This window comes from Undibacterium sp. Di26W, from assembly GCF_049340265.1.
Lineage (GTDB): Bacteria > Pseudomonadota > Gammaproteobacteria > Burkholderiales > Burkholderiaceae_D > Undibacterium.
In genome coordinates this window covers 1-115,343 of sequence record NZ_JBMPOR010000015.1, presented here as the reverse complement: position 1 = coordinate 115,343, position 115,343 = coordinate 1, and the positions used below count along the sequence as shown (strand labels likewise).

The 115,343-nt window shown below is 53.7% G+C and carries 104 protein-coding genes (1 of these 104 running past the window's edge); 52 read left to right on the top strand and 52 right to left on the bottom strand.

Annotation, left to right across the window (positions count from 1 at the left end; translation table 11 throughout):
* Positions 1-2,340, top strand: the 3' portion of a protein-coding gene (locus tag ACO0LM_RS17760) for a sensor domain-containing protein (protein ID WP_423038569.1). The gene continues 57 nt to the left of window position 1, outside the view; 2,340 of the gene's 2,397 nt are visible here — the last part of the coding sequence; its start codon lies beyond the left edge, outside the window; its stop codon occupies positions 2,338-2,340.
* A 27-nt stretch (positions 2,341-2,367) separates the two neighbouring features.
* On the opposite strand, the gene ACO0LM_RS17755 is transcribed toward ACO0LM_RS17760, so the two are convergent.
* Positions 2,368-3,129: a tetratricopeptide repeat protein gene (locus ACO0LM_RS17755; protein WP_423038568.1), complete on the bottom strand. Its 762-nt coding sequence runs from the start codon at positions 3,127-3,129 to the stop codon at positions 2,368-2,370.
* A gap of 186 nt (positions 3,130-3,315) precedes the next feature.
* Here ACO0LM_RS17755 and ACO0LM_RS17750 point away from each other — a divergent pair, with 186 nt between their 5' ends.
* Positions 3,316-4,206, top strand: a complete 891-nt coding sequence (locus ACO0LM_RS17750; RefSeq protein WP_423038567.1) for a methylglyoxal synthase — start codon at positions 3,316-3,318, stop codon at positions 4,204-4,206.
* 5 nt (positions 4,207-4,211) lie between these two features.
* Here ACO0LM_RS17750 and ACO0LM_RS17745 read toward each other — a convergent pair whose 3' ends face one another.
* The 3 genes from ACO0LM_RS17745 to ACO0LM_RS17735 form a co-directional block, all read right to left on the bottom strand.
* Positions 4,212-5,051, bottom strand: coding sequence for a hypothetical protein (locus ACO0LM_RS17745; protein ID WP_423038566.1), 840 nt, complete (start codon positions 5,049-5,051; stop codon positions 4,212-4,214).
* A gap of 95 nt (positions 5,052-5,146) precedes the next feature.
* A complete protein-coding gene (locus tag ACO0LM_RS17740) occupies positions 5,147-5,962 on the bottom strand; it encodes a DUF2491 family protein (RefSeq protein WP_423038565.1) in 816 nt (271 codons plus the stop codon).
* 4 nt (positions 5,963-5,966) lie between these two features.
* Positions 5,967-6,863, bottom strand: a complete 897-nt coding sequence (locus ACO0LM_RS17735; protein ID WP_423038564.1) for a hypothetical protein — start codon at positions 6,861-6,863, stop codon at positions 5,967-5,969.
* 116 nt (positions 6,864-6,979) lie between these two features.
* Between ACO0LM_RS17735 and ACO0LM_RS17730 the strand changes: the two genes are divergently transcribed.
* The 3 genes from ACO0LM_RS17730 to ACO0LM_RS17720 all read left to right on the top strand — a co-directional run bounded on the left by ACO0LM_RS17730 (position 6,980) and on the right by ACO0LM_RS17720 (position 8,806).
* Entirely contained in the window at positions 6,980-7,468 is a 489-nt protein-coding gene (locus tag ACO0LM_RS17730) for a phage regulatory CII family protein (protein WP_423038563.1), read from the top strand.
* Positions 7,469-7,643: 175 nt separating this feature from the next.
* A complete protein-coding gene (locus ACO0LM_RS17725) occupies positions 7,644-8,210 on the top strand; it encodes a chromate transporter (RefSeq protein WP_423038562.1) in 567 nt (188 codons plus the stop codon).
* Entirely contained in the window at positions 8,210-8,806 is a 597-nt protein-coding gene (locus ACO0LM_RS17720; RefSeq protein WP_423038561.1) for a chromate transporter, read from the top strand. Before ACO0LM_RS17725 ends, ACO0LM_RS17720 begins: the two co-directional genes overlap by 1 nt.
* Before the next feature lie 25 nt (positions 8,807-8,831).
* Here ACO0LM_RS17720 and ACO0LM_RS17715 read toward each other — a convergent pair whose 3' ends face one another.
* Complete coding sequence (locus ACO0LM_RS17715) at positions 8,832-10,232, bottom strand: DUF1501 domain-containing protein (protein ID WP_423038560.1); 1,401 nt, start codon at positions 10,230-10,232, stop codon at positions 8,832-8,834.
* A gap of 134 nt (positions 10,233-10,366) precedes the next feature.
* Positions 10,367-12,133 carry a DUF1800 domain-containing protein gene (locus tag ACO0LM_RS17710; RefSeq protein ID WP_423038559.1) on the bottom strand — a complete coding sequence of 589 codons (1,767 nt, stop codon included), beginning with the start codon at positions 12,131-12,133 and terminating at the stop codon, positions 10,367-10,369.
* A 317-nt stretch (positions 12,134-12,450) separates the two neighbouring features.
* Between ACO0LM_RS17710 and ACO0LM_RS17705 the strand changes: the two genes are divergently transcribed.
* A complete protein-coding gene (locus tag ACO0LM_RS17705; RefSeq protein WP_423038558.1) occupies positions 12,451-13,308 on the top strand; it encodes a hypothetical protein in 858 nt (285 codons plus the stop codon).
* Positions 13,309-13,860: 552 nt separating this feature from the next.
* Here ACO0LM_RS17705 and ACO0LM_RS17700 read toward each other — a convergent pair.
* From ACO0LM_RS17700 to ACO0LM_RS17675, 6 genes are all read right to left on the bottom strand, one after another.
* Positions 13,861-14,682 carry a hypothetical protein gene (locus ACO0LM_RS17700; RefSeq protein WP_423038557.1) on the bottom strand — a complete coding sequence of 274 codons (822 nt, stop codon included), beginning with the start codon at positions 14,680-14,682 and terminating at the stop codon, positions 13,861-13,863.
* A 115-nt stretch (positions 14,683-14,797) separates the two neighbouring features.
* Complete coding sequence (locus ACO0LM_RS17695) at positions 14,798-15,358, bottom strand: GNAT family N-acetyltransferase (RefSeq protein WP_423038556.1); 561 nt, start codon at positions 15,356-15,358, stop codon at positions 14,798-14,800.
* A gap of 259 nt (positions 15,359-15,617) precedes the next feature.
* Positions 15,618-16,217 carry a DUF2812 domain-containing protein gene (locus ACO0LM_RS17690; RefSeq protein WP_423038555.1) on the bottom strand — a complete coding sequence of 200 codons (600 nt, stop codon included), beginning with the start codon at positions 16,215-16,217 and terminating at the stop codon, positions 15,618-15,620.
* Positions 16,214-16,555: a PadR family transcriptional regulator gene (locus ACO0LM_RS17685; protein ID WP_423038554.1), complete on the bottom strand. Its 342-nt coding sequence runs from the start codon at positions 16,553-16,555 to the stop codon at positions 16,214-16,216. Before ACO0LM_RS17685 ends, ACO0LM_RS17690 begins: the two co-directional genes overlap by 4 nt.
* A 353-nt stretch (positions 16,556-16,908) precedes the next feature.
* Entirely contained in the window at positions 16,909-17,334 is a 426-nt protein-coding gene (locus ACO0LM_RS17680; RefSeq protein ID WP_423038553.1) for a hypothetical protein, read from the bottom strand.
* Positions 17,335-17,619: 285 nt separating this feature from the next.
* Positions 17,620-17,916 carry a hypothetical protein gene (locus ACO0LM_RS17675; protein ID WP_423038552.1) on the bottom strand — a complete coding sequence of 99 codons (297 nt, stop codon included), beginning with the start codon at positions 17,914-17,916 and terminating at the stop codon, positions 17,620-17,622.
* Positions 17,917-18,101: 185 nt separating this feature from the next.
* On the opposite strand from ACO0LM_RS17675, the gene ACO0LM_RS17670 reads away from it, so the two are divergent.
* On the top strand, positions 18,102-19,559 hold the full coding sequence (locus ACO0LM_RS17670; protein ID WP_422989950.1) for a PLP-dependent aminotransferase family protein: 1,458 nt from the start codon (positions 18,102-18,104) through the stop codon (positions 19,557-19,559).
* Between the two features lie 82 nt (positions 19,560-19,641).
* Here ACO0LM_RS17670 and ACO0LM_RS17665 read toward each other — a convergent pair whose 3' ends face one another.
* Complete coding sequence (locus tag ACO0LM_RS17665) at positions 19,642-19,911, bottom strand: hypothetical protein (protein WP_423038598.1); 270 nt, start codon at positions 19,909-19,911, stop codon at positions 19,642-19,644.
* Between ACO0LM_RS17665 and ACO0LM_RS17660 the strand changes: the two genes are divergently transcribed.
* Positions 19,834-21,159 carry a dicarboxylate/amino acid:cation symporter gene (locus ACO0LM_RS17660; protein WP_423038551.1) on the top strand — a complete coding sequence of 442 codons (1,326 nt, stop codon included), beginning with the start codon at positions 19,834-19,836 and terminating at the stop codon, positions 21,157-21,159. The two genes, ACO0LM_RS17665 and ACO0LM_RS17660, sit on opposite strands and share 78 nt — an antisense overlap.
* A gap of 100 nt (positions 21,160-21,259) precedes the next feature.
* On the opposite strand, the gene ACO0LM_RS17655 is transcribed toward ACO0LM_RS17660, so the two are convergent.
* Positions 21,260-22,489 (bottom strand): TCR/Tet family MFS transporter, encoded by a 1,230-nt coding sequence (locus ACO0LM_RS17655; RefSeq protein ID WP_423038550.1) that lies wholly within the window; start codon positions 22,487-22,489, stop codon positions 21,260-21,262.
* Between the two features lie 78 nt (positions 22,490-22,567).
* Between ACO0LM_RS17655 and ACO0LM_RS17650 the strand changes: the two genes are divergently transcribed.
* The 3 genes from ACO0LM_RS17650 (at position 22,568) to ACO0LM_RS17640 (ending at position 27,706) form a co-directional block, all read left to right on the top strand.
* Complete coding sequence (locus ACO0LM_RS17650) at positions 22,568-23,881, top strand: hemolysin family protein (RefSeq protein WP_423038549.1); 1,314 nt, start codon at positions 22,568-22,570, stop codon at positions 23,879-23,881.
* 90 nt (positions 23,882-23,971) lie between these two features.
* Positions 23,972-25,246: an Hsp70 family protein gene (locus ACO0LM_RS17645; protein ID WP_423038548.1), complete on the top strand. Its 1,275-nt coding sequence runs from the start codon at positions 23,972-23,974 to the stop codon at positions 25,244-25,246.
* A gap of 210 nt (positions 25,247-25,456) precedes the next feature.
* On the top strand, positions 25,457-27,706 hold the full coding sequence (locus ACO0LM_RS17640; protein WP_423038547.1) for a bifunctional diguanylate cyclase/phosphodiesterase: 2,250 nt from the start codon (positions 25,457-25,459) through the stop codon (positions 27,704-27,706).
* Positions 27,707-27,829: 123 nt separating this feature from the next.
* Here ACO0LM_RS17640 and ACO0LM_RS17635 read toward each other — a convergent pair whose 3' ends face one another.
* Positions 27,830-28,399, bottom strand: coding sequence for a Spy/CpxP family protein refolding chaperone (locus ACO0LM_RS17635; RefSeq protein ID WP_423038546.1), 570 nt, complete (start codon positions 28,397-28,399; stop codon positions 27,830-27,832).
* A 368-nt stretch (positions 28,400-28,767) separates the two neighbouring features.
* Here ACO0LM_RS17635 and ACO0LM_RS17630 point away from each other — a divergent pair, with 368 nt between their 5' ends.
* Positions 28,768-29,493: a response regulator gene (locus tag ACO0LM_RS17630; protein WP_422989964.1), complete on the top strand. Its 726-nt coding sequence runs from the start codon at positions 28,768-28,770 to the stop codon at positions 29,491-29,493.
* Positions 29,493-30,839 carry an ATP-binding protein gene (locus ACO0LM_RS17625; protein WP_423038545.1) on the top strand — a complete coding sequence of 449 codons (1,347 nt, stop codon included), beginning with the start codon at positions 29,493-29,495 and terminating at the stop codon, positions 30,837-30,839. The genes ACO0LM_RS17630 and ACO0LM_RS17625 overlap by 1 nt, the downstream gene beginning before the upstream one ends.
* 236 nt (positions 30,840-31,075) lie before the next feature.
* Here ACO0LM_RS17625 and ygiD read toward each other — a convergent pair whose 3' ends face one another.
* The gene (ygiD, locus tag ACO0LM_RS17620; RefSeq protein WP_423038544.1) at positions 31,076-31,852 is read right to left on the bottom strand and encodes a 4,5-DOPA dioxygenase extradiol; all 777 of its coding nucleotides are present in this window, start codon (positions 31,850-31,852) and stop codon (positions 31,076-31,078) included.
* Positions 31,853-31,988: 136 nt separating this feature from the next.
* Between ygiD and ACO0LM_RS17615 the strand changes: the two genes are divergently transcribed.
* Positions 31,989-32,459, top strand: coding sequence for a DUF2721 domain-containing protein (locus tag ACO0LM_RS17615; protein ID WP_423038597.1), 471 nt, complete (start codon positions 31,989-31,991; stop codon positions 32,457-32,459).
* A 100-nt stretch (positions 32,460-32,559) separates the two neighbouring features.
* Here ACO0LM_RS17615 and ACO0LM_RS17610 read toward each other — a convergent pair whose 3' ends face one another.
* Positions 32,560-33,951 carry a hypothetical protein gene (locus ACO0LM_RS17610; RefSeq protein ID WP_423038543.1) on the bottom strand — a complete coding sequence of 464 codons (1,392 nt, stop codon included), beginning with the start codon at positions 33,949-33,951 and terminating at the stop codon, positions 32,560-32,562.
* 196 nt (positions 33,952-34,147) lie between these two features.
* On the opposite strand from ACO0LM_RS17610, the gene ACO0LM_RS17605 reads away from it, so the two are divergent.
* Positions 34,148-35,809 (top strand): long-chain fatty acid--CoA ligase, encoded by a 1,662-nt coding sequence (locus tag ACO0LM_RS17605; protein ID WP_423038542.1) that lies wholly within the window; start codon positions 34,148-34,150, stop codon positions 35,807-35,809.
* Positions 35,810-36,404: 595 nt separating this feature from the next.
* Here ACO0LM_RS17605 and ACO0LM_RS17600 read toward each other — a convergent pair.
* Both ACO0LM_RS17600 and ACO0LM_RS17595 read right to left on the bottom strand, forming a co-directional pair.
* The gene (locus ACO0LM_RS17600; protein ID WP_423038596.1) at positions 36,405-36,938 is read right to left on the bottom strand and encodes a PaaI family thioesterase; all 534 of its coding nucleotides are present in this window, start codon (positions 36,936-36,938) and stop codon (positions 36,405-36,407) included.
* On the bottom strand, positions 36,938-37,390 hold the full coding sequence (locus tag ACO0LM_RS17595) for a PaaI family thioesterase (protein WP_423038541.1): 453 nt from the start codon (positions 37,388-37,390) through the stop codon (positions 36,938-36,940). The genes ACO0LM_RS17600 and ACO0LM_RS17595 overlap by 1 nt, the downstream gene beginning before the upstream one ends.
* 99 nt (positions 37,391-37,489) lie before the next feature.
* Here ACO0LM_RS17595 and ACO0LM_RS17590 point away from each other — a divergent pair, with 99 nt between their 5' ends.
* Together ACO0LM_RS17590 and ACO0LM_RS17585 are read left to right on the top strand one after the other, a co-directional pair.
* On the top strand, positions 37,490-38,515 hold the full coding sequence (locus ACO0LM_RS17590; protein ID WP_423038540.1) for a GlxA family transcriptional regulator: 1,026 nt from the start codon (positions 37,490-37,492) through the stop codon (positions 38,513-38,515).
* 113 nt (positions 38,516-38,628) lie between these two features.
* Positions 38,629-39,216, top strand: a complete 588-nt coding sequence (locus ACO0LM_RS17585) for a PilZ domain-containing protein (protein WP_423038539.1) — start codon at positions 38,629-38,631, stop codon at positions 39,214-39,216.
* Between the two features lie 65 nt (positions 39,217-39,281).
* Here the strand turns inward: ACO0LM_RS17585 and ACO0LM_RS17580 are convergent, their stop codons facing one another.
* On the bottom strand, positions 39,282-40,004 hold the full coding sequence (locus ACO0LM_RS17580) for a glycine-rich domain-containing protein (protein ID WP_423038538.1): 723 nt from the start codon (positions 40,002-40,004) through the stop codon (positions 39,282-39,284).
* Positions 40,005-40,263: 259 nt separating this feature from the next.
* Here ACO0LM_RS17580 and ACO0LM_RS17575 point away from each other — a divergent pair, with 259 nt between their 5' ends.
* The 6 genes from ACO0LM_RS17575 to ACO0LM_RS17550 all read left to right on the top strand — a co-directional run bounded on the left by ACO0LM_RS17575 (position 40,264) and on the right by ACO0LM_RS17550 (position 47,540).
* Positions 40,264-41,943, top strand: a complete 1,680-nt coding sequence (locus ACO0LM_RS17575) for a methyl-accepting chemotaxis protein (protein WP_423038537.1) — start codon at positions 40,264-40,266, stop codon at positions 41,941-41,943.
* 53 nt (positions 41,944-41,996) lie between these two features.
* Positions 41,997-42,848, top strand: a complete 852-nt coding sequence (locus ACO0LM_RS17570) for an HDOD domain-containing protein (RefSeq protein ID WP_423038536.1) — start codon at positions 41,997-41,999, stop codon at positions 42,846-42,848.
* Positions 42,849-43,014: 166 nt separating this feature from the next.
* On the top strand, positions 43,015-43,995 hold the full coding sequence (locus ACO0LM_RS17565; RefSeq protein ID WP_423038535.1) for an MBL fold metallo-hydrolase: 981 nt from the start codon (positions 43,015-43,017) through the stop codon (positions 43,993-43,995).
* A 112-nt stretch (positions 43,996-44,107) separates the two neighbouring features.
* A complete protein-coding gene (locus tag ACO0LM_RS17560) occupies positions 44,108-45,346 on the top strand; it encodes a cytochrome P450 (RefSeq protein ID WP_423038534.1) in 1,239 nt (412 codons plus the stop codon).
* Positions 45,347-45,402: 56 nt separating this feature from the next.
* Complete coding sequence (locus ACO0LM_RS17555; protein ID WP_423038533.1) at positions 45,403-46,569, top strand: ABC transporter substrate-binding protein; 1,167 nt, start codon at positions 45,403-45,405, stop codon at positions 46,567-46,569.
* A 68-nt stretch (positions 46,570-46,637) separates the two neighbouring features.
* On the top strand, positions 46,638-47,540 hold the full coding sequence (locus tag ACO0LM_RS17550; protein WP_423038532.1) for a polysaccharide deacetylase family protein: 903 nt from the start codon (positions 46,638-46,640) through the stop codon (positions 47,538-47,540).
* 17 nt (positions 47,541-47,557) lie between these two features.
* On the opposite strand, the gene ACO0LM_RS17545 is transcribed toward ACO0LM_RS17550, so the two are convergent.
* Both ACO0LM_RS17545 and ACO0LM_RS17540 read right to left on the bottom strand, forming a co-directional pair.
* Entirely contained in the window at positions 47,558-47,878 is a 321-nt protein-coding gene (locus ACO0LM_RS17545; protein WP_423038531.1) for a DMT family transporter, read from the bottom strand.
* Between the two features lie 126 nt (positions 47,879-48,004).
* Positions 48,005-48,226, bottom strand: a complete 222-nt coding sequence (locus tag ACO0LM_RS17540) for a SlyX family protein (protein ID WP_422990495.1) — start codon at positions 48,224-48,226, stop codon at positions 48,005-48,007.
* Between the two features lie 166 nt (positions 48,227-48,392).
* On the opposite strand from ACO0LM_RS17540, the gene ACO0LM_RS17535 reads away from it, so the two are divergent.
* Complete coding sequence (locus ACO0LM_RS17535; RefSeq protein WP_423038530.1) at positions 48,393-49,790, top strand: glycoside hydrolase family 18 protein; 1,398 nt, start codon at positions 48,393-48,395, stop codon at positions 49,788-49,790.
* A gap of 154 nt (positions 49,791-49,944) precedes the next feature.
* Here the strand turns inward: ACO0LM_RS17535 and ACO0LM_RS17530 are convergent, their stop codons facing one another.
* The 3 genes from ACO0LM_RS17530 to ACO0LM_RS17520 all read right to left on the bottom strand — a co-directional run bounded on the left by ACO0LM_RS17530 (position 49,945) and on the right by ACO0LM_RS17520 (position 53,562).
* Positions 49,945-50,757 (bottom strand): hypothetical protein, encoded by an 813-nt coding sequence (locus tag ACO0LM_RS17530; RefSeq protein WP_423038529.1) that lies wholly within the window; start codon positions 50,755-50,757, stop codon positions 49,945-49,947.
* A gap of 120 nt (positions 50,758-50,877) precedes the next feature.
* Entirely contained in the window at positions 50,878-52,194 is a 1,317-nt protein-coding gene (locus tag ACO0LM_RS17525) for a formylglycine-generating enzyme family protein (RefSeq protein WP_423038528.1), read from the bottom strand.
* Between the two features lie 348 nt (positions 52,195-52,542).
* On the bottom strand, positions 52,543-53,562 hold the full coding sequence (locus tag ACO0LM_RS17520; RefSeq protein ID WP_423038527.1) for an alpha/beta hydrolase: 1,020 nt from the start codon (positions 53,560-53,562) through the stop codon (positions 52,543-52,545).
* Between the two features lie 288 nt (positions 53,563-53,850).
* Between ACO0LM_RS17520 and ACO0LM_RS17515 the strand changes: the two genes are divergently transcribed.
* Positions 53,851-54,909, top strand: coding sequence for an HDOD domain-containing protein (locus tag ACO0LM_RS17515; protein ID WP_423038526.1), 1,059 nt, complete (start codon positions 53,851-53,853; stop codon positions 54,907-54,909).
* Between the two features lie 192 nt (positions 54,910-55,101).
* On the opposite strand, the gene ACO0LM_RS17510 is transcribed toward ACO0LM_RS17515, so the two are convergent.
* On the bottom strand, positions 55,102-55,770 hold the full coding sequence (locus tag ACO0LM_RS17510) for a hypothetical protein (protein ID WP_423038525.1): 669 nt from the start codon (positions 55,768-55,770) through the stop codon (positions 55,102-55,104).
* 472 nt (positions 55,771-56,242) lie between these two features.
* On the opposite strand from ACO0LM_RS17510, the gene ACO0LM_RS17505 reads away from it, so the two are divergent.
* Positions 56,243-57,796, top strand: coding sequence for a DUF4080 domain-containing protein (locus tag ACO0LM_RS17505; protein WP_423038524.1), 1,554 nt, complete (start codon positions 56,243-56,245; stop codon positions 57,794-57,796).
* Between the two features lie 127 nt (positions 57,797-57,923).
* Here the strand turns inward: ACO0LM_RS17505 and ACO0LM_RS17500 are convergent, their stop codons facing one another.
* The 5 genes from ACO0LM_RS17500 to ACO0LM_RS17480 form a co-directional block, all read right to left on the bottom strand.
* Positions 57,924-58,301: a hypothetical protein gene (locus ACO0LM_RS17500; protein ID WP_423038523.1), complete on the bottom strand. Its 378-nt coding sequence runs from the start codon at positions 58,299-58,301 to the stop codon at positions 57,924-57,926.
* Between the two features lie 49 nt (positions 58,302-58,350).
* Entirely contained in the window at positions 58,351-59,151 is an 801-nt protein-coding gene (locus ACO0LM_RS17495) for a substrate-binding periplasmic protein (protein WP_423038522.1), read from the bottom strand.
* Between the two features lie 90 nt (positions 59,152-59,241).
* Positions 59,242-59,562 (bottom strand): metal-sensitive transcriptional regulator, encoded by a 321-nt coding sequence (locus ACO0LM_RS17490; protein ID WP_423038521.1) that lies wholly within the window; start codon positions 59,560-59,562, stop codon positions 59,242-59,244.
* 69 nt (positions 59,563-59,631) lie between these two features.
* Positions 59,632-61,128 (bottom strand): sensor histidine kinase, encoded by a 1,497-nt coding sequence (locus ACO0LM_RS17485; protein WP_423038520.1) that lies wholly within the window; start codon positions 61,126-61,128, stop codon positions 59,632-59,634.
* Positions 61,128-61,802: a response regulator gene (locus tag ACO0LM_RS17480; protein ID WP_423038519.1), complete on the bottom strand. Its 675-nt coding sequence runs from the start codon at positions 61,800-61,802 to the stop codon at positions 61,128-61,130. The genes ACO0LM_RS17485 and ACO0LM_RS17480 overlap by 1 nt, the downstream gene beginning before the upstream one ends.
* A 67-nt stretch (positions 61,803-61,869) precedes the next feature.
* Here ACO0LM_RS17480 and ACO0LM_RS17475 point away from each other — a divergent pair, with 67 nt between their 5' ends.
* The 11 genes from ACO0LM_RS17475 (at position 61,870) to ACO0LM_RS17425 (ending at position 71,981) form a co-directional block, all read left to right on the top strand.
* Positions 61,870-62,073 carry a hypothetical protein gene (locus tag ACO0LM_RS17475; RefSeq protein WP_423038518.1) on the top strand — a complete coding sequence of 68 codons (204 nt, stop codon included), beginning with the start codon at positions 61,870-61,872 and terminating at the stop codon, positions 62,071-62,073.
* A 42-nt stretch (positions 62,074-62,115) separates the two neighbouring features.
* Positions 62,116-63,231 carry an ABC transporter substrate-binding protein gene (locus tag ACO0LM_RS17470; RefSeq protein ID WP_423038517.1) on the top strand — a complete coding sequence of 372 codons (1,116 nt, stop codon included), beginning with the start codon at positions 62,116-62,118 and terminating at the stop codon, positions 63,229-63,231.
* Between the two features lie 89 nt (positions 63,232-63,320).
* Positions 63,321-64,331 (top strand): Bug family tripartite tricarboxylate transporter substrate binding protein, encoded by a 1,011-nt coding sequence (locus tag ACO0LM_RS17465; protein WP_423038516.1) that lies wholly within the window; start codon positions 63,321-63,323, stop codon positions 64,329-64,331.
* Between the two features lie 155 nt (positions 64,332-64,486).
* A complete protein-coding gene (locus tag ACO0LM_RS17460) occupies positions 64,487-65,563 on the top strand; it encodes an ABC transporter substrate-binding protein (RefSeq protein WP_423038595.1) in 1,077 nt (358 codons plus the stop codon).
* A gap of 120 nt (positions 65,564-65,683) precedes the next feature.
* Positions 65,684-67,462, top strand: coding sequence for an ABC transporter permease (locus tag ACO0LM_RS17455; protein ID WP_423038515.1), 1,779 nt, complete (start codon positions 65,684-65,686; stop codon positions 67,460-67,462).
* 56 nt (positions 67,463-67,518) lie between these two features.
* Positions 67,519-68,583, top strand: a complete 1,065-nt coding sequence (locus tag ACO0LM_RS17450) for an ABC transporter ATP-binding protein (protein WP_423038514.1) — start codon at positions 67,519-67,521, stop codon at positions 68,581-68,583.
* Positions 68,584-68,753: 170 nt separating this feature from the next.
* A complete protein-coding gene (locus tag ACO0LM_RS17445) occupies positions 68,754-69,173 on the top strand; it encodes a hypothetical protein (protein ID WP_423038513.1) in 420 nt (139 codons plus the stop codon).
* Between the two features lie 69 nt (positions 69,174-69,242).
* Entirely contained in the window at positions 69,243-70,184 is a 942-nt protein-coding gene (gene dapA / locus ACO0LM_RS17440) for a 4-hydroxy-tetrahydrodipicolinate synthase (RefSeq protein WP_423038512.1), read from the top strand.
* A gap of 49 nt (positions 70,185-70,233) precedes the next feature.
* Positions 70,234-70,881, top strand: a complete 648-nt coding sequence (locus ACO0LM_RS17435) for a hypothetical protein (RefSeq protein ID WP_422988976.1) — start codon at positions 70,234-70,236, stop codon at positions 70,879-70,881.
* Positions 70,882-70,917: 36 nt separating this feature from the next.
* Positions 70,918-71,337 carry a hypothetical protein gene (locus ACO0LM_RS17430; protein ID WP_423038511.1) on the top strand — a complete coding sequence of 140 codons (420 nt, stop codon included), beginning with the start codon at positions 70,918-70,920 and terminating at the stop codon, positions 71,335-71,337.
* A gap of 32 nt (positions 71,338-71,369) precedes the next feature.
* Positions 71,370-71,981, top strand: a complete 612-nt coding sequence (locus ACO0LM_RS17425; protein WP_423038510.1) for a hypothetical protein — start codon at positions 71,370-71,372, stop codon at positions 71,979-71,981.
* A gap of 77 nt (positions 71,982-72,058) precedes the next feature.
* Here ACO0LM_RS17425 and ACO0LM_RS17420 read toward each other — a convergent pair whose 3' ends face one another.
* The 8 genes from ACO0LM_RS17420 to ACO0LM_RS17385 all read right to left on the bottom strand — a co-directional run bounded on the left by ACO0LM_RS17420 (position 72,059) and on the right by ACO0LM_RS17385 (position 81,714).
* Positions 72,059-72,802 (bottom strand): TorF family putative porin, encoded by a 744-nt coding sequence (locus tag ACO0LM_RS17420; protein ID WP_423038509.1) that lies wholly within the window; start codon positions 72,800-72,802, stop codon positions 72,059-72,061.
* Between the two features lie 324 nt (positions 72,803-73,126).
* Positions 73,127-73,855, bottom strand: a complete 729-nt coding sequence (gene kdpE, locus ACO0LM_RS17415; RefSeq protein WP_423038508.1) for a two-component system response regulator KdpE — start codon at positions 73,853-73,855, stop codon at positions 73,127-73,129.
* Positions 73,852-76,602 carry a two-component system sensor histidine kinase KdpD gene (gene kdpD / locus ACO0LM_RS17410; protein WP_423038507.1) on the bottom strand — a complete coding sequence of 917 codons (2,751 nt, stop codon included), beginning with the start codon at positions 76,600-76,602 and terminating at the stop codon, positions 73,852-73,854. The genes kdpE and kdpD overlap by 4 nt, the downstream gene beginning before the upstream one ends.
* A 41-nt stretch (positions 76,603-76,643) precedes the next feature.
* A complete protein-coding gene (gene kdpC / locus ACO0LM_RS17405; RefSeq protein WP_423038594.1) occupies positions 76,644-77,216 on the bottom strand; it encodes a potassium-transporting ATPase subunit KdpC in 573 nt (190 codons plus the stop codon).
* 78 nt (positions 77,217-77,294) lie between these two features.
* Positions 77,295-79,415, bottom strand: coding sequence for a potassium-transporting ATPase subunit KdpB (gene kdpB / locus ACO0LM_RS17400; RefSeq protein ID WP_423038506.1), 2,121 nt, complete (start codon positions 79,413-79,415; stop codon positions 77,295-77,297).
* A gap of 84 nt (positions 79,416-79,499) precedes the next feature.
* Positions 79,500-81,320 carry a potassium-transporting ATPase subunit KdpA gene (gene kdpA, locus ACO0LM_RS17395; protein ID WP_423038593.1) on the bottom strand — a complete coding sequence of 607 codons (1,821 nt, stop codon included), beginning with the start codon at positions 81,318-81,320 and terminating at the stop codon, positions 79,500-79,502.
* Complete coding sequence (kdpF, locus tag ACO0LM_RS17390) at positions 81,320-81,409, bottom strand: K(+)-transporting ATPase subunit F (RefSeq protein WP_422988992.1); 90 nt, start codon at positions 81,407-81,409, stop codon at positions 81,320-81,322. Before kdpF ends, kdpA begins: the two co-directional genes overlap by 1 nt.
* A complete protein-coding gene (locus ACO0LM_RS17385; protein ID WP_423038505.1) occupies positions 81,406-81,714 on the bottom strand; it encodes a hypothetical protein in 309 nt (102 codons plus the stop codon). The genes kdpF and ACO0LM_RS17385 overlap by 4 nt, the downstream gene beginning before the upstream one ends.
* Before the next feature lie 59 nt (positions 81,715-81,773).
* On the opposite strand from ACO0LM_RS17385, the gene ACO0LM_RS17380 reads away from it, so the two are divergent.
* Positions 81,774-84,770: an EAL domain-containing protein gene (locus tag ACO0LM_RS17380; RefSeq protein ID WP_423038504.1), complete on the top strand. Its 2,997-nt coding sequence runs from the start codon at positions 81,774-81,776 to the stop codon at positions 84,768-84,770.
* Here the strand turns inward: ACO0LM_RS17380 and ACO0LM_RS17375 are convergent.
* Complete coding sequence (locus tag ACO0LM_RS17375; protein WP_423038503.1) at positions 84,752-85,645, bottom strand: Dyp-type peroxidase; 894 nt, start codon at positions 85,643-85,645, stop codon at positions 84,752-84,754. The two genes, ACO0LM_RS17380 and ACO0LM_RS17375, sit on opposite strands and share 19 nt — an antisense overlap.
* A gap of 190 nt (positions 85,646-85,835) precedes the next feature.
* On the opposite strand from ACO0LM_RS17375, the gene alaC reads away from it, so the two are divergent.
* On the top strand, positions 85,836-87,089 hold the full coding sequence (gene alaC, locus ACO0LM_RS17370; protein ID WP_423038502.1) for an alanine transaminase: 1,254 nt from the start codon (positions 85,836-85,838) through the stop codon (positions 87,087-87,089).
* Positions 87,090-87,169: 80 nt separating this feature from the next.
* Here alaC and ACO0LM_RS17365 read toward each other — a convergent pair whose 3' ends face one another.
* Positions 87,170-87,907: a siderophore-interacting protein gene (locus tag ACO0LM_RS17365; protein ID WP_423038501.1), complete on the bottom strand. Its 738-nt coding sequence runs from the start codon at positions 87,905-87,907 to the stop codon at positions 87,170-87,172.
* A gap of 38 nt (positions 87,908-87,945) precedes the next feature.
* Here ACO0LM_RS17365 and ACO0LM_RS17360 point away from each other — a divergent pair, with 38 nt between their 5' ends.
* Positions 87,946-88,416 (top strand): MarR family winged helix-turn-helix transcriptional regulator, encoded by a 471-nt coding sequence (locus ACO0LM_RS17360; protein WP_423038500.1) that lies wholly within the window; start codon positions 87,946-87,948, stop codon positions 88,414-88,416.
* 42 nt (positions 88,417-88,458) lie between these two features.
* Complete coding sequence (gene hisC, locus ACO0LM_RS17355) at positions 88,459-89,520, top strand: histidinol-phosphate transaminase (RefSeq protein ID WP_423038499.1); 1,062 nt, start codon at positions 88,459-88,461, stop codon at positions 89,518-89,520.
* On the opposite strand, the gene ACO0LM_RS17350 is transcribed toward hisC, so the two are convergent.
* Positions 89,521-90,015: a hypothetical protein gene (locus tag ACO0LM_RS17350; protein WP_423038498.1), complete on the bottom strand. Its 495-nt coding sequence runs from the start codon at positions 90,013-90,015 to the stop codon at positions 89,521-89,523.
* Between the two features lie 7 nt (positions 90,016-90,022).
* Complete coding sequence (locus tag ACO0LM_RS17345; RefSeq protein WP_423038497.1) at positions 90,023-90,508, bottom strand: asparaginase domain-containing protein; 486 nt, start codon at positions 90,506-90,508, stop codon at positions 90,023-90,025.
* A gap of 204 nt (positions 90,509-90,712) precedes the next feature.
* Here ACO0LM_RS17345 and ACO0LM_RS17340 point away from each other — a divergent pair, with 204 nt between their 5' ends.
* Positions 90,713-91,486 carry an L-asparaginase gene (locus ACO0LM_RS17340; RefSeq protein ID WP_423038496.1) on the top strand — a complete coding sequence of 258 codons (774 nt, stop codon included), beginning with the start codon at positions 90,713-90,715 and terminating at the stop codon, positions 91,484-91,486.
* A gap of 26 nt (positions 91,487-91,512) precedes the next feature.
* Here ACO0LM_RS17340 and ACO0LM_RS17335 read toward each other — a convergent pair whose 3' ends face one another.
* From ACO0LM_RS17335 to ACO0LM_RS17320, 4 genes are all read right to left on the bottom strand, one after another.
* Complete coding sequence (locus ACO0LM_RS17335) at positions 91,513-92,100, bottom strand: YdcF family protein (RefSeq protein WP_423038495.1); 588 nt, start codon at positions 92,098-92,100, stop codon at positions 91,513-91,515.
* Positions 92,101-92,199: 99 nt separating this feature from the next.
* On the bottom strand, positions 92,200-94,140 hold the full coding sequence (locus tag ACO0LM_RS17330; RefSeq protein WP_423038494.1) for a putative bifunctional diguanylate cyclase/phosphodiesterase: 1,941 nt from the start codon (positions 94,138-94,140) through the stop codon (positions 92,200-92,202).
* Positions 94,141-94,433: 293 nt separating this feature from the next.
* Complete coding sequence (locus tag ACO0LM_RS17325; RefSeq protein ID WP_423038493.1) at positions 94,434-95,408, bottom strand: D-2-hydroxyacid dehydrogenase family protein; 975 nt, start codon at positions 95,406-95,408, stop codon at positions 94,434-94,436.
* Between the two features lie 36 nt (positions 95,409-95,444).
* Positions 95,445-95,678 (bottom strand): hypothetical protein, encoded by a 234-nt coding sequence (locus ACO0LM_RS17320; RefSeq protein WP_423038492.1) that lies wholly within the window; start codon positions 95,676-95,678, stop codon positions 95,445-95,447.
* Between the two features lie 154 nt (positions 95,679-95,832).
* Between ACO0LM_RS17320 and ACO0LM_RS17315 the strand changes: the two genes are divergently transcribed.
* The gene (locus ACO0LM_RS17315; RefSeq protein WP_423038491.1) at positions 95,833-97,683 is read left to right on the top strand and encodes a phosphoenolpyruvate carboxykinase (GTP); all 1,851 of its coding nucleotides are present in this window, start codon (positions 95,833-95,835) and stop codon (positions 97,681-97,683) included.
* A gap of 170 nt (positions 97,684-97,853) precedes the next feature.
* Here ACO0LM_RS17315 and ACO0LM_RS17310 read toward each other — a convergent pair whose 3' ends face one another.
* Together ACO0LM_RS17310 and ACO0LM_RS17305 are read right to left on the bottom strand one after the other, a co-directional pair.
* On the bottom strand, positions 97,854-98,276 hold the full coding sequence (locus ACO0LM_RS17310; protein WP_423038490.1) for a DUF2798 domain-containing protein: 423 nt from the start codon (positions 98,274-98,276) through the stop codon (positions 97,854-97,856).
* Between the two features lie 49 nt (positions 98,277-98,325).
* The gene (locus ACO0LM_RS17305) at positions 98,326-98,643 is read right to left on the bottom strand and encodes a hypothetical protein (protein ID WP_422979508.1); all 318 of its coding nucleotides are present in this window, start codon (positions 98,641-98,643) and stop codon (positions 98,326-98,328) included.
* A 134-nt stretch (positions 98,644-98,777) separates the two neighbouring features.
* Between ACO0LM_RS17305 and ACO0LM_RS17300 the strand changes: the two genes are divergently transcribed.
* The 8 genes from ACO0LM_RS17300 (at position 98,778) to ACO0LM_RS17265 (ending at position 111,005) form a co-directional block, all read left to right on the top strand.
* Complete coding sequence (locus tag ACO0LM_RS17300; RefSeq protein WP_422989028.1) at positions 98,778-99,752, top strand: LysR family transcriptional regulator; 975 nt, start codon at positions 98,778-98,780, stop codon at positions 99,750-99,752.
* Between the two features lie 210 nt (positions 99,753-99,962).
* A complete protein-coding gene (locus ACO0LM_RS17295) occupies positions 99,963-100,676 on the top strand; it encodes a riboflavin synthase subunit alpha (RefSeq protein ID WP_423038489.1) in 714 nt (237 codons plus the stop codon).
* Between the two features lie 58 nt (positions 100,677-100,734).
* Positions 100,735-101,160, top strand: coding sequence for a YybH family protein (locus tag ACO0LM_RS17290; protein ID WP_423038488.1), 426 nt, complete (start codon positions 100,735-100,737; stop codon positions 101,158-101,160).
* A 113-nt stretch (positions 101,161-101,273) separates the two neighbouring features.
* Entirely contained in the window at positions 101,274-101,777 is a 504-nt protein-coding gene (locus tag ACO0LM_RS17285) for a protein tyrosine phosphatase family protein (protein WP_423038487.1), read from the top strand.
* Positions 101,778-102,131: 354 nt separating this feature from the next.
* On the top strand, positions 102,132-107,234 hold the full coding sequence (locus tag ACO0LM_RS17280; protein WP_423038486.1) for an MG2 domain-containing protein: 5,103 nt from the start codon (positions 102,132-102,134) through the stop codon (positions 107,232-107,234).
* 55 nt (positions 107,235-107,289) lie between these two features.
* The gene (gene pbpC / locus ACO0LM_RS17275; RefSeq protein ID WP_423038485.1) at positions 107,290-109,716 is read left to right on the top strand and encodes a penicillin-binding protein 1C; all 2,427 of its coding nucleotides are present in this window, start codon (positions 107,290-107,292) and stop codon (positions 109,714-109,716) included.
* A 123-nt stretch (positions 109,717-109,839) separates the two neighbouring features.
* Positions 109,840-110,220: a hypothetical protein gene (locus ACO0LM_RS17270; protein WP_423038484.1), complete on the top strand. Its 381-nt coding sequence runs from the start codon at positions 109,840-109,842 to the stop codon at positions 110,218-110,220.
* Positions 110,221-110,327: 107 nt separating this feature from the next.
* Positions 110,328-111,005, top strand: a complete 678-nt coding sequence (locus ACO0LM_RS17265) for a DUF2314 domain-containing protein (protein WP_423038483.1) — start codon at positions 110,328-110,330, stop codon at positions 111,003-111,005.
* A gap of 38 nt (positions 111,006-111,043) precedes the next feature.
* Here the strand turns inward: ACO0LM_RS17265 and ACO0LM_RS17260 are convergent, their stop codons facing one another.
* Together ACO0LM_RS17260 and ACO0LM_RS17255 are read right to left on the bottom strand one after the other, a co-directional pair.
* The gene (locus tag ACO0LM_RS17260; RefSeq protein WP_423038482.1) at positions 111,044-111,490 is read right to left on the bottom strand and encodes a GNAT family N-acetyltransferase; all 447 of its coding nucleotides are present in this window, start codon (positions 111,488-111,490) and stop codon (positions 111,044-111,046) included.
* Positions 111,487-112,515, bottom strand: coding sequence for a serine hydrolase domain-containing protein (locus tag ACO0LM_RS17255; protein ID WP_423038481.1), 1,029 nt, complete (start codon positions 112,513-112,515; stop codon positions 111,487-111,489). The genes ACO0LM_RS17260 and ACO0LM_RS17255 overlap by 4 nt, the downstream gene beginning before the upstream one ends.
* Positions 112,516-112,815: 300 nt before the next feature.
* On the opposite strand from ACO0LM_RS17255, the gene ACO0LM_RS17250 reads away from it, so the two are divergent.
* Complete coding sequence (locus tag ACO0LM_RS17250) at positions 112,816-113,205, top strand: YXWGXW repeat-containing protein (protein WP_423038480.1); 390 nt, start codon at positions 112,816-112,818, stop codon at positions 113,203-113,205.
* Positions 113,206-113,688: 483 nt separating this feature from the next.
* Here the strand turns inward: ACO0LM_RS17250 and ACO0LM_RS17245 are convergent.
* The coding region (locus ACO0LM_RS17245; RefSeq protein ID WP_423038479.1) for a beta strand repeat-containing protein at positions 113,689-115,343 on the bottom strand (1,655 nt) is incomplete at its 5' end.

Genomic DNA, 115,343 nt, shown 5'->3' with positions numbered 1-115,343 from the left:
GTCGACCCGATACAGTTGCGCATTGTCGCTGCCAACCGCGCCGTTCACCAATTGCTGAAAATGGCACCAGACAGCCTGGTCGGACGCGGCATCATAGACCTGGCGGCAGCACCGGAAGATGTATTTTTTTGGGAAGATGTCGCTGCTGGCCTGTCCGACAGCATCCATTCAGAAACCTTGTTGCAGCGTGCCGATGACAGCATCGTGCAGGTGGAAAGACGGGTCAGCCTGGTCAAGGTGGGCATGGATGGTTCCATCTATGTCGTCGCCATCCATGACCGCTCCAGCCAGAGACAGGTGGAAAATGAACTGGAAAAACTCATCGCCGAATTAAGGGCGACCCTGGAATCAACCGCAGACGGCATCCTGGTCACCGATCTCGACGGTGCCATCCGCAGCTATAACCACCTGTTTGCCGAACTGTGGGGCTTGCCCGATGACTTGCTGACACAACGCGATGACGATGCCATCTATGCGTGGATGGACAAATGCATGCTGGATGCCACCCACTATACCGAAAGACTGGGCACCATCACCCGCTCGCCGCTGATGGAAGCCACCGATGTACTGGTACTGCGTTCGGGCAAGATACTGGAGCGTGTCACCCTGCCGCAATATGCGCGGGGCCGCCCGATTGGTCGAGTCTATTCCTACCGCGATATTACCCAGAGGCTGGCCGATGAAGCGCGCCTGCAACTGGCCGCCAAGGTCTTTGAATCCAGCACCGATGCCATCTTCATCACCGATGCAGAACAAAAAATCATCACCACCAATCCCAGTTTCGAAAGGCTGAGCAGCTATAGCGAAGTGGAAATGGTGGGTAAGACACCAAAAGACTTCTTTGACGAAGAAGGCAATACCGAACAGGTGGAAAACCTGCTGAAAGAGCTGGAAAATCTCGGTTTCTGGGAAGGCGAATTGTGGATAAGGCGAAAGAATGGCCACGCCTATCTGTGCATGATTTCACTGGTCAAGGTGGTTGACATGCAGGGCAAGGCCCTGAACTACATTGGCTTTTTCAAGGACAGGACTGAAACCCATACCGCCAAGCAAAGAATCGAGGAACTCGCGTTTTCCGACGTGCTGACCGGTTTGCCCAACCGCTTGTTGCTGCAAGAACGCATCAAGCAATCCATCACCATTTCCAGCCGCAGCAACACCACGTTTGCCCTGCTGTATCTTGACCTTGATCATTTCAAGCAGATCAATGATTCGCTCGGCCATCCTTTTGGTGACCGCGTCTTGCAGCAAGTCACCGAAAGACTGAAAAAGTGCATACGCCAAGTGGATACGGCGTCACGCCTGGGCGGTGACGAATTTGTCTTGTTATTGCATGAAGCGAGTGCAGAAGGGGCAGAAATTTGTGCCAGGCGTGTGCTGGATGAATTGTCGGCCCCATTCTCCATGGATGGCATGAACTTCACTGTTACCTCCAGTATAGGGATTGCCCTCTACCCGGCTGATGGCAGCAGCATGGCTGACCTGATCAAGAATGCCGACAGCGCCATGTATTACGTCAAGGAACGTGGCCGTTCCGACTTCCGCTTTTACCAGCGCCAGATGAACATCGGCCTGCTGTCACGCATGAAGATGGACCATGCCATGCGTCAGGCCCTCGAACACAATCTGTTTCGCCTGCATTACCAACCACAGATAGAATTAAAAACCGGCAAGTTGCTGGGTGTTGAAGCTTTATTGCGCTGGACCGACAAGGACCTGGGTGAAGTCAGCCCCGCACAATTCATCCCCATCGCCGAAGAATCCGGGGTCATCGTCCCCATCGGCAACTGGGTCATGCAAACTGCTATCCGTCAGGCAGCGCTGTGGAATAAAGACGGCAAGCAGATCCGCATCGCCATCAATGTATCGGCGCTGCAATTCCAGCAAACCAATTTTGTGGAAAGCGTCGCCCTGGCCCTGCAGGAAAATGACTTGAAGCCGGAATGCATAGAACTGGAACTGACCGAGTCCATCCTGATACGGGATGCTGAAGAAGCCTTGAAAAGGCTGCAGTCCCTGGCGGAACTGGGCGTGAAACTGGCGATTGATGACTTTGGTACCGGCTATTCCAGTCTCAGTTACCTGAAACGCTTCCCTATCTACAAACTGAAAATTGACCGTTCGTTTATCGATGCCCTGCCCACCGATGAAAGCGATGTCGCCATCGTGACCGCCATTATCCATCTGGCCCAGGCATTGAAATTGCGCGTCCTGGCAGAAGGTGTGGAAACCGCACAGCAACGCGACTTCCTGCAGAACATGCATTGCGATGAAATGCAGGGTTATCTTTTTTCAGCTGCGGTATCGGCAGAAGAATTTGAAAAGCGCTATTTGTCCTGAGCAATGCACCCAAGGCCAGAACGTACTTTACAAAGGCGCCTTCCAGTAACGGGAATCATCACGGATTTCAGCAATTTGTTCTGACGTCAGGTCACTGCTGACCAGTTCACGGCTGTCCATGGCCATGCTGCCGACCTTCATGCTGGCTTTCAGCAGATAGGCATAACCGGTCATCAGGTCAGCTGTCACACCGTCACCATGCAGGTAGCGCAAGCCCATCTGGAACTGGGCGGTGGACAAACCCTGATTGGCTGCCAGGCTTTCCCACTGGGCGGCCAACTTACCATTCTTATCCACGCCTTCACCATCCTGATACGCCAGGGCCAGATGATGCTGGGCGCTGGCATTACCCTGCTGGGCTGCCTGCTGATACCAGAATACTGCTTCTTCGGGATTCACTTCGACGCCCTTGCCGGTCGCATACATATAACCGAGCGCCAGTTGGGCTGATGCCATGCCTTGCACTGCGGCACGGCGGAACAGACGGAATGCCTGTGCTTCGTCAGCTTCTTCACCTTCTCCCATCAGGTACATGACACCCAGATTCGCCTGCGCACCGGCATGCCCCTGATCGGCCGCCTGTTCCAGCCAATAAGCGGCTTCCTGGCGGTTTTGCATGCTCTCGTCACTATCCAGATACAGCAGGCCCAGCATATTCTGCGCCTGTGTGTCACCCAGCAAGGCCCAGCGACGGACTTGCATTTCATCATCAAAGTCATCATCACCCAGAGCGGATGCGCAAGACAGCATGACCGTCAATACTATCAACAGATGTCGCCACTTTTTCATCTCATCCTCACCTGTCATATCGCCTGAACCCAGATGCTACGCTCCTCATATTGCTGACGTGTTTCGCCACTGTTGGAATAGGTAACAAAATGTAGCCTGAATGCCCATGTTTGCGGCACACACCGGCAAACACAAGGTAAACTGGGGGTGATACCCCGCTTCAAACTATATTCAAGGATAGCCCACGTGACCGCCGCCAAAAAGCTCCGCATAGGATTGATCGCCAATCGCTCGCACCAGGATGCAACAAATTCTGCCCTGGTACAGCTACTGCATGGCGCTGGTCCGGCGCTCAGGCATTTGCAGGCAGAACTGGTGATTGTTGGCCGGACCCTGGATGCGATCATTTCCCATGGTCTGCTGGAAGCCTGCCCCAGCGTAGAACGTTTTCCCTATGGCAGGGAAGGTGGCTTGATGAAACTGGTGTCGCGCGTCGTCGATACTGATACGGCGCGGGCGGTGGACGCGGTGATTTACCTGATTGACCCGGTCGATCCTTCTTCGGTTTTTCCTGAAGCACAGGCGTTGAAACGCCAGTGCGTCATCCATCGCAAGCCCTTTCTGGCGACCCTGGCCAGTGCCCGCGAATGGTTGGAACTGGAAGCCACTGCAGCCGGGGCCAGCATGGATACCCGCCTGAATGGCAGCTTTCAACTGGAACAGGAAGGCATCGCCCTGATCGCCCATGATGCGATGAAGGAAAGCATGTTGGCCATGGCAGAGAAACATTTCCCCTTGCTGGACCGCTTTGCCTATCGTTATGCCACCGGCACCACCGGCGGTTTGTTGAACCGCCTGGCGCAACAGGTCAAGGGAGAAGAAGCCGGCAAGAACTGGACCCGTCCATTCTTGTCCGGCCCTTTGGGCGGCGATGCCCAACTGGCAGAACTGGTGCTGGACCGCCAGATACGTCGCATCCTGTTTCTGGAAGACCCGCATGTGGCACGTCAGCATGAAGCTGACATCCAGTTGCTGGAACGGGCGGCCCGCACCGTCACTGATTTTTCCCAGGTCATCAGTGAAGTCAGTGGTGCGGACCGCTGGCTCAGCTTGCTGACGCAAAGAGCCGCGATCTGAAACGATCAGGCTGCGGTTGCGCTTGCCGGATTTGCCGGGCCTGGACTGGTTGCGGTAGTGGCAGTAGTTGCAGCAGTAGCGGCGGCAGCATTCTGGCCTGACAAACGCTTCAGCCTTTCCAGCGTGCTTTCACCGGTATTGTCACCCTGGGCTACCGATTTACGGATAGCGTTAATCTCGGCAGCCTGATCCATCGGCTTTTGCGTAATATCGGCGACGATCCGCAAGCCTGCCGCTTCGTTGCTGACATTCTGGGCGCGTCGGGTCAGTGCATTCAAGGCGGTCGAATGACTTTGCATGCCAGACAGATTGCTCAACTGTTCCTGTCTTTCCACGCGCAATTGCTGCAGGTCTTTCTGGGCTTTTGCCGATGCCAGGTTTTGCAGGGCTTTTTTGGCCGCTGCATCAAATTCAGCCAGTTGATTAGAAAACGCATCAACGATTTTCTGCAATTCGTTCATGTATTCCTGGGCATCGGCTTCTTCCTGGATTTCCAGCGGCAGGCGGGTCTTGTTGGCTTCCAGTTCATCGCAAAACAGACTCACCGTTGCTTCAGAAATTTTACCCGCAGCCAGACGATCTGCCAGTGTTGCCGAGGCTTTTTCGTCGTTGGCGATCAAGTCACGCAGACGCACAACATCGGCGTGTTCCTTGTCGAAAGAAGCACGTGCTGCTGCCAGCTTTTGCGCCGTTTCACGCAGGGTGGCTGCCAGCCGGTCACGATCGGCTTCTGTTGCTGTTTCCGGATCAAAATTGGCGATGGCTTCCGATACTTTATCGCCTAAAGCACCAAAGTGTTTGGAAATCAGACGTGCGGTCAAGCCCCAGCCATTCAAGTTACTCATGTTACTTCCTTTCGGTGTGTGATGCGGTCAGTTTTGTGCTTCAGGTGTTGCGCTTCAGTGTTGTACTTCGGGTGTTGTGCTGCATTAAAACGGTGCTATTGCACCAGTAGCCTTTCCGCTTCCAGCGGCAAAGCAATCATGAAATCAACGTGGATGCTGCGCTGTGTGGCGTCACCATCCTTGCTGTGCAAAATCTCTGTGCTGATCAGCAATAATTCTGTCTGCCCGCCCTCTGCTGCCAGGCTGCGGCGATACGGCATGAAAACCACTTCCTGTTGCAGGCCATGCTGGCCACCAGCATCATCGATGCGGGTTTCCACACCTTTGACAGGTGCCACAAAATCCAGCCCCGGGTCACCAATATCGCGCTCATACAGCAGGCTGTCAGCATCGGCAAATGCAGCATCCAGGCTGGCCTCGTCCCACCCTATGTCGGTCAGTTGCTGGCGCCACAGGCTGTAACTGCGGTCACCCAGGCCCACCCCGTTTTCGCCGAGAAAGGCTTGCTGGTCTTCCACCGTCTCCGGTATCACGCGGGTCAGGTGGCTGCAATACAAAAGCTCTTGCAGTTGATCATCGGCATCGCAATACAACTGCAGGAATTTTTCACCCCCTTCTGCATCGGCATTCAGGTAATAGCGATACATCTTGCCGGCGATCGGCAACTGCACACGACTGATGGCCACGATGCGGGTCTCAGCTTCATCCGGCATGACGATCAACGAACCCTGGCTGATAGCGCGTATCAATGGTGTCTTCTGCACATTCACCACGCTGCCTATGCGCGCACCCAAGGGCAGGGCGGCATCCTGACGACCACTTTCTACATGCCTGTCTTGCGGGCTGTGCTGGTCAGCATCCTGCTTGCCGAGAATTTTTCCTACGTATTGGTATGCATCTTTCCAGGCCATGATATTAATTTCCTCCCAAACTGTAATTTGCTGTAGATGCTTGCTTGCGCACTGGTTTAACGACTCGCCAGATTTTGTAAGTGAGCCAGCCCAGGCCACCCAGGATCAGGCTCCATGCCGCCAAGCGCAGCAGTTTCCAGCCACTGCCTTCTTCCTGTACCGCACTGGCGCGCTGGGCAATCTGGGCACTCTGAGTATTCAGGGTCGGCAGACTGGCGCTAGCGTTATCGCCGACTGTGCTGCTTTGGCCAGCAATCGGTTCCAGTTGGCCGGAACGCGGTCCGGCAGATTCAGCAGCCGCCGGATGACTGATCATGCTGCCCAGCATGAAACCCATGAAAGCACCTGCCATACCGCCACCCATACCACTGCGTTGCACGATGATGGGCGCAGGCGCAGGACTGCTTACGATCACCGGTGCCGTCGGTACTGGTGTCACAGGTCTGTTCATGTTGCCCGCATTGCCATAGGCAAAACCGTTGTTGGTCGCGTTGTTACCAGCATTGCCCCCATTGCTGCCAAAGCTATTGTTGTTATTGCTGCCAGCGTTGTTGCCAGTACTGTTACCGGCATTCAGCGGCGGCGGTGATGCTGGCATAGTTGCCTGTTTGCGCGCATCCATGCTTTTCAGGGCGTTCGCCTGGGCCTGGTTTTTTTGCAGGTCACGGTTCATTACCGAATCAGAATTCCTGCTGCTTGCCGGCTTACTCGTATTAAAACTACCAAACGAGGTGCTCGATGATTTCGACGGTGCTGGCTTGCTGACATTTCTTTGCGAAGAGAAACCACCCTTGAAACCCGTAGACGAACCACCGGAACGTCCAGCTGCATTGACCGTATTGGCGATCAGGGGCAGAATCAGTGCCAACGTGATGATTAATTTGTGATAAAAATTGTTCATGGTCCTGGTCTATAGAAAAAAGATTAAGCTCTCTGTACAATCCCTCATCGCTTGATGGATGTCATCATAGTGAGCAAAATTGCAAAGTTCATCGGTAATAAATTAGGGAATTCACCATGACACGGAAATATTCGGATATGAACCAGCACGACGCCCTGTACAAAATAGCGCGCGCATATCCTGGTGGTTTGGAAGCGCTGGCAAGCCGCATGGGCGTGTCGGTGAATGTCTTGCGCAACAAACTGGCACCGGGCATAGAGTCGCATTACCCATCGTTTGAAGAACTTTCCGTGATCGTCGAACATTGCCACCAGGCCGGTGTCAAGGATGCCCACCTGCCCCTGCATGCCTTGCTCAGCCGGCATGGCATGGCTGCCTTTGCCATTCCAGAACCGGATCAGGTCAGTGAAGATGATTTGTCGCAAACCGTATGCCGCGTCATGAGTCGTGTTGGCGATGTGGCCGAAGCGGTATCAACCGCCCTGCTGGACGGCGTGATCACCGATGCCGAAGCCGACTTGATAGAAAGAGAATTCCAGAGTGCGCTGACCGTGCTGGGTGAATGGCGTGCACGCATTCGTGCCCATCATCGCCAGAGAGACTAGGGCGTGTTGACCTGACGGCAAGCAGGTCTGCGCTAAACGTGTAAACGTGTTTGCTCTTTAATATGGCAATTTATGCTACCTAAGCAAACATTTAGCAAGTCACCAATTTTGCCCAGCAGCATTTTCTCTGCTGCTTTACAATGGAGGTCTGCGTCAATCCCAAACTGCCACCATCATGTCCACTGAACCAACGAGCCAGCGGCCCTCATCCCTTACGGATTTGTATGTCTCTTTTACCCTGCTGGCATTGCAAGGATTTGGCGGTGTACTCGCCATCGTGCAGCGTGAACTGGTGGAACGAAAACGCTGGCTGACTGCAGAAGAATTTGTCGAAGACTGGGCCGTGGCGCAGATATTGCCGGGGCCGAACGTGGTTAATCTTTCGATGATGATAGGCCATCGTCACTTTGGTTTGCCGGGTGCCATGACGGCACTGGCCGGCATGTTGTCCATCCCGCTGCTGCTGGTACTGGTACTGGCGGTGATCTATGCCCAGTTTGCCCAGTACCCGAGCGTAGTCGGTGCCTTGCGCGGCATGAGTGCCGTCACTGCCGGCCTGATCATCGCCACCGCATTAAAACTGATACCGGCATTAAACAGTAACCCCATGGGCAGAAACATCGCGCTGGCTTTCAGTGCGGTTTGCTTTGTCGGCATCGCCCTGTTCCGCCTGCCGCTTGCGTATGTCTTGCTGGTGCTGGGCAGCATCGCCTGTACCCTGGTTTACCGGAGATTGAAATAATGCCGGATACCGCCCACACCGTCTTGCAGATTTCTCTGGACTGGAATGACTGGCTGCAGTTATTCATGCACTATATGATGCTGTCGCTGTTATCGATAGGTGGTGCCGTTTCCACACTGCCGGACATGCATCGCTATCTGGTGGCGCAACAGGGCTGGCTGACAGATGCCCAGTTCAATGCATCGGTATCCATAGCCCAGGCAGCACCCGGCCCGAATGTGCTGTTCATTGCCCTGATGGGCTGGAATGTGGGCATGAATGCCGGTGGCATGTGGACCGGTCTGCTGGGTGTGCTGGTCACCATGACCGGCATCCTGTTGCCCAGCACCACACTGACTTATATGGCGGCCAGCTGGGGCCACGCCAACCGTGAACTGCGCAGCGTGCGCGCATTCAAGTTGGGCATGGCTCCCATCGTCATTGGCCTGTTGCTGGCCACTGGCTGGATCATGGCCGCCTCGCATAACCAGGCGGTACAGGACTGGCCCTTGTGGCTGTTGACACTGGCTTGCGCCGTGGTGGTCTGGCGCACCCGCCTGCATCTGTTATGGCTGCTGGGTGCGGGTGCCATTCTGGGCTGGTTTGGCCTGATCTGAAATGGCACTGTGTTGTACTCATTCATCACACAAAACCCAGATTGCGTGCACTGACATTGTAGTTGACCAGGTTTGGTAACAGTGTCAGCAAATCACTGTCCGATACGCCCAGCCATTTGCCCAGCGTAGCCGCATACTGATCGACGGAAGTCGTCGGCAGCAAACGGCCCTGGCCCACATCGTCCGGCCCATTGTTTGCCACGATGGGCGCGGTACCATAATAGCGCTGGCCATTCACCGCACCACCCAGCATGAAATGCATGCTGCCCCAGCCATGGTCGGAACCATCATTATTACCACTCAGGGTGCGGCCAAAATCAGAAGCCGTAAAACTGGTAACCTTGTTGGCCACGCCCAGTTCCTGAGTCGCCGCATAAAACGAGGACAGGGCGTCGGCCACGCTGCTCAGCAAACCAGGGTGAGTGGATACCAGGCCGTCATGGGTATCGAAGCCACCCATCGATACAAAAAACACCTGGCGTTTTGCACCCAGCGCGCTGTTGCAGGAAATCATGCGCGCCACCATTTTCAATTGCTGGGCCAGATTATTGTTTTCATCAAATGAGGTGGTAATGGCCGGTGCGCCAGCCAGTGCCGATGTCAGCACACCATTCGCATCGATGGAACGTTTGCTGACGCGCGTATATTCATTTTCAAACAAATGCGTGCGGTTTTGCGTCACCAGGTTTTGCAAGGCTGCGGAACAGGCGGCCGAACCAAACAGCGGTGCCTGCAAGCCACTCAGCGGTACCGAACCATTGGTCGATACCTGATACTGTACCGCCGTCTTGCCCGATAAATACACCGCATTGCCAGACACATTGACACAGGTGAAGGTGGCATTGCCATTCCCGGACTGGAACAGGTCACCCATGCGGCCACCCCAGCCAGAGGTCGCCCCTTCGGGTGCGGATGACTGCCATACCGATTGCTGGTCATTGTGTGAAAACAGCTTGGGTGGCAAGGGCACGGTCTTATTGCTGTATTGCAGTTTGGTGGTGGGCTGTACCAGCGTGCCCACGTTCAGCAACACCCCCATCTTGCCGGCATTGAAAATCGGCAGCAAAGGCGCCAGTTCAGGTGCCAGTGCATACTGGTGGCTGACACCGGCACTATCCAGCGGTACCGCCCGCGGGTTCAATACCGTGCCACCCAGGCTGTCGCGGCTATACGCGAGAGTAGGGCGCAATTGATAATAGGCATTGTAATTGCTGCTGTCATACGGCACCAGGGTATTGCCATAATCATTGCCGCCATACAGAAAAACGCAGACTATGGCTTTGTAGTCATTGGCATTGGCGGCAGAAGCTTCGGCCATGGCAGCCAGGTTCAATGCCCATGGCGTAGCCACACCGGCTATCGACAAGGCGGAAGCGCGCTGTAAAAAAGCGCGGCGGGATGCATTCATCGTGGTTAAATTTTTCATGATGGATTCCGGTTATAGTCTGATTTATTTAGGACTTACGCAAAATTGTCCCAGCAAGGCGTAGCGACGAAGACAGTACGAATAGTACGGTTAGGAGCTGCAACGCAGCTGGGGCGGTTTTGCGTCAGTCCTATTCATTTAAGGACGATGAATTCCGGTGCCGCCAGCACCAAGGTCAATGCCGCATACACGCGCTGCTTGCGCCGGTTATCGGTACCCGCCGGCATGCTGTCAATTGCCGCGCGCAAGCTCAGCAAGGTATCGCTGCTCAACTCACCCGACGCCAGCACCAGGTTGATTTCATCCAGCAAGGCACCGGCGGTATCGGCCAATGGCAACAAGCCACTATAGTCGGCATCCACATCGCTGACGCCGTTGCTGACCGCACGCTGCATGTAATTGACATAGCCAACCACCGAGGATTCATTGGTGATCTGGAATTCTGGTGCCACCAAAGACGCGGCCGCAATCGCGCTGTTTGGCGGCACGTAACCGGGGCGGAAGAAATTGAATACCGAAGGTGAGCGCAGCGGGCTTTGTCCCAGCTTGGTCGCCGGGTCCGAGGTGTTGCCAATATTCCATATGTCATTGGCGGCCGTCGCCTTATAGGCACGCGCCCACCCCAGAAAGCGCAGCATGGGTTCACGCAGTTTGCCAAACTGCACATCGCTGAGGTTCAGGCTGTTGCGGGCCTCACTGTCCAGCAAGACGGCGCTGACCACGGCTTGCAAATTACCCCTGGTGCCAGTGCCATCGTTATCGAACACCGCCGCCACCCTGGCCACATACGCAGGCGCAGGATTGCTGGTCACCAGCCTTTGTATCAGTTGGCGGCTGATGAACGGTGCCACATTCGGATGCGCAAAAATAATATCCAGCGCCGCCTTCAGTGCATCTGCACCACTCAGTCCGGCAGGCACGGTGTTTTTCAAAAATGTCGAAGCCCCGGTTTCATGCCGGCTGGCGATTTGCAGCATAGGACGACGCATGAAATCCGGCGTATCCGCCTTGCCACCCGCCAGGTCAAAATCCCAGCCGGTGAAAATGCGGGCCAGACCGGTAATGTCGTCCAGCGTATAGGTTTCTATGGGCTTGCCATCGTCCAGGCGCGGCGTGCCGTCGATGTTCAGTTCAAGCAGGCCGATGCTGAACAACTGCATCAACTCACGCGCATAATTTTCATCGGGGAGCGCCCCGGTGACCGGGTTATATTTGGTATTGCCGCGAAAGGTCAGGTATTGCCCCATGGCCGGACTGGTAGACACCAGTTGCAGCAGATCGCGATAATTGCCAAAGCAATTGGTTTCCAGCATATCCAGCCAGGCCGCCGCAGAAAATGCTTTCCAACCGCCACCGATCAGGCCATCAATCGATATCACGATAATTTCCGACAAGGCCAGCGTGATGCGTTGGCGCAGAGTATCGGGTGAACTGATGAGCTTGCGCCAGGCCGTCGAATCAAAACCCGCCTGGGAATTGCGGTAGGTAGCGTCATTCAGCCCCTTGGATACCAGCCAATCCCAGCGGCTACCATTACCGGGCAGCTTGAACTGTTCTTCCAGCCAGCCGGCATAACCCAGCGCCTGGACCCGGGCAATCTGTTCGCGACTGGCCCCCAGGCTGGCCTGGGCCAGGAAGCGCGACGCCTCAGTGGCGGAAATACTGACAGAAGGGGCCGCTGACGGCGCGGGCGCAGGTGGCGCCCCAGCCACCTGGCCCGCCGCCGCATTCGCCGACGGACTGTCAGCACCACCACCACAGGCAGCCAGCAAGGCACTGGTCGCCAGGGCGGCAGCGGTCAGGGCCGCACTGGTTTTGCCATCCGGATCATTGTTCATGTCAACAAACCCGTCCTGATCCAGGTCGCGGTCAGTCTTCACACTTGTAAATTGCCCGTCCATGTTTTTGTCCCCGGTTGAAAATCAGGCTGGCTTGCGCAGGCTGACTTGACTGAATTCCAGATTTCAACATTAGAGGAAACCGCCGATAATCCCATTACAGATTTGTAAGCAGTTGTCAGGAGATGTGAGGATTTTGCTTATATTTAAGCGATAAGCATCCGTAAACATGAAACTGGCTGCGGCATTTGTTACACTTTCACTTTCCGTCATGTGATGGGAACTGGAAATACCCACCCTAGACAATCTTTGTTACAGGCGTTAAGCATAGTTTGAGGTATGCTTGCCACCTTGAAATTCCGCATACCGGTTCACTGCCCATGAAGTTGAGTATAGAAGCGCCAGAAGATGAAGTTTCCCTACCGGGTGAAATTCATTTACACATCCGGTTCCGTCCTGCCAGCATGCTCGGCATCTTGCTGGCATTGATCATCCATGCGCTTTTGCTTTATTTCCTGTTGAACATGAGCGTTCTCAAGAAAAAAAAGGGCGAGAATGCAGGTTCAGACAATCCCGTCGTCTTGCTGATGGATAAAACGACACTGGCGCCCAAACAGGCCACTTCGCAGAAAAAGCAAAAGGTGGAACCGACGCCTGTGCGTACCCGCCCAACCAGAAACACCATCACCCAGCCTAAACTGCCACCCGTGGTCGCTGTCACCGAACCCACCATCGTGCAGCCACCGCCACCCCAGGTCAATGCGCCGCCAGAAATGGACATGATGGCCATGGTCAACGCCGCCCGTGAACGCCGCCGTGCCGCCGAAACCGCCGCCGCACAGGAAAACGAAGGTGCCCGTCAGGCAGGCCGTGGCATGTCACCACAAGAAGTGGCCGAAGCCAATGTCCGCCGCAGCATGCAACAAGCTCAGGGCAAGGGTGGCAGCGGCGTGTTTGAACTGATCAGCACCAGCACACGCATGGCATCTTTCTCTTTCCGCGGCTGGAACACCCGTTCCATTCCCTCTGGTGGCAAACAATTCTTTGAAGTCGACGCCGGCCTTGGCGGCGACGTCCACCTGGCCGTCGTCCGCCGCATGATAGAAATCATACGCATGGAATACAAGGGTGATTTCAGCTGGGAATCAAGACGCCTGGGCCAGGTCGTCCGCAAGTCTGCACGCCTGGAAGACAGTGCTGAGCTGGAAAACTTCTTGTTGAAAGAGTTTTTTCCTTAGGTGACAGTAATCAGCTAGCACACCTCATCGCTTGCTGATGGAGTTTGTCAGGAAACACATCAATGTGAAGTGGTCAGACATACTAGTGGACTGTAACAGTTGAAAACAGAGTGCCTTCCACTTGCGCGACGATCGTGGCTGTGTTGCAAATGCCTGCTTTTCATTGATCGTATTTTCTTGTGCGGAAAGTTGGAATCTCATTGAGGGGCTTACAGGAGTTTTATGTTCACCGAGGTCAGCGACTAATTATCCTGTCAATAGAAAAAAACCTATCACAAAAAAACTCAGAATTTTTTCATCTTTAATGTCAATTGGCACATTTTTGTAGTTACCACATCCATCTTGTTCGACAAGAAAAAACGGGGCACGTGTGACGCATGTATTCCATCAATTGCTAAAATGGGCCGTTAAAGATTGTCGTTCGGCATACGTGACACTTACGAACTTAACTGCAGATATTGGGAAAAACCAAGAACGGTCGTTCCATCAGTAAGAACAAAAGTGTGGGCAATTTCAGCGTCACCCTCCATGCCATACATCACCCCTGAAAAATCACTCTTTTGTATAAACGTGTGTAATTAGTATGTCGTCTGGCAGTGAATCAATGAGTTCATTTAGGTAGCGATACCAAGCATCTAGTTTTGTTGGCACCTCTTCCCATCCACCGTCAAAACATTCGTCGAAAAATACCTTGTCATTCATAATTAAGCAAGATGTGTCAATTTGCGAATCGCAAGCAACTTGAATGAATTTGTCACGAGGGTAATGTAATCGCTTTCTAACATCAAATTTAAGGTAATTCATATACGCAGGAAGTGGCAAACCTGCTGCTGCCAGGTCCCAAATTTGAGCGGCTTCTTCAGTAGCATCTGACCGCATCCTCTCCCAGTCTATGGCTCCTTTTAAGGCACTGCCAGTACAACCAGATCGCTGTCCATCGGAAGAGTCGTGTATTGAAGCGGTTGACGCACTGACTGCTCCAGGTTTGAGTTTCCAGGAGTTCTTTAGTACTCCCCAAGAAAACCAGAAGCCTCCAGGTCTATTCCGGTAGAATAATTCCGTCACTTCGCCGCCGCTATTGACCCGCTTCCATCCAAATTTATGTTCACCTTTTAAGTCAGGTACTTCCCCGTTTTCCAGAGTTGGATAACTCCGCGCCCGGTTTTTAACGAATTCTTCAAAACTCAGATTTTTTTCTCGAGTGGTTGGATGTTCTATATGGTATTTATAGTCTTCCCTGAACTCAGGTAACATGTCGATACTACGCACATATTCGTCGACATCGCCTTCAAAGAATTTAAAAGGTGCCATCTGCTTTTCGACATCCGGCCCTATGATCATATAACTGCCTCCGCCCATCTTTATATTCTCCATTTTAGGTCATTAGCGAAGAATGCCTAGATTATCGTTTTCTGCGACGCAGCCTTCATGTCTAGCGTTCCAATGTATTCGTATATCAATACATCTCAACTTTCAAAATCAAACAGCCTCAGCTCCCCCGTGCCAGCCAGTCACTGCGCAACAAACCATACAGCGCTGTATCCGACACCACACCGTCAATGATCCAGCGTTCGCGCAAGAAACCTTCGCGGATAAAGCCCAGTCTTTCCAGTGACTTGGCTGAATTAAGATTACGCGGGTCTATGTCGGCTTCGACGCGGTTCAGGTTCATTTCATTGAAGCCGTAATTTAGCAGGGCGACCAGGGCTTCATGCATATAGCCCTGCCCCCAGGCGGCGGCATCCATGTCGTAACCAATTTCGGCACGGCAGCAACCCGCATCAAGGTGGAACAGGGTGCAACTGCCGAGGAAGGCCTGGTCAGTCTTGCGTATTAATCCCAGACGCAGGAATTCGCCCTTGGGCATGGCGGCCTGGTCACGCTCGACCATGGCAATAGCCTGACCGATGTCTATCCATGGTGCTGTGCTCATGTAAAGCATGACATCCGCATTTGAGCGTATGCGCAGGATGTCAGCAGTATCATCCATACATAGAGGGCGCAGGTGCAGGCGTGCGGTGTCAATGGTGACTTGGTCGAAAGCGGGCATGTTGAACTTTCAGGCAGCGAATAGTCTACAAATTATAACCGCGTGTGACAGGACAGGATTGCGGTAAAGTCTGTGTACGTAAAAAGATAGAAAATCCGACCCCTCAACGATACAGCTCCGGCGTTCCACCTACTCAGATAACAGAAAGCAGGAGTCTGCTCTAACGATATCCCCCGCCACATCTATGCCAAGCATTTGGTAGTGAATTCTGGTGGTTTGTTTAGTCTGGCAGCAGACTTCAACATTTCATCAAGGTCGGCTACCCGCCAATTTTCAGCATCTCATCCCTTTTCTGCAAATGCCGCATACGCAAATACACGCGTAGGGACGCATACAGCAGGTACAGGCTGATTGGCATAACTATGCCACAATAGACGATATACGCCAACAAGCTATGATCCAATTTCCTAAGCTCGTTTTGAGGATACAGCGCGGTTGGTAGCAGCGCCAAATTCCAGATACACATATCCCACAAGAGCCGCTTGTATTTGGATCTTTTGGAAACGGTATCTGTATATATTTCTGGCACTTTGCCATTCCGCATAGGCATGCGCCAGTATTGCCAGCCGGCCGCTTCAAGCACATGCTCCCAGCCAGCGTCAGCAATTAACTGGTTGTGGAACTGTTTATAGTTAACATCTGGTTCCATTGTTGTTGCGAAATCCATATTCAGGCCGGGGATATAATCCAGGCCATAGACAATATCAGCGGGTTCACCCTGCACAAAACCATAGACACCGAAAAAATTTCGTCCTTTCAAATGCAAACCCTGGCTAGCCATTTCTTGCAGCCATAGCTGTTCTTTCTCATCTTCCCACGACCAGAAGCATTTGAATTTCTTGATCAATGTTTCGCTCACTTTGCCTCTCCCATTTTTATTTTTGACAGCGCCACTTGCGCGTTACGGACCATGATTTCTAGCCGGCGGATATGCTCGGCCAGCACCAGTTGCCCTTTTTTACTGAGTTCGTAGTACTTGCGCCGCTCTTCTTCCCTGACCTTGCTGATCAAGCCCTGTTTTTCCAAAGTCGCAAACGCGCCATACAGGGTACCGGGGCCAATCACAACATTGCCTTCGCTGATGTCTTCCACTTTTTGCATGATGGCGTAGCCATGCAAAGGCTCGGTCAGCACAAGCAACACATAAAAAGTCGCCTCTGACAGTGGTAGATACTTTGAGTAATTTATTTCTTCCATCCGCCTCCCCTTGATACTTACTGCCATTTTTTTGTCATTATTATATATATCGATCAACGCTATATCGACAGTCGATATAGTATCAGCAGGAATTTGAATGTCAATAAAATTTTTTGCTTGGCGCGTGTAAGGCGAAATTGATACTCTGCCTCGCGAATTTGCGGTTCATCTGTGGTCAACAGGAACGGGATTCAGTGCCATGAATGCAAAAAGGCCGATTGAGTTTCTCCTCATCCGGCCTTTTTTGGTGATGATCTTTCCCCTCTGTCGTGCGGCCAACTCGTCCCTATATCCACACAACAGGATTACAAATAGGGCAGCAGATGGGGAGCAAGCAGTCTCGACTATTCAAGTCATTGCTCTTCAAAATCAAAGTTCATATTCAATCCTTCTGTGGATAAAAATAATAATTGCTTTCCTTTTTTTGAAAAGGCAAAAATTCCTTTATCACTCATCGTTATTTTTATAAGCGAAGAATTTGTGGCTCGAAAAATTGCCAAATGCCACTTTGAATCGCTTTCATCTTTAACGTAGATGTAAATACTTTTCCGAAAAACGCCGTATCCAGAATCAACTGTTATAGCTAGAATTTTCTTTTCAAAACCATCAAATTCGTTTATTTCGGAAAATCCATACTCAGAATTTATTCTATCGACAATGATCCTTTTTTCGACGCCAGAAATAATCATATGGTCACCAGCCTTTGCCAAATAAGGACACAAGGCCAATAAAAATAAAGCTTTAATGCATAACGATTTAGCACACATAGTGGAGGGCATGATTGTGAATTATCAGGGCTACCGCCAGATGAATAAGCTTAGGGCAACTCCCAAACGAGGCTCTCCTGCTTAAACGAAGGTTTCAGATCAATGACACCTGGATGGTGCGATAGGCTTAGTATCCAATAAAATTGCCATATCAGCCACTCAAAAGAGGCCGGTTGCCTAAATAGTTCTGTCCTGCCGTACATATGTTTTGTCGAAATGCTGCAGAGATTTCATTGTTTCTGCTGATCTGAGCTCTTCGTCTTGTTCACCTGCATTTCAAACTAGCTTACTTTGCCACTACACATAAGCCCACCCACTGCGCCAAACCTGCGACAACTTCTGCAGCCACCCCGTCGCCTCGTTTTGCTGTATCAGCAATTCGCTTGCCTCCAGCGCCTGCACTTCTACCCAGCCATGATGTTGCGGTTGATAGAACATCCCCACGCTGAGCCGGGTATCCACTTGCCAGGCCACGCCTTCGAGAAACTGGGGGGCTGCCTGCATCTGCAATTGACCGGATTGCACATGCAGGCTGCTGCCCGGCACTAGCAGGCATTGCAGGCGCTGACCGGGCTGGATTTTGTGGAATTGCATGATGGTGCTCCTGGATGATTGAGGTAGTTGATGTGGCTTTCAGGATAGGTCTTGGCGGGCACGTCGCACAGACACAGAAAAAGCCCATCTGTATCGCATCAGGCAATCGTTTTATAATCTGTTATCGTGCAGATAGGCTTAAACTGTATCTGTGCAGGGCGGCTTAAACATCCCATGATGAGACTATGCAAACCATCCCGCTTTATCGGCAACTGGCCGACCACTACCTGAATGCGATACGTTGCGGTACGCTGAAAGTGGGCGACCGCATGCCGTCGGTGCGCAAGCTGATGCAGGTGCATGGTGTCAGCCTGTCTACCTCATTGCAGTTGTGCCGCCATCTGGAAACCGAAGGCTGGCTGGAGGCCCGTCCGCGTTCCGGCTATTTCGTGCGGCAGCCACGGCGGGTGCGGCTGATACCGGCGCAGGAACCAACGGTGGGCAAACTGATCGACCCGGCGCAGTTTGTCGGCATCCACGAAAGGGTGTCCGAAATAATTTCCCAAGGGCAACGGGCGGTCAAATGCAATCTGGCGCGGGCAACCGGCGGGCCGGCCTTGTACCCGCATCAGCAATTGCGCAGCCTGACAGTCAGTACCCTGCGGCGCTACCCGGAATTGTTGACCAAGCCGATTTCGCCCGGGGGCAACCGTGAACTGAAAGCGGCACTGGCCAAACGCGCGCTGGATTGCGGCATCAGCATTTCTGCGGATGAAGTAGTGATCACTAATGGCTGCATAGAAGCACTGAACCTGGCACTGCGCGCAGTGGCACAGGCCGGTGATGTCATTGCCGTCGAATCGCCGACCTTTTATGGCTTGTTGCAGGTACTGGAAAGCCTGGGCATGAAGGCGCTGGAAATTCCCACCAGCCCCAGCACCGGGATTTCACTGGAAGCGCTGGAACTGGCGATGCGCACCTATGACAATATCAAGGCGGTGGTGGTGGTGCCGCATTTGCAGAATCCGCTCGGCAGCATCATGCCGGAACAACACAAGCAAAGGCTGGTGGCCTTGTGCGAAGCACAGCAGATACCTCTGATCGAAGATGATTCGTATAGCGCGCTGGTGGATGGTGACAAGATACCGACTGCACTCAAGCACTGGGACCATAGTGGCAATGTGATTTTCTGCGCGTCGGTACATAAAATCCTGGCACCTGGCCTGCGGGTGGGCTGGATATTGGGCGGGCGCTGGCAAGCCAGGGTCAATATGCTCAAATATGCGCATACCCGCTACAACGAAGAATTGTCGCAAATCGTTGCGGCAAGCTTCATACTGTCATCGGCCTACGACCGTCACCTGCGGAAACTACGTAGCACGCTGGCCCAGCAAAGGGAAAGAACGGCAGAGGCCATAGCCACCTATTTTCCCGAAGGCACGCGCATGAACACGCCTGCCGGTGGGGTATCGATCTGGGTAGAAATGCCGCCCAACACCTCATCCAAGGCCGTATTTGACGCTGCACTGGAACAAAGCATCCTGGTGTCGCCGGGATTGTTGTATTCGAATTCAAATCGTTTTGATCATTTCCTGCGCATCAACTGCGGCATGCCCTACACCCAGGATCTGGATGACGCCATGCGTACTCTGGGACGCATCATCCAGCACAAGGCCCATCTCAAACAGCATATTGCGGCTTGATTTCCCCGGCGTGTGGTCTCCTGCAGACGCAAATTCCTGCGGTTGTGTTAGCACCATCTGCGTACTATGCTGTTACCAGGCGCTATCGCTTGCCGTGACAATTTTTTCGGATGCCTCTTTTTCGTGCACCTGGCTGTAGCTGTGGAAAGCCACAATTGTGCGTTAATGCGACATTTTCGATAATGGCGCCATCGACGGAAATCAATTCCGCGTCTTGCCCGCCAAAATCTTTTTCAGAAAAGCGGGATTTAATGACATCCAACGGAGACCAAGGATGAAATCTCAGCCACTCTACAAATCCCTCTATTTCCAAGTCATATCCGCCATTATTTTGGGCGTGTTGCTTGGTCATTTTTATCCTGAATCCGGCGCTTCCATGAAGCCGCTGGGCGATGGATTTATCAAACTCATCAAAATGATGATCGCCCCGATCATCTTCTGTACCGTCGTTGTCGGTATCGCCGGCATGGAAGACATGAAGAAAGTCGGCAAGACCGGTGGCATGGCGCTGTTGTATTTTGAAGTTGTCAGTACCCTGGCGCTGATCGTCGGCTTGATTATCGTCAATGTGGTACAGCCTGGTGCTGGCATGCATATCGATGTGCATACACTGGATACCAAGGGCCTGGCTGCCTTTGCCGGCCCGGGCAAGATGCAGACCACGACAGAATTCCTGATGGCGATTATTCCTACCACGCTGGTGGATGCCTTTGCCAAGGGTGAAATCCTGCAAGTGCTGATGATCTCGGTATTCTTTGGTTTTGCCCTGCATCGTTTTGGTGGTCGTGGCACGATGATTTTCGACTTTGTTGAAAAACTCTCGCATGTGCTGTTCGTCATCGTTGGTTACATCATGAAGGCAGCTCCCATTGGTGCTTTCGGTGCGATGGCTTTCACAATAGGTAAATACGGTGTCGGTTCCCTGGTACAGTTGGCTTACCTGATGGGGACTTTCTATGCCACCTGCCTGATCTTCATCTTTGGGATACTCGGTACCATCGCTAAATTGCATGGCTTCAGCATCTGGAAATTTGTCAAATACATCAAGGAAGAATTGCTGATCGTATTGGGTACATCATCCTCGGAATCAGTCTTGCCACGCATGATGGCGAAACTGGAAAACCTGGGCGTGAAAAAATCCGTGGTTGGCCTGGTGATCCCTACCGGTTACTCCTTCAATCTGGATGGCACCTCGATCTACCTGACCATGGCGGCGGTCTTCATCGCCCAGGCAACTGACACACCGATGAGCCTGATGCAGCAAATCACCTTGCTGGCAGTATTGTTGCTGACATCGAAAGGTGCAGCAGGGATCACCGGCAGTGGCTTTATCGTACTGGCAGCGACCCTGTCTGCGGTTGGTGGTATCCCGGTTGCCGGTCTGGCTCTGATTCTGGGTATAGACCGTTTCATGTCGGAAGCACGGGCCCTGACCAACCTGATCGGCAATGGCGTTGCCACCATCGTGGTCGGTAAATGGGGTAATGATGTGGATATCCTGAAGATGCAAAAGCGCCTGAACAATGAATCATCAGAAGAAGCCGATGATCCTGAACTGGTGCTGGACAAGACACAACTGCACATGGCAAACCAGCGTTGATCATTGACGCAGCCAGTAACAATGAAAAAGCGGACTTGAAGTCCGCTTTTTTGTTTTTGTTGTTTTTGTTGTTTTTGCCTTCGTTGTTTCTGTTTTTATTTCAGGCTTTACGCAAATGCCGCATCGCCAGAGTCAGCGCCATCACCTGTACAATAGCGGCCAGAAAGAAGGGTGCGCCCAGCAAGACGCTGCCCTTGGCCACATGGCTGACCTGACCCACCAGGGAAGTACCTATCAAGGTCGCAAACACACTCATGATACTGGCCAGGCCAGTCAGTGAACCCATGGCGATGCCTTGCGAGCGCGCATCCACGGCGCGTGAGAAAAATCCCTGCAAGGCGGGGCCGGCAGCAAATGCGAGCACATTGCACAAGATCAGCACATACATCATCCAACCCTGATTCGCCAGGCCATACATGGTCAGGGCAATGGCAGAAGAAGCCAGGCCTATCAGCACGGCATTCGCATCGCCGACACGTTTGATGTAGCGGCCCAGAAACACACCCTGCATCAGCACACTGGAAATACCCACCATGAACAGCGACAAGCCATTTTGCATCGGTGTCCAGCCAAAGCGCAATTCGGTAGACAAGACCCAGGTGGTCTGCAGGGTGAATTGGGCAAACATGGTCAGTGCATACACCCAGACCAGGGCACCAACACCACTGAGATGCGATAAGCCACGCAAACCGGCAAAGGGATTGGCGGCGGAAATATGAAAAGCTTTGCGATGGTCTGGTGGCAGGGATTCTGGCAAAGAAAAATAACCATACACCACGTTCGCCAGCGATACCGCCGCCGCCAGGTAAAACGGATAGTGAATATGGGCTTCACCCAATACCCCACCGATAACCGGGCCACAGATAAAGCCCAGGCCAAACATGGCACCGATCTTGCCCAGTGCCTTGCTGCGGTTTTCCGGGCTGGACACGTCGGCGATGTAGGCATTTGCTACCGACAGGTTACCGGCAGTCACACCGCCGATGGCGCGTACCACCAGCATCCAGTAAATACTGGTGACCTGGGTCAGCAAGAGAAAATTCAGGCCCAGACCGAATACGCAGGTCAGCAATACCGGACGGCGGCCAAAGCGGTCGCTGAGCGCCCCTATCATGGGCGCAAAGACAAACTGCATGACGCCATAGATGGCGACGATGGCCCCATACCAGTACGCTTGGCTGTCTGCCTGGCCTATGTAGCTGCCCACCAGGCGCGGCAAGACGGGAATGATGAGCCCTATGCCCAGAATATCCAGAAACACGGTGATCAATACAAAACGCACATTGGTCGGTAGCGGTGTAGCCGCGTCAAGCTGCTCAGGGTTCGTCATATCTGCTGACCTTCAGGCGGAATATTCAAAGCGCAATAGTATATGATTACCGCTAGACACATCCGCCAAGAGGACAATATGGCTTTGTTTGACCACTTTCTCATCATTGCCTTGCTGGTCGCCATCAGTGCATTTTTTTCCATGTCGGAAATTTCGCTGGCCGCCGCACGCAAGGTAAAACTGCAAATACTCGAAGCAGAAGGCGAGCCACGCGCAGCCAGGGTGCTGGCATTACAACAGGAACCCGGGCATTTTTTCACCGTAGTACAAATCGCCCTGAATGCGGTCGCCATCCTCGGCGGTATTTTGGGTGAACAGGCGCTGACACCATATATTTCCAGGCTGTTCATCTCCATAGTCGGTCTCAACACCTGGGTGGAAACTGCCAGCTTCGTGACGTCCTTCCTGTTCGTGACTTCGCTGTTTATTTTGTTTGCCGATCTCATGCCCAAGAAGATTGCCATGATTTCGCCGGAAGCCGTGGCCATGCTGGTGGTCAGCCCGATGCTGACGTGCGTGCGCCTGTTCAAGCCGCTGGTCTGGGTTTTCAACGGCCTGTCCAATCTGCTGCTGCGCATGCTGAATCTGCCGACCGAAAGAAACGAGAAAATTACCTCGGATGAAATCTATGCCATGGTGGATGCCGGTGCCGAGGCTGGTGTATTGCAAGAACGTGAACACCATATGATAGGCAATGTATTCGAACTGGAAAGCCGCACCGTGCCATCGGCCATGTCACAGCGCGACAGTATTGTCTTCTTCACCCTGCAGGATACGGATGTGGTTATCAGGCAAAAAATCGCCGACCATCCACATACCAAGTTCCTGGTATGTGATGGTCATATCGACAATGTGGTCGGCTATGTCGAATCCAAGGATATTCTCAAGCGTGTACTGACCAACCAGGCGTTTTCCAAGGTGCAGGAATTGTCCATACGCACCGCCCTGGCGGTACCGGATTCATTGACCCTGTCGGAAATGCTGGAACAATTCAAGGGTACACGCGAAGATTTTGCCGTCATCCTGAATGAATATGCACTGGTGGTCGGCGTGATTACGCTCAATGACGTGCTGAGTACGCTGATGGGCAATCTGGTCCATCCCTTCATGGAAGACCAGATCGTCCAGCGTGATGCCAATTCCTGGCTGATCGATGGTGCCACCACGATAGAAGATGTCTGCCGTGCACTCGATATTGATACCTTGCCTGAGCAGGGCAGCTATGAGACTATTGCCGGTTTCATGATGACCATGCTGAAGAAAATACCCAAGCGTACCGATTACGTCATGGTGGGGTTGTACAAGTTTGAAGTCGTCGATATTGATCATTACCGTATCGATCAGTTATTGGTAGTACGCCTGTCTTCCATGGAGGCAGCGCCATCCACTTGAGGATATGGTCATCATCCCGCCTGGCAGGCTTGCCGGGCACATCGCCGGAACAGTGTGTTCTGTGTCATTGGTTTTTTGTCAGGAAGTTTCATGTCGCAAGCATGTGGAGTAGATTTTGGTACCTCAAATTCAACGGTAGGCTGGCACCGCCCAGGCCAGTCAGCACTGTTGCAGCTTGAAGAAGACAAAGTCACTCTGCCATCCGTAGTATTTTTCAATGTCGAGGATGATGAAGTCACTTACGGCAGGGCGGCGCTGAGCAATTACCTGGCTGGCTATGAAGGGCGCCTGATGCGTTCCATGAAAAGCCTGCTGGGCACCAGCCTGATGGATGGACAGACTGAAGTGCAGGGCAAGGCCCTGCCTTTTCGCCACTTGCTGGCGCAGTTCATCGGTGAATTGAAACAACGGGCAGAAAAATCAGCAGGCATCCGGTTTGACCGCGCCGTGCTGGGTCGCCCCGTGCATTTTATCGATGATGACAGCAAGGCCGATCAACTGGCCCAGGATACCCTGGAAGAAATCGCCCGTGCTGCCGGTTTTACAGAAGTACAGTTTCAGTTTGAACCGATCGCCGCCGCCTTCGACTATGAATCGCGCATAGAAAAGGAAGAACTGGTGCTGATTGCCGATATTGGCGGTGGTACTTCGGATTTTTCCCTGGTGCGCCTGTCACCGCAACGCGCCAGCAAAATCGAACGCAAGGACGATATCCTGGGCAATGGCGGCGTCCATCTCGGCGGCACTGATTTCGATAAATACCTGAGCCTGACCCATGTCATGCCCCTGCTTGGTTTGGGCGGGCGGCTGGGTACGCAAATCGAGGTGCCATCCAGCTATTATTTCAACCTGGCCACCTGGCACACCATCAACCTGGCCTACACACAAAAAGTCTGGCGTGAATTGCAGGAAGTCTATCGCGACATCAACAATGCCGATCTGCGCCTGCGCTTTGAACGCCTGCTGCGCCTGGTGGAAGAACGCGATGGTCACTGGCTTGCCATCCGTTCGGAAGAAGCAAAAATATTATTATCGGATCAACAAGCCATCAGCCTGCCGCTGGATAGACTGCGCAGCAAACAAAGCACCTCACCCTGCCTGCTGGAACTGGATCAGGCTGGATTGCAAACGGCCATTTCACAGCTGACCATACAGATAGGCGACACCGTCAACACCGTACTGCAAGCAGCACAGGTCAGGCCGGACCAGGTCGATACCGTTTTCTTTACCGGCGGCTCCAGCGGTGTACGTGGCTTGCGCCAGCAAATTGCCAGCATCGTGCCGACTGCGCGCAAGGTCGAGGGTGATCTGTTTGGCAGTATCGGTTCTGGCCTGGGTCTGGATGCGGCACGCCGCTTTGCCTGACGCTGAAGCTGGACGCCAATTTCACCATTCCTCACAATAATCTGTGGCTGGCGAAACAAAGCGGCGATTTTTTACTGTCCTTGCAGTAGCAAACTTACCTATACTAGATCAACTCGCTCTAGAATGCGTAGGCAAGTCTCCATGATGTAAGTACTGAAGTATGATATGAGTCCCAGACTGCAATAATGAACTTTTCTATCCGGAGAAGGCATGTCGAATGTGCAAGACGATGACGAATTATTCATCATAGAAGATACACCCGACCTCTCCGGAGATCCTAGGCGTGTGCGCAGTTGGAAAGTGGCGATTGTCGATGATGATGAAGATGTCCATAGCACGACCCGCTTCGCCCTGCAGTATGTGCAGATACTGAACCGCCCGCTGGAATTCATCCACACCTACTCCAAAGACGAAACCCGCAGAGTATTTGCGGCAGAAAGTGATATCGCCGTTGTATTGCTGGACGTGGTCATGGAAACTGAACATGCCGGTCTGGAGCTGGTCAGTTTCATCCGCGACGACCTGGGTTGGGCCGATACCCGCATCATTCTGCGTACCGGCCAGCCCGGCTATGCGCCGGAAGAAGAAGCGATACGCGACTATGACATCAATGACTACAAAACCAAGAATGAACTGACGCGCAAGAAGCTGCTGACCTCACTGACGGCGGCCATCCGTTCGTATGAACAAATACGCACGATAGACGCCAGCCGGCGCGGGCTGCACCAGATCATCACCTCCAGCGCTGCATTCACTTTTGATCATGGCATCAAGGCATTTGCCAGCGGTGTAATTACCCAGATTGCGGCCCTGTGTGGCGTACCGCCCGAAGGCTTGTTGTGTGCCCAGGGTGAATTGAATGAAATGGATGAAGAGGCAACACCCGAGATCTTCAATGTGATTGCCTCGGCCGGGCACTACAGCCAGTTGATGAATTGTCCGATTGAAAAAATTGACAACGCCAAGGTACGGGAAGCACTGCGCCAGGTACTGACCAGGCGGGAACCGCTGTTTGGTCCCTACAGCATGACCCTGTATTTTTCCGGACGCGGCAACCGGCCACTGGCTGCCTTTGTCGACCTGCCTTACCCGCTGTCAGAAATCAACCGTGATCTGCTGGAAGTATTCTGTGCCAATCTCGGGGTGTGCCTGGACAACCTGAGCCTGGTCAATCAACTCAAGAATCATGCTTACCGCGACCAGTTGCTGAAGTTGCCAAACCGCCTGAAATTCATCGACCAGATCGGCATGGCACTGGAACAAAAACTGCCGGCGCAAATGGTGGCATTGCTGGACATTGATGATTTTGCCGAAATCAATGACGTACTCGGACATCATTATGGAGACCTGCTGCTGAAAACCGTGGCGGACCGCTTGCGCGACCAGTTGGGGGAGGGTGTGTTTTTTGCACGTATATCGGGCGACGTATTCGGCTTGCTGGGTGACCAGGATTTGCTGGAACCCGATACCCTGAAGCAGTTGTTTGTTCAACCATTTACGATAGAAGCCACCGCGCATTCAGTGTCCATGTCGATAGGCATGGTGGCACTGGAAGGCTATCACGGTGATGGTGCCGAACCTTTGAAAGATGCCAGCATCGCCCTCAAGCGTACCAAAATGCATCAGCGTGGCAGTTGTACCGTATTTACCCGCTCGATGGGTATAGAAATACGCGAACGCGCTACCATGATGCAGCATCTGCACACGGCCTTTGATGCCGAGCGTCTGTTTCTGATGTATCAGCCACAAGTCGATCTGGCAACCGGCCAGTTTACCGGTCTGGAAGCGCTGATACGCTGGCGCACTGACGAGGGCGTGCTGATACCACCGAATGATTTCATTCCCCTGGCCGAATATTCCGGCCTCATCATCAGCCTGGGTGCCTGGGTATTGCGGACCGCCTGCTTCATGATGGTCAGGCTGCAAAAGGCCGGTATCGCGCCGCGACGCATGGGTGTCAATGTCTCGGTCGTGCAGTTCCGCCAGGATGATTTTATCGATATCGTCGAAAAAGCGCTGAAAGAAAGTGGCCTGGCCCCGTCCAACCTGGAACTGGAAATTACCGAATCGGTCACCATGAGCAGTGCTGCCATGTTTGAAACCCGGCTCAGCAAGCTGCAAACCCTGGGTGTCAACATTGCGATTGATGATTTTGGAACTGGTTTTTCTTCTCTCAGCTATCTCGATAAACTACCGGTGGACAGGCTGAAAATAGACCGTGCCTTTGTGAACCAGATCGACACGCCGGAAGGCCCGCGCATTGCCGAACTGATCACCCAGTTGGGCAAAAAACTCGGTCTGCAAGTGATCGCCGAAGGGGTGGAACATGCGACCCACTGGAAAACGCTGGAAGCCATGGGTTGCCACGAAGGCCAGGGCTTTTTTATAGGCCGCCCTATGATGGAAGAAAATCTTGTTGAATGGATCAACACCAAGGGCAACAGCATGCGTCCGCAGTAAACATCTGGCATCAAGACACCGGGACAGCAGGCTGCATTACATCCACGTTGCCATCACCATTCCCCACAATAAAAAAGCAGACAGGCATTGCTGTCTGTCTGCATGGTGGTGATTAACCGGGACTCAGTTTTTCTTGTCCATCATCGGTGGACGTCCGCCGCCGTCACGGTGCATGTCGTGGCCAGGACCGGCACCATGGCCACCCATGTGCGACATGCGTTCGCGCATACGGGATTCCATGCGGCGATGGCTTTCATCAAAAATCTTTTGCTGCTCTGGTGTCAGGACAGCATAAAAAATTTTCAGTGCGGTCAGACGCGTCTGCATTTTCGCCAGATGCTCTTTCATTTTTTCCAGGCCTTTTTCCATGCGCTCCGGTGTGCTCAGTTTGGCCATTTCCTTATGGTCCGGACGGGCTGGCATGGCACCAGGATTCATGGCATCGGTAAAGGTTTTCCAGGCCGGTTCCTGCGCTGCAGTAATTTTCAATTTATCATGCATTTCTGCCTGATGCTTGGCCATGCGCTCTTTCATCTTTTCGGCCCACTTGGCCGGGTCTACTGGTGTGCGGCTGTGGCTGGCGTGATCTCCTGCTGATGCTGCAGGAGGAGTGCTTTGTGCAAATGCACCGGCGGCGATTCCCATCGTAATAACCGTCAAACCAAGAGCCAATTTTTTTTGTAAGGTATTCATAATTTTCGCTTTCTTAACAGACTGAACATACTCGCTGCCTGGTCTCCGGCAAACTGTAAAACAGCGAGCAACCTGACTGTGACGTATTACCTTCAGGACCTGAACCGAATCAGACAGGCAGGCCGTTTCAGCACTTGCCACCCATCCCATTTTGCTCACATCCCGGCATTGCTGCCTCAGACATGGAGCGTATCTTGCGGGACAGATGTAACCCAAAAATGTCGGTCTAGCCTCGCTTTGTATCGACGTGTAACAACCTGAAGTACCATACGATGGTATGTTACGTACTGTTTCCTGATCGGTTTATCATAACAAGCCGATACAAAATCTTCGTTTTCATAGCACGGACCAGGCTCATAATGAAACCCATGGACACACCAAATAAAATTCTGATTGTTGATGACGACCGCGACATCCGCAATTTGCTAGCCGATTATCTTGATAATAATGGCTATAGTACGGTCACCGCTGCCGAAGGCAATGCGATGTGGGCCGCCCTGCAAAATCAGCAAATTGACCTGATCGTGCTCGACCTGAACCTGCCAGGTGATGACGGCCTGACCCTGTGCCGCACCTTGCGCAGCAAATCGACCCTGCCGGTCATCATGCTGACTGCACGTGGCGAACCGTTGGACCGCATCCTGGGCCTGGAAATGGGCGCCGACGATTACCTGCCCAAACCGTTTGAACCACGTGAATTGCTGGCGCGCATACGCAGCGTGTTGCGGCGCATCCAGAGCAATATCAATCCGCATACCGGTGAGGCCTTGCAAAAACTTAAATTTGCCGGCTGGACCCTGGATTTGACAGCACGTCACCTGATCAGCCCGGATGATATGGTGGTGTCCTTGTCGGGTGCTGAATTCCGCATGCTGAACATCTTCCTGGATCACCCCAACCGTGTCCTGAATCGTGATCAGTTGTTGAACATGACACATGGGCGCGATGCCGATCCGTTTGATCGTTCCATCGATATTCAGATCAGTCGCCTGCGCCAGAAATTAAGGGAAGATGCGCGCTCGCCGCAAATCATCAAGACTGTCAGAAATGGTGGTTATGTATTGGCCGTGACCGTCGCGGTGGAGCAAGAATAATGAAAATTTTGTCATCGATGTGGGGCAGGGTATTTGCCATTCTTTTACTTGGTGTCGTTGCGTCCACAGCGCTGACCTGGTGGCTGGCGTTTGGCGAGCGCCAGAAAACCATTACCCAATATCGTGACTCGCATGCGGTGGAACGGGCTGAACAGCTGGTACTGGCGCTGGATGCGCTGCCAGCCGCCAATCGCGAAGCTTTCCTGGCAACCGCACCACGCCTGGGTTTGCAGGTCGCCACATTGCCCGCCGAAACATCAGACCAGGCGCAACGTTCAGAATATGCAGCAGCCGTCGGTGAAAGGCTGGGCAAGACCTTTCGCGTGATGTCACTGGCGCAAGATCCGGCATCCTGCCCGCGCGCGCCGCAAAACATACAGACCAACCGTCTGCCCTGCGAAGCACTGGGCATTACCCTGCATGACGGCACGGCCTTGCGCCTGACCGTCTTGCCGCCACGCAGTCCGGCCCCCCCTTTGCGACCAGACTTCATCCAGTATCTGTTCCTGTTCATGGCCAGCATTGCCATACTGACGTACATTATTGCCCGCATGTCCATGCGCCCCCTGCAGCAAATGGCGCAAGCCGCCACCGCGCTGGGGCAAGACATCAACCGCCCGCCCTTACCAGAAAAAGGGGCCACCGAAATCCTGCAGGCAACCCGCGCCTTCAATGCCATGCAAGCCCGGATACGGCAGCACATTGCCCAGCGCACCCATATGCTGGCGGCCATCACCCATGATTTGCAAACCCCGCTGACACGCCTGCGCCTGCGTCTGGAAAAGGTCAAGGATGATGAATTGCGCGACAAACTGATAGAAGATTTGTCCGGCATGCAAATGATGATACGCGAGGGTCTGGATCTGGCCCGCAGCATGGATAGCAATGAAGCCCTGAAACCGCTGGATCTGGATTCCCTGCTCGACAGCGTCTGTGCCGATGCAGCCGACGCCGGCCAGAATGTCAGCTTTCAGGGACAGCCCGGCGTTACCGTGATGGCAAGGCCGCAAGCCCTGCGACGCTGCCTGACCAACCTGATCGACAATGCTGTCAAATATGGCCATTTCGCCAAGGTCAGCCTGGTGGCGGGCAAGGATGCCGCCCACGATGTCATGCATGTACTGATACGCGACGGTGGCAGCGGCATCCCGCCAGAATTGCAGAGCAAGGTATTTGAACCTTTCTTCCGCATCGAAACCTCACGCTCACGCGAATCCGGCGGCACCGGCCTGGGCCTGACCATCGCCCAGAACATCGTCCAGCAACACGGCGGCAAACTGCAACTCAGCAATCTGTCCGAAGGCGGGCTGGAAGTGCGCCTGACTTTGCCTTTGCAGGCGAGTTAAGCCGGTCAGATAAAGGCGGGCGTTGTTTGCGCCCGACCTGACTATTCACTGGCTTGGCTATCATTCAGAACCTGTTTACGATCTGTAGCGAGCGAACGCGCGTACATCAGCGGGGTAAGGGTAACAAAAACGCAGCGCAAAAAGCGGAATGGTCTCAAGACCATGAGCATTTTGAGCAGCGCATGAGCCCCGTGTGGACTCCGATTGCGCTCGCGCTTAAGATCGTAAACAGGTTCTCAGGATACCGCCACTGACATCATGCTAATGGCACCCAGTTCCATGCCTTCGGCAAAAACGGTCACTCGTTCATCCGGCCGCTTGCTGCCCAGCACATACAGCACGGGCAAGAAATGTTCATTGGTGGGTACGGCCAGGCTGGCATCGTTGCCGAACTGTTCATAATGCACCAGCTTGTCCCAGTCCTGCTCGAGGATGGCTGCTCGCATAGTGTCATTGAAGCGTTGTGCCCAGTCATACGCTCGCACTTCGGATGACATGCGTCGCAGATTGTGGACCACATTGCCACTGGCCATCAGCATCACACCCTCGTCACGCAAAACACTCAATTGCCGTCCCAGTTCAAAATGCCAGGCTGCTGGCTGTGACAAATCCAGGCTCAGTTGCACGACCGGCACATCCGCTTGCGGATACATCTTGACCAGTACTGACCAGGTTCCGTGGTCCAGACCCCATTGCTGGTCTTGTACCACCGTCATGGGTGCCAGCAAGTCTGCCACCCGGGCGGCCAACGCCGGGTCACCGGCAGCCGGGTACTGGATATCAAACAGGGCTTGCGGAAAACCGCCGAAATCATGAATCGTCCTTGGCCTGGGCATGGCCGTCACGGCCACTCCACGCGTCATCCAGTGGGCAGAGACCATCAGGATCGCCTTGGGGCGTGCCAGCGTTTGTCCAAGATCATGCCAGGCACGGGTATAGTCATTGTCGTCCAGAGCGTTCATGGGGCTACCATGACCGATGAAGATGGCGGGTGAGCGCGGGGATACAGACATGGAAACTCCTGCTGGCAATATGCTGACGAAAGTATCAGCGAAAGTGTCAGAATACGCCAAAAGACTTGTTCATGTTTGCCCGCCAGGGCGTGCTCCCCTGTAAAATCCGGGAAAAAGCTTAAGGATAAAAAACATGATTAATTTACAGCTCGGTGATGTCAGCCATATCATTCAACTGGCCATTGCCCCGGTCTTTCTGCTGACCGGCGTGGGCACCACGCTTTCGGTCTTGACCAATCGACTGGCACGCATTATTGACAGATCGCGGGTGATCGAAGACTTGTTGCACGGCCACGATGCCGTGCTACCCGTTCCACCCGGTCTGGAAGAAGAGCTACATGAACTGTATGAGCGCTCGCACCTGATCAACCGGGCCATCACGCTTAGCACCTCGTGTGGCTTGTTCATCTGCCTGGTCATCGCAACCTTGTTTCTGGGTGACGCCACCAGTTTAAGCCTGGATAAGCCGATCGCGCTGTTGTTTGTGGCCGGTGTTTTTTCACTGATAGGCAGTTTCATCTACTTCCTGCGTGAAATTTTCGTTGCCACCAAGACCCTGACCCGCCAACGCGAATTGGGCCGGCATAAAATCATTGCGCGTGAATAAACGCTGAATCTGAATAAAAAAACCCCGCCATCTTTTGATGCGGGGTTTTTTATTCGGCGTGTCCACACGCCCTCATAGGTTGCTTGCTATTTTGTACTTGTTATTTTGAAACTACAGGTGCTTGCACCGTGACGATCACGTCTATGGAAGCAGTGCCAGGATTTGCCACCGTGATGGGTTGATAACTGCCAGTAGCGCGGAAAACCAGTGTGCCAGGTATGCTGGGCGCTATAAAACCAGCGTTTCCAGTGCTGGCACCGGCAATGACAACGGCCGTGCCGGTTATCTGCGACCAACTGTAGTACACAATATTCGACCCGGTATTGGATGGGGCATCGACTTTCAGGGTGACAGCACTACCAGTCAATACGACCTGTACCGGCGTGTACGACACCAGCGAAATAGGTGTCAGGGGATCGACATAAAACACCACATCTAACTGTGCAATCGGATCAAGCGAAAACCCGCTGGAGGTAATCACTGAATTCGACACATTCAATGTAAACACAAAGGCAGTGCGGGTATCCATAAACTTGGGCAAGGCGGCACTGGCAACACTGCTGAAGGCATTGAAAATCTCTATAGGTGGACCAGATTTTTGCTTCCAGTAATAGAACAGAGGTGTGCTACTGTCGACCTTGCCATTGACGTCGTATTTGACGGACTTGCTACCATCCAGGCTGATCGTAGCGCCGGCAGCTACTGTGCCACCGCTATAAGAAATGGGCACCACAGTAGGTTTGATAATGGGAGCGACCGTGACCGTCTGGGTCGCTGTGCCGACCTTTTGCTTGTCATCCGTAACACGGCATTGCAGCTTCAAGGCCGTAGAGGCTGTCACCACAGGAGCGATAAAACTGGTCGCGGCAGTATCTGTCGTTGCCAGGGTCACTGTCGTGCCAGCGGCGTCGCTGACCACCCATTGATACGAATAAGGCTCGCCCGTGGTTGCCGGCGTACCGCTACTGCCAGCACAAGTGAGGCTGACCTTGTCGCCGGATGTGGCAGTGCTGTTGCCACTGACCTTGGCTACCGGATTGGCGGTGGTGGACGCTTCCTGTTTCACCACTAAGGTAGTGGATGCCTTGACGGTATTGCCTTTGACATCGACGGCATTCAGGGTGAACTTGTAGGTGTAGTCTGCGGTGAGCAAGGCAGGCGGCGTCACTTGCAAGACACAGCTGGCTTCCGAACCGCTAGTGCTTTTTTGTATGGTCTTGCAATCGGCATTGGTCACGGCTGTCAGCGGATTGGCAGACAGGGTCAGGTTTTCTACCTGCCAGTACATATTCGTGATGACACCGGCAGTGCTGCTGGCCTGGCCATTGAAACTCAGGGGGGCACCACTAGTCACTGTCAGCGCATCGGGAACCGCAATCGCCATGGGGTTGGCGGCGGTGCCGCCAGATGTGCCCGAGCTGCTGCTACCACCGCAAGCCACCAATGCCAGGCTGGAAAAAACGACTAAGACTGTTTTGATTTGCTGAAACACGCTGACTCCGATGACTTGCAAAATAGAGAAATTCTCACCATTGTAGCTTTATGCTGGCAATTGCAATACCTTTACGCCAAGTGTTGACAAAATGTTTCAAGTTTCTGTAAAGCATGATTTGTTTGCGAACGACCGTGCAAAAATTCCCTAGCTATGGCACTCTAATAAAAAACTGAAAAAATCCTGGAGACAATTGATGAACACTTTGCATTACGCCCACTGGCCGCAAGGCTTGCCCCATCGCCTGATCGCGCCTGAAACCAGCGTGTATACCAATTTGCAGGTGTCGGCACTGCGTTACCCCGACAAACCGGCCATCATCTTTTATGACACGGTCATCACTTACCGCCAACTGCATGAAGAAGTGCTGGCGCTGGCAGGCTATCTGCAACAGGTCTGCGGCGTGCAAAGAGGTGACCGGGTCTTGTTGAACATGCAAAACTGCCCGCAATTTGTGATCGGCTTTTATGCCATCCTGCGTGCCGATGCCATGGTGGTTCCGGTTAATCCCATGCTGATGACGGATGAACTGGCGCACTATATCGCCGACAGCGGTGCCCATACCGCCCTGGTCTCGCAAGAGATATTTGCGCGCCTGCAGCCATTGATAGGCCACAGTACCTTACAAAATGCAGTAGTAGCTACTTACTCCGACCATTTGAATGTGGCCACCAGCCTGACCATCCCGGATTTTGTCAAGGCAGAACGGCAGGTACCTGAACAGGCGGGTGTCAGCAGCTGGCAGACCGCCATCCAGGCCGGGCATCAGCCACATATGCACCAGGCCGGACCGGATGACCTGGCCTGCATGCCGTATACCTCAGGCACGACCGGCAAACCCAAAGGCTGCATCCATAATCACCGCTCGACCATGTTCAACATCGTGGGCAGCCCCACCTGGTCGGGTGCCGTAGTCGCCAGCCATGTGGCACTGGCAGTATTGCCCTTCTTTCATGTTACCGGCATGCAGTCGGTCATGAATGCCATGATCTATTGCGGCGGCACCCTGGTCATCCTGCCCCGCTGGGACCGCGACGCCGCCGGGCAATTGATTACCCGCTATGCCGTCAGCAGCTGGACCCTGGTGCCATCGATGATGATCGATTTCCTGTCGAATCCGCGTCTGGGTGAATATGATATTTCGAAACTGACCAGGGTATCTGGCGGCGGTGCAGCCATGCCGGCCGCCATCGCACAAAAACTGCTGGAACTGTCGGGGCAGGTATACATGGAAGGTTATGGCTTGTCCGAAACCATGGCACCTTCCCACCTCAACCCGCCGCAACGCATGAAGCAGCAATGCCTGGGCATGCCGTATTTCAACGTCGATTCCCGCGTGGTTGATCCCACTACCTTGCAGGAAGTAAAACAGGGCGGAACCGGTGAAATCTGGATCAACGGCCCGCAAGTCTTCCAGGGTTACTGGAACGACCCACAAAAAACCGCCGATTCATTTGCCGAACTCGACGGCAAGCAATTCTTCCGCTCCGGCGACCTCGGTTACATGGACACCGAAGGCTTCTTCTTCTTCACCGACCGCCTGAAACGCATGATCAACGCCAGCGGCTTCAAAGTCTGGCCCGCCGAAGTCGAATCCATGATGTACCAGCACCCGGCCATACAGGAATGCTGCATCATCGCCGCCCACGACAGCTACCGCGGCGAAACCGTCAAAGCCGTGATCGTCAAAAAACCCGGTAGCGACATCACCGCCGAAGACATCATGACCTGGGCCCACGACAAAATGGCCGCCTACAAGGTGCCGAAATTCGTGGAATTTGTGGACAGCCTGCCAAAGTCAGGGACGGGGAAGGTGATGTGGACGACTTTGCAGGAGAGGGAATCGGCGAAAAAATAGGGGGATCAAGCAAAGGTAATTACGGTACTGGTGGTTTTGACGTTGCTGTTGTGGTTGTTTTTGACGTTGATCTTAATCCGCTTGGGACGATGTAATTTGTGCTTCACAGAAAATGGAAAAAGAAGATCCGATGTCTGAGGTGTAGCTGGGGTTTCGAGATGCATGCATCTCGCCAGCGTAACGGCAATCGCTTGCAAGCGATTGTGCGCCCTGCAAGGGAAGCGAGTTGCGGATCTTCCCATTTTTTGTGATGCACAAATTATGCTGGAGCGTAGCGTAAGCACCCGAAGGGCGAGTCTGCGGTCGCCTTTCTTTGATTACGTTCTTTGGCGAAGCAAAGAACGGAATTCGGCCGCCGGGCCGAGACCCGGCTTGCATCCACGAAGGGCAATCGTTTCAACCAAAGTACGACATGCAACGAACGCCGCTGGAGCTCCAGCCTGGTAGCTTCCTGCCTTCGCAGGAATGACGAAAATAAGATCACTGTTGATCGGCAGAACCCCATCCTCATCCCTACCTTCTCCTTGAAGGAGAAGGAGTAAAACCAGCACAGCAACTGGCGCGGCAAGTTATCGTTTGGCTTGCCAAACCCCAATCAAGGCAACGGAAACACCAGACACGTCGTCGTCGCATGCGCATAAACCCTACCCGCTGCATCAACAATACGCCCCTCCGCCGTACCCACCTGCCTACCCACCTGTATGACTTTACCCTCAGCCCGTACCGGCCCGGTCTTGCTGTTCATGGCACGTATCAGGTTCACCTTGATTTCCAGCGTGGTGTAGCCCGTGCCCTTCGGCAGCATCGATTGCACGGCACAGCCTACGGCTGAATCCAGCAGGGTGCAGAAATAGCCACCATGCACACTACCCAGGGGGTTGTAATGCTGTACACCGGGCGTGCCCTGAAACACGACACGGCCTGGCTCACCTTCCACCGGAATGAAATCCAGGGTCTTGCCTATCGGGGCGACCGGGTAATCGCCATTCAAAATACCCAACAGAAAATCGATGCCGCTGACGGCTTTCAACTGTTCCAGCGTGGCGACGCCAGGTTCGGCCATGCGCGCCCGTACTTCGGCTTCGCGTGCCAGCCATTGTTGCAAGACTGCTTCCGTTTCTGTACTCATCATGCATCCTTACGGGGAAATAAAATCATTTGTGTACAACGGAACAGGGCGATGGTCTTGTCCTGGTAACTGACCACAGCATCCCAGACCTGGGTCGTGCGACCCAGATGCACGCCAGTGGCAACCACGCTGATGGTGCCTTCACGGGCCGTGCCCAGGTGATTCGACTTCAGTTCCACCGTCGTAAAACTTTGCGCCCCAAGCGGCAAGCTGCTGATGCAGCCATAACCACAGGCAGTATCGGCCAGCGTCACCACGCTGCCGGCATGCAGGTAACCATTCGGGGCCAGCAAATGCGGCTGCACTGGCAATTCTGCGGTGACACGGCCTTTTGCTACTGACAGGATACGTATGCCCAGATAGCCGGGCAAGAATGGGGCGCCGAACTGGTTCAGGTGCTGCGCCTGCTCGTCGGGTTCATTGGCACCGGGGGTCATATCTGCTGCTTGCATGTTCATCTTCCGTGTTGACTATTCTTACCGGACATTCTAGATATTGCAGGAAATGGTGGACAGTGTCAGTATTGACTCTTTTAATGCAGATTACGACAAATGATAGCGATCGAAGTCTGGCTTTATCCACAATGCATGGCATCTGCCGTCACTGGCCCGCTGGACGTGTTTGCGGTGGCAAATGCGATTTGGGCAATAAAAAACCGGGATGATGTCGGCCCGCTGTTCAAGTGGAGCCTGCGTTCCCTCGATGGCAAACCGGTCATGACGCCAGCCGGGGTCAGCCTGATCGCGGATGGGTCGATACAGGCCGACAGCCAGGCTGATGTGATCATACTGCCTGGCATTTATGTCGGCAATGGCATTGCCGGCCTGCTGGGCAATTTGCATGACATGCGTGCGGTATTCCCTATCCTGCGTGAAAAACACCGGCAGGGCACGGTGCTGGCCTCGAATTGCAGTGCCACTTTTGTGCTGGCCGAAGCTGGCTTGCTGAATGGCGGCCATGCCACCACCACCTGGTGGCTGGAACGGGCCTTCAAGGCCCGTTATCCAGAGGTGCAATTGCGTCTGGCCCAGGTGTTGAATGAATATGAAAACATCCTGACCAGCGGTGCAGCCACCAGCTACCTGAACCTGGCCTACTACCTGGTCGAGAGATTTGGTGGCCAGGATGTCGCCACGGGAGTTTCCAAGACCTTGCTGATCGATGCCAACCGTGCATCACAAATGCCATATATGCAAATGCTGACCCTGACCCAGCAAGATACCCAGCCGCATGAAAACCTGTTGGTACAGCGTGCCCAAAAATGGCTGAACCAGAATCACCACCTACCTTTCCGCCTACCGGCACTGGCGGAACATCTGGCCGTCAGCGAGCGCACGGTCATCCGGCATTTCCATCAGACTCTGGATACCACGCCAGCCAGCTACGCGCAGCAGATCAAGATGGACATAGCCAAACGTCTGCTGGAAAGCACGACACTGACGCTGGAACAGGTTGCCGAACGCACCGGCTACAGCGACCCCAGTTCCTTCCGCCGCCTGTTCAAGCGCCATTCGGGATTGTCACCAGCCAGTTATCGCGAACAATTCAGACCGGCGAAGCGGGTGGTCAGCACCTGAGCTACACTGGTGCAAAAGTGTGGGAAATGATAACAACACATGGCCAAACCTGACCAGCACAGCCATCATTTCCACATGGGAATTATTACTGCTTTTTTCTATATAATGCACTTATGCACAAACTACCCGGAAAAAGGAAAGTCTCTTACGGCACAGATACGGTGGCGCCAGAAAAGCCTGCCGCCTTGCTGGATAAAGACGCCGTCGTCAAAGCTCCTTTAACGCCACCCTTTGTTACCCCGGAACCGGCTTTTGTGGTGCCGCTTCGGGATGCAGCGCAGCCTGAAGAGGCCCCGGTCTCAACCAGGCTTGTCAAATTCAATGAAGTCAAGACGCAACTGCTGCGTTCCCACAACCGTTATCTGGTGAAATGGCAAATCGCCCTGATTCATGAGTTCAGTGGCGAGAAACTGACGTATCACGGCAAGATCAATGACATTTCGGAAGACGGTCTCAGCATGTTCTGTGACTACAATGTGTTTTTTAATGGCCGGGTCAAGCTGATCATGACGATGCCACCTTTGAATACCGGTTTGCAGGCGCAAAAAATAGAAGTCGAGAGCAAGATGGTGTACACCATACTCTCGCAATTTTCCTTCCGTATCGGGCTGGAATTCTTGAACTTCCGCGATGGCGAAAAGAAAATATTAATGGACAGGCTGCAAAGCAGTAATGCCGCCCTGATGCCGAACACTGCCTGAGTAGCGCACTCGCTGACCAGAGCATGTTGACCTGGTGTAGTGTTGCACAGCTGCTGCTGGATGCCTCAATCTCCGCTGCTACAACCTCCGCTGCAACCGCCACTACACCCCGAACTGTCATTACCGCTATCGCTACTGCCACTGTCGGCATTGCTGCCACTGCCACCATCATTCGTGGTGTCACCAAAATCATACGGACCGTCACTGCCACCACCGTAAAAATCGCCACCGCAATACACCGTGCCATCCGCATTGGCGCGCAGCGCACTGCAATCGGGTTCATAGCGAAAACCATCGGCAATATTCCATTTTGCATCCAGCGCAAACAGCAGGGGTAAGCGGGTGGCACGACGCGGATTGATGTTTTCTTCCAGACAGGCAAACCACCAGGTGCGACGCAGGCCATCGTTATTGCGCAGATTGCTGCCCAGCACGGCGGCTGGCGTGTGGTGCATATACCGGCCAAAAGCCTTTTTACAGAATTGTTCGTAATTTTTTGTGTACAGAATAAATTCATGCCACAGCTCATCCACCACCTGTGAAGGCATGGCGATATGCTTGTAACCACATTTCAGGTACACCAGGAAAAACTGCCGCAGGGCCCGTGCCAGCAGATGCTGATCTTTTAAAGACAGGTCGGGGCGCTGTTTGTGTAGTCTTTCCAATAATCCCGGTGGAAACATATAGCTGCGTATGTAATCCGCCTGGGCTGCACGCCGCCAACGCATCCAGACAAAAAGCAGGCTCAGCGAAAGCAACAGCACCACGATAGTCATCAATATAGGCATGTAGTGATCCTCAGAATTTAACAAAAACTTGCTGTTTTGCTGCCTTGCAACAAAACAGATATGGCATAGTATGGATACAGGGTTCGTATTTTCTGCATGGCAAGGTAATCAAGCTAAAACGCCATGCATCCGACCGAAGCTTATGTCACTGTTACAAACACATACCGGATTTTCTCTTCCCCAGAGTCTGATATGTTGAATCTTGAAAAATATTTTTTCTCATTTTGTAGCAAACGAAGTTCTTTCTGGGAGGTACACGATGAATTTGCGTCACTTGCGCATAGGAACCCGACTCGCCGTCGGTTTTGGCGTCATACTCGCCACCCTTATTCTCATCCTGGTCATCGACAGTATCTTCAGTGCCAGTAACCGCAAGGAAATGGTCGCTGGCCTGGAACTCTCACACGCAAAAATCGAGCTGGCCGCCAGCATGAAAAGCAGCATGCTGGAAAGCGGTATAGCGATCCGCAATATCGGCCTGCAAAGTGAGATTGGTGAAATCGACAAGCAAAAAGCTATTTCAAAAAAACAACAAAGCCGCTTTACCGAGGCACGTGACAAACTGATCGCCCTTGGCCTGAACGATGAAGAGAAAAAAATCCTGGATGCCGTTTCAGAAATGGATAAGGAAATCGACGTTCCCACCAAGGAAGCCCTGAAAATGTTGCTGGCATTCAACGGTGAAGAAGCCGTCAAGGTGATTGCCACCAAAGTTGACCCATTGCAACAAAAAGCCTTGCTGGAAATCAATAAACTGGTTGATCTGCAAAACAAGGCTGCCTCAGAACTGTCCATCATTGCCGAAAGCAAGGGCAAACAACTGACAAGCACCCTGTTTGCGATTGGTGCGGTGATTTTATTGACCGGCGCAGGCTTCTCGGTATTTTTGACACGCAGCATCACCACGCCACTGCGTGAAGCCGTCGTCATCGCCAAACGGGTGGCGGCCGGAGAACTGTCTTTCCGCGAAACCACTGACGGTACCGACGAAATCAGTGAATTGCTGAATGCCCTGAAAGAAATGAATGACAACCTGCACCATATCGTCAGCGAAGTTCGTCAGGGTACCGATGCCATCGCGATTGCTGCAGTTGAAATCTCCACCGGTAATGCCGACCTGTCTTCCCGCACGGAAACCCAGGCCGGTGCACTGGAAGAAACCGCCAGCTCCATGGAAGAAATCACCGCCACCGTCAGGCACAATGCAGACAATGTCAGGCAGGCGAATGGCCTGGTGAGCTCTGCTTCCAACTTCGCCATCAAGGGTGGTGAAGAAGTCGGCAAGGTGGTCCACACCATGAATTCCATCAAGGAAAGCTCGCGCAAGATTGTCGATATCATCAGTGTGATTGACGGTATTGCCTTCCAGACCAATATTCTGGCCCTGAACGCAGCAGTAGAAGCCGCGCGCGCCGGCGAACAGGGGCGCGGCTTTGCCGTGGTGGCATCCGAGGTCAGAAACCTGGCACAGCGCAGCGCCAGTGCCGCCAAAGAAATCAAGACCCTGATCAGCGATTCGGTAGAAAAAGTCGATACTGGTGGCAAACTGGTGGATGCTGCTGGCAAAACCATGAATGAGATCGTCGCCTCGGTCAAGCATGTGGCCGATATCATGACCGAAATCAGTGCAGCGGGCCAGGAACAGACTTCGGGCATAGAAGAAGTCAATCGTGCCATCACCCAGATGGATGAAATGACACAGCAAAACGCAGCCCTGGTGGAACAGGCAGCCGCAGCGGCTGAGAGTATGGAAGAACAAGCCAATAATCTGGCACACGCTGTCACTGCCTTCAAGCTTGATGCGGCCAGCAATCATATCCGTCGCGCACAGCCGGCCAAGGCCAGCATAAGCTCAGCGGAAAATGAAAATACAGATTCCAACTTGATTATGGCAACTGCTGGTAAACTAGTCCGCGTATTAGGTTTCAATAAAAGTTAAGCGAGAGATAGAAACAGACCCTCGCTTCGGGTCTTTTCTATCTAGAAATGAATATGAACAAGTCGGAAGCATTAAAAAGCATCGTTGAACAGGCGAGTAAAGGTGATTTGGTTTTTCCGACCAATGTCAACGCATCACTCAAGATACAACAAGCCCTGGATGACCCGGACTGCGGCATAGAAACTGCGGCAAAACTGGTCATGACTGAACCACTGATGTCTGCCCGCGTGGTGGCCATCGCCAATTCCGTCGCGTACAACCGCTTTGGTGGCGGCGTCACGAATATCCGCACGGCCATCACCATACTTGGTTTCAATACCCTGCGTTCTGTCACGGCAGCCGTTGTCATGCGGCAATTAAGTGCCGCCGTATCCAACCCTGGCATCCGCGTCAAAATGGATGCCTTGTGGCGTCACTCCGCCTATGTGGCTGCGCTGGCCCACCTGATTGCCCGCAAAGTCAGCAAGGTGGATGCCGAGACCGCCCTGTTTGCTGGCATCGTGCATGAGGTCGGTGGTTTTTACCTGCTGTCGCGCGCCCAGGAATTCCCATCCTTGCTGGAAATCGACATCGCGCCAGCATCGCCGGATGCCCTGGCCGAAACCGATGAAACCTACATCGGCCGTGCCGTCCTGAATAAACTGCTAGTGCCCAAACGCGTGGTCTCAGCCGTCGAAGCGCTGTGGTATGGCATGCGTGTCATGCCACCAGAAACCCTGGGCGATACCCTGTTGCTGGCCAATGAACTGGCCGCCGTGCCCTCCCCACTGGACCCACGCTCACCGGAAAGCATACGCCAGTCCGCCTCCGAAATTGATTTCGCCGTGGGCGAAGGCACCCTGCTTTCCATCCTCTCTGAATCGGCAGAAGATGTCGAATCCCTGACCGCGACCCTAATCAATTAGCCATCAAATTAGCCATCAAATTGCTGCGCACTCCCAAGCCCTTGTTTGTGAGACTTGTGTGTGCGACAACAGACTTCACGAAAATTCGGCATAATAGCTGCGCATCCATCTGTAGCAGCAGGCGTGCTGTCACCTGCTGAACTCCACCCCATTCAAAGGAAAAACCATGCAATTGAAAAACTTGCTTCGTTCCGGCTTGTTCAGTTCTTCCCTCCTGGCGGGCATAGCCGTGTTTGGCATACCTGCCATCAGTGCCCAGGCCGCCGCCCCGATGGCAAAAACCAATGCTCCCGGTTTTTACCGCAGCATGCTCGGTGATTTTGAAATCACAGTCTTGTCCGACGGTGCAGTGCCACTGCCGGTCGAAAAGCTGCTGACCAATACCACGCCAGAAAAAGTCGGCAAGGCACTCGCCAAATACCATCAACAAAGCCCGCTGGTTACTTCTTTCAATGCTTTCCTCATCAATACCGGCAGCAAGCTGATTTTGATCGATACTGGTGCTGGTGCCTTCTTTGGACCGACGGTCGGCAAATTACAGGCAAACCTGAAAGCATCCGGTTACCTGCCTGAGCAGATTGATGAAATTTACATCACCCACATGCATACCGACCACATCGGTGGCCTGGTGGATGGGGATAAGGCAGTTTTTCCGAATGCCATCGTACGCATAGACCAGCATGACACCGATTTCTGGTTAAGCCAGGAAAACCTGGACAAAGCCAAAGCCGATGCCAAAGGCAGTTTTGAAAAAGCCATCGCCATCCTGAAGCCCTATGTACAGGCAGGCAAGCTGAAGCCATTTGAAGGCAATACGGAACTGGCACCAGGTATCCAAGCGGTAGCCGCGCACGGACATACCCCTGGCCACAGCACCTACAAAATCGAAAGCAAGGGCCAGACCCTGATGTTGTGGGGCGACCTGATGCACGTCGCTGCAGTCCAGTTTGACGACCCCACTGTCACCATACAGTTTGACAGTGACAGCAAGGCCGCGTATGCACAAAGGCAAAAAGCCTATGCAGATGCAGCGCAACAAGGCTATCTGGTCGGTGCCGCCCACCTGGCCTTTCCTGCCTTGGGATATGTGCGCAAAGAAGGCAAAGCCTATGCCTGGACACCACTGAACTATGCACCGCTGCCATAAGCAATTGTCACCTGCCTGATTGACAGTACCCGGCAAATCGGACACAGTGCACACTCTGTCCTTTGCCGGGTTTGAGAACGCATCTCGCTCCTTTTGATGAAATGAGTTCTACATGACTCCTGAATATCAGAATGCCGTCACATCAGCGCCCTTGATCACAGATGACTTTGACCTGCGCCACCTGCCCGCCGATTTTTATCAGAATCCCTATCCCTACTACCACGCCCTGCGTGAACAAACCCCGGTGCGCAAGATGCCCGATGGTTCTTACCTGCTAACACGCTATGCCGACCTGGTGCACGTGTATAAAGACGCCAGGACCTTCAGCTCGGACAAGAAGCTGGAATTCAAACCGCGCTTTGGTGATTCGCTGCTGTACCAACATCATACCAACAGCCTGGTCTTTAATGACCCGCCACTGCACACGCGGGTGCGTCGCCTCATCATGGGTGGCCTGACACCTGCCGCCATGGCCGATACCGAACCCGGCCTGATCAAACTGGTAGATGGCTTGCTGGACCAGATGGCAAGCAAAAGCGAAGTTGATCTGATCAGCGATTTTGCATCCGCCATACCGGTCGAGATCATCGGTAATTTGCTGGCAGTGCCGCATGCTGAACGTGAACCCCTACGTGCCTGGTCACTGGCGATCCTGGGTGCACTGGAACCCGCCATCTCGCCAGAATTTTTTTCCTATGCCAATCTATGTGTCGCTGAATTTTTAACTTATCTGAAACAACTGGTGGCACAGCGCCGGCTGCACCCGGGTGACCCCAAAACCGATATGCTGACACGCCTGATAGAAGGTGAAGCCAATGGTGAAAAACTGACTGAAACCGAACTCTTGCAAAATTGTATTTTCTTGCTGAATGCCGGACATGAAACCACCACCAACCTGATAGGCAATGGCCTGGTCGCCTTGCAGGAATGGCCCGATCAAAAAGCCCGCCTGATCGGCCAGCCGGAAATGATCAACAGCGCCATCGAAGAATTTTTGCGTTTTGAAAGTTCCAACCAGTTAGGCAATCGCATGACGACGGTGGATACGCAAATCGGCGACACCAATATTGCCGCTGGCAGCCGCATCAGCCTGTGCATAGCTGCGGCCAACCGTGACCCTTTGCAATTCCCTGATCCTGACCAACTCGACCTCAGCCGCAGCCCGAATCGCCACCTGGCTTTTGCTTCCGGCATACATCAATGTGCCGGCATGTTTTTGGCGCGGCTGGAAGGCAGGGTGGCCATTGCCCGCCTGCTGGCTCGCTTCCCGAATTATGCATTGAGCGCCACACCCGTCAGAGGTGGGCGCGCACGCTTTCGCGGCTTTTTATCTGTGCCTTGCAAGTTGTAAAATGACTATCGCAGCAAAACTCACAACAAAACTCACAACAAAAATACGGAGACAACATGAAAACAAAAACCACACTCAAAAAGACTGTGCTGGCACTTGCGGCAACGCTGCTCTGCAGCAGCTTTGGCGCACAGGCACAAATCAGGATAGGCGTGACCATTTCATCGACGGGACCAGCGGCCTCGCTGGGTATACCCGAAAAAAATGCGATTGCCATGCTGCCCAAAGAAATCGCTGGCAAGAAAGTCGAATACATCGTCCTTGACGATGCCTCTGACACCACGCAAACCGTGACCAATACCCGCAAGCTGATCTCGGAAGAAAAAGTCGATGCCATCATCGGTTCCACCACAACACCGAATTCGCTCGCCATGCTGGGTGTCATCGGCGAAGGCAAGACACCCGCCATCAGCCTGGCATCCAGCAACCGCATCATCGAACCCATGGACGCCAATCGTGCCTGGATGTTCAAGACCCCGCAGACCGATACCATGATGGCGATCGCCATTGCCGAAGACATGAGCAAGAAGGGCATCAAGACCATGGGCTTCATCGGTTTTTCTGATGCGCTGGGCGAAGCCTTCCTGGTCGAAGTGACGAAATATGCCGAACTGAAAAAGATCCGGGTGGTGGCCACAGAACGCTACAGCCGCAATGACAATAGCGTCGTCGGCCAGGTCTTGAAACTGATCTCCAGCAACCCGGATGCCATCGTCGTCGGTGCCTCTGGCACGCCTGCCGCCCTGCCACCTAAAACCCTGGCCGAACGCGGCTACAAGGGCCGCATCTATCATAACCACGGCGTCGCCAACAGCGACTTCCTGCGCGTCTGCGGTAAAGACTGCGATGCCACCTACCTGCCTACCGGCCCGGTCATGGTGGCCAGGCAACTGGCCGACAGCAGCCCCGTTAAAAAAGCCGCACTGGATTTTTCCAACAAATTTGAAGCCACCTATGGCGCAGGCAGCCTGGCCGCCTTCGCCTCTTACGCCTGGGATGCCGGTTTGCTGCTGCAACAGGCCATCCCCGTGGCCTTGAAGAAAGCCGCCCCCGGCACTGCCGAATTCCGCGCCGCCTTGCGTGACGCCCTCGAAGCCACCCAGGGTCTGGCCACCACCAATGGTGTCGTCAACATGAGCAAGACCGACCACCTGGGCCTGGACCAGAGAGCGCGCGTAATGGTGCAGATCAAAGCTGGCAAATGGGTGTATCAAGCTGAATAAGGCTTAGCAAGCAAGAACAGAATACCGTGCACTGCGCAACCATGCTGACTCATCTATAAGAAGTCTCTATGAAAACTGTTTTGACTATGCTGGCGCTGCTGGTCAGCTTCAGCTTCGCCACCCCGGCACAGGCCGCCGACACCTTCGATATCGCCATCACCGTGGACGACTTGCCGGCACACGGCAAGCTACCGCCTGGGATGACCAGGTCTGGCATTGCCGCATCGCATATCAAGACCTTCAAGGCACACGGCGTGCCGGAAGCCTTTGGCTTTGTGAATGCCGCTGGACTAGCTAATGATGCAGACAACGCGGCTGTGCTTGATAGCTGGCGGCAGGCTGGCTACCCACTGGGCAACCACACCTACAGTCACATGAACCTGGACCAGGCAAGCACACTGGAAGCCTGGCAGGCCGATGTGATCGCCGGCGAACCCGCGGTCGCAAGCAGGATGGAAGGGGTGTTCTGGCGTTACCTGCGCTTCCCCTACCTGTCCGTCGGTAGCGCCCGGCGCGACGATGCCTTCGCCTTCCTGCGCGATCGCGGCTATAAAATCGCCGACGTCAGCATCGGCTTCAGCGACTGGGACTATACCGATGCCTATGCACGCTGCGTAGGCAAGAATGATGTCGCCAGCATAGAGCGTATAAAAGCCCATTACCTGCAAGACGTCGATAGCGGCATCGCCAACATGAAAGAGAATTCCCGGCGCGTGTTCGGCCGCGTCATCCCGCAAGTGCTGCTAACCCATATCGGCGGCTGGAGCGCTGTCACGCTGCCCGACGTACTGACCCGGCTGGAAGCCGCCGGTGCCCGTTACGTGACACTGGCCCGGGCCCAGGCCGACCCCGCCTACGCGGAACCAGGCGGCGGCAGCCTGATCAGCCGCAGCGCGTGGAAAAACAATATCAAGCTTGTCGCCGATACATCCGGCGAGCCGGCGCTGGATCTCAAATCCATCTGCAAATAGACAGGCTATCAGGCACGCTATGCTGTTGATGATATTTTCATCAACACCAGCCCGGCTACGATAAGTACAGCAGCACAGACACGCGTGAAATTCAGTTGCTCACCCAAAAACGCAATGCCAGCGATGAACGTGCCAATGGCACCGATGCCGGTCCAGATGGTGTACGCCGTACCCAGCGGGAGGCTGCGCATCGACAGTGCCAGCAAGACAAAACTGACGATCATGCCAACGATAGTCACTGCAGAGGGAAGTAATTTTGTGAAGCCATCCGATTGCTTCATAGCGAAAGCCCAGACGACTTCAAAGAGCCCGGCAACGACCAATAATATCCAAGCCATGATGGCTCTCCTTGCAAAGAGCCGGGCCGTCCCGGACATTCATTCCCAAAGTGGGGAAGGTCGTTCCTTCTGGTGAAATCTGGATAGGTCAATACACCCTGATCCGATACGTAAACTACACCACCCTCAATAATGCGGCGGCCTTTCATCCACCACCGCAGTCCTCTGGCTGGCAGCCACGGCCACTTCACGCAGGCGAGCTGCCATCGCGGTACACAGTGCCTCCAGTTCATCAATTTTCTTTTGCTGTCTGTAGACCTGGGTATTCAGGGTATCGACCAGATCATCCTGACGTGTCAGGCGTATCTCCAGGTCGATCAATCGTTCTTCGGTTGCGGTGTGTGTCATGGCGCGGTTTTCCTTCAAAGTAGGCAGACAGTATGCCATACCAGTCTGGTATTATAGTGGACTGGTATGCTCCCCGCATGAGCCAACAAGGGGAAGTGGTATGCCCAGATAGACAACAGACCAAAAACCTGTTGACCCATGTCACCTGTGCTTGCATGCTATCGTCATGAATACAACACTCCGCCTCCTCACCTCACCCATGCTTCGCGGCCTGCTGGGCATGCTGATGTTGTGCGCCAGCGTCCAGGCAGCCGAAGTTAAAAAGCCGGCTGCAAAACCTGTCGTCATCGCTTATTACCTGCTGGAAAAAGACCAGATCAACAGCTATGCCGATGGCAAGATTGAATTTCCGGTATCTGCCATCACGCCAGAAAAGGCGCGCATGCTGACGCATATCAATTACTCTTTCCTGAATCTCAGCGAAGAAGGACAATGCACGCTGGAACAGGGCACCAATCCACAAATGGCGCGCAAGGTCTTTGATGAATTACAGGGCCTGAAAAAACACAATGCCGATTTACGCATCCTGTTTTCCATCGGTGGCTGGTCATACACCAATGATGACAGTGAAACGGTGGGGCGCTACCGCATTGCTGCTGCCAGCAGCAAGGCCAGGAAAAAAATGGCACAGTCCTGTATCGCCTTCATGCGTGAATATGGTTTCGATGGCATAGACATAGACTGGGAATATCCACGTGCAGAAGACAGCGCCAATTTTGTGGAATTGCTCAAGGAAATCCGCCAGCAACTGAAGCAGGAGAAGCGTACCGGCAAACCCGCGTATCAATTGACCATCGCTGCTGCCGGCGGTGCCTTCAATATGGCGCGCACCTACCAGTATTTGCCGCAGATCGCTGCCCAGCTCGATTACATCAATCTGATGACCTATGATTTGAATGGCCCGTGGGAACAACAAACCAATCACAATGCCCACCTGTATGGCAATGCCGGCGAACATATGTTTGAAAACCCCTTGCGCGAATTGCCCTTCAAACCGGCACCCGGCAAGAAAGTGCTGGAACAAGGCTTTTCCTCACCATTTGCACTGACCGTGGATGCGGCTGTCCAGCAGTACCTGCATGCCGGCGTACCTGCTGCTAAACTGGTGCTGGGCTTGCCATTCTATGGCCGCGCCTTCTTCCAGGTCGGGCCGGACCAGCAAGGCTTGCATCAGCCCCATGCGACCCCATCCGGTGACGAGTATGTTGGCGACCCTGGCTTGCTGATAGGCTGCGACGCCTGCACCGCGCGCAAAGACCCACGCATAGCCAGTTATGCCGAGATCAAGAAGCTGCTGTCATCCACATTGGGATACCGAAGCTATTTCGGTGCTGACACCAAAGTGCCGTGGATATATAACGCCGACAAGAAAATCTTCATCAGCTACGACAATGAAGAATCCTTTGCCTACAAAGTCACTTACCTGAAAAAATACGGGCTGGCCGGGGCCATGTTCTGGCATTTGGGACAGGACGATGAACAGGGCAGTCTCTTGCGTAGTTTATACCAGCACCTGAATCCCGAAACCAGCCTGCAGGGTGGAGTGCGGTATATTTCAAAATAGCTGGAAGAATCAGATTACAACCAAAAAAACACTTCCCTCTGGATTAAGTATTTGAAAATATAATTTTCAGAACCCTGTTTCCGAACTGACGTTTGCACAATCCAATACTATTTTCTTTATATTTTATTCCACGGATCTGTCTTGATTTTTTTTGTCAGGCACAGCCGTAAAGTCCAGTTCGAGCGGTTCGCTTGAAAGTTTGAGAACCGGACTGACTCTTTTTCCCTAACCACAAGTCATATCCCCAAACTTCATTACCGGTCCAACTGACAATAATATCCAATAAACCATCACCGTTCAAATCACCTGCCCATACCGGCGTATATTGATAGTCGGGTGAACCCCCAAGATTTTTCGGTAGGGATATATTTTTTTGTTTCATAAAACTGCTGCCACCGTCATCAAGCGATGATGTCAGTTTCACTACTCCATCAAAGATATAAAATTCACCAATACCACCCCACTCTAGCCAATTCCATGACTTACCAGCAAAACTGATTTTTCGCTCCGAATAAAATTTCGCGCTGTGCGGCAACAGTCGAATGGAGGCAGGCACAACGGTACCAACATTGACGCCGGCATTAGCTTCTATAAAAAATAGCGCCTTGCCAGAACGGGGTATCAATTTCCCAGATTTCAGAAATCTGGTTTCAACTATTTTGGGTGACAAAGAATCAACCAATGCATACCAGTCGGCATTAGCTTCTATAAAATATTGCGCCTTGTCAGAACGGGGCATCAATTTCTCAGATTTTAGAGATCTGGTTTCAACTATTTTGGGTGACGAAGAGTCAACCAATGCATACCATTTCTTGCTTCGATCAGCCTGATAATCGTAAACGGCCTCTTCTGGCTTTTCTGAACAACCCATTACTGCGCCTGGTGCAAATATTTTTGCCCCAAAACAGACCGTGTGAGTAAAAACCATACTTGCCGCAGCAACGATATAACGCCATTGTTTTTTCATGATGACATCATACCGTACATAAAAATTCTTGGACAAACCTTGCTGCATCTTGGTGCTTGTCAGAAATATCCCGAGTATCACTATTCGTGTTCGTATGCGGTACGGACCGTTCTCTATACCCTATTTCGACCTGGCAGCAATCCGGAACCCTACCGAATGATAAGCACCCGCTGCGCTGCGTCCTTCACCGCGCCCGGTGGATTTGCCACTGTTTGAAGTCGCGTACCATGAGCCACCCTTGACCACGTTAACACTGGTACCTGCCTCAGCACCGTTGGATGCCAGGTTCAGGGTGTTGGTCCATTCATAGGCATTCCCGGCCATGTCATAACAACCGCACCAGCTTTTGCCGCCTTCATAGGTACCTGCCGGGGTGGTATATCCACCATACAGGTTCACCAGCGCGCGGAATTGATCGGTGTTGGCAAAATCTGCCCAGGTGCTATTTGCCGACGAATCATATTGCCAGCCGGTGACGCCACCGCTGGTACTCATGCTCAAGACTTTGCTCAGCAAGGCCGTGTCATTCGTCAACGCCGTACTGCCATCATTGAGTGTCGTCACCACGCTGTCGTTGTAGTAACTGACGGTGGCAAAGGCGCTTGAATTCAACACATACTGGCTGCAGACCGCATTGCAGTTATACACCGTCGACAAGGCACCGGTACTGCTGTTGTAGGTGATGTTGGCATTGGCACCCCAGGGGAAACTGTAACTCGTATTATTACCCAGCGCAGCGTATTCCCATTCCCCTTCGGTAGGCACATAGAAATGATAGCCGGGTATCTGGGTTTCCAGCCATGCGCAGTAAGCATTTGCTGCCGTCAGCGACACAAACAATACTGGATGCTGTTCCTTGCCTGCCGGGTAGCTGCCGCCATACCAGTATTGGCCAGCGGTCTTCGCCGTGCTGGGATAATAGCTGCTGCCCTGGGCATTGCAGAATGCCTTCCAGTTGGCATTGCTGACCAGATATTTCCCCATCAGGTAAGGCCTGAGTATGGCAATGCTGCTGGTGTCGCTCATCACGCCGGTCACCGGGTCAGTGGTCGAACTGGTGGTGGACGTGTGAAAGTTATAGGCAACCGTGCCGGCCGCAATCACGGTGACAAATTCGGCCAAGGTAGGCAGGCTGGCCGTCGTGCTGGTGCCCGCCGTACGCCAGCTCCAGGGATCGGTTGTGATGCTGGATGTGCTGGTTGAGCCGGTGGTGGTACCTGTCGTAGTACCAGTGGTAGTACCCGTTGTTGTGCCGGTCGTGGTGCCAGTGGTTGTGCCCGTCGTGGTGCTTGAAGTAGCGGCAGCGCTGCTGGCCGAACCACCGCCACAGGCAGTCAGCAATTCAGCCGGGGTCAGCATGCCCAGGGCCATCCATAGCAAGCGGCGACGTGATTCCATGGCGGTCGATGTGCGAGAAACTGCTAGTGGTTTGTGCATGTTTTTTCCCCTTCGTGCTTATCGTTTTTTTACCCAGTAGTCATGCAGACGGCGCGCAAAAAACAGCGCAACATGAACTGGAATTGGATGTAAATACTATCCCTTTGTAAAACCGCGGCGGCGGGATTTACCCAGATTTACATATGTTACGGCAAGCAAAAGAGCAAAAGGCCAGGCTAACCCCTGTTTACGATCTGTAGCGAGCGAACGTGCGTGTATCAGCGGGGTCAGGGTAACAAAATCGCAGCGAAAAAAGCGGAATGTACTCTAAGACCATGCGCATTTTGAGCAGCGCATGCGCCCCGCGTGGACTAAGATTGCGCCCGCGCTTAAGATCGTAAACAGGTGCTAAGGTAGAGAGCTATCGACCTCTTTCAGGAATTTATCCACTGCAGCCGTATAGGCATTCTCCAGCCCCAGGTTTTTATTGATATCGGCGTGGCTCAGGCCTTGCGGCAGCGTCTGGGCCAGCATGCCCAGGGATTTGGCCTTGCTGACAAAGGCTTCAGCCTGCAAGCAGGGTTTGTCCGGTCTTTGTGAAGAACAGACGGCCAGGAAAGGCGCAGCGGCTTGCTTCAGCAACAGGCTGGGTGAAACTGCTTGCCAATAGGCAGGGTCGCTGCCAAAGGCGTCGTCATAAAAGCGGTAATGCTTTTGTTCCATGATCTGCTTGATGTTATAGGCAGCACTATCGAGGGAAATCGTGGCCAGCCAGGGACCGGCACCCGCTTTGCTGGCAATTGCAGGATTACTGGCCAGCACCGATACCAGATGCGCTCCGGCAGAATGCCCCATGAGAATGAATTTGCTGCGGCTGCCACCCCATTCTGCTGCCCGCCCCTGCGCCATGGCCAGGGCGCGGGCCACATCATCGGCCTGTTCCAGCGGCTTGGTATCTGGCAGCATGCGGTAATTGATGGCGATAAACACATAGGCTTTCGGCAACCAGTGCGCCGCCTTGTTTTCAACCACCCCGCGTGCAGTCTTGTTGCCCACCTTCCAGGCACCACCATGCACCATCACTATGACCGGCATGCCCGGGTGAGCAATCACTGCGGCTGGCAGGTACACATCCACTGTCTGCCGCTGGTCGCTGCCATAGGCAATATCACGCAGGACCCGGGTGCCCGGTGGCAAGCCAGCAACACTGGTGTTTGTTGTATCGGCGTCACTCATCTCATTCTGGCCACCGTCAGACTTGGCATTCTGGGCGACTTTCTGTTCTTGTTTCTCTTGCCGCCGCTCCATGATTTTGTCACGCAGGCTAGCAGCTGCGGCAGGCACAGCGCTGAGACCCATGGCGGCGTAAACCGCCATTAACAGCAGCTTTTTCTGATGATGGGTAAATACCTTGAGAAATAAGGGCATTTTTGGAACTCCCTGAATATTCAGACTGACATGGAAGGATGAAAAGCTTAATCTTATGGAAGATGCCAAAGTTTGTCCCTGTTGCGTATGCAACAAAATGTATGTAAACACATGAATGTTTACCAAAAGAAACATGTAAGATAGATGCCGCAGTCCCATATACAGGCACACACATATAAGCACACGGTCGGCACCACGCCCGGATAGGAGAATTTCAGACATGTTCAAGCCCTGCCTCTTGGCCAAGGAAAGTCACCGCGCTATCGCCCGCGGTCAGGAGCTTGCATCATGCTAGGGCTGGCTATGGTCAAACGCCTGTTTGGCCTGACAGCGGGTTCTGGCAGGGTACCTGGCAAGGGCGAAGCCCGGCATGCCGGAGCGTTTGCCTTAGGCGCTGCGGCCAGGATGGACGCTGCCGCAGAAGACGCCCTCGATGATCTGGACTGGAAACCGGCATTTGATGTCGATTCGCGCTTTTTTCCGTGGCTGCTGGGTGAATACGGCAAGCAATTCGGACACGAGCTGGAAAAACCCCTCCTGATGTCGCTGGAAAGAGTATGCCAGTCTGAATTTGCCGGTTCCAGCCTGATCCCACGTGTGCCCAGTGTCTTGCCGCAATTACTGAAAAGCCTGCGCGATGAAAATGTGTCCGGTGATGAACTGGCCAGGCATATTGCCAAAGACGTGTCGCTGGTCGCCGAACTGATCACCGAAGTCAACAGTTCCTATTACAGCCCCAGCGACAAGATCAGCAGTCTCGACAATGCGATACGCCTGCTGGGCATCAATGGCCTGCGCATGCTGGTGGCACGCTCGGCTTTCCGGCCACTGATACAACTGCAGTCTGGCCTGTTGACCAAACACGTGGCCCCGGCTGTCTGGCAGCAATCCGAGTATTGTGCACTGGCCTGCCGCCTGCTGGCGCAGGAAAGACAGCTGGATAGTTTTCACGCCTATCTGGCCGGCTTGCTGCAAAATGTGGGCTTGATCATTGCCTTTCGCACCATGGACCAAAGCATGAAGTATCAGCGCATGCCACTGTCCACAGAATTCAGACTACGCTTTTTGCACATGGCACAATCGCTGTCTTTCCGCATGGCCCAGCAATGGGATTTCCCCGATGCCGTGGTGGCAGCCCTGCAAGCGCAGACCAATGCCGACAGCACCTGCCTGCGAGGCCTGGGCCTGGTCGTCAGACAGGCGAGCGACCTCAGCAAGATACGCCTGCTGGTGAATAATGGCGTCGTCAACCAGCAAGACAAGGAATTGCAATGGGCGGCCGCCAGCCACATACAAGGCTGTTTTGCAGCATTGCGATTGCAGCAGCGAGATGACGGGACTGCGTGACAAGACTGCACGACGGCGCGACTTGAATTTCGCAAACCCATTTTCAAAACAAATATCTCCGTTATCCCCGTTTACCGGCATCGAAGAACTTTGTTTTAAAAACGGGCCACTACATCACAAAAACAGCGCGGGTCCGGTTCGGCTCATCTGCATCATGCAGCACATCTTTCCAGTACAGGAAACGCATACCTGTCAGCCTTGAACATGACGACGGGCTGGAGTTTTTTCAGCCAGTTGTGAACGTTCAAACTGGTCTTCTCTGTCCATTGCCATTTTCTGTTCTGCAGTCAATCTTTTGGCGCTGATCATTACAACATGAGCAGGATCTTGCGCCGTATCAAAAGCGATTTTCTGTTCTTCACTCATGCGTTTTGCAACGATGGTGACGCTTTGCAAGGCAGCGTTGTCTTGTGCCTGCACCTGGGTGAATGCAGAGCCGATTGCCAGTACGCCAGTGATCAGTGCGGTAGACATAATCAAGCCGTTTTTCATTGTGTTTGTGATGGTGTTTTTCATTTCGTTTGCCTCTTCAGTGGTTGGTTGATGTGTGTACTGTAGAGCTTGCCTTGTCAATCTGCGAGGCCCATGCGACGAAATGCAGAAATCAGAGATTGAAGTGCAAAAAAAGCATCCCAAAGTATTTTTCAGCGCACAGGAAATTCGGAAAAAACCGCTGATATCAGACCCACAGAAACCAAAACCGGGCGGTACAGTCAGGAACCGGCGCCTACAAAAATGTCGTAACCCTGCCTGCTGCAAGCAATCATTATCTGTATCACGGACCAGACTGAAGGCCGCACTGGCAGCAGCGTCAACCATCACTAGTGGGAATGTTAAATCAATATACCATTCACAATTCAAATAACAGACATCCAAATAAGTGATTGGATTGGCAATTATTACTCTTTTATGATGACACTGTATTCATTTTCATAAGAACCTGTTTTCGATCTGTAGCGAGCGAGCGTCAGCGGGGTGAAGAGCCGCGCAAAAAGCGGAATGTACTTAAGTACATGAGCATTTTGAGCAGCACATGAGCCCCGATCACGCTCGCGCAGTAAGATCGCAAACAGGTTCTAAGGAAACACATCATGTTGACCATCCTTGTCTTTGCTCAATTAATCGCCACCATCGTCATGCTGACTGTCGCTCTGACAGACTGATCTCTGCTGCACTTGAATTATCTCCGGCAGACCATTTTTATTGGTGTTACCCCTCCGGCATCAATAGTCCGCCAGGCGACAGCACAGGCTGCCTGCTAGGCTACTGAGACACAGGCACGGGCTGTACTACAGCGTACAATAGCGCTTTTAGTTGCTGCGCCTTCTGTATCATGACCATCCTGCTCACCACCCTGAATGCCCGCTACGCCCACGCGTCACTGGGCTTGCGCTATCTGCTCGCCAACATGGGTGACTTGCAGCCCATCACCCAGATACAGGAATTTGTCATAGGCGCACGCAGCACGGATGTCGTCGAAAAAATCCTGGCACACCGCCAGCCCGGCAAAAAATTCATCGTCGGCTTTGGTGTGTATATCTGGAACGTGGTCGAGACCACCCAGATTGTCGCCGTACTGAAGCGTGTAGCCCCTGATGTTGCGGTCGTGCTGGGTGGCCCCGAAGTGTCGTATGAAACCACCGAACAAGACATCGTCCGGCTGGCAGATTACGTCATCACCGGCTGGGGCGATGTCAGCTTCCCTTCACTGTGTCAGCAAATCCTGGCCGGTCCCAAACCGCTGATGAAAGTACATGCTGGCCTGCAACCGCCCATGGCCGACATACAACTGCCTTACCGTCTGTATAGCGACCAGGATATCCGTCATCGCACCCTGTACGTCGAAGCCTCGCGCGGTTGCCCGTTCAAATGCGAATTCTGCCTGTCAGCACTGGACAAGACCGCCTGGCCCTTTGATATCGACCTGTTTTTGCAAGAGATGGAAAGCCTGTACCAGCGCGGTGCACGCCTGTTTAAATTCGTTGACCGCACCTTCAACCTGAACATCAAGACCAGCCTGAAGATCATGCAATTCTTCCTCGACAAGCTGGAAGCAGCACCGCATGATCCGGTGTTTGCCCATTTTGAAGTCGTGCCCGATCATTTGCCGGACGCATTGAAGGAAGGCATACAGAAATTCCCCGAAGGCAGCCTGCAATTCGAAATCGGCATACAGAGTTTCAACCCCGAAGTGCAAGCCCTGATCAGCCGCAAACAGAACAATGAAAAAGCTGCCGAGAACATACGCTGGCTGTGCCAGCATTCGCACGCGCATCTGCATGTTGACCTGATTGCCGGCCTGCCTGGCGAAAGCATGGAAAGCTTTGCCCAGGGCTTTAACCGTTTGGTGGATCTTGGCCCGCACGAAATACAATTCGGTATCCTGAAACGCCTGCGTGGCACACCCATCATCCGCCATACCGAAGCCTTTGAACTGGCCTTTGATCCGCAACCGCCGTACACCATCCTGGCGAATAAAAACATCCCCTTTGCCGACATGCAAAGACTGGTGCGCTTCGCCCGCTACTGGGACATGATCGCCAATTCGGGCCGGTTTTCACATACTCTGCCACAGATACTGGCAGATGCCCCGTTTGAACATTTCATGGCCCTGTCCGACTGGCTGTATGCCAACACCGACGCCACCCACCGCATCGCCCTCGACCGCCTGGCAAGCCTGGTCAGCAAATGGATGCAAGAAGTACGCGGCATCAGTGCAGAAGCCATGCAGGCAGCCATCTCCAGCGACTACGCCGGACAAGCCATGCACAAGCAGGGCAGCAATAAAACCGATGCATCAGCACCAGTCAGGCAGTCAAAGAAAGACGCGGGGAAAGAAGCCGCACGCGCACTGCCGCAAAGACAGGCACGGCATCTGGCTGCCTGATCATCGAAATCAGGTCTGATGAATAGCACACCGCAATTTTGGTGAGCCAACACTCACCATCAGCTACAGTGGGAACTTAAAGAATGTGCAGACACCATGCGCAAAGCAAAAATCATTGATGCAGACACTACAGCAGCGGGTTGACCAATTCGAATGCATACTCAGAAAGCACTTCTCCTGAGAAAACACCTGTTACTGCCATATCAAATCTCTCTTTGAATGCATACATATCGTCAGTACTCAAGTTGACGATTTTAAAAACATCATTCTTATTAAAATGTGCAGCGAATAAACGATCAACATTCGACTGTAGCCTGACTATTGCCGAGGCAAATTCTTTATCAACTGAATTCAAGTTTTTCAATTTATTTGCGGCCAGCACAAGATCCTTATTCAGCAACCAGAACGCGTCTTTATCCCATATCCCATATTCAGATAGCTGCTCATAAAAACTGCCTGCCCAATTTGCATTGCCGGGCAGGTTGCGGGAAATATTTTCAAACATCGAAACTTGCACATGAACTTTCTATTTTTGACAATCGTTGACCAAGGTCTCATTTATCCCGCAACAGCAAGCGATTGATTTCACCTGATTTTCTTCCTGCCAGTATGGCCAGGTTCAGTTTCTGTATCCACGCGTCATACTGGGGCGACATGGCAGCGAAATGCAGGTCGTCTATTAGCAGCGGTTTCGGCAATACCTTGAAACTCTGTTCGATGGCTGTTTCCACCTGGCTGGTTTCATTGCGCAACAGGCGTATCAACAACTGTTCCACTTGTTCAGGTTGTGAGCGGCGGTCGCCAAAGACCATGACATCCATTCTTTTGTTCAGCAGTTTTTTCAGGCGGGCACCATGCGAGCTGACATCTTCTTCCACCTGAAACAGGACATTGCGCAGGCTGTCAAATTCATCGCCATAGCTGGCACCCCGGACCACGCCCACGGTCTTGCCTCTGAGGTCTTGCATATTGTTGAAGACGAAGCTGGCGTCACTGCGTGTGACAAGCCAGACATAATTGGCATAGATGGCTTCAGAAAAATGAAAAATCGCCAGGCGCTCGCGATTTTTGGACAAACCGAATACGATACCTTCACCGTTCCTGGCATTGTTCAACAGACGTATCCAGGGATAGCGGCGAATCTCGAAACGCACCCGCAATTCACGTTCAAAATAATTGAGCACCTGGCGGATTTCTTCGCGTATCGGTACCAGATCACCGTCTTCATTACGCAATTCCCTGATCAGCAAGACCAGCGGCTTAGCCTGTTTAGCCGACTTGTCTGTTTCTGTCGCCCGCAAGGCAGATGTCGGCAGCAGGGACAGGAACAGAAAGGTAGGAAGCAGCAGCAACATATACCTGAACGCAGCGCGGTAACACCGGCGAAAACCGCTTGATGATGTCGACCTGCGCATAATCACCTCGCTTTGTTGCTGGCCCTGTTTTCAGGCAAATTTTTCCAGCAGGGAAGCAAGGCGGCGGGTACTGGCGATGGCTTCTTCCGTGGTTTCAGCTTTTTCTGCATGGGTAACCACGGCACTGGTAAGGAAGGTCACGAACGAACGGTCCAGTGCCTTGCGTGCTGCCGACATTTGCTGGGCCACTGCTTCACAATCCGCCGGTACGGCTGCCTTGGCGATCAGTTTTTGCACACCACGCAACTGGCCTTCGACGCGCGCCAGCCGGTGCAACAAATCTTTCTTTTGCTGATCATTCAAGGCCGTACCCTGGACTATTTTCAGTGGGGGCGTATCTGCCACGATCATGCTCCTTCGCTATAGTTGATGTCCAAAACGACAGAGTTTTGCATACTCCACTGAGTATCGTAACACCAATCAGGCATGGCGCGGAAACCGGATATGCACGCGCAAGCCATGGGCAGCGGTTTTATCGTTGCTGGTATCAGACGTGTCGCCGGCATTGGACTCAGCATAGGCCTCATTCTCAATCTCAGCATCAGCAGCCTTGCCTGCATCGCCCAGCACGATGTCGCCCCCATGCAGCTTGACAATGTCATAGACGATGCATAAACCCAGGCCGGTGCCCCCCGGGTTCAGTACGCTGCTGCTGGCTGCGCGGTAAAAGGGTTCAAACACTTTTTCGCGTTCGGCTGCGGGTATGCCGGGCCCGCTGTCTTCAATTTCTATCATTGCCTGTTCATCCTGCCTATACACGCTGAGGACGATGCGCCCCTGCTCCGGGGTATAGCGGATGGCATTGTCGAGCAGGTTGCTGAGCATCTCATGCAGCAGCAAGACCTGGCCCCTGAAAGGCACGTCATCATCCGCCTCCAGCGCCAGGTCGATCTGCTTGCGCACGGCGGGCATGGCCAGTTCCAGGCAAACCTGGCGTGCCAGTTGGTTGAGTGACAAGTCTTCCATTTCGGCGGCCGCCGCCCCATGGCCTGTACGCGCCAGCGTTAGCAGGCGGTTTGCCAGGTGGACCGTGGCATCGGTGGTCTGGGCGATACTTTGCACGATCTGGCGCATGGCGACCGGGTCATCCTCGCGCAAGGCCAGTTCAGCCTGGGTTTTCAGGACAGTGAGCGGGGTACGCAACTGGTGCGAGGCATCGGCGATGAAACGCTTCTGGCCATTGATCAGGGTTTGCAAGCGCGCCATATAGCCATTCATGGCATTCACCAGAGGGCGGATTTCCTTGTGCACCAGGCTAGGGTCAAAATCCGACAGATCGGTAGGCTCGCGTGCTTCTACATCGGCACGCAACTGCATGATCGGTGCCAGCACGAAACGCAGAGCAACCCATACCATCAGCGCCACGGCCAGCACCAGCGTGGCCTGGCGCAGCAGGGTGTCGATCAATATCTTGCGTGACAGGCCACGGCGGGCATCCAGGGTTTCGCCGACTTCGATCAGGGCAATGCCGCGCATCTGGTCGTCATACACGGGCTGGTGCAGGGCGGCGATGCGCACTGCCTGGTCCTGGTAATCGGCATGAAAAAAATGTACCAGCGCCGGATAGATTTCCGAGCGCGGTACATTCTTGGGCAGGTCAGGCAAATCTTCATAGCCGGATACAAACTCACCATTGACACCGGTGACCTTGTAATACAGACGCCCCAGGGTATCGGTTTCAAAACTGTCGAGTGCCACATAGGGCACGTTGGCGACGACCTTGCCATCCACGATCTCGACTCTTTCTGCCAATGCCCGGGCGGAAGACAGCAGCGAACGGTCATACGCCAGATCGGCCGCGTCCAGCGCATTGCGGTACACAGAAAAAGCATTCAGGGCGACCAGCAACACCAGGGGAATCAACAGCCAGCGTAAAAACTGGCCGCGCAGGCTACCAAGGCGTTCTGGCGCTGACATCAGCGCGCTTCCAGCAAATAGCCTATGCCACGCAAGGTCACGATCACCACCTTACCGGCACTGACACCGTCGAGTTTCTTGCGCAGGCGGTGGATATAGATTTCTATGGCATCCAGATTTGCATCATCATCCAGGGCAAACACTTCATCAAACAGCTTGTCCTTGGATACCGCCTGGCCGGGGCGACTGATCAGGGCTTCCAACACTGCGTATTCACGCGGCGTCAGTGACAGGGGCTGGCTGTCATAATGAAACTGGCGGGTGACGGTATCAAAACTCAGGGCACCGCAAGTCAGGGTCACGGCTTCATTGCCCTGGGCGCGGCGCAGCAGGGCCTTGACCCGCGCTTCCAGTTCGGCCAGCTCAAAGGGTTTGGGCAGATAATCATCGGCACCGGAATTCAACCCATGTACGCGGTCATTCAAGCCACCTCGCGCTGTCAGTATCAGCACCGGTGCCTTGCTGCCGCGTGCGCGCATGCGCTTCAATACTTCCAGCCCATCCATTTTCGGCAGGCTGAGGTCGAGGATCACCAGTGCATATTCCTGGGTATGCAGCAAGGCGTCGGCGTCGGCACCATTCTGCGCAGTCTCCACCGTCAGATGGGCATCGCGCAAGGCCTTGGCCAGCCAGTGGGACAACTCAATATGATCTTCAACCAACAGGATGCGCATAATTTACCATTGTTATCGATGCCGCCAGATTGCGCGGCCAATCAGGAAAACCCGATTGCCGGGTAGCGTGCTTGCCATGCTTGTACCTTTGCTTGCACTTGCCGATATTGTATATCTGCCTGCCTATGTTAACTGGTTTGTCGCCGGACCGGTGATGTTGCTGTTGTCACCAAACACCTCCGCATTTGCTTGCGACCTCTCATTTCTTGTTAAAAAGAAATTCCTGCAGCCCGAAATTATTGCAAGCGAAGTGAAAGCTCTAGCGCTTTAAGCTGCGCCATAAAACTGGATTACAAAAATAACGGAGACTGTCATGACGCAATTACGCCTGGGGTTCACCCTGCTGGTTTGCCTGTTCCTGCACGCTACCGCCTGGGCAGAAGGGAAAATCCTGCTGGGACAATCGGTGGAATTGTCGGGGCAGGCCACCGGCAAGGAAAACCGCGAAGGTGCGCTGCTGTATTTCGACTGGCTCAACAAGCAGGGTGGTGTGAACGGCAAAAGCATAGAGTTGATCAGCTATGATGACCAGCGCGACCCTGCCAAAACCAAAGAAAACACCCTGAAACTGATCAATGACGATCATGTCATCGCCCTGTTTGGCTACCGCAGCACGCCCACCATAGAAGCCGTACTGCCGCTACTGGAAAAATACAGGATTCCACTGATTGCGCCATTTTCCGGCGCGCTGAGTCTGCATCAGCCGCTACAGCCGTATGTCTTCAATCTGCGTGCCAGCTACCGCGACGAAGCCGCCAAAATGGTGGATTCACTGGCGGACCTGCAGATCCGCCAGATCGCCATCCTGCATCAGGATGACAGTTTTGGCAAAGATGGCCTGAATGGCTTTGTCAACAAACTGGGCGAACGCAAGCTGCAAGCCGCTGTCATCGCCAAATATGACAGGAAAGACATGAAGCTGGATGCAGCGGTTGCGCAGATCGCCGCCACCACGCCACAGGCCGTATTGATGGCCTGTACGCCTTCAGCCTGTGCCGACTTTATCAGGCAAATGCAGAAAACCGGACAGAAACCACGTTTTTTAATGCTGTCGAATGTCAATTCCGATGAATTTTTCAAATCTTTGGGTGACAATGGGCGCGGTATAGGCGTCATGCAGGTGATGCCTTATCCGCGTGATTTTGGCATTCCTGTGGTGCGTGAACTGCAAAAAGTCTTGAAATCCATTAAAAACCCGCCGCCCTTGTCCTATGCTGTACTCGAAGGCTTTGTTGCTGCAAAATTAATGGCGGAAGCGCTACGTCGTGCCGGCAACCGTCCTGATACGCAAAAGCTGTCGCAGGCACTGGAAAACATGCGCCAGGTTGATCTGGGTGGTGTGCAGGTCAGCTACAGTGCCAAAGATCACGATGGCTCGCATTTCGTGGAACTGACCATCGTAGGGAAAAACGGCGCGATTTTGCGCTGAATATTGAGTTGACTATTGCGCTGAATATTGTGCTGAAACCACACCGTAACAGGTGAAAGCGTACTGAAAGATTCATTTCGGTATGATCCATGCAATCAATCAAACATGGTCTTATCATGCAACTGCGGCGCATACCTCTGGCACTGATACTGGCAAGCCTGCTTGTCAGTCTTCCCGTTGCCGCTGCACGCTCAGCGGGCAAGCAGGCCAGCGCTGAACAGGCCATATGCCTGGTGCCGGCCAAACCCGGTGGCGGCATGGACCTGACCTGCAAGCTGGCGCAGACGGCATCTGCCGACCATCAGATGCAGATCAATTATTTGCCCGGTGGCGTCGGTGCCATCGCCTGGACCACCATCATTTCGCAAAGAAAAGCCGAAGCCAATACCCTGGTTGCCTATTCCGGCGGTTCGCTGTTGAACCTGGCCGAAGGCAAATTCGGTAAATCAGACGCCAGCAATGTGCGCTGGGTCGCCGCCATAGGCACCGACTACGGCATGATCGCGGTACGCACGGACTCCCCCTACAAAAACCTGCGTGATCTGATGGATGCCATCAAGAACAAGCCTTCCCAGATCGCCATCGGTGCCGGTGGCACCGTCGGTAGCCAGGATTGGCTGAAGATGGCACAAATCGGCAAACAGGTAGGCATCGATTCAAAAACCATGCGCCTGGTCGCCTTTGAAGGTGGCGGTGAATCGTTTACTGCCTTGCTGGCTGACCATGTGCAGGCAGTCTCCGGCGATGCCTCCGAAGCCAGCCTGCATGCGCGGGATGGCAAGATACGGGTGCTGGCGATCTTGTCCGATGCGCGCCTGTCCGGCCCGCTGGCGAATGTACCCACCGCCCGCGAGCAGGGCTTCGATGTCACCTGGCCGATTATTCGCGGCCTGTATATGGGCCCGCAGGTCAGCGATGCAGACTACCAGAAATGGGTCACGCATTTCCAGCAAGCCATGAATACACCTGCATTTGAAGAACAAAGAAAAATCCACGGCCTGTTCCCCTTCGCCATGACCGGCAAGGAACTGACCGAATACATCAACAAGGCGGTCGGCAATTACCGCCTGCAGGCAAAAGAATTTGGCATGGTGCGATAAAACAAGGATTGCAACATGACGACAAATAATCAGGCAGTATCTAACCTGGACAAATTCCAGATCAATTTCAGATCAATTTCAGACCGATTTCAGACCGATTTCAGACCAATAACAGGAGAAGACAAATGAAAGCAACAAACTACTTCGTCAAGAGCATGGCAGCCCTGGCGGTTGGCGGCATCATGATGCTGAACGCCCAGGCCCAGGCGCCGGCTGGCTACCCGGCCGACTATAGCAAGATCGTTGACGGTGCCAAAAAAGAAGGCAAGCTGGTCATCTATAGCGCCACCGATACCAAGGCCGTGGAACCGCTGATCAAGGATTTCCGCACTATGTATCCGGATGTACAGGTCGAATACAATGACATGAATTCCACCGAAGTCTACAACCGCTATATTTCTGAAATGGCTGCTGGCGGTAATAGCGCCGACCTGATGTGGTCATCTGCCATGGATTTGCAAACCAAGCTGGTCTCCGACGGCTATGGCCTGGTATATGCATCGCCAGAAATCAGCGGCATACCGCAATGGGCGATCTGGAATAATTCTGCTTACGGCACCACCTTTGAACCAGCAGTTTTTGTCTACAACAAACGCCTGGTGACAGCAGATGAAGTGCCAAAGACCCATGCCGAATTTGCCAAGCTCATCAACAGCAAGCTGGATAAATTCAAGAACAAGGTCACCACTTACGACATCGAAAAATCTGGCGTAGGCTTCATGTTCATTACCCAGGACAGCCGTGAAAACAAGGAATTCTGGGAATTGGCCAAGGCTTTCGGCAATGTCGCCGTGCGCGTGCAATCATCTACCGGCACCATGCTGGAACGCATTTCTTCCGGCGAAAACCTGCTCGGCTATAACATCCTTGGTTCGTATGCATTGGTACGTGCTGCCAAAGACCCGTCCATAGGTGTACAGATCCCTAAAGATTACACCCTGGTGCTGTCCCGCGTGATGTTCATCAGCAAAGCCGCCAAGCATCCGAATGCGGCCAAACTGTGGCTCGATTACACCCTGTCCAAACGTGGCCAGACCATGATCGCGAATGAAGCCAGGCTGTACGCGATACGTGCCGACGTCAAGGGTGAAACCACCTATTCCGACCTGGCCAAACTGATCGGTATCGGCCTCAAGCCTTTGCCTGTCAACCCGATGTTGCTGCAATATCTGGATCAAAATAAACGTCTCGCTTTCCTCAAGCAGTGGAAAGAAACTGCAGGCAAAAAATAAAGCTAAGGCACGGTGCATGCTTGCAGTTGCACCGTGCCAGCCGGTTCTTCCTGTGGGTCTTTTTTCCACACTGTCTTTTTGCAATCCGACTGAATCTCAACCCTTGATATTGGGCCAAGCATGAGCACCCTGAGTCTACCTCCGCGTGGCAGATGGTCACAACTGAACTGGCCGCGTGGCCTGGTTGTGACGCTGACACTGCTGGCGATTTTTACGCCATTGTCACTGATACTGTTCCAGAGTTTTTTGAACGCCCCTTTCTTTTCACCGGTAAAAGAACTGGGCCTGGATTCCTATCGTTTCATTTTTGATGATCCTGACTTTCGCCAGGCATTCTGGAATGGCCTGATCCTGGCCTCTGGCCTGGCAGGTATCGCCGTCCCGCTCGGTGCTTTGCTGGCCTTTCTGATGATACGCACCGACCTGCCGGGACGCAGCTGGATAGAACCCATGCTGCTGGTACCGATTTTTGTGTCACCCATGGTGATGGGTTTCGGCTACGTGGTGTCGATGGGGCCGGTTGGTTTCTATACCTTGTGGGTCAAGCAGTTGACCGGTGTTGAACCGTGGAATATCTATTCCTTCTTCAGCATCGTCATGATTGCCGGCCTGACCCACGTGCCACACGTCTACCTGTATTCATCCGCCGCGCTGAAAAGCCTGGGTTCGGATGTGGAAGAAGCAGCACGGGTCGCCGGTGCCTCACCTTTCCAGGTGGCGCTGCACGTCTCCCTGCCGATGATTATGCCAGCGCTGGCCTTTGCTGCTGTGCTGGTATTTTTCCTCGGCTTTGAAGTCTTCGGCCTGGTACTGGTGCTGGGTGATCCGGAAGGCCATCTGGTGCTGGCAACTTATCTGTACAAGCTGACCAACAAGCTGGGTACGCCTTCGTATCACCTGATGGCAGCAGCAGCAGTCTGCCTGGTCGCGGTCACCATGCCATTGGTCATGGTGCAGCGCTGGTTGCTGAAATCGGCCAACAAATATGTATCGATCAAGGGCAAGGGTTCACGCCAGAAACCGCTGCCACTGGGTAAATGGAAATGGCTGGCCTTTGCCGTGCTGGCCGCCTGGCTGATTTTTACTATCGTCTTGCCACTGTCCGGCATCATCCTGCGCGCCTTTGTTTCTTACTGGGGTGAAGGGGTGAAACTGGCAGACGTCGTCACGCTTCAGCATTTCCGCGACATCCTGGAACAACCTTCGCTGATGCGCGGCATTTTCAATACCGTGCTGATTGGTATCATCGGTGGTGCGCTGGCGGTGATCTGTTATGCGGGTATTGCCCTGGCCATGCACCGCAAGCCGGACGGCATTACCCGCCTGCTCGACTATAGCGTGCTGGTACCACGTGCCATTCCTGGTTTGCTGGCCGGTTTGTCCTTCCTCTGGGTATTCCTGTTTGTGCCAAGCTGGCTGGAAGGTGGCCTGAAGGGTTTTGACAATGCCTTCTGTGTCTGGCTGATCGAAAATGTCATTCCGCAGTTGCGGGCTTTGCGTTCCACCATCTTCTCGGTCTGGATTGCCTATTCCGTGGTGTGGATGGCATATGGTCTGCGCCTGATTTCCACCGCCCTGCTGCAAGTCGGGCCGGAACTGGAAGAAGCCGCACGCGCCGTCGGTGCCAGCCGTGGCCAGGTAACGCGCGATGTTACCCTGCCGCTGGTCAAATACGGTTTGCTGGGTGCCTGGCTGATGGTATTCCTGATTTTTGAACGTGAATATTCAACCGGCGTGTATCTGCTGTCGCCGGGTACTGAGGTGATCGGTGCACTGATCGTGTCATTGTGGGCGGGCGGTTCGGTTGATCTGGTGGCGGCCTTGTCCTTCATCAATATCACCCTGGTCGCCATCGGTCTGGGTCTGGCACTGCGCTTTGGCGTCAAGCTGAGCCACTAAGCTGTCACTAAGCTGCCATCCATCAACACGACACCCTATAAAAACGAGAGAACATTATGTCTGAACTGAGCGTACAAGATTTAACCCTGGAATATGGTTCCGGCGCGACCGCCAACCCCATCCTGAAAGGGGTATCCATGAATTTGCAGCGTGGCGAAGTGGTCGCCCTGCTGGGCCCTTCGGGTAGCGGTAAAACCACCTTGCTGCGTGCAGTGGCCGGGCTGGAATCGCCCAAGACCGGCACCATCACCCTTGGTGAACGTGCCATCTTTGATGGTGCCAGGAAGTTGGAAGTGCCTGCCGAACAGCGCAATCTGGGGCTGGTGTTCCAGTCGTATGCGCTGTGGCCGCACAAAACCGTGTTTGACAATGTGGCCTATGGCCTGAAATTGCGCAAATTGAACACCACCGATATCGCCGCCAAGGTCAAGGATGTCCTGGGCCAGTTGGGCCTGGGTCATCTGGGTGAGCGCTTCCCCCACCAGTTATCCGGCGGCCAGCAACAGCGCGTCGCCATCGCCCGTGCGCTGGTGTACAACCCACCGGTCATCCTGCTGGATGAACCACTGTCTAACCTGGATGCCAAACTGCGTGAAGAAGCCCGCGCCTTCCTGCGTGAACTGATCGTCAGACTAAATCTGTCAGCCCTGATGGTGACCCATGACCAGGGTGAAGCGATGGCGATTTCAGACCGTATTCTGTTGCTCAACAACGGTGTGATCGAACAACAGGGTACGCCACAAAGCATGTATGAAACACCGAACACCCTGTTCACCGCCGAATTCATGGGCAGCAATAACAAGTTGAAAGGCAAGCTGGTACAGCGCGATGGCGACGTCGCCACGGTACAGGTCAGGGGCACACAGTTGAAAGCCATCGTCCGTGGTCAAAACCTGGGTGAAGAAGTAACCGCCATCATCCGCCTGGAAAAAGTCAAAATCGCCGACAGCCAGACTGAAAACGCCATCAAACTGCCATTGACCACCTGCATGTACCTGGGTGACCGCTGGGAATGCCTGTTTGGCCACGCCGAAGATGGCTTGCGTGCCTATTCGCCATTCAAGCTGGATCAGGGCGAGTATTACCTGCAACTGGACGCCGACAAGCTCTGGCTGTACTAAGCAAATTGCACCAGATGCAAAACCCCCGTGCGGCCATCCGGCCACGGGGGTTTTTCTTTTTCATGCTCAGTAAAATTTACGCGACGTTTACGACGCAGGCCCTGCTTTTTAGAGAATCTTTATACCTCAACTGCTAATCTTGAACTGTGTCAAACAGCCAGAGATTATCCATGAACCAGCATAGCAGGGTGTCATCGTCAACACGCTACCACTACCTGAATGAAGATTTTACCGATGCCTTGCAGACATCGAAACGAGAAAAATTCCTGTTCGAAGATGCCGGCGAACGCAGGCAAGGCAGCCAGGCCATACCCGTCATCAGTTATCGCAAGGCGCCGGTATTAAAGCAGGATGACTTCATCATGCGCATTACCGTGGATGCCGCTGCCATCACGGAACTGCGCCATCTGATACTCAGGAACTGTGGTGACCTGGTGCTTTTCATGCGGGTCAAACCGGTCGATCATGCCAGCAAGATGAAGGTCTGGCTGTGTCTGAGAAAATCGTCCGTAGACACCATTATCAGCCACATCATGCGCGCCCTGCCCAAGGCAGAGTTCGGCAAGATCACACCGCTGTTACCGGCTTGAGCCTGGCTTGAGCCATTTGACTGAGCCATCTGCCCAAGCGCCTTTTCAACAAGCATTTTCAAAACTATCATGTCCCAATTTGAAGGCATCTGGGTACCCCTCGTCACGCCTTTCCGGCAGGGTGAGCCCGACTATGACCAAGCGCAGCTACTGGCCCAGCAACTGATACTGGCTGGCGTACATGGCCTGGTGGTCTGTGGCACAACGGGTGAAGCCGCCTGCCTGAACGAGTATGAACAGGCACACATGCTGGCGGCCATACTGGAAGTGACAAAAAATACCTGCCCGGTGCTGATGGGCATAGGTGGCAGCGATACCCGCGTACTGACAGAAAAAATCCGTCGCCATGACGACCCGCGCCTGACTGGTTTCCTGGCCAGTGCACCTGCCTATGTACGTCCGGCGCAAGAAGGCATACGCCTGCATTTTGAAGCCCTTGCCACGGCAACCGACAAGGCGCTGGTGCTGTACAACATTCCCGCCCGCACCGGCGTGAATATCGATCTGGGTACCTGCATCGCCTTGCAAAAACACAGCAACATCGTCGCCATCAAGGAATCTGCCGGTCTTGCCACGCAATTGTCTGGCCTGATCAACTGCACTGGCCTGAAGGTATTGTGCGGAGATGACGCCCTGCTGTTTGACGCCCTGGGCCTGGGTGGGCACGGTGCCATTTCCGCCGCAGCACATGTGCGACCAGATCTGTTCGTAGCCCTGTATGAACTGATGCGTGCCGCCCGTTATGCAGAAGCAAAGCTCTTGTTCGAACAATTGCTGCCTTTGATACGCCTGCTGTTTTCAGAACCCAATCCGGCACCGGTCAAGGCTGCACTGGCCTTGCAGGGGTACATCCATGACGAACTGCGCTTGCCAATGACGACTATGTCGCTGGCAGGTAAAACGAAACTGGCAGATCTGCTTGACAGCCTGGCACAGGTATCTGGACATGGCCCGCACCATTCAATAGCCGCGGACCATAACAGACGTGCCCTGCTGAAATTGCTGAGCTGAATGCTGGGACCGCAGACATTTTTAAATCTATCTTCTTCCATCAAATACCATGATCATCACCATTGCCGACGGCGCCGGTGGCGCAGCCAAATCCATTCTTGCTGACAACCTGGCAGCCCTGAGAACACTCGCAGGCCACAAGGTCATATTGCTGGACAACGATCCCCAGCTTGCTTCGCTGAAATGGAGTTGTGAACGGCGCAATAATGGCCATACTGTTCCCATCACTGCCAGAAAAATCAGCGGCAAGGGCCTGCAGCCAGAGCTGGAAAATTTGCGCTGCCACTACCAGGACATCGTCATCGACAGTGCATCCCGCGATTGCATGGGTAGCCGCTCAGCCTTGCTGGCCGCCCACGTAGCGGTGATTGCAGTTGACCTGGATCAACTGGATCAATTGCATGAAGAGGAATTATTGCAGCGTGTGGAAAAAGCATGTGCATGCAACCCCGGCTTGCGCATTATGGTGGTGATGAGCTCTGTCCACGTCCAGCCCTCATCCGAAAAAATAACCTTGGTGCGCAATTTCTCGAAAAAATTCAAATCTGCCCAGTTATTTGCCAGGGTCATTCATTCCGGCTATGCGCTACAGCTTGCCTATCGCGACGGTTTGTCGATCAGCGAATATCTGCCCGCCGATCATCTGGCGGTAACAGGCATGCAGGAATTATTTGGTGCCGTGTTTGCGGCACATTAAAACACTGCTCGCCAGAAGCCCATCCATAGATTCTGCATGCTTCCTTTGTTTTTGACCTTGCTGGTGCTGCGCTATCCTATGGTACTCAATCCTCTCTTTCAGACCATACCCCCTCCTGCTTTACTTGCCGGCCTTGGTCTGTTGCTGCTGGCGTTGCATATGTTGTCACACCGGTGCAACCTGTGCCGCTACCTCATGGCCACCGTCGTGCTTGCCTGCCTGTTGTGTCTGGCCGCGATGCAGACGAAAGAGATGATGGAAATATTTACAGCCTTGGCTTGCGCCATCTGCACGGGCATGTTGCTGGCAGGGATCAGCAGTCTCATGCAAGGATCGCCATATCGCTACCGCTTTGCCATCGCCGCCACGGCAGCCAGGCATTTCTGCGCTTTTGTGCTGGCGGCCATTGCCGTACACCACATCCTGACGGGAATACGTCAGCTCTTGCTCACATGAGCTCACATGAACATTTCTGACAGAAGTACAGCATGCTGTTAAGTCTGGTCTCTGCCCGTGGTGCCAGTCCCCATGCCAGCCACTACGCCGGCCTTGCTGCCGCCATCGCACAACGCCGTGCCCAGATGGGCAGGAATGTATTATTGCTGACGCAGTGCATGCCAGACAAACAGGCCAATCAATACAAAAGACCCACGGAAAACCGGACGTGGCAAGCCAGAGAAATGAAAATCTCCGCCACTATCCGCACTGTCCACAGCGATGCCCTGATGGCTGAATTGGCGACCGCCAGACAAACCGGTTACGATGTCATCGCGGACTTGCAGCAAGCACATACAGATGTCGCCCTGCATCTCCTGGCCGAAAGTCATATGCTGGTTTTTTATCTACAGACTGCATTATGGGACCGCGACCAGCAGACCAGGATGATGAAATGTATTCGTACCGCAAGAGAAAAAAATCACTCATTGCCCCTGCTGTTCATACTTGATGACATCAACAGCAAGACTGGACAAGATCTTGTCAACAAACTGGCGCGACAATTACACGATATCCGTTTCCTGCTGGCCAATACGTCTCCCGATCTGACGCTGAGCAGTATCTATAAAAGTATCTTTCTACCTGCTGCCATACCATCGGCCTGAACACACCGGACACCCGAACGGCCTGAAGCCAGAATCATTGCGATTCGTGGCTTCAGACCGACAAAATAACAGGGATATCAGAAGGTTTTACTGATTGCCACCACCACAGCCGTCTTGCCCAGGAACTTGCCATTCGCCGGCGACGCATAGGTGACTTCACTGGCATTGGTCCCTATGACTGCCAGGGATGCCGTGAGTACACCGAAATCCTTACTGACGCCCAGTTTCCAGTCGGTATAACTGGCGACACCTGTGTTCTTCACTTGCTGGTGACCTGCATGCAGGTTCAGGGTCAGGCCGCTGCTGATGTTACTGATATCGATATTCGCACCCAGATCCAGATAGCCGCTATTCTTGCTGTCGGCAAAACCGAACAGGTTGGTGACTGAATGCGAATACTTGGCATACGCAGGGCCGTACGATAGCTGTCCGTAAATTTCTGTAGTATTGGCACTGACTGCCAGGCCATTCGATGGGTAGACATAGCTCAACACACCGACGTCATAGCTGACATCCTTGGCGATTTCGCCGCGCTTGCCGGCATACAGGTCAATTTCCACATCGCCACCACCACCAGCATCCTTGGTCCATTTGATGCTGGACGCCCAGGTACCCGCATAAAAACCGCTGGGATTGTGGGTGTAATCGGCCCCGCCCTGCAAGGCTGGCTGCAAACGAGTTTGGGAAATACCGCGATAGCGGTAATCGGATGTGACAGCGGCGTTGAAACTGACTTCATTGTCAGGCTTGGCATCTTCGGCAGCGGCGATGCTGGTAAAAAATACGCTGCTGATGGCGGCTGCCATGATCAATTTATTCATACTACTTCCTCTCATGATTAAGAACGTGTTTACGATCTGTAGCGAGCGAGCGTCAGCGGGGCGAAGAGCAGCGCAAAAAGCGGAATGTACTCTAAGTACATGAGCATTTTGAGCAGCGCATGAGCCCCGATCACGCTCGCGCAGTAAGATCGTAAGTACGTTCTAAGGACGGTTCGTCCTGGTTGGTACTGGTGTCACCAGGCCACATCAGAGCGTGTCGATGGCACCAGTCGCGTTAAAATTCATGTCCATACAAAATTCGGGGCGTAAAAATCCAACCGGCAAAAGTTCTGTTGCCAGTTATTTAAGGCGTCGTGTCAGTTTTTAATTTGGCAGAAGGAGTCGATAGCCTATGGCTGTCTCCGTCAGCAAATAGCGCGGTTGCGCGGGATCGTCTTCCAGCTTATGCCGCAAGTGGCCCATGTAAATGCGCAGGTAATGTCCGTTCTCGGCATGGCTGGGGCCCCACACTTCACGCAGTAGTTGTGGGTTGGTGACGACCCGTCCGACATTGGTGACCAATACCATCAGTAGCCGGAATTCTGTCGGTGTCAGTTTCACCATCTGGCCCGCCTTGGTCACCAGGCGTGCTTTCATATCGACCTTGACATCACCAAACTGCAGCACACCGTCGAGGCTGATGCCGGGCTGACGTTGCCGCCGGAAAGTGGCGCGCACCCGCGCCAGCAGTTCACCGACACCGAAAGGCTTGCTCAGGTAATCATCGGCACCGGCATCCAGTGCCTTGATCTTGTCCTGTTCACTGACGCGGGCAGACAGCACAATAATTGGCACGCTGGACCATTTGCGCACGTCGCGGATAAAATTGAGACCATCGCCATCGGGCAAGCCCAGATCAAGCACGATCAGGTCAGGCTGACGGGTACCGGCATCCACCAGTCCACGTTGCAGGGTGGCAGATTCGAAGACCTGCCATTCTTCCTCTTCGAGGGCACTGCGGACAAAGCGACGGATTTGTGGTTCATCTTCCACCAGCAGGGCGGTGGGGGTGCTTACAAGTGTGCTTATATGTGTGCTTGGGCTGGGAGTCATGATGCTGCGATCAGTTTCTGTTCATCAGGGTCACGTTCAGGTTCAGGCATGGCCGGTGGGGTACCCAATGGCAAACTGAACACGATGCAGGCACCACCGTCGGGTGAATGACCGGCCCCCATGCTGCCGCCATGCGCGCTGACGATGGCACGACAAATCGCCAGGCCCAGGCCCACACCTGGCAAGGCAGACTCACGTTCGCCACGGGTAAATTTTTCAAATACGGCTTCTTCACGGCCAGGCGGCAAGCCAGGGCCATTGTCGGCCACTTTGACTTCGAGCCGCTCACCGTTGACCTGGGCAGCGATGGTGATCAGGGATGCAGGCGGGGTATATTTGGTCGCGTTTTCCAATAGATTGCACAAGACTCTTTCTATCAATACCGCATCAAAATTGATCAGGGGTAAATCGCGGGCCAGCCGGGTTTCCACCTTGTGCTGCTGCAACTGGAAGGCACAGATGCGCAAGGCACTGCCGACCACTTCTTCAAACGGTTGCCACTGCAAATTCAGCCTGACTTCACCGCTTTCTATTCTCGCCATATCCAGCAAATTGGTGACCAGGGCGCTCATGCGCAGGGTTTCATCGCGCAGGGCCTGGGCCATCTTCAATTGTGCATCCGCCAGGGCCGGTTTCGACATCGCCAGCGATTCAGATATACCCACCAGCGAAGTCAGTGGCGTACGCAAGTCATGCGACAGCGCTGCCAGCAGGGAATTGCGCAGGCGTTCCGATTCCATATGGATCAGGGCATTCTGTGCCACTTCGATATAGTGCACACGTTCCAGCGCAATCGCGGCCAGGGCGGCAAAGGTATCCAGTTGCTGCCTTTGTTCGGGGATCATGATCCAGCGCCGGCTTTCCGGCTGTATGGCCAGCAAGCCACGAGTGCGCATGGGGGCCACCAGCGGCAGGTAAAAGAAATTACCGGCGGGCAGGGTATCGGTCCCTATGCCTGCCGCTTCCACCTTGTCAAAGGCCCATTGTGCAATGCCTATGTCCAGACCCGGCACAGCCGTAGCCGGTGCCTGCAAGCGCCCGGCCTCGTCTGGCAACAACAAGGTCGCCTGGGCACGGAACGCTCTTTGTATGATGACTTGCGTAGTTTCGGAAATTTGCTCTGCCAGCAGCACACCGGACAGATCACGTGCAAATTCATACAGGGCACGGGCGCGGGATTCACGGTGTGAAGCCACCCGCGCCTGGTAGCGCAAATCGGCTGTCAGGTGACCGGTAATCAAGCCGACCACCAGCATCACGGCAAAGGTCATCAGGTATTGCAGATCACTGACGGCAAAAGAAAAACGCGGTGGTACAAAAAAGAAATCGAATACGGCAATACCGATGACCGTCGCCACCACCGAAGGGCCACGTCCAAAACGCACGGACACCAATACGACCGTCAGCAAGAACAGCATCGCAATATTGACCAGATTGAACATGTCAATCAGGGGGGTGGCGACGAGGCCGGTGAAGATACTGGCCAATGCCGCAAACACATAGCGCCAATGGCGCGGCGGCACCCGCGGGCTGGCATACTCAGTGGGTCGTGACGCTGTGCTGTCCCTGTTGCTGGCGGATTCGGCAACGGCATTGGTGGCCTGGCCCACCTCGATCAAATCGAGATCTGGTGCATAGGCGGCGATGCGCTGCAGCTGCGACGCCCGGTGCCATTGCAAATGCCAGGTGCGTTGCTGCTGGCGCCCCAGGACGATGCGCGAAAAATTATGGCTGTGGGCATAATCGACGATGGCCTGGGCGATATCCTTGCCGGTCAGCACCGCCGTACTGGCACCCAGGTCTTGCGCCAGTTTCAGGTTTTTCAGGATACGTTCGCGTTGTGCCGACGGCAGGCGCTGCAAGTGGGGAGTTTCCACATACACGGCATGCCATTCGGCATTCATCTGGCTGGCCAGGCGGGCAGCACTGCGTACCAGATGGCCGGATTCTGCCTGTGGCCCGACGCAGGCCAGCAGGGCGGCATCGGTCTTCCAGATGGCGCCTATGGATTTTTCTATGCGGTAGGCCTGTACGTCATCTTCTATGCGGTCTGCAGTACGACGCAGGGCCAGTTCACGCAAGGCAATCAGGTTACCCTTGCGGAAAAAATTTTGGGCAGCACGTTCGGCCTGCTGCATTTTGTACACCCGGCCTGACTTCAGCCTGGCCAGCAATTCATCGGCGGGTATATCCACCAGCACCACTTCATCGGCTTCGTCAAACACCTTGTCGGGCAAGGTCTCGGCCACGCGTATGCCGGTGATGCCGCCTACCACATCATTCAGGCTTTCCAGGTGCTGGACATTCACCGTGGTAAACACATCGATGCCGGCCGCCAGCAATTCATCCACATCCTGCCAGCGTTTCGGATGGCGTGAACCGGCAGCGTTGGAATGTGCCAGTTCATCCATCAGTATCAGGGCCGGGCGACGCTGCAGCGCTGTGTCGATATCAAATTCTGTGAGCGTCTTGTCACGATGGGCGATGGCGCGTGGTGGCAAGACTTCCAGTCCCTCCAGCAAGGCAGCGGTTTCGTCACGGCCATGGGTTTCAATCACGCCGATCAATACTGGCTGGCCTTCGGCGATCAGCTTGCGGGCAGCGGTCAGCATGGCATAGGTCTTACCCACACCAGCAGATGCGCCGAAATAAATCCTCAGGCGGCCCCGGGTGGCACGCCTTTCCTGCTCCTGCACGTGGGCAAGCAAGACATCGGGGTCAGGACGCTGATCGCTTTGATTGGCCATAAAGTAATGAATTGTTGAATAGAAACCGTAGATAATTCAGATTATCCTTTTTTATCCAGTGCCAGGTTCAATTCCAGCACATTTACCCTGGCTTCGCCCAGTACGCCAAAAACCGGCTGCTTGCCAAATTGCTCGATCAGGGTATTCACCTGTTTCAATTCCAGTTTGCGTTCACGCGCTATGCGTCCAGCCTGATAATACGCTGCTGCCAGGCTGATGTCAGGGTCCAGCCCACTGGCCGAGGCGGTCACCAGATCCACCGGGATTTTTGCGGTATTGCCAGGGTCAGCCGCTTTCAGTGCATCGATGCGGCCTTTGACGGCATCGGTTTGTGCCGGATTGGTGGGGCCAAAGTTCGACCCGCTGGATGCCAGTGCATTATTCGGCATGGGGCCGGTAGCCGATGGCCTGCCCCAGAAATAACCGGGCGAAGAAAAAGCCTGGCCTATCAGGGAAGAACCGACGGTCTTGCCGTCGCGCACGACCAGGCTGCCTTCTGCCTGGTCATTAAAGGCGAGCTTGCCTATGCCTGTCATCGCATACGGATAAATGACACCGACGATCAGGGTCAGGCCGGCAAACAGGGTCAGGGCCGGACGCAGGGTTGAACTGATGCTGCCAGAGCTGACGCTGTTAGAACTGATACTGCTAGTCATGATGATTTCCTTTTTCTGTGTAATGGAGAACGCTGATCAGGCCAAATGCAGCAAAGCCAGAATGACGTCAATCAGCTTGATGCCGATGAAGGGCAACACGATGCCACCCACGCCATAGATCAGCAGATTGCGACGCAATAACAGGGATGCACCGATGGCCCGGTATTTGACGCCTTTCAGGGCCAGCGGGATCAGGAACACGATGATCAGGGCATTGAAGATCACCGCCGACATGATGGCTGACGACGGGCTGGTCAGGTGCATGATGTCCAGCGCCTTCAACTGTGGATACGTGGCGACAAAGGCGGCCGGGATAATCGCAAAGTATTTGGCGATGTCATTGGCAATCGAGAAGGTGGTCAGGGAACCACGTGTCATCAACATCTGTTTGCCGATCTCCACAATTTCCAGCAACTTGGTGGGATTCGAATCCAGGTCCACCATATTGCCTGCCTCTTTTGCCGCCTGGGTGCCGGAACTCATGGCGACCGCGACGTCAGCCTGGGCCAGGGCCGGTGCATCATTGGTGCCGTCACCGGTCATGGCAACCAGCCGGCCTTCTGACTGGTAACTGCGTATCAGTTTAAGCTTGTCTTCTGGTGTGGCTTCTGCCAGAAAATCATCGACGCCGGCTTCCGCAGCAATCGCAGCAGCGGTCAGCTTGTTGTCTCCGGTAATCATGATGGTTTTGATACCCATGCGACGCAGTTCGGCAAATCTTTCCTTGATGCCGCCCTTGACGATGTCTTTCAGTTCTATCGTGCCCATGACTTTGCCATCGTCCACCACCACCAGCGGTGTACTGCCGCGACGGGAAATATCTTCCACCACCCGCGATACCTCGGCAGGAAACGGACGGCCCTTGGATTCCACATATTTTTTGACCGAATCGGCAGCACCCTTGCGTATTTCGCGCTCGGCAATATCAACACCACTCATGCGGGTCTGGGCGGTGAATTGCACGAATGTGGCATGCAGTGATGCCATTTCACGCTCGCGCAGGTTACAGCGCTGCTTGGCAAAAATGACGATGCTGCGGCCTTCTGGTGTTTCATCGGCCAGCGATGCCAGTTGGGCAGAATCGGCCAGTTGTGGCAGGGTGACACCGGGTGCCGGGAAAAAATCCGAAGCCTGGCGGTTACCCAGAGTAATGGTGCCGGTTTTATCGAGCATCAGTACATCGACATCGCCTGCGGCTTCGACGGCACGGCCAGAAGTAGCGATCACGTTCGCCTGCATCATACGGCTCATGCCGGCGACACCAATGGCTGACAGCAAGCCACCAATAGTGGTAGGTATCAGGCAAACCAGCAGGGCAATCAGCACCGTGATGGAAATCGGGGTAGAGGCAATACCGGCTGCCTTGGCGGCATCCACGCTGAACAGCGAGAATGGCAGCAAGGTCACGGTGACTGCCAGGAAGATGATGGTCAGGGCCACCAGCAAGATGGTCAGCGCAACTTCATTCGGTGTCTTTTGACGTTTGGCACCTTCCACCATGGCGATCATGCGGTCGATGAAGGCTTCACCCGGATTCGATGTGACTTTCACCACCAGCCAGTCAGACAACACGCGGGTACCACCAGTCACGGCAGAAAAATCACCGCCGGATTCACGTATCACCGGTGCTGATTCGCCGGTAATCGCGCTTTCATCCACGGTGGCCACGCCTTCGATGACTTCACCATCGATAGGGATGATATCGTTCGCTTCGACCAGCACCACATCGCCTTTGCGCAAGTCATTGGCAGGCGCTGGCAACCAGCTCGTGCCATGTTTCGGGACCGACAGTTTTTTGGCCATCACGGTTTGCTTCAATGCGCGCAGTGACGCTGCCTGGGCCTTGCTGCGGCCTTCTGCCAGGGCTTCGGCAAAATTTGCAAACAGCACGGTGAACCACAACCAGACCGAGATAGCGAGGATGAAACCAGGACTGGCTTCCCCTTGCCCCATCAGCGCTTGCACGAACAAGGCGCTGGTGATGATGCTGCCGACATACACCACAAACATCACCGGGCTGCGCAATTGCGTGCGCGGACTCAGCTTCTTGAATGAATCGATGACGGCTGGCAGTATGAGACTGGAATCAAATAAGGACAGGCGTGGCTTGCTGCCAGCAAGACTGTCCATCGTTTTTTGTACACTGGTACTAGACATGAAAATCCCCTTAAACTACGTGTGAGCCTGAAGAGCGCGGTGAAAAACATGGCATTCACCGCGACTCTGATTCAGGCATCCGCTTTATTTCGACATGAGCTGCAAATGTTCGACTACCGGTCCCAATGCCAGCGCAGGTACATAGTTGAGTACGCTGATGAGGACGACGGTACCAACCAGCAAGGCGATGAACATAGGCCCATGCGTGGGCATGGTGCCGGCATTCGCCTCCAGGCGTTTCTTGCCCGCCAGTGAACCGGCAATGGCGAGGATGGGAACGATCATGGCAAAACGGCCAAACCACATCGCTATCGCCAGCAAGATGTTATAAAACGGTGTGTTGGCGCTGATACCGGCAAAGGCACTGCCATTATTGTTGGCAGCCGAGGTGAAGGCATACAGCACTTCAGAAAAGCCATGCGCACCCGGATTCAGGATACCGGCCTTGCCGGCTTCCGCCATCACTGCAATCGCGGTGCCTGCCAATACCAGTACCGGTGTCACCAGGATGGCGATGGAAGTCATCTTCATTTCATACGCCTGGATTTTCTTGCCCAGGTATTCGGGTGTACGACCTATCATCAGACCGGCAATAAATACTGCCAGTATGGCGAAGATCAGCATGCCATACAGGCCACTGCCGACACCACCAAACACCACTTCACCGAATTGCATGAGGACGATAGGAACCAGGCCACCGACCGGCATCAGGGAATCATGCATGGCATTCACCGCACCGCAAGAAGCTGCGGTGGTAATCGCCACGAACAGACTGGAAGCGCTGATACCGAAGCGAGTTTCCTTGCCTTCCATATTGCCGCCGGCCTGCAAGGCAGAGCTGGCCTGGTCGACATTCAGGGATGCCAGTACGGGATGGGCCTGCTGTTCCGACACCATGACCGTCACCGTCATCACGACAAACAGGATAGTCATGGCCGCCAGCACGGCCCATCCCTGGCGCATATCCCCCACCATGCGACCAAAGGCAAAGCAAAGCGCTGCCGGGATCAGGAAGATGGTTATCATCTGCATGAAATTGCTCAGGTAGTTTGGATTTTCATAGGGATGTGCAGAGTTGGCATTAAAGAAACCGCCACCATTCGTACCCAGCATCTTGATCGCTTCTTGCGAAGCAACCGGGCCCATGGGCAGGGTTTGTACCGATGTCGTCAGGGTTTCCATGACTGCTGCACCTTTGTCATCTTTCAGCGGCTGCCCATCGGTGCCTAGCTTGGGCTGGCTGTAGGTGACAGGGTCCAGCAACTGCACGTCTTTATAGCCGGAAAAATTCTGGATCACGCCCTGTGCCATCAGGAAGACAGCAAAAATGACCGACAGAGGCAGCAGCAGATACAGAGTGGAACGCGTGATATCGGTCCAGAAATTGCCTATGGAGCTGGCAGAGTGGCGGCTAAAACCGCGTATCAGCGCAAATACGACGGCGATACCGGTGGCCGCAGAAAAGAAATTCTGCCCGGCCAGTACCAGCATCTGGGTCAGGTAACTCATGGTGGATTCGCCCACATAGCCCTGCCAGTTGGTATTGCTGACAAAACTGACGGCATTATTGAACGACGAATCAACACTGACATTGGCAAAGCCCTGGGGATTCAATGGCAACCAGAGTTGCAGGCGCTGCACCACGTACACGGCCAGCGCACCCAGGGTATTGAAGACGATCAGCGCAATCACGTACTGCTTCCAGCCCATGCCGATATCATTTTTAGCATCAGCTTTAATGCCGGCCAGACGATACAGACCCTTTTCCAGCCAGGTCAGCCAGCCCATGCCGGGAACAGCGGCCTTGTCATCGGCGATTTTGGCGATCAGCAAACCCAGGGGGTAAGACAGCACCAGCAACACGCCGAGAAACAGCAGCAATAACACTATGGCTTGCGTAGTCATCATAGCTCCTCTGCATTCAACAAGGCGATTACCAGGTACACAAACAAGGCGGCAGCCACCACCGTGCCGATGACGTAAAACGTGTTCATGCTTTTGCTCCCAATTTGTCGCAGGCCTGTATCAAGGCCCAAACCAGCAGGAAAAAAACACCCAACCCGCCGACATACAAAATTTCCATCAAATAATCCATGTGCTTCCCCATTGATTTTTTACACAGTGAAGAATAGCGAGCAGGCAGTAAAAAATTTATAAAGACTTGGCGAGGCGGCGTAAAGAAAGCGTAAAAATTGGCGGAAAACCGGTGATAGCAGAGAATTTTATGTTTGCGACAATATTTTCCTGACATCGTGCCGGCCCATAGCTGGCGAGTAGCTGATTTGTAGCAATAGTTCACTTATGCGTTCTATGCTTTGCCGCATAATGAAAGCTCATCAAGGTATTTATACAAATGTTATGGCTAAGCCCTCGCCAGTTGGTCTTTCCACAGAATTTCGAGAAGAAATACGGATAGGCCATTTTCTGCTGCTGATGCTGGTGTATTTTTGCGCTGGCCGCATCGGTCTGGCGATTCCCTATGCCAATCCGAACGTCAGCCTGATCTGGCTGCCAACCGGCATCGCCATCACCGGTTTCCTGCGGTATGGAAAAACTGCCCTGCCCGTCATTTACCTGGCGGCCTTGCTGCTGGAACTGTCTGCCGGATTTGGACAACTCGTGTCTGTCAGTATTGCCGGTGGCAGCACGCTGGGCCCATGGTTGAGCACGTGGCTATTGCGCAAGCAATCATTTCGCCCCGACTTTTCACGACGTCGTGATGTCATAGGATTTGGCCTGGCAGTCATGGCTGGCATGTGTATTTCTGCCACCGGTGGTGTACTGAGTCTGTGGTCACACGGCCTCACCAATAACCTGGAAACGGTCTGGCTCACCTGGTGGGCCGGGGATACGGTCGGGGCCTTGCTGGCCGCGCCCTTGCTGCTGTCTTTTTCCTGGCGCTCAGTGTCGGAACTGATGCAGAGGAACAAGGAAATCCTCGGTTTCCTGATACTGTTTGTAGTAGCAAACTGGTTGATCTTCATCTCACCCTATAGCCACATGCACCTGACCTTTATTACGGTCGGCATCATGATATGGGCCGCCATGCGTTTTGGTATTTCTGGCTCTTCGTTGGCCGTGCTGACCACTTCGCTGTTCGCGGCATGGGCCACCTCCCATGGAATGGGGCCGTTTTATGACGGCGGCCAGGCCAACCTGCTGATCCTGTGGGCGTATATGACGACCATGGTATTGATCACCCTGATCATTACCGCCTTGCAGACCGAAAGCATAGACGCTGCCCGGCGCATGCAGGAAGCCTATCAGCGCATCAACAAGGTCGCATCGCGGCTGCCTGGCCTGATACTGCAATACCGTATACGCCTGGATCACAGCGCGTCTATTCCCTTTGCCAGCGACGCCATCGTGCAGATGTTTGAAGTCACGCATGAAGAAGTCAGGGAAGATGCCCTGCATCTGCTGGCCCGCATAGATAGCCGCGACCTGGAAAACAATACCAAAGTCATCCGCAATGCCATGCGCAACCTGTCGCCCTGGCAAAGTGAATTCCGCATGCGGCGCAAGGATGGCAACGTGCGCTGGCTGTATCTGGATGGCTTGCCAGAACCCGAGGCCGACGGTTCCATGCTGTGGCATTGTTTTGTCACCGACATTACCGAACGCAAGCAGGCTGAACAGGACATGCGTATCGCTGCCTGCACCTTTGAATCGCAGGAAGGGATCTTTGTGACCGATCCTGAGTGGGTCGTCCTGCGTGTCAACCAGGCCTTTACCCGCATCACCGGCTATGACCCGGTAGACCTGATAGGACAGCATCCGCCCTTGCACAAGACCAAGCAACAGGACGATGATTTTTTTGCGCAGATCAATCTCTCGCTGGAGCAACATCGCTACTGGCATGGCGAATTGTGGAGCCGGCGCAAGGGTGGTGAAATTTACCCGCAAATGATCACCCTGACCGCGATTACCGACAAGAGTGGTGAGGTCAGCAATTACATAGGGTCGTTTACCGATATCAGCCGCCACAAGGGTTATGAAGCCGAGATCCGCAACCTGGCCTTTTATGATTCACTGACACAGTTACCAAACCGGCGTCTGCTGATGGACCGTCTGCAACACCTGATTTCGATCAGTAACCGCAATGACACCCACAGCGCGATTCTGTTTATCGACCTGGACAATTTCAAGACCCTCAACGATACGCGCGGCCATGATGCCGGTGACTTGCTGCTGATAGAAACCGCCAGCCGCCTGCAGACCTGTGTCCGTGACAGTGATACCGTGGCGCGACTGGGTGGGGATGAATTTGTGGTGGTGCTGGAAGAACTCAACAGCCAGCGTGATGATGCCTTGCGCCAGGCAGACCGTATCGCCGAAAAAATCCGCCTGTTATTGAGCCAGCCCTACCAGATGGCCGATTTTGAACACCATGGTTCGAGCAGTATAGGTGTCTGCCTGTTCCAGGGTGGCGATGTCACGGTCAAGGATTTGTTCAAACGCGCCGATACCGCCATGTATGAAGCAAAAACCGCCGGTCGCAATGCGGTGCGCTTCTTTGATCCGGCCATGCAGGCGATCTTGGTGGTACGCATGATGCTGGAATCAAATCTGCGGATTGCGCTGGCAAACCACCAGTTCATGCTGTATTACCAGGTGCAGGTAAATTCGGATGGCAAGCTGATCGGTGCCGAAGCCCTGCTGCGCTGGCAACATCCGGACCGCGGATTTATTTCACCGGCTGAATTTATTCCGCTGGCGGAAGAAACCGGCCTGATCATTCCTATTGGCCTGTGGGTGCTGGAAACAGCCTGCGCCCAGATCAAGCAATGGGAAAGCAATCCTGATACCCAAAATCTGTCACTGGCGGTGAACGTCAGCGCCAAGCAGTTCCAGCAATGCGATTTTGTCGAAACCCTGAGTGAAATCGTGGGCCGCCATCAGATTGACGCTACCCGCCTGAAGATAGAACTGACGGAAAGTACCATCCTCGACAATGTCGATGCCACGACAGAAAAAATGCATCAGTTGAAAAAGCTGGGCATCGCTTTTTCCATGGATGATTTTGGCACCGGTTATTCTTCACTCGCCTATCTGCAACGCCTGCCTTTGAACCAGTTGAAGATAGACCAGTCGTTTGTGCGTGATCTCAACCATGATGAAAACGACGCGACCATCGTGCGTGCCATCATCTCGCTGGGTGTCAACCTGGGCCTGAACGTGATAGCGGAAGGCGTGGAAACCAGCGCCCAGCGAGCCTTCCTGATCGAACATAACTGCTTTGCCTTCCAGGGCTATTTCTTTTCCCGGCCCTTGCCACTGGAAGGTTTTCTGGCGCTGCTCAAGAGTGACCAGACAGCCCGCGCTGCGGACGATAATCAGACGATACCGAGCTGACGCAAATCCAGCTTCCCGTTCAGCATGGGCGGGCACCAGAAATAGCTGCCTGTCTGTGGCTGGGTGAACTGGAACAGGGCATCAACGATGCCATCTTCAGCCCCACTCATGCGCCGCAATTGCACTTCAAAAGGAGTGAAGGAATTAGCAAAAGCGACAAAAAACAAACCAGCCTTGTCTTGTGCCGACCATGGCATGGAGCGTCTGAGCATGAAAGCCTCGGGCGTGAAATTTTCTTGCGCCGTGCGTTTGACGTGGGCCGATTCTGGCGCGTCTTCCAATTCTTCATTATCACTTTTGCGACGACCGATGGCATTATCCTGCTCATCACCCGGCATGGCATCAAACCGTTCAAACCTGTGCAGCCATTGCTGGACGGCGACAAAGCTGGAACCGTCCAGGCCTGCCGTCGTACCATCCACGAATGCCGCGGCCAGGGCGGCATCCTGTTCCGGATTTTCAGTGCCGTCTTCATAACCGCTGAGATCACGACCTTCCTGGTATTTGAAGGTATCGACCTGCTGCTGCAATTCAAACGCCGGTGCCAGCACCGGCAGCAGTTGACGCAATTGATGTACCAGTGCCCCACGCTCACCCTGGCGTAGCCAGCAGAACAAAGCAGCCGGGGTAGCTGGCAAGCGTATGCGGCTACCTTCCACTCCCTGAAATTCCTTCAGGCCTTCGATATTTTTTCCCAGCGCCCGCAACAGGCTGGTACCCAAGCCTGTAACCAGGGTATCTCCGTCTGTCAGTGCAGCCAGGTCGCGCACTACCTGCTGTACGGTCGCGACTTCGGCAGCGGCCTTAAGGTTCAAGCTAAGGTAAATGGCATGCGCAGGTATGGGCTGCAAAATGCCTTTCTGGTACAACGACATGAATAACTCCTCAATGCTGAAATGGGTGAAATTGAAACACATGATTGTTGCCAAGGATACCGCAGCTTGTCATTTTTGGGATTGCTCGCTACAATCAACCCAGAGGCAATCGCCTCGACGTCGCTCGGACGGTTCCGGGCGCCCGTTCTGATAGTCAGTTTTGACTGTTTGAACTACGTACAATTTGATCATGACAAATACATCTACTCCGCCGGGCCGGGGTTCGGTTGTTGAGGGCACGTCTGCGCCTGCAACAAAGTTCTCCTTCGCTCGTATCAATCGCCTGCCCCCTTACGTATTCAATATCACTGCCGAGCTGAAGATGGCAGCGCGCCGTCGTGGCGAAGACATCATTGATATGTCCATGGGTAACCCTGACGGTGCCACCCCGGCACACATCGTTGAAAAACTGGTTGAAGTGGCCCAGCGCCCCGACACCCACGGTTATTCTGCTTCCAAGGGCATACCACGCCTGCGTCGTGCGATTGCACACTGGTACAAGGACCGCTATGACGTCGACCTGAATCCGGATTCGGAAGCCATCGTCACCATAGGTTCCAAAGAAGGCCTGGCGCATCTGATGCTGGCCACGCTGGACAAGGGTGATACGGTACTGGTGCCTAACCCCAGCTATCCCATCCATATCTATGGTGCCGTGATTGCCGGCGCCGATATCCGCTCGATACGCATGAGCCCCGGCGTGGATTTTTTTGCCGAACTGGAAAGAGCGATACGCGAAACCTATCCCAAGCCCAAGATGATGATCTTCGGTTTTCCATCGAACCCGACGGCGCAATGCGTGGAGCTGGAATTTTTCGAACGCGTGGTCAAGCTGGCGAAAGAACACAATATCCTGGTGGTGCATGACCTGGCCTATGCCGACATCACTTATGACGGCTGGAAAGCACCCTCCATCATGCAGGTGCCAGGTGCGCGCGATGTGGCAGTGGAATTTTTTACGCTATCGAAAAGCTATAACATGGCCGGCTGGCGCATAGGCTTCATGGTCGGTAATAAAGAATTGGTGGCAGCACTGGCGCGTATCAAGAGTTACCACGACTATGGCAGTTTCACCCCGGTGCAAGTGGCCGCGATTGCCGCACTGGAAGGCGACCAGACTTGCGTCAATGAAATACGCGACCAGTATCAGCGCCGTCGTGATGTACTCGTCAAGGGCTTGCATGAACTGGGCTGGATGGTGGAAAAACCAAAAGCGTCGATGTATATCTGGGCACACATCCCCGAGCATTACCGTCACCTGGGCTCACTGGAATTTGCCAAACAGATGCTGGAAAAAGCCAAACTCTGCGTGTCACCCGGCATAGGCTTTGGTGAATACGGCGATGAATATGTGCGCTTCGCTTTAATCGAAAATGAATCGCGCATACGCCAGGCATTGCGTGGCTTGAAGACCATGTTCAAACAGGACGGCGTGCACGGCTGATAAAGCCTGGTTTCAAAACAGAAGTGGGGTGATGCCAGCATCACCCCATTTTGTTTTTATCGCTACCGAAATTCTGGACTTCAAGCCTCCAGGTTTTCATGATGCGCAATCAAGCCGCGCTTCCAGTATGCCGCTACCCGCATGGCGCTGCCAGCATGACCTTTTTCTTGCGCCAGTATGCGACGTGTTGCGGCCATGGTGGCGGCTTCGCCGGCGCACCAGGCATAACCGTCACCCGCAGGTAAAGGCAGGGCGCGTAGCGTAGCCAGAAATTCTTCCGCAGTTTCTACCCAGAGAATGCTGATATCGGCTGCACTGCTTAATGCACGGCGTTCTGCCGGTGGTACTTGCAGGATGAGGATGGCGCGCACGCCGGCTGGCAATTCCTCCAGGCGTCGGGATATCGCTGGCAAGGCGGTTTCATCCCCGGCCAGCAGATGCCATTCATAGTCAACCGGAATCACCAGCGAACCACGCGGCCCAGCGACCGTGACAGCCTGGCCGATAGCAGCCTGACTGGCCCAGGCCGCAGCGGGGCCGTCGCCATGGATGGAAAATTCCAGTACCAGTTCACCTTTGACGGCATCGTAATGTCTGGGGGTGTAATCACGCATGACGACATTGTCGCTGTCGGCGGCGAGTATCAGTTTAAGATGATCGTCAAAGGATGCGCTGATAAAGCCCGGCAGGTCAGCACCCGTCAGGGTAATACGGCGGAACTGCGGGGTCGGGCTTTCAACACGGATAACTTGCAAGTTACGGCGTTTGATTTCATGGCGTAGGCGTTGTACGCGGCTGGTTTCAGAGGCTATACTCATTTATTCACTCATCAAATTAGTTGACAATATCCACTATAATGCGCAAAACAAATGACAATGTCAACCATTCCCGGCAAAATAATGAAGATGGCGTGCTGGATCTCATTCATACCGTCATGCATCAATACCGGTCGCTGCAATACCAGGCATTGCGCGACGGCCCGCATGACATCACGCATATGGAAGGCAAGGTACTGAGTTTTTTTGGACGGCAGCCCCAGGCTACCCAAAGCGACCTGGCCAAGCATAGCGGACGCGACAAGGCGCAACTGGCGCGCCTGATCAAGGGCCTGCGTGACCGTGGGCTGCTGGATGCCGAAGCCGATGCCGCGGATCGCCGCAATGTCCACCTGGCGCTGACCGCCGACGGCAAGGCGGTATTGAGTGGCTTGCACTTGCAGGCAAAGCGCCTCAACAGCAAGGCCGTCAGCGGCTTCAATGAGCACGAACAGCAACAGTTGCAGCAATTATTGCTGCGTGTCAAAAGCAATCTGGATGCGGCGGAATAAGCGCCTGCCAGCATAAAAATTTATGTAAACGAAGCCAATATCATGAGTCAATACTGGAGTGAAGTTGTACACGAGCTGACGCCGTATGTACCCGGTGAGCAGCCCAAAATAGACCGGCTGATCAAGCTGAATGCCAATGAAAACCCATACCCGCCTTCACCTGAAGTTATAGCTGCGATACAGGCAGCGAACACCGGAGACTTGCGCCTGTATCCCGACGTAGGATCAGATACACTGCGGGACACCATCGCTGCCTATCACGGCTTACAGGCAGACCAGGTATTTGTCGGTAACAGTTCGGATGAAGTCCTGGCGCATACTTTTCAGGCGTTGCTGAAACATAAGTTGCCGCTCTTGTTTCCGGACATCAGTTATAGCTTTTACCCGGTGTATTGCGGCCTGTACGAAATCAACTATCACCGTGTTCCGCTAGGTGCAGATTTTCGGCTGAACGTGGAAGACTATCTGCAAGCCAATGGCGGGATTATTTTTCCAAACCCGAATGCACCAACCGGCTGTCTGCTGGGCCTGGATAAAATCGAATTCCTGCTGCAACACAATCGCGATTCTGTGGTGGTGGTGGATGAAGCCTATGTGGATTTTGGCGGCAAGACGGCGATCAGCCTGATCAGTCGCTACCCCAATCTGCTGGTGATACATACGCTATCCAAATCACGTTCACTGGCCGGACTGCGAGTGGGCTTTGCGGCTGGCCATCCTGATCTGATTGGGGGGCTGAACCGTGTCAAGAACAGTTTCAACTGTTATCCGCTGGACAAGCTGGCTGTCGCCGGTGCTATAGCCTCATTCGCAGATGAAGTGTATTTTCAACAAAGCTGTAATGCTGTCATCGCCAGCCGCGAGCGGCTTAGCAGCAGCCTCACAGAACTGGGTTTTGAAGTCTTGCCTTCGGCAGCAAATTTTATTTTTGCGCGACATCCGCAACGCGATGCACAGCAACTGGCACTGGCTTTGCGCGCATCTGGCATCGTTGTGCGACATTTTAAGCAAGAACGTATCAGCGATTTTTTACGCATTTCCATCGGTACCGATGTCGAATGCGAGGCGCTGGTGTCAGCACTGAAGATACTGTTGCAAGCTTAGCTATTCGGGCCAGATCGACAACACCAGCTCTTCGATATTGTCAGGGTCGCCAATTTTCTTTTTGGCGTCCGCCCAGCTGGGTGGTGAAGGCACGGTTTTTTTGGTGTGCACGGTGGTATCTATCGCCATCTTGATGCCAAATACCAGGATGCCGCTGCTTACCTCTACCGGCGGTAATTTCTGTACCAATTCATAGATCTGGTTGTCATAATATTCATGCACGGCTGGCGTCATGTCCAGCCAGGATGTGACTGCGCCGTCAGAGCGTATGGCGACCACCAGATAGCCAGCGCTTTCCGGCATTTTGACTTTTTTCAGCGCCTTGTAGATCTGTGTCTGCAAGGCCCGGGTATAGCGGCCAAAGCTGTCCACATTGATACCCTTTTGTTCCAGCTGTTTTTGTGACTGGAAAAAATAGATGGAGTCAAAACGGGTTTCTGCTGCTTGCGTCAGCGCGGAAAAACAGAATAGCAGGGTGGCCAGCAGCAGTTTCATACTTACCTCAGTTCGTGACGAAGACACCGGCACTGCGATTTTTTTGTACATTGTCCCACGCGAACACCTTGCCGTTCATGGCTACATGCACGCCGGCTGGCAACAATTGCGCCGCGCTGCAGGCAAACCCAAGGTTGAAGAATGCATCAGAATTGGCAATTTCGTAAGGAATCATGGCCCCGGTGAAAACGATGGTCTTGCCCAGCTTGGCTGCACCCAGCACTTCGGCGGTTTCACGCATGGTGTCGGTACCGTGGATGATGACGATGGCATCTTCGGCGGCATTCTGGCAAGCCTGCAAGACTGTCTGGCGATGGGTATCATCCATATCCAGCGAATCCACCAGCATGCAGACTTCCAGCGCCACCGGGATAGTCAGACGGGCGCGTTGCAGCACCTCGGGCAGGTGGCTATCGGCGAAGCTGAGCTTGCCTGCCAGTTCGTCATAATGTTTATCGAAAGTGCCGCCTGTGGCGATAATGCGCAGGGTCATGATATTGTCTCTGAATAGTCGTGGTTGATTTGTTGTACATTGTAACGCGGCAGACACCTGCATGAAAACTCCGTGCTCAGTTGCTACCTCAGTTGCCAACTAACTGCTACACTAAGAACCAGTTTACGATCTTAGGCGTCCAAAACGAAACACTACTGCAAGCAGCCATTGCTTGCAGATACATTGTGAATACTTTGTTGATATATGAAAGCCATCGCTCCGGGAACCGTCATTTTTCATCGCCATCGTGGCTATGGCGTGCTGACCTCGGTCAATTTATTGACCGGCTGGGTAGCTGCCCGCTTTGGTGACGAAAAACGCACACTGGACCTGAACCTGTCCACGGATGAAGTCCAGCATGCGGATGGTGAAGCCATCCTGTTCCGCCGTTCACCACCAGAACGCATGCCGCATGCGCGCCTGATGGCAATGGTGAAAGAATTGCATGCCGCAGGTTACCAGAAACTGTACCTGTATAGCTGGCCCAAGCCTTCCGGCCTGCATTGGCGCTGGCAGTTATTCACAGGACCACGCAACTGGATGCAAAGACCCTGGCGCGAAGGCTGGTATGGCTCAGGGGCGGATTACAATTTCAATCCCGTGATGGGCTGGGGCGATGCCCCCGGTGCCAGCACCGCCGAACTGATCGAGGCATTTGCCCGCTTTGACCCAGCCGGACTGGCACAGGCCCTGGGCCAGGATGAAGACCATGCCGCCTGGTTTGCCGGTGTCTGTGATGTCTTGCTACCTAATTATGCCTACAGCCTGGGGGCAGATACGCCCGAACATCCGTTGCCCCTGTATTTACCGGTGATCGCCGTACGCCAGCGCCTGCCGGAACGCGAAGAACAATTACCCTATCCGCCCGGCTGGGAACGTACCTGGAGCCCGGACAGCCTGCAACGCCGGTATCAGCAAAGAAGCACTGTCAGGCATGATGTGATCCCCACAGGCTGGCACCTGCCACTGGAATTCTGATCAGCGCTGCTCACCTGCGCCGCTATTCACTGCGTCTGGACAGGCTTCAGCAGGTATCCGCCATAGGCAAACACTTCACGCACCAGTGAATACGCATCCCTGGCTTCAAAATAATCGGCGTGCACATGCGCCTGGCTGGGCAAGCCAAATTTTTTCATCGCCAGTTGAAAACGGGCGAGATGGAAGAACTGACTAACCAGCACGGCGGAAGTCCAGCCTTTTTGTTTCATCAGGCTGGCCGCAAAGCGCGCTGTTTCCAGGGTATTGATGCCGTGGCTGTCGGTATAAATGGCGGCGGCTGGCACGCCATGCGCGAGCAGGTAGTTTTGCATGACTTTCGCCTCGTCATGCCCTTCCCCACCTTGTGCGCCACTGACCAGTATGGCTTTGCAGCGGCCATTGGCAAACAGCTTAAGGGCCGCATCCAGCCTGGCTTGCAGACGTTTTGAAGGGGTCCCATCCGGGTGGACGGTATTGCCGGGCACAATCGCCAGGTCGGTACTGGTCAGCCTGTCATTCAGGCCATACAGGCTGATAGCTGACGCCGCCAGCAAAAAACCCAGCAACAGGATCAGGACTGAACAGGCGGCCAGACGCTTCAAAGAGACAGACATACGAATCCAGACGGGTAGATGCCAATACGGCAAACCCGCTGATTGTACAGGCTGCAAGGCAGCCAGCGTTCACCCACCAGCACACTACCGCTTTAGCTGTCAGCCCGATAACGCAGACTCCATCCTGCTTTCGCGCAAATGCATCCAGGTGCTGAAGGCATCGGCCGCTATCGGCTTGCAAAAATAATAGCCTTGCGCCATATCACAGCCCATGGCTTGCAATTGCTGCTCGGTCTGCCTGGCTTCCACGCCTTCGGCGACCACACGCAGATGCAGTTGGTGGGCCAGCTGTATACAGGAATCCACGACGGCATAGCTGCCGGAATCTGTGCATAAGCTGTGGATAAGTTCATGGTCTATTTTCAATTCACTGATCGCCAGGTCTTTCAGTTGCGACAATGGCAAATGACCGCTACCAAAGTCATCGACAGACAGACGAAAGCCCATGACATGCAGGCTGCGCAGGGTTTCCATGGCGATGTCGGTGGTGTCGGCAAACGCGCTTTCGGTCAGTTCCAGCACCACATAGTCGGGCGGCACGGCAAATTCATCCAGCAAGCGGCGTATATCGGCCACCAGTTCCGGGTCACAGATACTGCGTACCGACAGGTTGATGGCGATACGGATATCCAGGCCGGCATCACGCCAGACCAGCCACTGGCGGAACGCGGCGCGCATCACCCACAGGTTGAGCGGTTTGATGAGTCCGGATTTTTCTGCGACGGGGATAAATTCCGTCGGCGACATATCGCCAACCAGCGCATCATTCCACCTGAGCAGGGCCTCGGCACCGACCACGCTGCCAGTCAACATATCGATCTGCGGCTGGTAATGCAGGCTCAATTCGGCTTTGTGCAGGGCATCGCGCAATTGCCCGCACAGCAGGTGCTGACGCAAGAACTGCTGTTCCAGTTTTTCTTCATAGAAAGCCAGTTTCATATGCGCAAACTGCGCATGCAATAAAGCTTGCGCGGCTTTTTTTAGCAGGTTTTCGGCATCGACGGCATGCAGGGGATAACTGGCGATGCCTATGGTGTGATCTACCTCCAGCGCATAGTCACTGACTTTGTATTCCAGTCGGAAAGCCAGGATTTCCCGGATGATATCGGTGGCATTGATATCTTGCGCATGCTGGCGATAAATACAGACAAATTCATCGCGCCTGGTTCGCGCGAACAATCCGCGCGAACCTACGGTCGCAATCATGGTGCCGACGATGGAACAGATCAGCTTGTCGCTGGCTTCAGCGCCGATGATATTGGTGGTTTCAAACATCTTTTTAAGACGAATATTGATCACCAGCAAGCTGTGCCCACGCTCATGTGCGGCAACAATTTCTTGCGTCAGCATGTCGGGCAGGGCCAGGCCATTCGGCAAGCCGGTGACGGCATCCTGATAAGCGGTCTGCTGCAGCTGTTCCAGGCAGACTTGGGGCTTGGCCTGGCCAGCCTGTTCACTGGCACGCAATTTTCCTTCATATTGCGTGCGGCTATGATTCAGGCCCAATGCGATGCAGGTATAAAACAGCAATGCCGCAATCATCTGTTCAGCAAACTGGTCTGCATAATGGAAGGCGTAAGGCCCATCCCCGCCCAGCTTGAAAATCAGGATCATCGCGCCCAGCCAGCCCAAACTCCACTGCAAGCCCCTGGTCTGCCCCTTGAGCCATAAGGCCAGGAAAGGGAAACTGAATGTCCACAGCACGCCGCTACCCTGGTGGCCACCAAAATAGCCCAGTGTCAGCGTGGTCACCATGGCATACAGCAGGATGATGGATTCGGCATGACTGAGTTTGTCATCGCGGCCAGATAAGATAAACGCCGGTACCAGCAAAAAAATCGTCAGGCAGGCTTCGATCAGCCACAGCGCTGGATAAGCCGATTGCAGATAACTGACCAGCGTCAGGATCAGGGTGACAGGCAAGAGCAGGGCAATCACGATTCTGACATAGCGCCGCCGGTCAACATGGCTGGATACATCTTTGCTGACCAATCCCAGCATGGCTTTCAGCATGGGAGAATGCAACACATAAGGTCTCATCGTCAGGTTCTCCTTCCAATTATCCAGACCGGGCCGGTGCTTAATTTTCAGCAATGTTTTGCGGGTAGCCCCAGCGTTCCCTGGCTGGCAATCGTCGGACACAGCCGCAAGCAACCGAAATGCCAGGCAATGTTCAGCAGTTTAGTGTATTTTTTGTAAAGTTAAAGTATTTGCAATGTTATTTTTTAAATATTTTTTACAATTGGGCAGAAGCATGCTACCCGGCATGTTTTCCACATGCCGGGACAGAAAGAAGGGCGGTGGTTTGACGACAGTCTTATAAAGGCAAGCTATTAGGGCAGGAGCAGATTGGCTGGCTTGCCTGCAGCAAAATCCAGAATATTCTGGAAAGCTGCGCGGAAATACAGCTCATAGCTGGCTTGTTCCACATAACCCAGATGCGGGGTGGCCAATACGTTTTCGCGGTGTAATAGCGGATGGTCTGGTGCCACAGGCTCGCTTTCAAAGACATCGATGGCGGCAAAGCCGGGGTGGCCGGCATCCAGCGCGGCTTCCAGCGCACCGGGCGGCAGCAATTCGGCACGGCTGGTGTTGACCAGCAAGGCATCGCTTTTCATCAGGGCCAGGTCAGCCGGGCTGACGATGCCTTTGGTGGCATCATTCAAGCGCAGGTGCAGGCTGATGATGTCGCACCCGGCAAAGAAGGCTTCTTTTGATTCGGCCACCAGCAATCCATCCTGGGCCGCCTGGGCCCGGCTCAGTTCACGGCCCCAGACCATGACTTGCATGCCAAACGCTTTGGCGTAGCCGCTGATGATCTTGCCTATCTTGCCATAACCCCAGATGCCCAGCGTGCGCTTCTTCAATACCCGGCCCAATTGGTTATTCGCTGGTTCCAGTGAAGAGGTCTGCCATACGCCCTCTTGCAAAAGCTGGGCATAATTCGGCAGCCTGCGCCAGGCCGCCATGATCAGCCCCCAGGTCAATTCTGCTGGCGCAGTCGGGTCACCCACGCCCTCGGCAATGGCGATACCGCATTCATGGGCTGCGGCGATATCGATATTGCCAGCCACTTTGCCGGTTTGTGAAATAAGCTTCAGATTTGGTAATTTTTGTAGTAATGGCTTGCTCAGACGTGTGCGCTCACGTATCAGTACGACAGCATCAAACGCCGCCAGCCGTATTGCCAGTTGCCCCACCCCCACGGCGGTATTATTGAAGACCTTGACCTCATGTTCGTGCAGCAGGCTAAAGCAGGGTAAATGGCGGACTACGTCCTGATAATCATCCAAAACGGCAATTTTCATGGTTTTTCCTCACGGCTGAAATAAGTTCTAAATGTATCAATTGATGGACAAAGCATAAGCTGGATTGCCAATTTTTTCAGGCCCCAGGGGAAGCATGAAAACATATTGTGAAGCGGCTGAAAAATCTTCACTTTCATAAAACGTAAAACAATGATAATAAAACTGACGCAAAATTCGCCTCAAGCCAGACTCGCGTGTACAATGTTCGCCTACGTAGCTTTTTGATTCTTCCGCCCCGCGCCATCCTGCCGGGCGCAAGCCAGGAGCCAAGACACCCTCTTGTCTTCGTATTATCCGACAGAACCGCCGCTATGGTGTCCGCCTTGCTTGAACGCTTCCTGCGATCGCATCGCCACATTCCAACGACGATCCTGCCGTGCCGCTACACCGGTTTTTTTATTGAAATGGCATTGGAGGTAGTATCGTGAATCAACCCATCATGCAAGGCGTGACAGCATTGAATGCACCCGCTTACGTGAAACATCAGAAATTGATCAATTGGATCGCCGACATGGCGGCCCTGACCAAACCTGACAACATTTACTGGTGTGACGGCTCGCAAGAAGAGTACGACCGTCTGTGCACCCAGATGGTTGCCGCTGGCACCATGAAAAAACTGAATGAAGCCAAACGCCCCAACAGCTATCTGGCCTGTTCTGACCCTTCTGACGTGGCACGCGTCGAAGACCGCACTTATATCTGCTCGGCCAACAAGGAAGATGCGGGTCCAACCAATAACTGGATGGCACCGGCAGAAATGCGCGCTACCCTGAACCCGCTGTTTGATGGCTGCATGCGTGGTCGCACCATGTATGTCGTGCCGTTTTCCATGGGTCCGCTGGGTTCACCTATCGCCCATATCGGTGTCGAGCTGTCTGATTCCCCTTACGTTGCTGTCAACATGCGCATCATGACGCGCATGGGCCAGGCTGTGTATGACGTACTGGGCACGGATGGTGATTTCGTGCCTTGCGTACATACCGTAGGCGCACCGCTGGCTGCCGGTCAGGCGGATGTCGCATGGCCATGCAATAACACCAAATACATCGTGCATTACCCTGAAACCCGCGAAATCTGGTCTTTTGGTTCCGGTTATGGTGGCAATGCCTTGCTGGGCAAGAAATGCTTTGCACTGCGTATCGCGTCCACCATGGGCCGTGACCAGGGCTGGCTGGCAGAGCACATGCTGATCCTGGGCGTAGAGTCGCCGGAAGGTAAAAAGCATTATGTGGCAGCGGCTTTCCCGTCAGCTTGCGGCAAGACCAATTTTGCCATGCTGATTCCTGCCATCAAGGGCTGGAAAGTCACTACCATTGGGGATGACATTGCCTGGATCAAACCTGGCCAGGATGGCCGCCTGTATGCGATCAACCCGGAAGCCGGTTATTTTGGCGTAGCACCTGGCACCAACACTGCCACCAATTCCAACTGCATGGCGTCGTTGACAGCCAACACCATTTTCACCAATGTCGGTTTGACCGATGATGGCGATGTCTGGTGGGAAGGCATGAGCAAAGAAGCCCCGGCACACCTGACCGACTGGCAAGGCAAGGACTGGACACCGGAAATCGCCAAAGACACAGGCCGTAAAGCCGCCCATCCGAACGCCCGTTTCACCGTCGCCGCCACGCAAAATCCAGTCATCGATGCGGCCTGGGATGATCCGGCTGGCGTGCCGATCTCAGCCTTCATCTTCGGCGGCCGCCGCTCAACAACCGTGCCGCTGGTGACAGAAGCCCGTAACTGGGTCGAAGGCGTCTACATGGCAGCCACCATGGGTTCGGAAACCACGGCTGCTGCTGTTGGCCAACAAGGCGTGGTACGTCGTGATCCTTTCGCCATGCTGCCTTTCATGGGCTACAACATGAGCGACTATTTCCAGCACTGGCTGGACATGGGCAAGAAGATCGAAGCTGCTGGCGCAACACAACCTGCGATTTTCTGCGTCAACTGGTTCCGTACAGATGAAAACGGCAAATTTGTCTGGCCAGGTTTTGGCGACAATATGCGCGTCCTGAAATGGATGCTGGAACGCATAGAAGGCCAGGCCACTGGCGTCGAAAACATCTTTGGTGTGACACCGACCTTTAGCGACCTGACCTGGGATGGCCTGGACTTTACCCAAGCCCAGTTCGACACCATCACTTCCATAGACAAAGCCGCCTGGGCTGCAGAACTGACCCTGCACACCGAGCTGTTTGAAAAACTGGCCTACCACCTGCCAGCAGAACTGGAAGCGACCCGCGTTGCCCTGGAAAAACGCCTGACTGCCTGATTAGCCCATCTCCAACAAAAAACGCGACTACGGTCGCGTTTTTTGTTGTTGCCGACAAGTACATTCAAGCAAAATCAGAGAAAAAGATGAGGCAAAGTCAGGAAATGGCGCCTATAAAATACAAAAAAGCCGTCCACAAAGACGGCTTTTTAACAATCACGGCCAGATGCCTAGCGATGTACGGGCAACAACAGCGGCTTGCGCTTCAAACCACTTTGCGCCGTGGCACGATCAGATACTTGCATGATCGTATTCACATTCAAACCAGCCTGCGGCATATCGCTTGCTGGCAAAGGTTTGCTAAGGCTGCTTGCCAGCCGGTTCACCAACGGCTTGCTGAGATAGGCTACCGGAAAAGCGATGGGCCAGATAGTCAGCCAGGCTTCCATCCAGGCAACAAAAAAGTCCGTGCCGAAACCTACCCACAGCAAACGCATGGCAGCGCTGGCAACCAGAGTAACGACGCCGGTCGTCAAAATGGTCGGCAACATGGATGCCAGGCTTTTTGAACCTGCCACTACACGTGGCTGGCGGGCAGTCGCTGCCTGAACCGCTGCGACTGACATGCCGGAAAATGCGGAAGAATGTTGCATAAAGCTGTGACCGTATTTATTTGATAATCAACTGCGGATTAACTGCAAATTAACCGCGAGCAGCCAGTGCGCGCAATTCGGCAGCCATATTTGGCGATGTACCGTCCAGGTCATTGGCGATGCGGCGGATGGCCAGCATATTGCGCAAATTGCGACCTGCAGTTTTTTCTTCACGCGATTTTTTCGGGTTGATCACCAGCAGGGCTGCGCGCAGCATACCGACCAGCAAAGGCTTGAAAACGATCAACATGGTAGCCAGGATACCCAGACCCAGCAAAGGACGGGCGGAACCGATAACGGTACTGATGGCTAGTTGGGAAACAGGCAAGGCGCTGGCGACTGGAAAGGCAATATTCAGGAAAGACATGATTCACTCCACTTTTTTTCACTTTGTATGTCATCATAATATTGCGGCGCACCATATAAATCTAATTTTGATTTATCATATCAATTATACTTTTCGTGAATAATTGTTTTTATTTCCTGCTGGGAGCAAATAACATGAACTTCCTGACACTGGATTTGAATCTCCTGCGTGTCTTCGATGCCGTCATGATCGAGCAAAACCTGACACGTGCTGCCGACAAACTGGCCATGACCCAGCCAGCGGTATCGAATGCGTTGAAACGTCTGCGTCACTCCCTCGGTGATGAACTATTGATACGTACCGCCTATGGCGTGAAACCGACACCACGCGCGGAAACCCTGTGGCCAGCCATACGCCATGCACTTTCCAGCCTGGAAAGCGCCATCGCACCGACCAGTTTCGATGCCTCCAAAACCCAGATAACTTTCCGCCTGGCAATGGCTGATGCCACGGCTGCGCTGTGGATGCCGACCCTGGTGCGGTCAGTCGAAAAAGAAGCCCCGGGTATCACCATGCGTATGGTGCCGCTGACCACGCGTGAACCACGCCCCATGCTGATGCGTGGTGATATTGATATTGCCGTCGGTTTTTTCCCCGGTGTAGTGGCCCAGTTAACCGGTGGCCAGGGTGCTGCCAACAGTGCAATTCGTCATGAAAGGCTGTATTCCGGCCACTATGTCTGTGTCATGCGGCAAGACCATCCGCTGGCAAACAGCACCATCACCTTAGACGATTATTGCAATGCAAAACATTTGCTGGTCAGCTTTTCCGGCCGCGCCCATGGCCTGGTAGACGAGGCACTGGGCCAGTTGGGACGCGAGCGTCGCATCTTGCTGACAGTCAATCAATTCTTTACCGGCGGTCGCGTGGTCGCCAATTCTGACTTGCTGACCGTGCTGCCGCATCACCTGATTTCTGCCACCGGCATGACAGATGCCTTGATCTGGAAAGAACTGCCTTTCAAAATGCCCGACGTCCATATCGATATGTTGTGGCATGAAAGGGATGGTCGCAATCCTGCCCATCAGTGGCTGCGCCAAAACCTGGTGAAGATGACGCATTCCAACCTGATTCCGGAACTGGGACATCACATCACACTTGATACCTGAGCAGGCATTAACGCCGCAGTTGCAACAGCACCGCCGGTAATAAGCATTGCAGCAATTGTTTCGATTGTTGCGGCAGCGAGCTGGCGGAGGGTTTGCGCCGTCCCCACAAGACTGCGGTTGGCAGCAACACAGGGCCACGACCTTCAAGGAAACAACGGCGTCAGCTACATCGCTTACAATCAAGGTATTCCCTCACTTCTGCATTTACCTATGTTTACAGGCATCGTTCAGGGCATCGCCCGTATCGCACAACTCAGTGACAAGACCGGCTTGCGGACTTACCAGCTGGAATTTCCTTCCGGTTTCTGCAAAGACCTGGAAATTGGTGCCAGCGTCGCCGTTGATGGTGTCTGTCTGACGGTAACTGCCCTGCATGGCGACAACGCAGCCGAATTCGACGTCATGCAGCAGAGCCTGGCCGTCACCACCCTGGGTGAATACCAGGCTGAGGGCCGCGTCAATGTAGAACGTGCAGCCAAGGATGGTGCAGAAATCGGTGGTCACCCCTTGTCTGGCCATATCGACTTCAAGGCCCATATCGCCCAGATACGTGAGCTGGAAAATAATTACGTGATACGCATCGCCGTCCCACCAGAATGGTTGCGCTATATCTTTGCCAAAGGCTATATCGCCATCAACGGTGCCAGCCTGACCATCGCCGAAGTAAACCGTGAAGAAGGCTGGTTTGAAGTCTGGCTGATCCCGGAAACCCTGCGCATGACCGTCTTTGCCGACAAGAAAACCGGTGCCAGCCTGAATATAGAAATTGAACGAGCCACCCAGGTCGTGGTCGATACTGTACGCACCATGCTGGCAGAAACCCTGGGGCCACTGCTACCGGCACTGGAAAGCCTGCTGGCACAGCAAGGCAAGGATCTGGGACAGATCAACCAAACCACGCTGCCGCCACACAAAAAGCCTTGAATTAACAACTAAACCAGCAGGTCGCCGCATCAGCCCCCAACATTGATAAAGGATAGCCATGCTCACTGCCGCACCGGATCAAGCCATCGCCACCATACAAGACTGCATGCAGCAATGGCAAGATGCCACGGCAGCCGGCGACGTCGACAAGTTGCTGGATCTGATGGATGAAGAGGTGGTGTTTCTGGTGGCGGGCAATGCGCCCATGAAAGGCCGCCAGCAGTTTGCCCACAACCTGCAGGCGGTATTACAGACACACAGCATCGCTTCCCGTTCCGACCTCCAGGAAATCGTCGTGCAGGCTGATCTCGCTTACAGCTGGGCCTATCTGCAAGTCAGCATCAGCCCCAGGCAAGGTGGCCAGCCTATACAGCGCAGCGGCAATGTCCTGAGCATCTGGCGTCTGCAGGCAGATGGTAAATGGCGCATCTGCCGCGATGCCAATCTGCTGACGCTGGAAACCCCTGCCAAGCCGGGAGCCTGATTATGGGCGCGCTATCCAGCTTCTTATTCAACAGCTTATCCACAAGCTTATCCACATACTTACGCACATACTTGTCTACAGGTTTATCCACAAACTTATGCACAGGCATTTGTGTGGCTTTATTGGCTGGTTTTTCAACAACATGCCTGGCACAAAACATTGATGCACCGAATGTCGTCCCCATCACGGCCCAACTGACCAGCTCTGGCCAGCCCACGGCCAAAGCGCTGGAAGGCCTGGCGGCACAAGGCTATGAAGCCGTCATCTATCTGGCCCCACCGAATGTATCTGACGCCGTGCGGGAAGAACACCTGATCATCGGTCGCCAGAACCTGGTCTTTGTGAATATCCCCATCGTTTTCAACAAGCCCACCGTCAAAGACTACGAGACCTTTGCCGCCATCCTGCAAGGCCTGGGAAATAAAAAGGTACTGGTGCACTGCCAGGTGAATATGCGTGCCTCCACCATGGTCTTCTTGTACCGCGTCGTGGTCGGCAAAGAAGACCCGCGCCTGGCCTATGAAGCCGTCAGCAAGGTCTGGGTACCCAACGGGCCGTGGAAGCAACTGATGCTGGATGTCTTGCAAAAGCATCAGATCAGTTTTGAGCCGTATTGAAATCACTTGCCATGCATTGGAAACAGGGCTGTGAATGTGTGACTCCGTTTCAGCAAGTCGCTAGCGATAAAAGCCTGAATGCAAGTGGCCATGCTTAGCGCAAATTTCGACACCAATCAGTCAGGTGGAAGTGCCGCTATCTTACCGTAGCGAATCTACTCCATCATCCTTCCTGATCCTCCCTGAGCGTCCCCGCAAAAGTCTGTTTTATTTCCCACCCCGGAAGAAATCGTAACACCGGAAGGTATCGTAACGAGTAGAAATAGTGACAATCTGCGTGCCATAATCATCGTACAAAATTTTAGCCGTTCTTAGCCACTCATTTCGTACCACCGATTCAGTCAGGGAAACCAAATGCAAAACAAATCGTTAAAAATGGCGATGCTGTTCGCCGTTATCCTCGTATTCATCGGTGGTGCTTACTGGTTTAAAACCAGTCGTACTGCGTCCGGCGTGGAAACGCATGATAATCCAAATGCACCCTTCACCCTGATTGATGCGAATGACCGCAGCCTGGACGGTGCGCCAGCCCTGGCACTGACTTTCAGCCTGCCGCTTGATCCTGGCAAAACCTATGAGCAATACCTGCAGGTATTTGAAATGCCGCCTTCGGCTACCGATCTGAAAAAAGAAGAAAAACCGGCAGATGATGCCGACGCCAACGATGATGGCGACGACCACAGCCAAAAGCCCAAAGTCAGCAACATCAGTACCAAGGCCGAAGATACCGATAGCAAGGGTGGCAAGCTGGTGACCGGTGCCTGGGTCAATGGCGACAATCCGCGTTTGCTGTATTTCCCGCACATCAAGCCACAAAACCGTTATGTGATACGGGTGCAGCCCGGCCTGCCAGCGCGCAATGGCAAGACCCTGGCCACAGAAATGCGGTATTCCGTGCTGACCTCGCCGGTCGCACCGTCTTATTATTTCGCCAGCAATGGCATGGTATTGCCAGCCAAACAGAATGGCGGCCTGCCAGTGGTGACTGTCAACATACCGGAAGTGGATGTGCAATTCATGCGTGTGAAAAATGAACAACTGCCACGCTTTCTTGACAAGGTCATCAATGGAAAATCGCTGGCATCTGAAGATGCGCAGGACGACACAAATAACTATGGCATGCGCACCAGCCTGCATGGTGCCGTATCCAGCTATCTGCTGGACGATTTGAAAGTGCATAGCGACAGCGTCTACCAGGGCCGTTTCCTGACCGAGCAAAAACCGAATAAACGCAGCGTCACCTATATCCCGGTAGAAGATATCAAGGAAGTGCGCGAGCCTGGGGTGTATATCGCGGTCATGAGCGTACCTGGTCGCTTTCTGTCGGAATACCAGACGACGTATTTCTATGTCACCGACCTCGGTTTACAAACCCGCCTGTACGAAAAATCTGCCGATGTGTTTGTCAGTTCGCTGACAGATGGCAAAGCCGTCAGCGGTGTTGAGATTTCATGGCTGGACGAAAAAGGTAAGGCCATTGCGCGTGCAGAAACCGACGCCGATGGCCATGTCCGCTTTGCTGATCAGCCAAAGAATGCCCAGGTGGTACTGGCGCGCAAAGGCGAGCAGATTTCGGTATTGCCACTGAAAGAACCAGCCCTGGATTTGTCTGAATATGATATTACCGGTGCGCCCTACAAGGCGATGCGCCTGTTCGCCTACGCCGGTCGTGACCTGTATCGTCCGGGTGAACAGTTTGACCTGTCTGTTCTGGCACGCGATGCCGATGGCCGCAGCGTCCCGGTACAGGCTATACAGGCCAGGCTGAAACGCCCGGATGGCAAGGACCAGTTGACCACCACCTGGCGTCCTGACCAGCGTTTTTCCGGCTATATGGTGAAACGACTGGAGATACCTGCCGATGCCCAGACCGGTTTCTGGACACTGGAACTGCGTGCAGATCCGGCAGACAAGATACCGGCGACGGTATTCCGTTTCGGCGTCGAAGAATTTTTGCCAGAACGCATGAAGCTCGACCTTAGCAGCAAACAGACGGCACTGACAGCCGAGAGCAGCTACAGCGTGGATGTGGCCGGCAATTATTTATATGGCGCTCCGGCTGCTGGCAACCGCCTGCTCGGCGTGACCCAACTGGAACGCAACAAGAATCCGCTGGCCAGGCAATTCCCCGGTTTTGAATTTGGTGATGTCACCGAAAATGAAGTCAAGGTACGTACCGAGCTGGAAGCCAGTCAGCTCGACAACCAGGGCAAGGCCCACATCAAGCTGGATTTGTCAGCGGCGGCCAAACGTCGTTCACCCTTCACTATACGCACCACCCTCAGCTTGCTGGAAACCGGTGGCCGTCCTGTCATACGCAGCTTGGAAAATGTAATCTGGCCAGCATCCAGCCTGGTAGGCCTGCGCCCTTTGTTCAACGGCGAATATGCACCAGAAAACAGTCCGGTGGAATTTGAAGTCATCCGTACCGACAGGGAGGGCAAGCTGTTGGCAGCACCAGGCTTGCCGGTGCGCCTGTTCCGTGAAGACCGCAATTACTACTGGCGTTATGAAAACCAGCATGGCTGGCAATCTGGCTTTACCGAAACGGATGAACTGGTAGACACTTCCAGCGTCACGGTGCCTGTCAATGGCAGGGGAAAATTGCGCATACCGGTGGGGTATGGCCATTATCGGATGGAAGTGCTCGACCCGGATACCAAACTGGCAACCGTCTACCGATTTTATGCTGGCTGGCGCGCGCAGGATGATGAAACCCAGGGCAGCCGGCCAGACAAGGTCAGCATGAAGTTGGACAAGCCAAGCTACAAGGATGGCGATACGGTACACCTGCGCTTCACGCCACCGCACAAGGGCGAAGCCCTGATCACGCTGGAAGGCGACAGCACGCTGTGGATGAAACGCGTGACCGTCGGGGCAGACAGTACCAGTATCGATATTCCACTCAACAAGGAATGGAAGCGTCATGACTTGTATGTTTCTGTGGTGGTCCTGCGTCCCGGTAACGAGGGCGACAAGGTAACGCCTGCACGGGCACTCGGTCTGGCTCATATTCCACTGGAAAGAAGCGATCGTAAATACGTGGTCAATCTGGAAGCGCCCGTCAAGGTGCTGCCAGAAACCACGGTCAAGGTGAAGGTCAAAGTGCCAGAAGCCAAGGGCCAGAAAACCATGGTCACCTTGTCGGCAGTGGATACCGGTATTTTGAATATCACCAAATTTGCTTCGCCTGACCCGCTGACCTTCTTTTTCGGAAGACTGCGCTACGGCCCTGACCAGCATGACGTGTATGGCCGCCTGATAGAAAAAATGCAGGGCCAGAAAGGCAAGCTCAAGTTTGGTGGTGATGCCACTGCCAGTAAACCGGGCAGTAACCTGCCAAAGAAAGTCAGGCTGGTCGATATTTTTAGCGGCCCGGTACAATTGAATGAACAGGGTGAAGCCGAGATACCCGTCGCCATACCAGATTTCAATGGCACGCTGCGCCTGATGGCAGTCGTCGCTGGTGCCGAACGCTTTGGTGCCAGGGATGCCGAGATGACAGTAGCAGCACCGCTGGTGGCAGAACTGATTACACCACGCTTCCTGACGATCGGTGACACCGCCGTGCTGGCACTCGACCTGCATAATCTGTCTGGCGCGGCACAGAACCTGAAAGTCAGCCTGAACGGTGGTGCTGCACTCAAACTGGGTGACGCAGAACGCAGCCTGAGTCTGAAAGACCAGGAAAAACGTACTTTGCGTTTCCCGGTTGAGGCCAAAGCCCAGACCGGCCTGCAAAATATCAGCCTGAACATCAATGGCTCCAACCTGAAAATCGCCAGGAACTTTACTTTGGCGGTACAAGCTGGCACACCGCAGGCAGAAATCACACGCAGACTGAGTGTCAAGCCCGGTGACAGTCTGGACATCCGCGATGCTGAATTCGGTGGCCTGTATCGTTCGTCCTTGCTGGCACATGTGACGGTATCCAACAAGCCGCCGATTGATGTCCGGGCAGCGATACAGGGTCTGTTGACTTATCCGTATGGCTGTGCCGAACAGACTGCCAGTACTGCTTATCCGTATCTGTTCATCGATGAGGCAAGCGCAAAACGTTTTGGGCTGAAACCCTTCAGTCTTGAACAAAGGACCGAAGTCGTGGGCAAGGCTGTTGCACGCTTATCGGGCATGCAGGCAACGAATGGCAGTTTCAGTCTGTGGGGCGGTCGCTATGACGCTGATTACTGGCTGTCTGCCTATGTCACAGGTTTTTTGATGGATGCGCGTGAACAAGGTTTCAATGTGCCGGATGCCATGTATAACAAGGCGCTCGACTACCTGCTGCGTGGCCTGCAGGAAGGTGTGGCACGCATGCCGGCCACCATCGTCGCCGATGCTGCAGCCGTCACCAGCAGCTACCGCGCATGGGAAAACCGTCGTGACGACAATGGCCATTTTGACGTACTGGCCCATGGGGCCTATGTGCTGTCGCGTCAGAACAAGGCTCCGCTGGCCACCCTGCGCCAGTTGCATGAATACCGTGCACAGGCACCTTCCGGCTTGTCACTGGTACACCTGGGTATCGCGCTCAAGCAAATGGGTGACAAGGGCAGGAGTGATATCGCACTGGCTGAAGGCTTGAAGAAAGAACGCAATGGTGGCTACTGGTGGTATGACTATGGTAGCGCGTTGCGGGATTACGCCATGTCGTATGCTTTGCTGGACAAGCACCAGATCAACATCCCGGGTCGCGACAAGCTGATACCTGCCATTGCCAATGAAATGCAAAAACATCTGTATCACAGCACCCAGGAAAAATTGGCGCTGTTCCTGGTTGGCCGTTCGTATGCCAACATCGCCAATGCAGCCTGGAGCGCTAGCCTGAGCGTCAACGGTAAAACCGAAGAATTGTCCGGCCAGGGCGTACTGTTCCGTGAGGTGAATGCGGCTGACCTGGCAAGCGGGATGAAATTGAGCAACAAGGGCAAGGACCCGCTGTATGTGGAACTGTCACTGACCGGTAATCCAGTCAAGATGCCAGCCGAGAAGAAAGACGTGATCGAACTGGGACGCAAGATGTACACCCCCGATGGCACGGAAATCAGTGGTCGTCCGCTGAAGGTGGGTGAAGTTGTCATCGTGCGCTTGACTGCACGTGCTGGCAGCCCGTTTGGCAACGGCATGATCATCGACCGGGTGCCAGCCGGGCTGGAAATTGAAAACCTGAATATCGTCAACGGTGAACAATTGAATACACTGAAGATCGGTGAATTGTCTCCCCAGGATGCCATGCGCGACGGACGTATCAAACGTGTGGAATTCCGCGAAGACCGGTTTGTCGCCGCCATGAATCTGGACACCGAGGTAATGGAACTGTTCTATGTCGCCCGTGCGGTCACACCAGGCAGATTCGTGATACCACCGCTGTACGCAGAAAACATGTACCGGCCAGAACTGTATGGGCTAAGCGGTGGCCAGGATGTCATCACTATTGTGGAAGACGGCAAACCTTAGGAACAAACCAGCAGCACCATGAGGTATCCGGGGTAGCACTACCCCGGATTGCAGTATGCCTTCAGCTATGTCGATCATGAAACGCTATCCAGAAATGAAAGCTGTCTTGTTGCGCTGGGGTAAAACCCTGCTTTCCTATAAAAAAATTTGGGCGGTTGTTGCGCTCTTGCTGGCCAGCCTGGTGCTGCTGGACCTGGCCTTTCCGCTGCCAGCACCGGGCCGTGATTCGCCTTATGCGATGGTGGTGCTGGCACGCGATGGTTCACCGCTGCGCGCTTTTCCCGACAAGGACCATATCTGGCGGCATGCGATCAGCCTGGACGAAGTCTCGCCTTATTATGTACAGGCGCTGACCGGCTACGAAGACCGCGCGTTCTGGTGGCACCCAGGTATCAATCCGCTGTCCATGCTGCGCGCTGGCTGGCAATGGCTGCACAATGGCCGCATCATCTCGGGTGGCTCAACCATCACCATGCAGGTGGCACGCATCATTGATCCTACGCCACATACTGTGGCTGGCAAACTGAAACAGGTCGCACGTGCCCTGCAACTGGAAGCGCATTATTCGAAAAAGGAAATTCTCACGCTATACCTGAACTATGCTCCCATGGGTGGCGTGCTGGAAGGTGTGGAGGCTGCCAGCCGTGCCTATTTAGGCAAACCTTCCAGCCATCTCACACATGCCGAAGCCGCCCTGCTGGCCGTATTGCCACAAATGCCCTCGGTATTAAGACCAGACCGTTATCCACAACGCGCCCAGCAGGCACGTGACAAGCTTGTCAGGCGCATGGCAGACCGCTGGAGTAAAGACATCGTCGCAGATGCCCTGAGCGAGCCGGTGGTCGCCCAGACTGTGCGCGAACCCCTACTGGCCCCCTTGCTGGCGCTGCGCATGAAGCAGCAGGCCAGGCGTGAACGTCAATCCGCCAGCAAGGCTAGCGACACAGGTCAGCAAAACGTCATCCGGACCACGGTAGACCCGACCACCCAGCAAACCGTGGAAACCCTGCTGGCTGACCGCATACGCCTGTTACCACCGCATGTATCGATGGCGGCGATGGTGATGGACAACCAGACTTTTGAAGTGCTGGCCTATGCCGGTTCGGCCGACTTCAGCGACCGCAAGCGTTTCAGTGATGTCGATATGGTGCGGGCCTCGCGTTCGCCGGGGTCGACGCTGAAACCCTTCCTGTATGCGTTTGCCCTGGATGAAGGCTTGATCCATTCAGAATCGCTGTTGTCGGATACGCCGCAGTCGTTTTCCGGTTACCAGCCGGCAAATTTTTTCCAGAATTTCAATGGCCCGGTGAGCGTCTCCGAAGCACTGGTGAAATCCCTGAATGTGCCCGCAGTGGAAGTACTGGACCAACTGGGTTCTTCCAATTTTGTATCCATGCTCAGGCGCGGTGGATTGAAACTCGAATTCCCGCGTGGTGCGGCACCGAATCTGAGTGTCATCCTGGGTGGTGCCGGAGCCAGGCTGGAAGATATGGTGGGCGCCTATTCCTCACTGGCACGCAAGGGTATGGCTGCGGTACCACGCCTTACGCCCTCTGCCCCACGCAAGGAACAAAGAATGATGAGCGAAGGTGCCGCCTTCATCGTGCGCGACATTTTGGAAACCGGTGGCCCGGTTGCCCGGGCGGTAGAAGGCAATGGCAGCTACCGTGGCATCGCCTATAAGACCGGCACCAGCTTTGGTTTCCGTGATGCCTGGGCAGTTGGCGTCAGCAATCGCTACAGCATAGGCGTATGGGTAGGGCGGCCGGATGGCACACCTAACCCCGGCTTCTTTGGTGCGAATGTCGCCGCTCCTTTGCTGGTCGATATTTTTACCGCACTGCCGGATGGTCGCAACCCCGGTCCCAATCCACCACCAGCTTCCGTCAGCCAGGAAAAAATCTGCTGGCCACTGGGTACCCGTGCCGGTGACCAGGCCGATACCCGCCTGTGCCCAGTACAGCGCACCGCCTGGTTGCTGAATGCCACTGCACCACCCAGCTTTGCCGACAGGTTGAAGACAGCAACGCCAGTGTTTAGCTATTTTGTGGATACCCAAACTGGCCTGCGGGTCGCCCCGGAATGCGCGCGCCATGGCGGTGAAACCCGCCAGGCTGCACGCTGGCCTTCGTCGCTAGGCCCCTGGCTGGATGCCGGCCTGCGCAAAACCGCATTGCCGCCCGCCTGGGCACCGGAATGCGCCGCCATCTACAAGGCCGATGACAATATACAAATCGTCGGACTCAGTGACGGTGAAATATTGCACCGTGCAAGCAGCAAGGACGTACCCAAGGCACGTTTGGAAATTCGCGGCTCGCAAGCAGACATCAGCTGGATGGTGAATGGTCGCATCGTTGCCAACAAGGCTGCCAGCCAACCGCAGCTCATCGAATTCCCGCAGGCGGGGCGCTACGATATCACTGCCTTTGACAACTTTGGCAGATATGACAGAATCAGCGTCAGCATGCAGGCTAGCCCGTAAATCAGATTTTTGAAGATGGTTCACGAAAACTGGCACAGCTTCATTTTTTCTCCATATTTCTGCGACATCATCCAATCTGCAATTATCTGATGTTCCTGTAACTGACCCATATAAAGGAAAAATATGAAACCGCTGTTATCCCTGTCGCGCGCCAGTATCCTGCTGGTGATACTGGCACTGAGCAATACCGGACACGCTCAACCTCAGCCGCCTTATGGCGAGCAGAAAAAACCACCTGAGGCCGGCAAGGACGGGCCTCCTCGACGTGAGCCGCCGCCACAAGCCTATGAAGCCTGCAAGGACAAGAAGGAGGGTGCGGTAGTGCAGATCACTACACCACGCGAAGGCAAGATTTCAGCGACCTGCACAGCATCGCCCAAAGGTCTGTTCGCCCGCCCTGAGCGTCCACCAGCGCCACCAGGTCCACCAGGCTCAGCTAGCGCAACGGGCGGACAGGCCAGTGCACCGCCGCCGCCTCCACCTCCGCCACCACCGAAAAAATGATTTGTCACAGAACATTATTTCCATGCATAGAAAAATTCGATACACAAGGGATTGTAAGAGTAGAATTTCTTATTCTTGCAATTCTGCGCGTGGATTCGAATTAAACTATGAGTGAAGAAAAATTAATACCTGTTTTTATCCCTGCACTGGTTGCTATTCTGGTCAGTCTGGAAGATAAAAAAGGCAGCCCTTTAACCTATGAGGAAGTCATAGAAATTCGTGACAATGCCAGTGTCATGATGATGGAAAAAACTCATGCTGATGCTCTCAGCGAATCACGTGGCTACGATGATATCGATCCTGAAAACTGCTGGTACGACTGGCAAATGTACAGAAGAGATGCGGGGCGCACACCTGACCTTGACCCCGGTGCAAAAATCGCCTTGACCAATTCAAATGATGCGCGCATGCAACAAGCTTTTGCAGATGCACAGCAATCCTTGCCGCATTTCCGCAAACTTATCCACGGTAATACGGACAAAGATTTCTTTCCGCTAATCAAAACCAAATTTGTACTTGCCACCGACAATATGTTTGTGTGGTTGAGAGTAGTTGAAAACAGCAATACAGGATTCACTGGCGAGTTATTTGAAGTACCCGCAGAGCTACTCGATCATGAAATTGGCGACACTTTCGATGTCGAAGATGCCGCGATAATCGACTGGATGATCAATCACGATAGTGCCATGCATGGCGGCTATACCATCAGGGCGCACAGGGCAACGCTGAACGTAAAAGAGCAAGCAAAGCTGGATACGCATTTGGGTGTCAGTCGTTATCTGTGAAGAGAATAATTCGCCAGCCCTGGTCTATGTTGCCTGCTCTACTTATCAGACTGTGGATAGCGCAGATAGTAATTGTCAAACTCAGCTACTGCACGCAAAACAAAGCCATGACGAAGGTAAAACCGGTTGGCGTCACTGTCACGCAAGACACCAACATGGATGACCTTTCCCAGAGCGTCGGCTTCTGCCAGCGCCAGCTCGATGGCTGCACTGCCAAGACCACGTTGCTGGAAATCTGGATGCAGGTAAAAGTGGTCAAGTAAAAGATCGTTGTCCTGTGGACGTTGTACCAAAAAGCCTGCAAGTAATCCATCCAGCTTGATGAGCCTGGTGTACTCTGCTACAAAATTCCCCAACAGCCGTTGCCGTGCCCTTTCTACATCAAAGCGCCCTATCTTTTCCAGGCTGGGTCGCATGGCCAGCACGCGCAATTCTGCCAGTTCGGCAGCGTCTTCAGGTTTTGCAAACTTAAGGTCCAGTTTCATTGCTGACAGGCTCCTGCCAATGTGGCGGCTATGCCAAAGAATGCCTGCTTGCCGACTTTAGGAACATCCCATTTACCATCCACAGGCACCTTGCGCTGATGGGCAATCACCATCTGTAGACGCGGGATGACCAGTAGATATTGCCCATGCAGACCCCAGGCCATATAGGCCTGGTAAAGGGGTGAGTTTGCAGGCTCTTCCAGTACCCACCACATATAGCCGTAGCCAAGCTTGCGTGCGGCAGTTGTGGCTGGATGCATGGCAGATGAGGGCGTGACCATGCTGGTGGTTTTGTGCATCCAGTCTACCGGTATCAATTGCCTGCCGTTCCAGTTACCCTGATGCAGGGCCAGATAACCCAGGCGAGCCATATCACGTGTGGACAATAAAAAATGGTAAGGCAGGTGCCGGGATTTGCTGGTGTCACCAAATTTCTTTTGCGCGTTCAATTGAAAATCCTGCAATTGCAGGGTCTGGGCGATGTCTTCATCAAACAATTGGTAAACACTTTTATGCGTGGCGTTTTCGAGTATGGTGCCAGCTACATTGAAATCCCAGTTGTTATACAAAAAATAGCTGCCAGGTGTCTGTGAACCTCGCGCCGGTGCGCTGGACAGGTCATCACCGGTATTGGCCGCCGCATGGAATACACCAGAACGTGCCGTCAGCAAATCACGCGCACGCGCCTGTTTTTCACTATCGAGCAAACCACCGACGTCATCAATACCCAGTTGCGCCAGGGTCTGGTCGAGATCTATCGCGGCATTGTCCACATACTTGCCATACAACATGGACAGGATGCTTTTACGCGCCGATTCGATTATGCCGGACACGTCAGTACGACCATAGCTGAACAGCACGCGACCGTCGCGTATCAATAGCAAGGCTGTGCTGGCTTGCTGTTCCAGCAAATGTTGCGCTTCTGCCTGACCCTGACGACAGGCCGCGGTTTGCTTGTCCGCTGGTAGTTCTTCCCAGGTTTTTCCCGGAAAAACTGCCTGGGCGCTGTACGCAGTGCTCGCCATCAATAGAAATAGCACCATGCTTGCACTGTTTAAACATCTTTTAGAAATCAATCCCTGCTCCTGAAGTCTGATGAGACATGATTAGAACCTGTTTATACATGACTATCTGACAGCGACTTGGTTCACCATGTACAGCATTTGCCTTGGTTTGTTACAAAACCTGGCCTTTCGTCTTATCTGCTAAATCTTGTTTCACTTCTTTACAACTGTAAGGTCAACAAGCTTTTTATTCCCGCCGTTATTACCTCATAGGGCAACCATGCCAGCCGCGGCTTGCGGCGGATTTGTAAAGAGTCAACCATGAAAACCAACCCTCTCTGCCTGACGGCTGTCGCCGTGGCAACTTTGATGTCAGCTTGTGTGGTGGCACCACGTCCAGCGCATTATCCACAACCTGTGTATGTACCGCAGCCTGTGTATGTACCGCAGCCTGTGTATGTACCACAGGCCGGGACCGTGATCGTGCAGAACGAGCCGCCTGCACCGTATGCTGAAGTGATAGGTGTGCCGCCTACGCCCGGTTATATCTGGATAGGCGGTGCCTGGTTCTGGGAAGGTGGTCGCCACGTCTGGCACGGTGGTTACTGGTCAGCACCACGGTCCGGCCACTATTGGGTTGGGCATCACTGGGAACGCGTCGGGAATGGCTGGCACTTCAGGGAAGGGCATTGGGAACCACATCGCCGCTAGTGTGGTGTTGCACGCAGATTGACGCTTATAAAATCGCGAATTTTTCGTTGAGACAAGGAAAAAACCGCAGCAATACAGAGGTATTGCGAGGAGTTTTGACGCAGTATCGGCGGAAAAGGTGCATTTTATAAGTGGCAAGATGAGTGCAGCACTACACTAATACATGTGACTTACTTTGTTTAAATTTGTGGGCTGAAAGAGTCTGCTTCAACCAAGCCAGTGGTTCAATCTCATTGGCTTTGACCATAGCGAGCAAGCTTTGAACCATCGCTGGCCCATCGGTTCAGTTCTGCTTTATAGGTGGGGGCGTTGGACGCTTACGGTTACGGTTACGAACGCTTACGCTGAAATCCAACACACTCTCAATAAACATAAGGCCCATCCCTTTGAAGGAGATGGGCCTTAATTTGTGTCACTACTCAGCTACTTTTGATGTTGCCTAAAAGTAGCCAAGGTCACAACACGTTTTGACTACCTGTGTTATTAAGCAACAATAACGATATCGGTAGCGACGATGGCTGGGAGACCAGTCAAGGTCGCAACAGTCACTGCAACACCAGCACCAGTACCATCTGCATCATAAGACAGAACACCAGTTGCGGTGTTGTAGTCAAATTGCGCATTCGTACCAACAGCAGCACCAGTAGCATTAGAAACAAACTCAGCTGCAACAGAGAAGCCATTGCCGACAACAGAAGTCAAGCCAGCAAACAAGGCTTTGGAGACTTGCAGTTTATCTGTTCCAACCAGGAAACCAGTGATGTTATCGGCGTTAGCTGTGGCATTTGCCAATACGACTGTTTGCGAATTTGCACCCAAAGTAATCGCGTCGACGCCTGCGCCGCCATTGATTGTTTGCGCAAACGCAGCAGAAGTAATGTTGTCTGCAAAACCAGAACCAGTGATCGTTGTGGTAGTCAGAGTCAACGCGCCAGAAAGGATAGTGACGCCAACAGTAGAACCCGCAGCAGTGATCGAAGTCAAACCAGCACCAATTGCACCCGTAGTCAGTGTTTGACCTGCAGTAGTTGCATTGAACTGGATAGTTTCAACCGCAGTGATACCGGCAGAACCTGTACCAGAACCAGTAATAATCACTGTATCTGCACCAGTACCACCTGTGATCACATCTGTTGCTTCCAAGCCAGTACCAAAGCGGAGTGTATTCGTACCATTCGTAGCAATGACTTGCTGAGTAACAGCACCAGCAGCACCAGTCCAGTCAAGATTGGCTGTAGAAGAGGCAGCAGCTGTGAAGTAACCACCACTTGTTTCGAGGACAGCGACATTACCTGTAGTTCCTGCACCCAGTGTCAACAAGTTTGTACCAGTCAATACATTGGCATTGATAGTAAATACGTTGCTTGCACTTGCGGCAACAATAGCATTGTAAGAAACCGTTGGTGTCACTGTACTTGCTGCTACGTTATTTTGCAGCGTCAAGGTACGGATACCAGCGACAGCTGCCAGGGTATTAGGCGTATTCACATCGGTAGTCACATTATTTACCGATGCGACTTCCACATTAGTTACCAGTGTGAAATTAGCGTCAGTAATCAAACCTGCCGTAGCGAATACAATCGTGTCCGTACCCGCACCACCATTCAGGTTAGTTTGATTTGTTGCCGCGCCAGTAATCGTGAAGGTATCGTTACCGTTACCCAGATTAAATACACCGTTAGCTGTGGCAGCAGAACCTGCAATCGTCACATTATCATTACCGTCACCAGTATTGATGTTTGTTACCGTTGTAACTGCAGTTACATTCACCACATCAGAGGCAGTACCACCGACAATCGTCAAACCACCAACAATGGTCTGTGCAGTGACGGCAACAGAGTTGATCGTGTTATCCAGTTGCAGAACTTCCACACCTGACACTGTTGTTACGCCATTTATCGCAGTACCATTCACTGCCAAGTTCGTTACTGCACCTGAGAATGCCAGCGTATCTGTCGTTGCTGAACCGAAAGCAATCACATCACCAGCCGCCAGATTTGCCTGGGTGGTTGTCAATGTGGTTGCTGCATTGATGGTTGGCGTTGCGTAAGCAATACCACCGAAGTTTGCATTCAACAGACCAAGTGTTGCATTGTTGAACAGATCAACACCGTTCGTCAATGTGTTAGGCGAAGTCA

Excerpts from the sequence above, each read along its gene's own strand:
- ACO0LM_RS17260 (WP_423038482.1), bottom strand. The coding sequence starts at position 111,490 with ATGAAACTGGACCTTAAGTTTGCAAAACCTGAAGACGCTGCCGAACTG.
- ACO0LM_RS17490 (WP_423038521.1), bottom strand. The coding sequence starts at position 59,562 with ATGATCGTGGCAGATACGCCCCCACTGAAAATAGTCCAGGGTACGGCC.
- dapA (WP_423038512.1), top strand. The coding sequence starts at position 69,243 with ATGTCCCAATTTGAAGGCATCTGGGTACCCCTCGTCACGCCTTTCCGG.
- ACO0LM_RS17360 (WP_423038500.1), top strand. The coding sequence starts at position 87,946 with ATGCGCAAAACAAATGACAATGTCAACCATTCCCGGCAAAATAATGAA.
- ACO0LM_RS17250 (WP_423038480.1), top strand. The coding sequence starts at position 112,816 with ATGAAAACCAACCCTCTCTGCCTGACGGCTGTCGCCGTGGCAACTTTG.
- ACO0LM_RS17450 (WP_423038514.1), top strand. The coding sequence starts at position 67,519 with ATGTCTGAACTGAGCGTACAAGATTTAACCCTGGAATATGGTTCCGGC.
- hisC (WP_423038499.1), top strand. The coding sequence starts at position 88,459 with ATGAGTCAATACTGGAGTGAAGTTGTACACGAGCTGACGCCGTATGTA.
- ACO0LM_RS17270 (WP_423038484.1), top strand. The coding sequence starts at position 109,840 with ATGAAACCGCTGTTATCCCTGTCGCGCGCCAGTATCCTGCTGGTGATA.
- ACO0LM_RS17685 (WP_423038554.1), bottom strand. The coding sequence starts at position 16,555 with ATGGAAGAAATAAATTACTCAAAGTATCTACCACTGTCAGAGGCGACT.
- ACO0LM_RS17670 (WP_422989950.1), top strand. The coding sequence starts at position 18,102 with ATGCAAACCATCCCGCTTTATCGGCAACTGGCCGACCACTACCTGAAT.
- ACO0LM_RS17485 (WP_423038520.1), bottom strand. The coding sequence starts at position 61,128 with ATGTCAGCGCCAGAACGCCTTGGTAGCCTGCGCGGCCAGTTTTTACGC.
- ACO0LM_RS17515 (WP_423038526.1), top strand. The coding sequence starts at position 53,851 with ATGCTAGGGCTGGCTATGGTCAAACGCCTGTTTGGCCTGACAGCGGGT.
- ACO0LM_RS17570 (WP_423038536.1), top strand. The coding sequence starts at position 41,997 with ATGAACAAGTCGGAAGCATTAAAAAGCATCGTTGAACAGGCGAGTAAA.
- ACO0LM_RS17540 (WP_422990495.1), bottom strand. The coding sequence starts at position 48,226 with ATGACACACACCGCAACCGAAGAACGATTGATCGACCTGGAGATACGC.
- ACO0LM_RS17720 (WP_423038561.1), top strand. The coding sequence starts at position 8,210 with ATGCCGGATACCGCCCACACCGTCTTGCAGATTTCTCTGGACTGGAAT.
- ACO0LM_RS17735 (WP_423038564.1), bottom strand. The coding sequence starts at position 6,863 with ATGAACAATTTTTATCACAAATTAATCATCACGTTGGCACTGATTCTG.
- ACO0LM_RS17550 (WP_423038532.1), top strand. The coding sequence starts at position 46,638 with ATGAAAACTGTTTTGACTATGCTGGCGCTGCTGGTCAGCTTCAGCTTC.
- alaC (WP_423038502.1), top strand. The coding sequence starts at position 85,836 with ATGACAAATACATCTACTCCGCCGGGCCGGGGTTCGGTTGTTGAGGGC.
- ACO0LM_RS17290 (WP_423038488.1), top strand. The coding sequence starts at position 100,735 with ATGCTCACTGCCGCACCGGATCAAGCCATCGCCACCATACAAGACTGC.
- ACO0LM_RS17305 (WP_422979508.1), bottom strand. The coding sequence starts at position 98,643 with ATGTCTTTCCTGAATATTGCCTTTCCAGTCGCCAGCGCCTTGCCTGTT.
- ACO0LM_RS17585 (WP_423038539.1), top strand. The coding sequence starts at position 38,629 with ATGCACAAACTACCCGGAAAAAGGAAAGTCTCTTACGGCACAGATACG.
- ACO0LM_RS17705 (WP_423038558.1), top strand. The coding sequence starts at position 12,451 with ATGAAGTTGAGTATAGAAGCGCCAGAAGATGAAGTTTCCCTACCGGGT.
- ACO0LM_RS17325 (WP_423038493.1), bottom strand. The coding sequence starts at position 95,408 with ATGAAAATTGCCGTTTTGGATGATTATCAGGACGTAGTCCGCCATTTA.
- ACO0LM_RS17565 (WP_423038535.1), top strand. The coding sequence starts at position 43,015 with ATGCAATTGAAAAACTTGCTTCGTTCCGGCTTGTTCAGTTCTTCCCTC.
- ACO0LM_RS17280 (WP_423038486.1), top strand. The coding sequence starts at position 102,132 with ATGCAAAACAAATCGTTAAAAATGGCGATGCTGTTCGCCGTTATCCTC.
- ACO0LM_RS17730 (WP_423038563.1), top strand. The coding sequence starts at position 6,980 with ATGACACGGAAATATTCGGATATGAACCAGCACGACGCCCTGTACAAA.
- ACO0LM_RS17695 (WP_423038556.1), bottom strand. The coding sequence starts at position 15,358 with ATGCCCGCTTTCGACCAAGTCACCATTGACACCGCACGCCTGCACCTG.
- ACO0LM_RS17525 (WP_423038528.1), bottom strand. The coding sequence starts at position 52,194 with ATGCACAAACCACTAGCAGTTTCTCGCACATCGACCGCCATGGAATCA.
- ACO0LM_RS17435 (WP_422988976.1), top strand. The coding sequence starts at position 70,234 with ATGATCATCACCATTGCCGACGGCGCCGGTGGCGCAGCCAAATCCATT.
- ACO0LM_RS17675 (WP_423038552.1), bottom strand. The coding sequence starts at position 17,916 with ATGCAATTCCACAAAATCCAGCCCGGTCAGCGCCTGCAATGCCTGCTA.
- ACO0LM_RS17340 (WP_423038496.1), top strand. The coding sequence starts at position 90,713 with ATGAAAGCCATCGCTCCGGGAACCGTCATTTTTCATCGCCATCGTGGC.
- ACO0LM_RS17330 (WP_423038494.1), bottom strand. The coding sequence starts at position 94,140 with ATGAGACCTTATGTGTTGCATTCTCCCATGCTGAAAGCCATGCTGGGA.
- ACO0LM_RS17655 (WP_423038550.1), bottom strand. The coding sequence starts at position 22,489 with ATGACGAACCCTGAGCAGCTTGACGCGGCTACACCGCTACCGACCAAT.
- ACO0LM_RS17530 (WP_423038529.1), bottom strand. The coding sequence starts at position 50,757 with ATGAAAAAACAATGGCGTTATATCGTTGCTGCGGCAAGTATGGTTTTT.
- ACO0LM_RS17255 (WP_423038481.1), bottom strand. The coding sequence starts at position 112,515 with ATGGCGAGCACTGCGTACAGCGCCCAGGCAGTTTTTCCGGGAAAAACC.
- ACO0LM_RS17500 (WP_423038523.1), bottom strand. The coding sequence starts at position 58,301 with ATGTTTGAAAATATTTCCCGCAACCTGCCCGGCAATGCAAATTGGGCA.
- ACO0LM_RS17495 (WP_423038522.1), bottom strand. The coding sequence starts at position 59,151 with ATGTTGCTGCTGCTTCCTACCTTTCTGTTCCTGTCCCTGCTGCCGACA.
- ACO0LM_RS17465 (WP_423038516.1), top strand. The coding sequence starts at position 63,321 with ATGCAATCAATCAAACATGGTCTTATCATGCAACTGCGGCGCATACCT.
- ACO0LM_RS17545 (WP_423038531.1), bottom strand. The coding sequence starts at position 47,878 with ATGGCTTGGATATTATTGGTCGTTGCCGGGCTCTTTGAAGTCGTCTGG.
- ACO0LM_RS17640 (WP_423038547.1), top strand. The coding sequence starts at position 25,457 with ATGTCGAATGTGCAAGACGATGACGAATTATTCATCATAGAAGATACA.
- ACO0LM_RS17375 (WP_423038503.1), bottom strand. The coding sequence starts at position 85,645 with ATGTCGTTGTACCAGAAAGGCATTTTGCAGCCCATACCTGCGCATGCC.
- ACO0LM_RS17580 (WP_423038538.1), bottom strand. The coding sequence starts at position 40,004 with ATGCCTATATTGATGACTATCGTGGTGCTGTTGCTTTCGCTGAGCCTG.
- ACO0LM_RS17445 (WP_423038513.1), top strand. The coding sequence starts at position 68,754 with ATGAACCAGCATAGCAGGGTGTCATCGTCAACACGCTACCACTACCTG.
- ACO0LM_RS17605 (WP_423038542.1), top strand. The coding sequence starts at position 34,148 with ATGAACACTTTGCATTACGCCCACTGGCCGCAAGGCTTGCCCCATCGC.
- pbpC (WP_423038485.1), top strand. The coding sequence starts at position 107,290 with ATGCCTTCAGCTATGTCGATCATGAAACGCTATCCAGAAATGAAAGCT.
- ygiD (WP_423038544.1), bottom strand. The coding sequence starts at position 31,852 with ATGTCTGTATCCCCGCGCTCACCCGCCATCTTCATCGGTCATGGTAGC.
- ACO0LM_RS17600 (WP_423038596.1), bottom strand. The coding sequence starts at position 36,938 with ATGAGTACAGAAACGGAAGCAGTCTTGCAACAATGGCTGGCACGCGAA.
- ACO0LM_RS17740 (WP_423038565.1), bottom strand. The coding sequence starts at position 5,962 with ATGGCCTGGAAAGATGCATACCAATACGTAGGAAAAATTCTCGGCAAG.
- ACO0LM_RS17590 (WP_423038540.1), top strand. The coding sequence starts at position 37,490 with ATGATAGCGATCGAAGTCTGGCTTTATCCACAATGCATGGCATCTGCC.
- ACO0LM_RS17480 (WP_423038519.1), bottom strand. The coding sequence starts at position 61,802 with ATGCGCATCCTGTTGGTTGAAGATCATATTGAGTTGTCCCACTGGCTG.
- ACO0LM_RS17460 (WP_423038595.1), top strand. The coding sequence starts at position 64,487 with ATGGCAGCCCTGGCGGTTGGCGGCATCATGATGCTGAACGCCCAGGCC.
- ACO0LM_RS17630 (WP_422989964.1), top strand. The coding sequence starts at position 28,768 with ATGGACACACCAAATAAAATTCTGATTGTTGATGACGACCGCGACATC.
- ACO0LM_RS17365 (WP_423038501.1), bottom strand. The coding sequence starts at position 87,907 with ATGAGTATAGCCTCTGAAACCAGCCGCGTACAACGCCTACGCCATGAA.
- ACO0LM_RS17350 (WP_423038498.1), bottom strand. The coding sequence starts at position 90,015 with ATGAAACTGCTGCTGGCCACCCTGCTATTCTGTTTTTCCGCGCTGACG.
- ACO0LM_RS17505 (WP_423038524.1), top strand. The coding sequence starts at position 56,243 with ATGACCATCCTGCTCACCACCCTGAATGCCCGCTACGCCCACGCGTCA.
- kdpA (WP_423038593.1), bottom strand. The coding sequence starts at position 81,320 with ATGACTACGCAAGCCATAGTGTTATTGCTGCTGTTTCTCGGCGTGTTG.
- ACO0LM_RS17665 (WP_423038598.1), bottom strand. The coding sequence starts at position 19,911 with ATGACCAAGCAACACGCCCAAAATAATGGCGGATATGACTTGGAAATA.
- ACO0LM_RS17455 (WP_423038515.1), top strand. The coding sequence starts at position 65,684 with ATGAGCACCCTGAGTCTACCTCCGCGTGGCAGATGGTCACAACTGAAC.
- ACO0LM_RS17430 (WP_423038511.1), top strand. The coding sequence starts at position 70,918 with ATGCTTCCTTTGTTTTTGACCTTGCTGGTGCTGCGCTATCCTATGGTA.
- ACO0LM_RS17575 (WP_423038537.1), top strand. The coding sequence starts at position 40,264 with ATGAATTTGCGTCACTTGCGCATAGGAACCCGACTCGCCGTCGGTTTT.
- ACO0LM_RS17555 (WP_423038533.1), top strand. The coding sequence starts at position 45,403 with ATGAAAACAAAAACCACACTCAAAAAGACTGTGCTGGCACTTGCGGCA.
- kdpE (WP_423038508.1), bottom strand. The coding sequence starts at position 73,855 with ATGACTCCCAGCCCAAGCACACATATAAGCACACTTGTAAGCACCCCC.
- ACO0LM_RS17310 (WP_423038490.1), bottom strand. The coding sequence starts at position 98,276 with ATGCAACATTCTTCCGCATTTTCCGGCATGTCAGTCGCAGCGGTTCAG.
- kdpF (WP_422988992.1), bottom strand. The coding sequence starts at position 81,409 with ATGAACACGTTTTACGTCATCGGCACGGTGGTGGCTGCCGCCTTGTTT.
- ACO0LM_RS17700 (WP_423038557.1), bottom strand. The coding sequence starts at position 14,682 with ATGGAGAATATAAAGATGGGCGGAGGCAGTTATATGATCATAGGGCCG.
- ACO0LM_RS17680 (WP_423038553.1), bottom strand. The coding sequence starts at position 17,334 with ATGCCCTCCACTATGTGTGCTAAATCGTTATGCATTAAAGCTTTATTT.
- ACO0LM_RS17595 (WP_423038541.1), bottom strand. The coding sequence starts at position 37,390 with ATGCAAGCAGCAGATATGACCCCCGGTGCCAATGAACCCGACGAGCAG.
- ACO0LM_RS17560 (WP_423038534.1), top strand. The coding sequence starts at position 44,108 with ATGACTCCTGAATATCAGAATGCCGTCACATCAGCGCCCTTGATCACA.
- ACO0LM_RS17300 (WP_422989028.1), top strand. The coding sequence starts at position 98,778 with ATGAACTTCCTGACACTGGATTTGAATCTCCTGCGTGTCTTCGATGCC.
- ACO0LM_RS17650 (WP_423038549.1), top strand. The coding sequence starts at position 22,568 with ATGGCTTTGTTTGACCACTTTCTCATCATTGCCTTGCTGGTCGCCATC.
- ACO0LM_RS17625 (WP_423038545.1), top strand. The coding sequence starts at position 29,493 with ATGAAAATTTTGTCATCGATGTGGGGCAGGGTATTTGCCATTCTTTTA.
- ACO0LM_RS17380 (WP_423038504.1), top strand. The coding sequence starts at position 81,774 with ATGGCTAAGCCCTCGCCAGTTGGTCTTTCCACAGAATTTCGAGAAGAA.
- ACO0LM_RS17660 (WP_423038551.1), top strand. The coding sequence starts at position 19,834 with ATGAAATCTCAGCCACTCTACAAATCCCTCTATTTCCAAGTCATATCC.
- ACO0LM_RS17335 (WP_423038495.1), bottom strand. The coding sequence starts at position 92,100 with ATGTCTGTCTCTTTGAAGCGTCTGGCCGCCTGTTCAGTCCTGATCCTG.
- ACO0LM_RS17715 (WP_423038560.1), bottom strand. The coding sequence starts at position 10,232 with ATGAAAAATTTAACCACGATGAATGCATCCCGCCGCGCTTTTTTACAG.
- ACO0LM_RS17420 (WP_423038509.1), bottom strand. The coding sequence starts at position 72,802 with ATGAATAAATTGATCATGGCAGCCGCCATCAGCAGCGTATTTTTTACC.
- ACO0LM_RS17635 (WP_423038546.1), bottom strand. The coding sequence starts at position 28,399 with ATGAATACCTTACAAAAAAAATTGGCTCTTGGTTTGACGGTTATTACG.
- ACO0LM_RS17470 (WP_423038517.1), top strand. The coding sequence starts at position 62,116 with ATGACGCAATTACGCCTGGGGTTCACCCTGCTGGTTTGCCTGTTCCTG.
- ACO0LM_RS17535 (WP_423038530.1), top strand. The coding sequence starts at position 48,393 with ATGAATACAACACTCCGCCTCCTCACCTCACCCATGCTTCGCGGCCTG.
- kdpB (WP_423038506.1), bottom strand. The coding sequence starts at position 79,415 with ATGTCTAGTACCAGTGTACAAAAAACGATGGACAGTCTTGCTGGCAGC.
- ACO0LM_RS17645 (WP_423038548.1), top strand. The coding sequence starts at position 23,972 with ATGTCGCAAGCATGTGGAGTAGATTTTGGTACCTCAAATTCAACGGTA.
- ACO0LM_RS17425 (WP_423038510.1), top strand. The coding sequence starts at position 71,370 with ATGCTGTTAAGTCTGGTCTCTGCCCGTGGTGCCAGTCCCCATGCCAGC.
- ACO0LM_RS17755 (WP_423038568.1), bottom strand. The coding sequence starts at position 3,129 with ATGAAAAAGTGGCGACATCTGTTGATAGTATTGACGGTCATGCTGTCT.
- ACO0LM_RS17710 (WP_423038559.1), bottom strand. The coding sequence starts at position 12,133 with ATGGACGGGCAATTTACAAGTGTGAAGACTGACCGCGACCTGGATCAG.
- ACO0LM_RS17725 (WP_423038562.1), top strand. The coding sequence starts at position 7,644 with ATGTCCACTGAACCAACGAGCCAGCGGCCCTCATCCCTTACGGATTTG.
- ACO0LM_RS17520 (WP_423038527.1), bottom strand. The coding sequence starts at position 53,562 with ATGCCCTTATTTCTCAAGGTATTTACCCATCATCAGAAAAAGCTGCTG.
- kdpD (WP_423038507.1), bottom strand. The coding sequence starts at position 76,602 with ATGGCCAATCAAAGCGATCAGCGTCCTGACCCCGATGTCTTGCTTGCC.
- ACO0LM_RS17295 (WP_423038489.1), top strand. The coding sequence starts at position 99,963 with ATGTTTACAGGCATCGTTCAGGGCATCGCCCGTATCGCACAACTCAGT.
- ACO0LM_RS17345 (WP_423038497.1), bottom strand. The coding sequence starts at position 90,508 with ATGACCCTGCGCATTATCGCCACAGGCGGCACTTTCGATAAACATTAT.
- ACO0LM_RS17265 (WP_423038483.1), top strand. The coding sequence starts at position 110,328 with ATGAGTGAAGAAAAATTAATACCTGTTTTTATCCCTGCACTGGTTGCT.
- ACO0LM_RS17745 (WP_423038566.1), bottom strand. The coding sequence starts at position 5,051 with ATGAGTAACTTGAATGGCTGGGGCTTGACCGCACGTCTGATTTCCAAA.